General features: G+C 41.3%; 111 protein-coding genes, 1 pseudogene, 2 riboswitches and 1 other annotated feature (2 of these 115 running past the window's edge). Of the genes and pseudogenes, 34 read left to right on the top strand and 78 right to left on the bottom strand.

All coding sequences use genetic code 11. The annotated features are described in order from the left end of the window. From thiO to NST01_RS05805, 4 genes are all read right to left on the bottom strand, one after another. Positions 1-966, bottom strand: partial view of a glycine oxidase ThiO gene (gene thiO / locus NST01_RS05820; protein ID WP_046527494.1) — the 5' portion only. It extends 147 nt beyond the left edge of the window; the window shows 966 of its 1113 coding nt (coding positions 1-966); the start codon lies at positions 964-966; the stop codon falls past the left edge of the window. Further along, positions 950-1567, bottom strand: a complete 618-nt coding sequence (gene tenI, locus NST01_RS05815) for a thiazole tautomerase TenI (protein ID WP_046527495.1) — start codon at positions 1565-1567, stop codon at positions 950-952. Before tenI ends, thiO begins: the two co-directional genes overlap by 17 nt. Beyond that, a complete protein-coding gene (gene tenA, locus NST01_RS05810) occupies positions 1542-2252 on the bottom strand; it encodes a thiaminase II (protein ID WP_046527496.1) in 711 nt (236 codons plus the stop codon). Before tenA ends, tenI begins: the two co-directional genes overlap by 26 nt. Positions 2253-2330: 78 nt before the next feature. Next, positions 2331-2440: riboswitch (TPP riboswitch) on the bottom strand. 53 nt (positions 2441-2493) lie between these two features. Further along, positions 2494-4341: a monovalent cation:proton antiporter family protein gene (locus tag NST01_RS05805; RefSeq protein ID WP_046527497.1), complete on the bottom strand. Its 1848-nt coding sequence runs from the start codon at positions 4339-4341 to the stop codon at positions 2494-2496. A 160-nt stretch (positions 4342-4501) separates the two neighbouring features. Between NST01_RS05805 and prpE the strand changes: the two genes are divergently transcribed. Further along, positions 4502-5245, top strand: coding sequence for a bis(5'-nucleosyl)-tetraphosphatase PrpE (gene prpE, locus NST01_RS05800; protein WP_138825548.1), 744 nt, complete (start codon positions 4502-4504; stop codon positions 5243-5245). A 40-nt stretch (positions 5246-5285) separates the two neighbouring features. Here the strand turns inward: prpE and NST01_RS05795 are convergent, their stop codons facing one another. The 4 genes from NST01_RS05795 to NST01_RS05780 form a co-directional block, all read right to left on the bottom strand. After that, on the bottom strand, positions 5286-6179 hold the full coding sequence (locus NST01_RS05795) for an RluA family pseudouridine synthase (RefSeq protein WP_175415476.1): 894 nt from the start codon (positions 6177-6179) through the stop codon (positions 5286-5288). Between the two features lie 17 nt (positions 6180-6196). After that, entirely contained in the window at positions 6197-6997 is an 801-nt protein-coding gene (locus NST01_RS05790; RefSeq protein ID WP_008355343.1) for an NAD kinase, read from the bottom strand. Positions 6998-7062: 65 nt separating this feature from the next. Then, positions 7063-7692, bottom strand: coding sequence for a GTP pyrophosphokinase (locus NST01_RS05785; RefSeq protein ID WP_008348457.1), 630 nt, complete (start codon positions 7690-7692; stop codon positions 7063-7065). Positions 7693-7725: 33 nt separating this feature from the next. Then, positions 7726-8091, bottom strand: coding sequence for a UPF0738 family protein (locus NST01_RS05780; protein ID WP_148780234.1), 366 nt, complete (start codon positions 8089-8091; stop codon positions 7726-7728). A 217-nt stretch (positions 8092-8308) separates the two neighbouring features. Here NST01_RS05780 and NST01_RS05775 point away from each other — a divergent pair, with 217 nt between their 5' ends. The 5 genes from NST01_RS05775 (at position 8309) to NST01_RS05755 (ending at position 11728) form a co-directional block, all read left to right on the top strand. Beyond that, positions 8309-8884, top strand: coding sequence for a CYTH domain-containing protein (locus NST01_RS05775; protein ID WP_249476638.1), 576 nt, complete (start codon positions 8309-8311; stop codon positions 8882-8884). Between the two features lie 25 nt (positions 8885-8909). Further along, complete coding sequence (locus tag NST01_RS05770; RefSeq protein WP_008348461.1) at positions 8910-9674, top strand: lytic transglycosylase domain-containing protein; 765 nt, start codon at positions 8910-8912, stop codon at positions 9672-9674. 277 nt (positions 9675-9951) lie between these two features. Beyond that, the gene (locus NST01_RS05765; protein ID WP_007499001.1) at positions 9952-10350 is read left to right on the top strand and encodes a globin domain-containing protein; all 399 of its coding nucleotides are present in this window, start codon (positions 9952-9954) and stop codon (positions 10348-10350) included. Then, positions 10347-11258, top strand: a complete 912-nt coding sequence (locus NST01_RS05760) for a ClpXP adapter SpxH family protein (RefSeq protein ID WP_007499002.1) — start codon at positions 10347-10349, stop codon at positions 11256-11258. Before NST01_RS05765 ends, NST01_RS05760 begins: the two co-directional genes overlap by 4 nt. A 296-nt stretch (positions 11259-11554) precedes the next feature. Then, complete coding sequence (locus tag NST01_RS05755; protein WP_008348466.1) at positions 11555-11728, top strand: hypothetical protein; 174 nt, start codon at positions 11555-11557, stop codon at positions 11726-11728. Between the two features lie 234 nt (positions 11729-11962). On the opposite strand, the gene pepF is transcribed toward NST01_RS05755, so the two are convergent. The 4 genes from pepF to mecA all read right to left on the bottom strand — a co-directional run bounded on the left by pepF (position 11963) and on the right by mecA (position 17598). Continuing rightward, positions 11963-13789, bottom strand: a complete 1827-nt coding sequence (gene pepF / locus NST01_RS05750) for an oligoendopeptidase F (RefSeq protein WP_283255578.1) — start codon at positions 13787-13789, stop codon at positions 11963-11965. Between the two features lie 214 nt (positions 13790-14003). Further along, a complete protein-coding gene (locus NST01_RS05745) occupies positions 14004-15164 on the bottom strand; it encodes a competence protein CoiA (RefSeq protein ID WP_048003234.1) in 1161 nt (386 codons plus the stop codon). 162 nt (positions 15165-15326) lie between these two features. Further along, positions 15327-16847 (bottom strand): cardiolipin synthase, encoded by a 1521-nt coding sequence (gene cls, locus NST01_RS05740; protein WP_008348473.1) that lies wholly within the window; start codon positions 16845-16847, stop codon positions 15327-15329. An 85-nt stretch (positions 16848-16932) separates the two neighbouring features. Further along, the gene (gene mecA / locus NST01_RS05735; RefSeq protein WP_008348474.1) at positions 16933-17598 is read right to left on the bottom strand and encodes an adaptor protein MecA; all 666 of its coding nucleotides are present in this window, start codon (positions 17596-17598) and stop codon (positions 16933-16935) included. Positions 17599-17862: 264 nt separating this feature from the next. Here mecA and NST01_RS05730 point away from each other — a divergent pair, with 264 nt between their 5' ends. Then, a complete protein-coding gene (locus NST01_RS05730) occupies positions 17863-18528 on the top strand; it encodes a TerC family protein (RefSeq protein WP_048003215.1) in 666 nt (221 codons plus the stop codon). 40 nt (positions 18529-18568) lie between these two features. Here the strand turns inward: NST01_RS05730 and spxA are convergent, their stop codons facing one another. The 8 genes from spxA to NST01_RS05690 form a co-directional block, all read right to left on the bottom strand. Continuing rightward, positions 18569-18964 (bottom strand): transcriptional regulator SpxA, encoded by a 396-nt coding sequence (gene spxA / locus NST01_RS05725; RefSeq protein ID WP_003211421.1) that lies wholly within the window; start codon positions 18962-18964, stop codon positions 18569-18571. 193 nt (positions 18965-19157) lie between these two features. Next, positions 19158-19736 carry a GNAT family N-acetyltransferase gene (locus NST01_RS05720; protein WP_007499012.1) on the bottom strand — a complete coding sequence of 193 codons (579 nt, stop codon included), beginning with the start codon at positions 19734-19736 and terminating at the stop codon, positions 19158-19160. Between the two features lie 137 nt (positions 19737-19873). Beyond that, positions 19874-20161: a hypothetical protein gene (locus NST01_RS05715; RefSeq protein WP_025207152.1), complete on the bottom strand. Its 288-nt coding sequence runs from the start codon at positions 20159-20161 to the stop codon at positions 19874-19876. 105 nt (positions 20162-20266) lie between these two features. Next, positions 20267-21184 carry an ABC transporter ATP-binding protein gene (locus tag NST01_RS05710; protein ID WP_007499016.1) on the bottom strand — a complete coding sequence of 306 codons (918 nt, stop codon included), beginning with the start codon at positions 21182-21184 and terminating at the stop codon, positions 20267-20269. A gap of 1 nt (position 21185) precedes the next feature. After that, positions 21186-22265, bottom strand: coding sequence for an ABC transporter ATP-binding protein (locus tag NST01_RS05705; RefSeq protein WP_007499018.1), 1080 nt, complete (start codon positions 22263-22265; stop codon positions 21186-21188). A 12-nt stretch (positions 22266-22277) separates the two neighbouring features. Beyond that, positions 22278-23195 carry an ABC transporter permease gene (locus NST01_RS05700; protein WP_017360167.1) on the bottom strand — a complete coding sequence of 306 codons (918 nt, stop codon included), beginning with the start codon at positions 23193-23195 and terminating at the stop codon, positions 22278-22280. A gap of 3 nt (positions 23196-23198) precedes the next feature. After that, positions 23199-24143, bottom strand: a complete 945-nt coding sequence (locus NST01_RS05695) for an ABC transporter permease (protein WP_007499022.1) — start codon at positions 24141-24143, stop codon at positions 23199-23201. A 116-nt stretch (positions 24144-24259) separates the two neighbouring features. Then, the gene (locus tag NST01_RS05690) at positions 24260-25897 is read right to left on the bottom strand and encodes a peptide ABC transporter substrate-binding protein (protein ID WP_007499024.1); all 1638 of its coding nucleotides are present in this window, start codon (positions 25895-25897) and stop codon (positions 24260-24262) included. Positions 25898-26379: 482 nt separating this feature from the next. Then, positions 26380-26598, top strand: a binding site (T-box leader). Positions 26599-26651: 53 nt separating this feature from the next. Here NST01_RS05690 and trpS point away from each other — a divergent pair. Continuing rightward, complete coding sequence (gene trpS / locus NST01_RS05685; RefSeq protein WP_017367013.1) at positions 26652-27647, top strand: tryptophan--tRNA ligase; 996 nt, start codon at positions 26652-26654, stop codon at positions 27645-27647. Between the two features lie 35 nt (positions 27648-27682). Here the strand turns inward: trpS and NST01_RS05680 are convergent, their stop codons facing one another. The 9 genes from NST01_RS05680 to NST01_RS05640 form a co-directional block, all read right to left on the bottom strand. After that, the gene (locus NST01_RS05680; RefSeq protein ID WP_025207150.1) at positions 27683-28435 is read right to left on the bottom strand and encodes a YjbA family protein; all 753 of its coding nucleotides are present in this window, start codon (positions 28433-28435) and stop codon (positions 27683-27685) included. A gap of 165 nt (positions 28436-28600) precedes the next feature. After that, positions 28601-29500 carry an oligopeptide ABC transporter permease gene (gene opp4C, locus NST01_RS05675; RefSeq protein WP_017360169.1) on the bottom strand — a complete coding sequence of 300 codons (900 nt, stop codon included), beginning with the start codon at positions 29498-29500 and terminating at the stop codon, positions 28601-28603. A 33-nt stretch (positions 29501-29533) separates the two neighbouring features. Further along, the gene (locus NST01_RS05670; protein ID WP_008348492.1) at positions 29534-30484 is read right to left on the bottom strand and encodes an ABC transporter permease; all 951 of its coding nucleotides are present in this window, start codon (positions 30482-30484) and stop codon (positions 29534-29536) included. A gap of 77 nt (positions 30485-30561) precedes the next feature. Beyond that, positions 30562-32196: a peptide-binding protein gene (locus NST01_RS05665; RefSeq protein WP_025207149.1), complete on the bottom strand. Its 1635-nt coding sequence runs from the start codon at positions 32194-32196 to the stop codon at positions 30562-30564. A gap of 85 nt (positions 32197-32281) precedes the next feature. Next, positions 32282-33277, bottom strand: coding sequence for an ABC transporter ATP-binding protein (locus NST01_RS05660; RefSeq protein ID WP_025207148.1), 996 nt, complete (start codon positions 33275-33277; stop codon positions 32282-32284). Positions 33278-33300: 23 nt separating this feature from the next. Next, on the bottom strand, positions 33301-34281 hold the full coding sequence (locus NST01_RS05655) for an ABC transporter ATP-binding protein (protein WP_046527013.1): 981 nt from the start codon (positions 34279-34281) through the stop codon (positions 33301-33303). A 170-nt stretch (positions 34282-34451) separates the two neighbouring features. Then, positions 34452-35246: a DUF2268 domain-containing protein gene (locus NST01_RS05650; RefSeq protein WP_046527014.1), complete on the bottom strand. Its 795-nt coding sequence runs from the start codon at positions 35244-35246 to the stop codon at positions 34452-34454. A gap of 77 nt (positions 35247-35323) precedes the next feature. Beyond that, positions 35324-36565 (bottom strand): beta-ketoacyl-ACP synthase II, encoded by a 1242-nt coding sequence (fabF, locus tag NST01_RS05645; protein ID WP_007499040.1) that lies wholly within the window; start codon positions 36563-36565, stop codon positions 35324-35326. A 21-nt stretch (positions 36566-36586) separates the two neighbouring features. Then, positions 36587-37525: a beta-ketoacyl-ACP synthase III gene (locus NST01_RS05640; RefSeq protein ID WP_024720058.1), complete on the bottom strand. Its 939-nt coding sequence runs from the start codon at positions 37523-37525 to the stop codon at positions 36587-36589. A 169-nt stretch (positions 37526-37694) separates the two neighbouring features. Here NST01_RS05640 and NST01_RS05635 point away from each other — a divergent pair, with 169 nt between their 5' ends. Beyond that, positions 37695-37928: a hypothetical protein gene (locus tag NST01_RS05635; RefSeq protein ID WP_008348506.1), complete on the top strand. Its 234-nt coding sequence runs from the start codon at positions 37695-37697 to the stop codon at positions 37926-37928. A 202-nt stretch (positions 37929-38130) separates the two neighbouring features. Here the strand turns inward: NST01_RS05635 and NST01_RS05630 are convergent, their stop codons facing one another. The 4 genes from NST01_RS05630 to NST01_RS05615 all read right to left on the bottom strand — a co-directional run bounded on the left by NST01_RS05630 (position 38131) and on the right by NST01_RS05615 (position 40787). Further along, positions 38131-38328 (bottom strand): ComZ family protein, encoded by a 198-nt coding sequence (locus NST01_RS05630; RefSeq protein WP_024720057.1) that lies wholly within the window; start codon positions 38326-38328, stop codon positions 38131-38133. An 11-nt stretch (positions 38329-38339) separates the two neighbouring features. Continuing rightward, positions 38340-39305, bottom strand: a complete 966-nt coding sequence (locus NST01_RS05625) for a BMP family ABC transporter substrate-binding protein (RefSeq protein ID WP_017360174.1) — start codon at positions 39303-39305, stop codon at positions 38340-38342. A gap of 90 nt (positions 39306-39395) precedes the next feature. Beyond that, entirely contained in the window at positions 39396-39971 is a 576-nt protein-coding gene (locus NST01_RS05620; protein WP_039167361.1) for a hypothetical protein, read from the bottom strand. Positions 39972-40046: 75 nt separating this feature from the next. Further along, positions 40047-40787 (bottom strand): hypothetical protein, encoded by a 741-nt coding sequence (locus tag NST01_RS05615; protein ID WP_007499048.1) that lies wholly within the window; start codon positions 40785-40787, stop codon positions 40047-40049. Between the two features lie 212 nt (positions 40788-40999). Here NST01_RS05615 and NST01_RS05610 point away from each other — a divergent pair, with 212 nt between their 5' ends. Next, positions 41000-41194, top strand: coding sequence for a YjzD family protein (locus tag NST01_RS05610; RefSeq protein WP_008348514.1), 195 nt, complete (start codon positions 41000-41002; stop codon positions 41192-41194). Between the two features lie 119 nt (positions 41195-41313). Here NST01_RS05610 and NST01_RS05605 read toward each other — a convergent pair whose 3' ends face one another. From NST01_RS05605 to NST01_RS05545, 13 genes are all read right to left on the bottom strand, one after another. Continuing rightward, positions 41314-42579 (bottom strand): MFS transporter, encoded by a 1266-nt coding sequence (locus tag NST01_RS05605; protein ID WP_007499050.1) that lies wholly within the window; start codon positions 42577-42579, stop codon positions 41314-41316. A 169-nt stretch (positions 42580-42748) separates the two neighbouring features. Beyond that, positions 42749-42928: a YjzC family protein gene (locus NST01_RS05600; protein WP_008348517.1), complete on the bottom strand. Its 180-nt coding sequence runs from the start codon at positions 42926-42928 to the stop codon at positions 42749-42751. A 103-nt stretch (positions 42929-43031) separates the two neighbouring features. Then, positions 43032-43982 (bottom strand): ornithine carbamoyltransferase, encoded by a 951-nt coding sequence (gene argF / locus NST01_RS05595; protein WP_017360177.1) that lies wholly within the window; start codon positions 43980-43982, stop codon positions 43032-43034. Further along, the gene (locus NST01_RS05590) at positions 43979-47059 is read right to left on the bottom strand and encodes a carbamoyl phosphate synthase large subunit (RefSeq protein ID WP_046527345.1); all 3081 of its coding nucleotides are present in this window, start codon (positions 47057-47059) and stop codon (positions 43979-43981) included. Before NST01_RS05590 ends, argF begins: the two co-directional genes overlap by 4 nt. Further along, positions 47052-48113: a carbamoyl phosphate synthase small subunit gene (locus NST01_RS05585; protein WP_046527344.1), complete on the bottom strand. Its 1062-nt coding sequence runs from the start codon at positions 48111-48113 to the stop codon at positions 47052-47054. The genes NST01_RS05590 and NST01_RS05585 overlap by 8 nt, the downstream gene beginning before the upstream one ends. A gap of 69 nt (positions 48114-48182) precedes the next feature. Next, a complete protein-coding gene (locus tag NST01_RS05580) occupies positions 48183-49334 on the bottom strand; it encodes an acetylornithine transaminase (protein ID WP_046527343.1) in 1152 nt (383 codons plus the stop codon). Then, positions 49331-50107 (bottom strand): acetylglutamate kinase, encoded by a 777-nt coding sequence (gene argB, locus NST01_RS05575; protein ID WP_017360181.1) that lies wholly within the window; start codon positions 50105-50107, stop codon positions 49331-49333. The genes NST01_RS05580 and argB overlap by 4 nt, the downstream gene beginning before the upstream one ends. Before the next feature lie 14 nt (positions 50108-50121). Beyond that, positions 50122-51342, bottom strand: a complete 1221-nt coding sequence (gene argJ, locus NST01_RS05570) for a bifunctional ornithine acetyltransferase/N-acetylglutamate synthase (RefSeq protein ID WP_039167371.1) — start codon at positions 51340-51342, stop codon at positions 50122-50124. Between the two features lie 20 nt (positions 51343-51362). Then, complete coding sequence (gene argC / locus NST01_RS05565) at positions 51363-52400, bottom strand: N-acetyl-gamma-glutamyl-phosphate reductase (protein WP_046527342.1); 1038 nt, start codon at positions 52398-52400, stop codon at positions 51363-51365. A 138-nt stretch (positions 52401-52538) separates the two neighbouring features. Next, positions 52539-53087, bottom strand: a complete 549-nt coding sequence (locus NST01_RS05560; protein ID WP_048001695.1) for an MFS transporter — start codon at positions 53085-53087, stop codon at positions 52539-52541. Then, the gene (locus NST01_RS05555) at positions 53084-54529 is read right to left on the bottom strand and encodes an FAD-binding oxidoreductase (RefSeq protein ID WP_108611362.1); all 1446 of its coding nucleotides are present in this window, start codon (positions 54527-54529) and stop codon (positions 53084-53086) included. The genes NST01_RS05560 and NST01_RS05555 overlap by 4 nt, the downstream gene beginning before the upstream one ends. A 116-nt stretch (positions 54530-54645) precedes the next feature. Further along, positions 54646-54954 carry a metal-sulfur cluster assembly factor gene (locus NST01_RS05550; RefSeq protein ID WP_003211530.1) on the bottom strand — a complete coding sequence of 103 codons (309 nt, stop codon included), beginning with the start codon at positions 54952-54954 and terminating at the stop codon, positions 54646-54648. Between the two features lie 46 nt (positions 54955-55000). Then, positions 55001-55786, bottom strand: a complete 786-nt coding sequence (locus tag NST01_RS05545) for an alpha/beta fold hydrolase (protein WP_048002552.1) — start codon at positions 55784-55786, stop codon at positions 55001-55003. Between the two features lie 137 nt (positions 55787-55923). Between NST01_RS05545 and NST01_RS05540 the strand changes: the two genes are divergently transcribed. From NST01_RS05540 to NST01_RS05530, 3 genes are all read left to right on the top strand, one after another. Beyond that, positions 55924-56736, top strand: a complete 813-nt coding sequence (locus NST01_RS05540) for a Cof-type HAD-IIB family hydrolase (protein ID WP_008348537.1) — start codon at positions 55924-55926, stop codon at positions 56734-56736. Between the two features lie 88 nt (positions 56737-56824). Beyond that, a complete protein-coding gene (locus tag NST01_RS05535) occupies positions 56825-56977 on the top strand; it encodes a hypothetical protein (protein ID WP_008348539.1) in 153 nt (50 codons plus the stop codon). Further along, positions 56974-57165: a DUF3813 domain-containing protein gene (locus tag NST01_RS05530; RefSeq protein ID WP_008348541.1), complete on the top strand. Its 192-nt coding sequence runs from the start codon at positions 56974-56976 to the stop codon at positions 57163-57165. Before NST01_RS05535 ends, NST01_RS05530 begins: the two co-directional genes overlap by 4 nt. A gap of 40 nt (positions 57166-57205) precedes the next feature. On the opposite strand, the gene NST01_RS05525 is transcribed toward NST01_RS05530, so the two are convergent. Together NST01_RS05525 and NST01_RS05520 are read right to left on the bottom strand one after the other, a co-directional pair. Continuing rightward, positions 57206-57661, bottom strand: a complete 456-nt coding sequence (locus NST01_RS05525) for a BsuPI-related putative proteinase inhibitor (RefSeq protein ID WP_076821895.1) — start codon at positions 57659-57661, stop codon at positions 57206-57208. Positions 57662-57675: 14 nt separating this feature from the next. Beyond that, the gene (locus tag NST01_RS05520) at positions 57676-58518 is read right to left on the bottom strand and encodes a YitT family protein (RefSeq protein ID WP_007499067.1); all 843 of its coding nucleotides are present in this window, start codon (positions 58516-58518) and stop codon (positions 57676-57678) included. 141 nt (positions 58519-58659) lie between these two features. Here NST01_RS05520 and NST01_RS05515 point away from each other — a divergent pair, with 141 nt between their 5' ends. Next, positions 58660-59517 (top strand): DegV family protein, encoded by an 858-nt coding sequence (locus tag NST01_RS05515; protein WP_008348544.1) that lies wholly within the window; start codon positions 58660-58662, stop codon positions 59515-59517. A gap of 41 nt (positions 59518-59558) precedes the next feature. On the opposite strand, the gene NST01_RS05510 is transcribed toward NST01_RS05515, so the two are convergent. The 3 genes from NST01_RS05510 to NST01_RS05500 form a co-directional block, all read right to left on the bottom strand. Then, positions 59559-61208 (bottom strand): methyl-accepting chemotaxis protein, encoded by a 1650-nt coding sequence (locus NST01_RS05510; RefSeq protein WP_249476639.1) that lies wholly within the window; start codon positions 61206-61208, stop codon positions 59559-59561. After that, on the bottom strand, positions 61205-62182 hold the full coding sequence (locus NST01_RS05505; protein ID WP_341041633.1) for a BMP family lipoprotein: 978 nt from the start codon (positions 62180-62182) through the stop codon (positions 61205-61207). The genes NST01_RS05510 and NST01_RS05505 overlap by 4 nt, the downstream gene beginning before the upstream one ends. Before the next feature lie 353 nt (positions 62183-62535). Beyond that, positions 62536-63384: a CvfB family protein gene (locus tag NST01_RS05500; RefSeq protein WP_017366998.1), complete on the bottom strand. Its 849-nt coding sequence runs from the start codon at positions 63382-63384 to the stop codon at positions 62536-62538. Between the two features lie 226 nt (positions 63385-63610). Between NST01_RS05500 and NST01_RS05495 the strand changes: the two genes are divergently transcribed. From NST01_RS05495 to NST01_RS05475, 5 genes are all read left to right on the top strand, one after another. Beyond that, positions 63611-64102, top strand: coding sequence for a YajQ family cyclic di-GMP-binding protein (locus tag NST01_RS05495; protein WP_341041632.1), 492 nt, complete (start codon positions 63611-63613; stop codon positions 64100-64102). A gap of 81 nt (positions 64103-64183) precedes the next feature. Continuing rightward, positions 64184-64302: riboswitch (SAM riboswitch) on the top strand. 78 nt (positions 64303-64380) lie between these two features. Further along, positions 64381-66222 (top strand): bifunctional homocysteine S-methyltransferase/methylenetetrahydrofolate reductase, encoded by a 1842-nt coding sequence (locus NST01_RS05490; protein WP_144610193.1) that lies wholly within the window; start codon positions 64381-64383, stop codon positions 66220-66222. Continuing rightward, positions 66206-69634 (top strand): methionine synthase, encoded by a 3429-nt coding sequence (metH, locus tag NST01_RS05485; RefSeq protein ID WP_255233738.1) that lies wholly within the window; start codon positions 66206-66208, stop codon positions 69632-69634. The genes NST01_RS05490 and metH overlap by 17 nt, the downstream gene beginning before the upstream one ends. 117 nt (positions 69635-69751) lie before the next feature. Next, positions 69752-70687 (top strand): hypothetical protein, encoded by a 936-nt coding sequence (locus NST01_RS05480; protein WP_008348558.1) that lies wholly within the window; start codon positions 69752-69754, stop codon positions 70685-70687. A gap of 97 nt (positions 70688-70784) precedes the next feature. Then, positions 70785-71642, top strand: coding sequence for a GNAT family N-acetyltransferase (locus NST01_RS05475; protein ID WP_046343157.1), 858 nt, complete (start codon positions 70785-70787; stop codon positions 71640-71642). 45 nt (positions 71643-71687) lie between these two features. Here the strand turns inward: NST01_RS05475 and NST01_RS05470 are convergent, their stop codons facing one another. From NST01_RS05470 to NST01_RS05445, 6 genes are read right to left on the bottom strand one after another with little or no spacing between them, the layout of a single operon-like run. Next, a complete protein-coding gene (locus NST01_RS05470) occupies positions 71688-73502 on the bottom strand; it encodes an IucA/IucC family protein (RefSeq protein WP_008348563.1) in 1815 nt (604 codons plus the stop codon). Positions 73503-73515: 13 nt separating this feature from the next. Next, the gene (locus tag NST01_RS05465; protein ID WP_019743127.1) at positions 73516-74865 is read right to left on the bottom strand and encodes a lysine N(6)-hydroxylase/L-ornithine N(5)-oxygenase family protein; all 1350 of its coding nucleotides are present in this window, start codon (positions 74863-74865) and stop codon (positions 73516-73518) included. Then, complete coding sequence (locus NST01_RS05460; RefSeq protein ID WP_008348567.1) at positions 74840-75394, bottom strand: GNAT family N-acetyltransferase; 555 nt, start codon at positions 75392-75394, stop codon at positions 74840-74842. Before NST01_RS05460 ends, NST01_RS05465 begins: the two co-directional genes overlap by 26 nt. Continuing rightward, positions 75391-77172 (bottom strand): IucA/IucC family protein, encoded by a 1782-nt coding sequence (locus NST01_RS05455; protein ID WP_326114245.1) that lies wholly within the window; start codon positions 77170-77172, stop codon positions 75391-75393. The genes NST01_RS05460 and NST01_RS05455 overlap by 4 nt, the downstream gene beginning before the upstream one ends. Further along, positions 77169-78665 carry a pyridoxal phosphate-dependent decarboxylase family protein gene (locus NST01_RS05450; protein ID WP_326114243.1) on the bottom strand — a complete coding sequence of 499 codons (1497 nt, stop codon included), beginning with the start codon at positions 78663-78665 and terminating at the stop codon, positions 77169-77171. Before NST01_RS05450 ends, NST01_RS05455 begins: the two co-directional genes overlap by 4 nt. Further along, on the bottom strand, positions 78652-79998 hold the full coding sequence (locus NST01_RS05445; protein WP_017360200.1) for an aspartate aminotransferase family protein: 1347 nt from the start codon (positions 79996-79998) through the stop codon (positions 78652-78654). The genes NST01_RS05450 and NST01_RS05445 overlap by 14 nt, the downstream gene beginning before the upstream one ends. A gap of 387 nt (positions 79999-80385) precedes the next feature. Between NST01_RS05445 and NST01_RS05440 the strand changes: the two genes are divergently transcribed. Next, entirely contained in the window at positions 80386-80922 is a 537-nt protein-coding gene (locus tag NST01_RS05440) for a serine O-acetyltransferase (RefSeq protein ID WP_008348575.1), read from the top strand. Between the two features lie 168 nt (positions 80923-81090). On the opposite strand, the gene NST01_RS05435 is transcribed toward NST01_RS05440, so the two are convergent. The 3 genes from NST01_RS05435 to NST01_RS05425 form a co-directional block, all read right to left on the bottom strand. Further along, complete coding sequence (locus tag NST01_RS05435) at positions 81091-81366, bottom strand: hypothetical protein (RefSeq protein ID WP_056705153.1); 276 nt, start codon at positions 81364-81366, stop codon at positions 81091-81093. Positions 81367-81429: 63 nt separating this feature from the next. Beyond that, positions 81430-81990 (bottom strand): GNAT family N-acetyltransferase, encoded by a 561-nt coding sequence (locus NST01_RS05430; protein WP_056705151.1) that lies wholly within the window; start codon positions 81988-81990, stop codon positions 81430-81432. A 14-nt stretch (positions 81991-82004) separates the two neighbouring features. Then, on the bottom strand, positions 82005-82871 hold the full coding sequence (locus tag NST01_RS05425) for an AraC family transcriptional regulator (protein ID WP_056705149.1): 867 nt from the start codon (positions 82869-82871) through the stop codon (positions 82005-82007). Between the two features lie 113 nt (positions 82872-82984). Here NST01_RS05425 and NST01_RS05420 point away from each other — a divergent pair, with 113 nt between their 5' ends. Further along, positions 82985-84361 (top strand): MATE family efflux transporter, encoded by a 1377-nt coding sequence (locus NST01_RS05420; RefSeq protein ID WP_144610196.1) that lies wholly within the window; start codon positions 82985-82987, stop codon positions 84359-84361. Positions 84362-84606: 245 nt separating this feature from the next. On the opposite strand, the gene NST01_RS05415 is transcribed toward NST01_RS05420, so the two are convergent. The 4 genes from NST01_RS05415 to asnB all read right to left on the bottom strand — a co-directional run bounded on the left by NST01_RS05415 (position 84607) and on the right by asnB (position 90417). Continuing rightward, positions 84607-85446: a phytoene/squalene synthase family protein gene (locus NST01_RS05415; protein ID WP_065460110.1), complete on the bottom strand. Its 840-nt coding sequence runs from the start codon at positions 85444-85446 to the stop codon at positions 84607-84609. Then, the gene (locus NST01_RS05410) at positions 85439-86914 is read right to left on the bottom strand and encodes a phytoene desaturase family protein (protein ID WP_250026587.1); all 1476 of its coding nucleotides are present in this window, start codon (positions 86912-86914) and stop codon (positions 85439-85441) included. Before NST01_RS05410 ends, NST01_RS05415 begins: the two co-directional genes overlap by 8 nt. Next, entirely contained in the window at positions 86911-88428 is a 1518-nt protein-coding gene (locus NST01_RS05405; RefSeq protein WP_008348593.1) for a phytoene desaturase family protein, read from the bottom strand. The genes NST01_RS05410 and NST01_RS05405 overlap by 4 nt, the downstream gene beginning before the upstream one ends. 147 nt (positions 88429-88575) lie before the next feature. After that, positions 88576-90417 (bottom strand): asparagine synthase (glutamine-hydrolyzing), encoded by a 1842-nt coding sequence (gene asnB / locus NST01_RS05400; RefSeq protein WP_148944644.1) that lies wholly within the window; start codon positions 90415-90417, stop codon positions 88576-88578. Positions 90418-90572: 155 nt separating this feature from the next. On the opposite strand from asnB, the gene NST01_RS05395 reads away from it, so the two are divergent. Beyond that, positions 90573-91100, top strand: a complete 528-nt coding sequence (locus NST01_RS05395; protein ID WP_282833506.1) for a DUF2777 family protein — start codon at positions 90573-90575, stop codon at positions 91098-91100. A 38-nt stretch (positions 91101-91138) separates the two neighbouring features. On the opposite strand, the gene NST01_RS05390 is transcribed toward NST01_RS05395, so the two are convergent. The 4 genes and pseudogenes from NST01_RS05390 to NST01_RS19355 form a co-directional block, all read right to left on the bottom strand. Then, positions 91139-91507 (bottom strand): YisL family protein, encoded by a 369-nt coding sequence (locus tag NST01_RS05390; protein ID WP_099496426.1) that lies wholly within the window; start codon positions 91505-91507, stop codon positions 91139-91141. Between the two features lie 91 nt (positions 91508-91598). Continuing rightward, positions 91599-92504: a fumarylacetoacetate hydrolase family protein gene (locus NST01_RS05385; RefSeq protein WP_099496425.1), complete on the bottom strand. Its 906-nt coding sequence runs from the start codon at positions 92502-92504 to the stop codon at positions 91599-91601. Positions 92505-92522: 18 nt separating this feature from the next. Further along, on the bottom strand, positions 92523-92807 hold the full coding sequence (locus NST01_RS05380; protein ID WP_411229932.1) for a hypothetical protein: 285 nt from the start codon (positions 92805-92807) through the stop codon (positions 92523-92525). After that, positions 92695-93174, bottom strand: a pseudogene (locus NST01_RS19355) (CotG/ExsB N-terminal domain-containing protein); the annotation flags it as partial. The pseudogene NST01_RS19355 and the gene NST01_RS05380, both read right to left, overlap by 113 nt. Before the next feature lie 203 nt (positions 93175-93377). On the opposite strand from NST01_RS19355, the gene NST01_RS05375 reads away from it, so the two are divergent. The 8 genes from NST01_RS05375 (at position 93378) to NST01_RS05340 (ending at position 96847) form a co-directional block, all read left to right on the top strand. After that, a complete protein-coding gene (locus tag NST01_RS05375; RefSeq protein ID WP_025207113.1) occupies positions 93378-94472 on the top strand; it encodes a CotH kinase family protein in 1095 nt (364 codons plus the stop codon). A 122-nt stretch (positions 94473-94594) separates the two neighbouring features. Next, a complete protein-coding gene (locus tag NST01_RS05370; RefSeq protein WP_008348605.1) occupies positions 94595-94756 on the top strand; it encodes an aspartyl-phosphate phosphatase Spo0E family protein in 162 nt (53 codons plus the stop codon). Between the two features lie 127 nt (positions 94757-94883). Further along, complete coding sequence (locus NST01_RS05365) at positions 94884-95105, top strand: spore germination protein (protein ID WP_003211745.1); 222 nt, start codon at positions 94884-94886, stop codon at positions 95103-95105. A gap of 14 nt (positions 95106-95119) precedes the next feature. Next, positions 95120-95353 (top strand): spore germination protein GerPB, encoded by a 234-nt coding sequence (locus tag NST01_RS05360; protein ID WP_017366980.1) that lies wholly within the window; start codon positions 95120-95122, stop codon positions 95351-95353. Between the two features lie 31 nt (positions 95354-95384). Beyond that, positions 95385-95999: a spore germination protein GerPC gene (locus NST01_RS05355; RefSeq protein WP_046343131.1), complete on the top strand. Its 615-nt coding sequence runs from the start codon at positions 95385-95387 to the stop codon at positions 95997-95999. Continuing rightward, entirely contained in the window at positions 95996-96172 is a 177-nt protein-coding gene (locus NST01_RS05350) for a germination protein GerPD (RefSeq protein ID WP_003210893.1), read from the top strand. The genes NST01_RS05355 and NST01_RS05350 overlap by 4 nt, the downstream gene beginning before the upstream one ends. Beyond that, complete coding sequence (locus tag NST01_RS05345; RefSeq protein ID WP_008348609.1) at positions 96172-96606, top strand: spore germination protein GerPE; 435 nt, start codon at positions 96172-96174, stop codon at positions 96604-96606. The genes NST01_RS05350 and NST01_RS05345 overlap by 1 nt, the downstream gene beginning before the upstream one ends. Before the next feature lie 22 nt (positions 96607-96628). Then, positions 96629-96847 carry a spore germination protein gene (locus NST01_RS05340; protein ID WP_003211468.1) on the top strand — a complete coding sequence of 73 codons (219 nt, stop codon included), beginning with the start codon at positions 96629-96631 and terminating at the stop codon, positions 96845-96847. A gap of 47 nt (positions 96848-96894) precedes the next feature. Here the strand turns inward: NST01_RS05340 and NST01_RS05335 are convergent, their stop codons facing one another. The 5 genes from NST01_RS05335 to addB are packed head-to-tail and all read right to left on the bottom strand — an operon-like array spanning position 96895 to position 108996. Beyond that, positions 96895-97194 (bottom strand): hypothetical protein, encoded by a 300-nt coding sequence (locus NST01_RS05335; protein ID WP_017360217.1) that lies wholly within the window; start codon positions 97192-97194, stop codon positions 96895-96897. Positions 97195-97211: 17 nt separating this feature from the next. Continuing rightward, complete coding sequence (gene sbcC / locus NST01_RS05330; protein WP_099496424.1) at positions 97212-100607, bottom strand: exonuclease subunit SbcC; 3396 nt, start codon at positions 100605-100607, stop codon at positions 97212-97214. Further along, on the bottom strand, positions 100604-101779 hold the full coding sequence (sbcD, locus tag NST01_RS05325; protein WP_007499123.1) for an exonuclease subunit SbcD: 1176 nt from the start codon (positions 101777-101779) through the stop codon (positions 100604-100606). Before sbcD ends, sbcC begins: the two co-directional genes overlap by 4 nt. Before the next feature lie 25 nt (positions 101780-101804). Next, complete coding sequence (addA, locus tag NST01_RS05320) at positions 101805-105509, bottom strand: helicase-exonuclease AddAB subunit AddA (protein WP_341041620.1); 3705 nt, start codon at positions 105507-105509, stop codon at positions 101805-101807. Continuing rightward, positions 105487-108996 (bottom strand): helicase-exonuclease AddAB subunit AddB, encoded by a 3510-nt coding sequence (gene addB, locus NST01_RS05315; RefSeq protein ID WP_341041619.1) that lies wholly within the window; start codon positions 108994-108996, stop codon positions 105487-105489. Before addB ends, addA begins: the two co-directional genes overlap by 23 nt. A gap of 166 nt (positions 108997-109162) precedes the next feature. Here addB and NST01_RS05310 point away from each other — a divergent pair, with 166 nt between their 5' ends. Further along, on the top strand, positions 109163-109609 hold the full coding sequence (locus tag NST01_RS05310; protein ID WP_007499129.1) for a ferritin-like domain-containing protein: 447 nt from the start codon (positions 109163-109165) through the stop codon (positions 109607-109609). Between the two features lie 189 nt (positions 109610-109798). Here the strand turns inward: NST01_RS05310 and NST01_RS05305 are convergent, their stop codons facing one another. The 3 genes from NST01_RS05305 to NST01_RS05295 are packed head-to-tail and all read right to left on the bottom strand — an operon-like array spanning position 109799 to position 111521. Next, positions 109799-110209 carry a DoxX family protein gene (locus NST01_RS05305; RefSeq protein ID WP_008348626.1) on the bottom strand — a complete coding sequence of 137 codons (411 nt, stop codon included), beginning with the start codon at positions 110207-110209 and terminating at the stop codon, positions 109799-109801. A gap of 57 nt (positions 110210-110266) precedes the next feature. Next, positions 110267-111106 carry a M56 family metallopeptidase gene (locus NST01_RS05300; protein WP_035700187.1) on the bottom strand — a complete coding sequence of 280 codons (840 nt, stop codon included), beginning with the start codon at positions 111104-111106 and terminating at the stop codon, positions 110267-110269. After that, positions 111099-111521: a BlaI/MecI/CopY family transcriptional regulator gene (locus tag NST01_RS05295; protein ID WP_136944466.1), complete on the bottom strand. Its 423-nt coding sequence runs from the start codon at positions 111519-111521 to the stop codon at positions 111099-111101. The genes NST01_RS05300 and NST01_RS05295 overlap by 8 nt, the downstream gene beginning before the upstream one ends. Before the next feature lie 274 nt (positions 111522-111795). Here NST01_RS05295 and NST01_RS05290 point away from each other — a divergent pair, with 274 nt between their 5' ends. After that, positions 111796-112938: an AbrB family transcriptional regulator gene (locus NST01_RS05290; protein ID WP_341041617.1), complete on the top strand. Its 1143-nt coding sequence runs from the start codon at positions 111796-111798 to the stop codon at positions 112936-112938. Between the two features lie 239 nt (positions 112939-113177). Here NST01_RS05290 and lepB read toward each other — a convergent pair whose 3' ends face one another. Both lepB and NST01_RS05280 read right to left on the bottom strand, forming a co-directional pair. Then, positions 113178-113690 (bottom strand): signal peptidase I, encoded by a 513-nt coding sequence (gene lepB, locus NST01_RS05285; RefSeq protein WP_007499139.1) that lies wholly within the window; start codon positions 113688-113690, stop codon positions 113178-113180. Further along, the gene (locus tag NST01_RS05280) at positions 113690-114307 is read right to left on the bottom strand and encodes a TVP38/TMEM64 family protein (protein ID WP_017366969.1); all 618 of its coding nucleotides are present in this window, start codon (positions 114305-114307) and stop codon (positions 113690-113692) included. The genes lepB and NST01_RS05280 overlap by 1 nt, the downstream gene beginning before the upstream one ends. Before the next feature lie 157 nt (positions 114308-114464). On the opposite strand from NST01_RS05280, the gene NST01_RS05275 reads away from it, so the two are divergent. Both NST01_RS05275 and NST01_RS05270 read left to right on the top strand, forming a co-directional pair. Beyond that, on the top strand, positions 114465-114827 hold the full coding sequence (locus NST01_RS05275; RefSeq protein WP_008348633.1) for a hypothetical protein: 363 nt from the start codon (positions 114465-114467) through the stop codon (positions 114825-114827). 85 nt (positions 114828-114912) lie between these two features. Beyond that, positions 114913-115343: the 5' portion of an enoyl-CoA hydratase gene (locus tag NST01_RS05270; RefSeq protein ID WP_159145573.1), read on the top strand. 4 nt of this gene lie beyond the right edge of the window; 431 of the gene's 435 nt are visible here — the first part of the coding sequence; its start codon is at positions 114913-114915; the stop codon falls past the right edge of the window.

Below are 115343 nucleotides of genomic sequence, written 5' to 3'. Positions count from 1 at the left end.
AATACGCTCGTCTTCTGGATGTTTTCCGATATAGGGGTGCCGGTCGCTTGTCGCTGGCCGAAGACCTGCCCAGCATTGATCAATCGGCATCTCTCGAATAGATGGCATGAGCTGAGATGCTTTGTGAATAACTGCTTCAATACCGCCAAGTGTCGGAACGGCCTGCCAGTCATTCGGTTTCATCGTTGCACCAATCACTAGCTTACCGCTATCCCTTTGAACGATATAACAATGATCATGATAGATGGTGTGTGCAAGCGCTGGACCGTTATTCCAAACAGACACGCATTCTCCTTTTACTGGATAGAGAGAATGTGATAACCCCAGTTCTTCTAAAAAACGGCCCGACCATACACCACTTGCTACAGTCAGATGATCACATGTGAAGATGCCTTTAGCTGTACTGACTGTCAATGTTTCTTTTCCCCTCTTCACATCGATAACAGGGGTAAACTCCTTCACATCCGCTCCGTGCCGAACAGCCGCCTGCCAAAAAGCCCTGCATACCGCATATGGCTCGACATGTACATCATCTTCTATCAATCCTGCTCCTAAGATGTCATCTGCAATTTGAGGCATACGTTCTTTTACGCTGCTTGCTTCAAGCCATTCAAATGTGGGCAAATGCTGCATCCGGCAAAGCGCACGCTTTTCTTGTTCTGTAAAAGCCACCTTCATAATCCCGCCCACTGATATCCGAATATCAATGCCCGATTCATGCTGAAGGTCGACTGTTAATTTTTCATATAAAGCCTGACTTTGTCTGCCTACTTGAAAGAAAATATCCTCATCACCTTCTCCTTCAGCATGTGCACCCAGCATGCCAGCAGCCGCACTTGTCGTTTGCTTCCCGATCTCATTTGCCTCAAATAAGACAATCTGCTTTCCTGCTTTTGCAAGGTGATAAGCGATCGACATCCCTATGATTCCACCACCAATGATTGCAACATCATAATGCTTGTTCATAAGGATTCTCCTTTCGCTTTTTAGAAAATGTTTGCGCCATTTTGCGCGGCTGAGGATGAGCAAAAATCCCCGACATGACGGCTATTCCTTTTAACTCAACATGCATCAATTCTGGCAATCGTTCTGGTGTGATTCCACCAATGACAACGACTGGAATGGACAGCTCAGAAGTCATTTCCTCCACAACCTTTATGCCTCTCGCCTGAAGTCCGGGTTTGCATGCGGTATCATACACGTGCCCAAACATGACATACTCTGCCCCGTTCTTCTCTGCTGCTTTGGCTTCTTCTATCGAATGAACCGATACCCCCGCATGGAGGTGAGGAAATTTTTGTCTTAATTCCTTTGGCGAAAAGCTGTGTCCTGGAAGATGAACCCGGTGAATATTGGTCAGCAGCGCAACGTCAACTCGGTCATTGATAATCAGCTTTTCTTTCGGAACACCTTCTGCTAGAAGTTGTTTCACGAGGTGAACCAGCTCACCTGCTGCCTTCGATCGTTCACGAATATGAATAAAGTCTACTTCAGACGCAATGTCTTTTATTTGCTTGATGAGCTCCCTGACAGGAAGCGTATCATTTGTCACTGCATGGAGTTCCATTTGCACCAACCCCATCTAAGCATGCTGTCTGCCACATTTCTTTTTCATACGCCATCTCCCAGAAATGGTATTCGTAATAGCTCGAAATCACGAAATTTTCTTTCATATTAGCCCGCACATGTTCTGGCGCTTTTTCTGCAAGTTCATTAAAACGGTTCACCTGTTCAAAAACAAGCTCTTTAAACCAATCCCCGCCATATGTCAAAATCCATTCTTGATAAATCGGATGGTCAGGAGTTGTTTGTTTCAGTTTTTCTCCTACCTCATAATAAAGCCAGTAGCACGGCAATAATGCGGCTAAAATTTCTTCAAAACGACCGCTTTTCACAGATCGGTACATATGCGAGGTATATGCATAAGCAGTTGGAGAAGGTTTAAAGTTTGCCAGCGCTTCATCAGAGATCTGGAGCAGTTCTGTGAACTTTCTATGCAGTGATAGCTCTGCTTCATACGTACCCTGCGCATGATATGCCATTCTGCCTGTCGTATGTAAGTCCTCACTAATGGCGGCTCCATACGACTGTACTTTTGCAAAATGAGTTAAATAGTACGAATCCTGCATCACATAATAAGTGAAACGATCGAGTGAAAGTGTGCCATCACCAATCCCTTTCACAAAAGGGTGTGTAAAGCTCCCATTCCACCATCTAGCTGCTGCTTCTTTACATTCGTTCGAAAATGTCATGTTCCTCTCCTCCTGTTTTTCCATATAAAAAAACCACTTTCCGCGTGGAAAGTGGTTTGGAATTTGTAAAAAGCATAGTCAAACACCGCACCACTTCCCTACGCAGGTATGAACCTGTTCAGGTAATGAGGGTCTAAAAGTCTACACTTTTATCTCAGCCCTTTTAAAGGACTCCCCTAGTGGATCAAACATATATTGTTGTACCTCTATCTTAATCAGGATTTGTTCATCGGTCAAGGGTTCATTGCAACTCTAATTGGGCTCTAAGTCCTGCCACATACTCCCGGGAGCCAGACACAAGCACGCGGTCACCGCTTCTAAGCGTCGTATCCCCATGCGGTACTAAGCTGTCAATTCCTCTAAAAATACGGACAAACACCAAATCGCCGGTAAAAGGAAATTCCCTCAGCATGACATTATGATACCGATGATTGTTCATTTGAATTTGATACAAAGAAGAATCCTCATTTGTTAACAAGCGAATCGCATCAGGTGCTTCAATCAATGCCCTCAGCACCGTTTTAGATGATAAGAAGTTAGAAAAGGTATCGATCCCTGCTTCCTTTAATGTCAGCTCGGCTTCCGCTTTGTTAACACTTGCAATGACTTGTTTAGACCCTTCTTCTTTTGCAAATAAAGCAATTTCCTTATTTTTCGTTTCACTGCCTGTAGCCACAACGAGCACATCCTCTTGCCCAATGCCAGCCTGCCTGAGCGTATCATCGTCATATTGTTCAATCGCTTCAACTTCAAAGATGGAGTCAGCAAGCAAGGCTTCTTTATTTTCCTGAAAGACGTGTAAAATACGGATGTCATATTCATCCTGATGCAAATCAAGCGTCACAGGTAACGTCAGCTGATTCGCTCCAATAAACGTCACACGCTTTTTATGATTGGTTTCACGTTCTTGTTTAAATAACGCCTTAAACCAAACAGGCGTTAAAATACTCGTGAGCACAGCGACTAGAATGAGGGCTCCTGACATTTTATGATCAATGACACCAAGCCGCTCACCAATCGTTGCAGCCGCAATAACTAGGGATAACGTCGAGGTTAATAAAAAACCAGAACCAATGACCTTTTTCATGTCATACCATTTTTTTAAATAAAGAATCGGAACGAGTTTACTAAGCAATAATGCAATAAACAGTAGCGGAATCATGATCATGATGGTTGGATCTTTAAAGAGTGACCATATATTCAGGTCCACACCGACCATCACAAAAAAGATCGGAATTAAAAATCCATAGCCAAATGAGTCCAGCTGCTGTACGAGTTCTTTATTAGGCGAAAGAAGAGACACAAGCACACCTGCTAAAAAAGCCCCCAGAATATTTTCAGCACCGAGTGATTCAGATAAGGCAACTAAGACTATAATGAGAGTAAAGATGGCTCTTGTCCCAATTTGCACCGTTCCTTTTGACATGGACTGAAAAATGGACTTTGTCTTAAATACCCGGCCAAATAAATAAAGAAGAATACCTGCCGCAAATAATAATAAGAGCAACCACATGTTCCCTGTTCCATCGCCATAAATGGAGGAAAACACAGCAAGTAAAATCATTGTCACCAAATCAGCAATGACGGCTACAAGCAAAATGATTTGACCAATATTCGTTTGCATCAACTTTTCCTCTTTTAAGGTAGGAACTACCACACCCAATGAGATGGTGGAAATAATAAGCGTCATTAAAAAGGCATTTTGAATAAATCCTGCAAGGACAAACGCATAAGACAGGATAAAGGACATACAAAATACGCCAACAAAAATAATGGTTGCTGTTTTAAATGTATTCGGTTCTTTTAATCCATTTGGTAGTTCTCGCGCTTTCTTCTTTGATTCAAAAGAAGAAAAATCTATTTCAAGTCCACTTAAAAACATAAGAAAAATAAAACCTAGCATGGATAACGTATCTAGCCATGCGTCGTGTTCAACAACTAGTTGAAGACCGCTTTTTCCAATGATGAGCCCCATGATGATTTCAGCGACAACGACCGGGATGGTCAGCTTAAATCGGTGCAATAAAATGGGGGTGAAAAAGGCTACAATAATAACGACAACGAGTGATGAAACAGATGTATGCTCCATTGGCTAAAGCCTCCTAACATTCATGTTTAATTTTTAAGTTTTACGTTAAAGCATTGATTCTAACAATTGCCCAAATGAAATGAAAGCCATTCGTTATATTTTCTAAAATTCAAACTTCTTTATATCCGATAAATGGATGAAAAAATCAGGAGGAACCTTTATGAAATTCGATATCATCGGCGATATCCACGGCTGCTACGAAGAGCTGCTTACCCTCATACACAAACTAGGATACGAACTCAAACACGGACTACCTGTCCACCCTGATAAGAGAACACTGGCCCTTGTTGGTGATTTAACAGACCGCGGCCCTCGATCAGTTGCCGTGATGCAATTTGTCATACACGCCTATTCTAAGGGTGCCATCCGCTATGTGCCTGGCAACCACTGTTTTAAGCTGTATCGCTATTTGAAAGGAAATCCCGTAAAATTACTGCACGGCATTGAAACAACGGTGAACGAAATCAAAAACCTGCCGCATGATGAACAAACCATTTTATCACGTGAATTTAAACATTTATTTGAAAAGGCACCGCTTTATGATGTACTGATTCCGAATGAACTGATCATTGCACACGCAGCAATGAAGGAAAAGGATATTGGCAAAAAACCGAACAAACAGATGAGGTCTTATCTATTATTTGGAGCAGTCACCGGAGAAACATGGCCAGACGGTCGACCTGTCAGGAAGGACTGGGCAAAGGAATATCACGGAAAACCATGGATTGTGTACGGGCATACACCCGTAAAAGCACCAAGATTTATCGGTAGAACGGTTAACATTGATACAGGCTGCGTCTTTGGCCACAAGCTCTCTGCCCTTAGATATCCAGAGCTTGAGACAGTATCTGTTCCTTCATCTATGCCATTTGATGATTCAAGATTTCAGCATTTCACGCAATAAAAAACCCGGTCCACCATGACAGGTGACCGGGTTTACTTGTTTACTGAAGCAATAATGTCATATCATCCGGCAAAGGAGCCGAAAAGGTCATGGACTCCCCTGTTATCGGATGCGGAAAAACAAGGGTTTCACTATGAAGTGCCTGCCTGCCTATTCTCTCGCTTGTTCCACCATATAGCGTATCTCCAACAAGCGGATGACCTAGGAATTGCATGTGAACACGAATTTGATGAGTTCTTCCCGTTTCAAGGGTAAGGGACACATCAGACATATCTAAATGAGTATGTACCGCCCGCACCGTATAATGTGTTACGGCTTCCTGACCAGATTCATCCACCATTCGTTCAATAATGCTGTCCCCTTTTCGAGCAATTTTTGCTCTAATTGTTCCTTCCTTTTGCGTGATCATGCCATGTGTCATGGCTCTATATGTTCGCTTGACTTCCCCTTTTTTCTGCGCCTTTGATAAAAGGCTGTGTGCAAAGCGATGTTTAGCGACTAACATGACACCAGAAGTATCACGATCAAGACGGTTCACCAAGTGGACAGTCAGTCGAACGGACTGCTTAGCATAATGGTGAAGCAACCCATTTGCAATACTATGCTCAGGGTGCTCTCGAGAAGGAATCGATGGGATATATGGCTTTTTATTCAGCACAAGCACGTGCTCGTCCTCAAATAAAATATCAAGCGGAATGGCCGCAGGTTTTAGCCCTTCACTCACTTTTTCCTCGGGAAATAAAATGGTGAGCCTGTCTCCCTCGCGCAGCTCATATCTCACGGTCACATGCTCTCCATTAATCAGAAGGTCACCGCCATCAAATTTAATATCTGTCAGCATTCGTTTTGAAATGCCAAGATCGATTAAGTAGTCCTTCAGCAGCCTGCCTTCTTCTTTGGCTGATATGGTTTTGTTTATCTTAAAGTATTCCAGCGAGAACAACCTCTTTCTTATTCTCCTTTGCCGATAAAGGAATCTTGCACCCTTTTCCAAAACGGAAATGGTCTAAATCGGGCAAACCGGACATTCTCGTCTGCCACTCGGCATTGAATGGATTTCACATCTTTATGCAGCAGCGACAAATGATCTATCGTCACCTGAAAATCCACATCATTAATCGGTTTGATCACACACGTATGGTGGTCCGGCAAAATGAGCGGCGAACCGACCGTTCTAAACACTCTGTTGTTGATTGAAGCCATTTCTGCCAGCTGGATCGCCCTAATGGATGGGTGAATAATAGCCCCGCCAAGTGCCTTATTATAGGCTGTACTGCCAGATGGTGTAGACAAACAAAGACCATCTCCTCTGAATGTTTCAAAAAGCTGACCCCTAATCTCAACATCTGCCACAAGTGTACCTTCCATACTTTTAATCGTACATTCATTCATTGCTAAATATTTTTCTTCCCGGCCCCCATCGTTGTACCTGACGATGACTTCAAGAATCGGATATTCCACAATATGATAAGGCGTTTTGGCAATGGCTAACACAAGCTTTTCAATTTCACTCGGGACCCAGTCCGCATAAAAACCAAGATGGCCTGTATGTACGCCGACAAAAGCGGTTTCGTTTAGACGGTTACTATACCGGTGAAAAGCGTATAAAAGGGTTCCGTCTCCGCCAACTGTAATGACGAGATCGGGTTCCTCTTCATTTAATTCCATTCCAAAATCCAATAAGTAGGTCTGTATTTTATTTTTAAGTGTGTCAGATACAGAATTCCCTTTCGAAGAAACTGCAAATTTCATGAATTCTTCTCCTTTTCCACCTTGCTGCTATGAGAGGGCAGCATCATATTTGATCAAGCTTAGGCTCAGCTATCGTTTTTCTTTTTCCGGGAAAATGCCACTTGCGCTTCTTGAATTTCCCCTCTGATTTCAGACATCTCATCATCAAGAAGAGATGCTGCCTCAGAAGCTCTTTGAAGGCGCTGCTTGACCTTCTCCGGGATATTCCCGCTATATTTATAATTCAGAGAATGCTCGATGGTCGCCCAAAAATTCATGGCTAATGTACGGATTTGGATTTCGACGAGGAGCTGCTTCTCTCCATTGATCGTTTGCAGCGGATATAACACAACAAGGTGGTACGAGCGGTATCCGCTTTCTTTATGTTCTGCAATATAGTCGCGTTTATCTACTACCACGAAATCTTTTCGTGACTGAAGCATTTTCTTGACGACTTGTATATCTTCTACAAATTGGCACATAATGCGAAGCCCTGCAATATCCTGCATCGTTTCAATCTCATGCATCGGGATGTTTTTACGCTTTGCCTTTTCCAATATGCTGGCAACGGGTTTCACTCGGCCAGTGACAAATTCGACTGGTGAATGGTCATCCTCAAATTCATACAGTTTTCGAATGCCTTTTAGTTTCACTTTTAATTCTTCGACTGCTTGCTTATATGGTGCGAGGAATTGATCCCATTGTTTTTTGTCCATGAAACTTCCCCCAATTCCAAATACCTAATTATTTCAGAGGAATGTGCTCTTCACTTTCTCTTCCATATCTCCGTAATTGGCATTGTCTTTAATATTGTCGATTAAATAGTTTAATTCCTGATGAAGTTGAATGAGTTCTAGTGTTTGCTCTTCCGCCGCCAAATAGACAGGGATTTCAAGATTCATTGCTTCTTTTAATGGAGCCCATGTATGTTCTCCTAAAATAAGATACGTAAAAGACTCCTCAGTCTCAAGTATGTAAACGAACGCAAAGTGATCAGAATCAACAAGCATTTGTCCTGATGCTTTTGCTTTTTGAATTTGCTCATCTGACTGGACCGTCAAGATCAGCCTGTCTTCTTTTAAAGTTGCTTCTGTGATTTCAATTCTGTTTTGCATCATGATCTCCTTTACAACAAAGTACAGCTTTATTTTATCATATCAAGTTCAATATTGATAAACCGAACTTTTTGAGAAAATTTGATTTCTCCATTTCGTTGTTCATTTTGCCTCATTTAGCATCTATATACGTCTCTTTTTAAGGAATAAATAAGAAAAAAAGAAGCTTTTCATGTACAATAATCATATTTCCTCTAAATGAAAGGTTGATGTCAAAATGGCACAGGAAATTGAGATAGAACTAAAACAATTATTAATGAAAGAAGAATTTGAACAGTTAAAAGAATATTTTCAATTAAAGGACGAGGACTTCCACACTCAAACCAACTATTATTTTGATACACCTCAATTTGATATAAAATCCAAATTCGCTGCATTACGAATGAGAGAAAAAGGCGGGCAGTGGGTTCTCACATTAAAGGAACCGCATAAGATCGGCCTTTTGGAAACTCACCAAACGATCGATCCTCCCGCAAGTCTTGAACATTTCCATCTGCCAGAAGGTGAAGTGGCAGACAGATTAGTAAACCTTCACATCCAAAAGGATCAAATCGTGTATTTTGGTTCACTGGAAACGTCAAGAGCAGAAAAAATGACCAAAGAAGGCTTAATTGTTTTGGATCACAGCCGATATTTAACAGTAGAGGACTATGAACTTGAATTTGAAGTGAGCGATTTAGACATTGGACAAGCCGCTTTCACAGCATTGCTTCAGCAATTTCAGATCCCACCAAGACACACGAAAAACAAAGTCGTACGTTTTTATGAAGAAAAAATGAAAACAAAAGAATAGATGAATTCCTTGAAGGAGGAACATGATGAACGTCAATCAACTTCAATCCTTTATGCAGCTTCAAGCACTCAAAACGTTACAATCTGATAATGGACAAACACAACTCACAGCTGGACAAGAATCAAGCGCTGAGACTTCATTCCAGTCGCTGTTGCAAGATTTTTTAGGCGGTTCAGAATTATCTCGTCTCCCGCTTTCCATTTCTGCTTTTATGGGGTCGGACCCATCAACGTCTCCGAACACGCAATATGCACGAATGAACCCATATTTATCTGCGATAGCAGGCAGTGAACAGCTTCAATCTCAGTCTCTTTATGCAAATGACAGCCAATTGAATACCGCAAATGGTATTGGAAACGTCTTAAACAATAGCTACACACCGCCGCTTCAAAAAGCTGTTTCAGGCTCTTCATCAAAAGAGATTAATCAGATCGTCTCACAAATGGCTCAAAAGCACGGAGTTCCAGAAAAGCTGATCCACGCAGTGATCAAGCAAGAATCCGGTTATCGCACGAATGCTGTCAGCCATGCAGGTGCACTTGGACTGATGCAGCTTATGCCGTCTACGGCTAAATCACTTGGCGTGAACAATGCCTTTGATGCAGCCCAAAACATTGAAGGCGGAACGAAGTATTTAAAACAAATGCTGCAAAAATATAATGGAAATGTCTCACTCGCCTTAGCCGCTTATAACGCAGGCTCAGGGAATGTAGATAAGTACGGAGGCATTCCTCCATTTAAAGAAACACAAAATTATGTAAAGAAAATCACAGCTCAATATTTCGCCTAAACCGAAGAGAATAACCTCTTCGGTTTTTTGTATGTCGCTTTTCACCCTTTTTTGACTGAATGTGTTATGATATGGTCAATCGAACACGGAACCTGTCTCCCTCACTTTTCCCAAAGGACCAAAGCGGTTTGTTTGTGGAATTGAGTAGAGGTTGTTAAAATAAGTATACAAGAATAGAAACAACAAAATAGAACAAACTGAATATCACTTTTGAAATACATGAAATTCGCAATAGGGTGAGCCATCCTATTAGCTACGAGTTAAAGGAGTAGTCAACATGGTACAATCGTTTAACGCACCTTACGAAGCGGTTGGAGAGGAACTTCTATCGCAACTTGTTGATACTTTTTATGAAAATGTAAAGTGTCATCCTTTGCTTCATCCTATTTTCCCGGATGACTTAAAAGAAACAGCAAGAAAACAAAAACAGTTCTTAACTCAATATTTAGGCGGACCGCCGCTTTATACTGAGGAGCATGGTCACCCAATGCTACGGGCGAGACATCTCCCTTTTCCGATTACTGAGGAGCGGGCGGACGCATGGCTTGAATGCATGGAGGATGCAATGGATCAAGTAGGACTAACCGGCGATATTCGTGACTTTTTATTTGAGCGACTGTCTTTGACGGCTCGTCACATGGTCAACCAAATACCTGAAAAGGACGGACGATCTTGAGCTGCAATCCGCATGAGCAATATTTCTCACATTGTCACGGACATCCTCAAAAGCCGATTGAAATCTATGTATTCATTGATCCTCTCAGCCCGGACTGCTGGTTATTAGAGCCATCAATTAAAAAGTTGAAAATGAAATATGGCCGTTTCTTCACTTTACGAACGGTTACAAGTTCTAGTATTAATGCTTTGAACCGGAAACGAAAAAAACATTTGCTAACCGAAGCGTGGGGGAAATTTGCCACGAAAACTCAGACCAAAAAAGAACAAATGCTGTCTGAACAAATTGTGACATCACCTTATCTCGCCTCTCTTGCATTAAAAGCAGCTGAACTTCAAGGCAGAAAATGCGGAATGAAATTTTTACGACTCATTCAAGAATCGCTTTTTTGCCATCAGCAGGACGTCACCAGTGAACAAGTCTTGCTAGAAAATGCAAAAACGGCTGGACTGGACATTGAAGAGTTCCAGCGAGATATCCATTCTCAAAGTGCTGTCAAAGCGCTCCAATGTGATATGAAAATCGCAGCTGAAATGGATGTGTCTGAGCTTCCCACTTTCGCCTTTTTTAATACGATCAATGGTGAAGAAGGATTAAAGATTTCAGGTGCATATTCTTACGATATTTACGAGGAAATTCTCTTTGAAATGATTGGCGAAAAACCAACACCTTCAGAACGACCGCCAATTGAATGGTTTATCGCTTACTTTCAATTTGCATCAGCAAAAGAAATTGCCGTTGTATATGACCTGACCCTTGAAGAAGTTGAACGCGAGATGAAAAAGCTCGCATTTGCTAAAAAGGTAGAACGTGTACAAGTACATCAAGAAATGTTTTGGCGTTATACAGAAGGAGACAATCATTCAGATCTTGATGTCTACCGCTGTGAGAATGAACATGGGTGCTGACCCATGTTTTTTCTTTATCCCTAAAAAGAACACTTGTTCTATTTATAAGTACGAAGAAACCGCGCCGGGATAAGCGCGGTTTCACTATGTCTTAACGACAACAAAGGGGATGGGAGAAATTTTTCACGGTCAAACAAAGGGGTAATGTTTGTATGTGATTAATTTCACATCTGTAGTATATCAAATTTTGTCGACTTATGACAACCGATATACTATATGTTCATATTTTTGTCACAAAACATAAGAGGACTGTCACTTTCATATAGTGAAAGTAACAAAAAAATGGGGGGATCTGCATGCGCAGCACAACCATTGGACTTGTTGCCATTGGCTTATGTTTCTGTTTAAATATATTAGGCTTAATGAAGATGCTGCCTCTATACCTGACATCTCCACTCCTATTCGCTTCCATTCTCTTTACACTCTATCGAATGAATCACCGAAAAACCTTCAAAGGATTTAAAGCGTAACAATTGAATGTACAAACCTCGTTCATATAGACGAGGTCTATCGTGTAGGCAAACCCTCGCATTCGGTGTCAGTCGTCCTGCGTGCAAAGGTTTTCTATCACGCTAAAAAGAAGTCAAAGGGCTAAAATCAAGTTCATCTTAGCCCTTTGTCAACAATCTGGTCTTTTTTATTTCAAGAAAAAACTCCTGCCAAAAGGTGAGTTTGCACTCACACACCTGACAGAAGTCTTCTCGTTACTCACCAGTCTTTGAGATGAGCTCTTCCATTTCCTTTAATTTTTCTTCAAACAATTGACATGCTGCCTCAATTGGTTCTTTTGATGCCATATCTACACCAGCTTTTTTCAGCACGTTAATTGGATAGTCAGAGCTTCCTGCTTTAAGGAAGTCTGTATAGCGCTCCACTGCAGGTTTCCCTTCTTCTAAAATTTGTTTACTTAATGCCTGAGCCGCACTATAGCCTGTCGCATATTGATACACATAATAGTTGTAATAGAAATGCGGAATTCGGGTCCATTCTAATCCGATTTCCTTATCCACAACCATACCGTCGCCAAAATACTTCTTATTCAGGTCGTAATACAGGTTCGTCATAAACTCTGGCGTTAATGCCTCCCCTTCTTGCGCTTTCACATGAATCAGGTGCTCGAACTCTGCAAACATCGTTTGTCTGAATACCGTCCCTCTAAATCCTTCTAACAAGTGATTGAGCACATACAAGCGCTGCTTTTTGTCCTCTAAATGATTGAGTAAGTATTCACCTAGTAATGCTTCGTTTGTTGTAGAAGCTACTTCCGCTACAAAAATGCTGTAGTTTCCGTACGGATATGGCTGATGCTTTCTTGTATAGTAGCTATGAACAGAGTGACCAAATTCATGAGCCAGCGTAAATAAATTATCAATATTATTTTGCCAGTTCATTAAGATATAAGGATTCGTACCATAGCTTCCAGAAGAATACGCGCCGCTTCGTTTCCCTTTATTCTCATAAACGTCTACCCAGCGATTTTCGAGTCCCTCTTTTAATACCGAAACATATTCTTCTCCTAATGGCGCTAACCCTTTCAGCATATAATCCTTTGCTTGGTCATAGGTCAGCTTCATGCCAGCATCTTTTACTAATGGTGTATACAAGTCATAATTGTGCACTTCATCAAGCTTTAATACCTTTTTACGCAATTCAATGTAGCGGTGTAATAAGGGTAAATATTGATGAACTGTATCAATTAGATTGTCATACACTTCTTCAGGAATACTGTTGCGTGATAGCGCTGCTTCTCTTGCAGATTTGTAATGACGTACTTTCGCATAAAAATTATCCTTTTTAATCGAGCCGCTGAGTGTAGACGCCAAAGTATTCTTATATTGATCATACGTTTTATAAACGGCTTTAAAAGCATTCTTTCTCACTTCACGATCATCACTGTTTAAAAAAGTAATGAAGTTGCCATGAGTAATTTTCTTTTCTTCTCCATTTTCATCCTTAACAGAAGGGAACGAAATATCTGCATTATTAAACATACTAAACGTAGTGGATGATGTTGATAAAGGTTCAGAGGCTTCAGCTAATAAAGCTTCTTGCTCCTCACTTAAAATATGCGGACGCTCTTTGTTAATTTCTTCGAGAGCGTGAGAATAAAGTTTTAATTCTTCTTTTTCCAAAATAAATTGCTGCAGCTTATCTTCTTGAATAGATAAAATCTCCGGAACAATATAGGCAGATGTACTAGACAGCTGTGTAAATAAATTGGATGCTTTATCATTTAAAGCCTGAAATGATGAATTTGTTGTATCTTCATCATATTTCATATGCGCATATGTATAAAGCTTGCCAAGCTTTTCAGAAAGTTGATCCTGAAATGTTAGGGCTTCATACAAGACATCAGCAGAATGGGCCAGCTTGCCTTTAAATTGGGCGAGCTTCGGAATTTCTTTTTTTACAGCTTCGAATTCCTTATTCCAAGAATCGACACTTTCAAAAATATCTTCAAGGCGCCATTTGTTTTCTTCTTTTACTTCGCTTCTGTCTGGTAAATGATTGTTGTTATTTTGTGAAGTCATATGAATCCCCCTTGCATGAGTTGTGTTGAACCAACCTTTCGGAAAGTGAAAGAAATTGGTGTTGTATTTATCTTCTTTGTTTTGAACTATGTTTGTCAAATCATATGCAGAAATAAATACCAAACAAACTAAAAAAATGAGAAAAAAGCGTTTCTTTCTATTCAATAGCAGCACCACCTTTTTCTTATCATGATCAAAGTGGGCATGAAACATGCTAATGAAATAAGAAAGCATCTCGTTTTATCGCTTCATCTGCTGTTCGTATAGGCTTTTGATTCGACGTTACTTGATAATTACCCTCTTTCGTCATGTATAAAAACCCTAGTTTCACAAGCGCCCGTACATATGAAATGATCACCTCTTTGATTTCTTCTATTGTGACATTGGTATATCGGAGCTTCACTTCTTTATTCTGGACACATCGCTCAATTTCTTTTAAAAGAAGATGAATGGTCACTTGTTCTTTTCCCGTTCGAACCATCCAATCATAAAGACATCCTTGCCACACATAAACAGGGCTTGAAAAGATATATGCTTCTGTCAGGGGGATAAATAGTTCTGTCGGTAGAAATGGCCATGCTGTTTGATGATGCTCATAAAATATGGTTCTTAAACGCTTGCTTTCATTTGCTAAAATTTGGGGTGGCCGCTCCCTAAATTGCCGAATACACTTGAGCCACTCTTTATACAATTGATGATTGCTCGAGGAAACAGATAAGAGTGCTGGTAGTTGGCGATAAGCTGAAGGCGGTCTAACGGTCATTGAGGCACATATTTTCGTTGGCTGAAACACGAGAAGTTGATCCAGGTGGATGAATCTATTTTGGATCGGACAATAAAAAATGAGTCTCCTATTCTTTGACTGCCTTAAAATTCCCCAATGAATGGAGGAGAATGAAAAGAGCTGGCCAGCCATTCGTTTTAAACGATTCGCCCCTATGATCCATATAGGATAGAGCCCCGCAGCACGGAGACCTTCCGTTCGTTTATGTAGCTCTTTCCACGAAATATTTGCACATTGAAATTCGATGGCATAGCTTTTATTTTCTATAGCAACGGTCACATCAGGGCGCTGCTGAATGTTTGAAACATACTTCTCTAGTAACGGCTCATATCCAAGCTGTGTGAGCCAATCCTTAAGAGCAATCTTCCCTGCCTGATGATAAGCTGTTTCACCGGTGGACGCTAATGGACATGCCGAGAGCTGTTTATGTGCAAAATGATGGACACGATGCTCACCTAGCTTTAATAGAACCTCCTGCCTACATTCAGGACAGTAAAATTTGCACGTAGCTCTTACATGCTCTAGCCGCCTTTTAGTCAGATGTTGTGTGATGCGAATCAGCTTGCCATTCTCCATGATTGCTGCATTCATATATTTCGCCCCTTGCTCTTTGATGACCGTATTATAGCTTTTTCTCTCATCAGGAAGCGAATATCGAAAATGAATTTTTATCGTATCAAAACACGATTTCAACCTACTTTCCCTTAGTAAAATAAAAAATCCCCCTTTTAGAAAAGGGGGAAAATACAATTTTTATAAAAGAGGTGATAATAATCTTGCTGTTGATTCAAACAGCCTCACCCTTAAAGGCCTCTTCGCAAATTCTTCTGGAACAATTTCATGTGACTGCTCTAAGTCACCTAAGAAGTCGTTGACCAGCTTCTCTGTGCTTTTTGTTTTGTAGAGGAAAGCATTCACTTCAAAGTTCAGATGAAAACTTCTCATATCCATATTTGCTGTACCAATTGATGCTAGCTCACTATCCACAATGATAAACTTACTATGCATAAAGCCTTGATCATATTCATATACCTTCGCACCTGCTTCTAAAAGTTCGGGGAAGTATGAACGGGACGCATGAAATACGATGCGTTTATCTGGATTTTTCGGTGCAATGATTCGTACATCGACTCCGCTCAAAGCAGCAATTTTCAGTGCGGACAAAATATCATCATCAGGTACAAAATAAGGTGAAGCAATCCAAATTGATTTTTTGGCGGAGATAATCATGGAGAAAAAGAGATTTTTAATGACTTCCCACTGTTTATCAGGACCACCAGCAATCATTTGTACGCCTTCTGCTCGACTCTCCATATGGCTGAAATCTTTAAAATAATCCACACCCGAGCACCTTTCGTTGGTCATGTAATACCAATCCTGCATAAAAATCTGCTGCAAATCACGAACGGCCTCACCTTTAATCATCAGGTGCGTATCACGCCAAAATCCATATTGTCTGCTTCTCCCCATATATTCGTCCCCAATGTTTAGCCCGCCGACAAATCCTACTTCTCCATCAATCACCACGATTTTTCGGTGATTTCGGAAGTTGATTTTATTATTTAATAAGGGCAGTCTCACTGGTAAAAACGGAACGATCTGCACGCCAGCCTTTTCTAAGTCAGCAATATATTGACGGGAGAGTTTTAGGCTGCCTACATCATCATATAAAAAGCGGACAATCACACCACTTTTTGCTTTCTCGATTAAAATGTCCTTTAATTCTTGTCCCAGATCATCATGACGGAGAATATAATATTCTAGGTGAATGTGATGTGTTGCTTTTTTGATTTCTTCAAAAATATGAGAGAACGTTTCTTCTCCATTGGTCAGAACTTTAGAGGATGTGCGATACGTAATAGGGGTATGTCCAAGTCTGTGGGCCAGTTTAAATAAGAGCTGCTGATGGTCACCCATATGAGTCATTTTTTCAATCGCTTCTCTGTGGATACGTTCATCTTCCTGGACAAGCTGTTCGTCTAGTACCGCTTTCTTTTCAAAAAGTCTGCGCTTTTTAATATTGCGTCCAAAGAAAATATAAAACAAAAACCCGAAAAGCGGAAAGCTCCCAAGCAGCACAAGCCACGTAATCGTTTGAGAGGGGTTTCTGTTTTCTAAGAAAATGACAAACCCGATGAAAATAATCGATAAAGTGAATAGAACACTGACGGAACTTAATACACTTACCGCTAGATCACCGGCAAAAATTTGGATAATCAAATAAGCACCTATCGTAATGATAAGAAAAAATAGAACTTTGACTACATTTCTCATTTCATTTTCTCCTTGCCGATCACTTTGTTTACTTTTTCATTCAGATAAAAAAGTCGATTCCTCTATAGAAATCGACTTTTGGTTGTTACGAGAAGTGCTGTTGAATCGTTTCAAGCGCATTCTCTTTGACAATCAGCTGACCGTATTCTTGCAGTCTGTAGATGCTGACCACTGATTCATGAGCATATTCAAGCAGAATACTAAGCTTATTCTCCACCTGCTCATCTGACAAATCCTCGTGGAAGTCAACATATAGATAATAACGGTTTTCAAACGAATATAAACTTGTCGTAAAATCCTGCATATTTAATTGAGAAAGTGCAATCAAATCTTCAAAGTCATCCATTTTCAATACGAACTGAAGTTGAAGTTTTTTGTCCTTCTCATTATGATCTTCTTGATCTTGCTCTTCTTTATGAAAATCATCAAGCAGAGCATCTAAACTTTCTTCATCTGTTTGATCTTTTTTATCTTCTGGAATCGGCAATTCGAGCTTTTGTCCATCTTTAGAAAGTTGGGCTTTTGTCACGACAATTTCAAGACCTTTATCAAGTGCCTGTACTTGAATCCAAAGTGGTCCCTCTACTGCAAATTCTTCTTCTTCGTGCACTTCGTCCATCACTTCCCAGAACAGCTCTTCACTGCGCTCACGATTATACCAAATCTCTTCACGGTCAAAACCGCGATCTTCAATATCACCGTAGGAAATATAAAATTTGACTGTATGTTCATTTATTCTTTCGATTTCCATTTTGCCAACCTTCCCTTCTATATAAGATGTTGAAGGGACATACAAGCTCCCAATTAATAGTACTTTACTACACTTTACCCGTTCCGTCTACATGTTAACCATTTAAAGAAATGAGGTATTGCTGTGTACTGTCTATTTTATGATAAAACATGAATAAAAGAAATAAAAACGCATTTTTTGCAGAGAAAACTTGCAGAAACATATATTTGAATTGTCTTCATATATTGGTTGTACGAGCTATTTTAGTGAAATGAGGTGAACTGGATGGAAACAGAGTGGATCGTATCCTTACTGATGATTATTGGCATAGACCTCATATTAGGCGGAGATAATGCATTAATCATTGCGATGGCCAGTCGAAGCTTATCAAATGAAAAACGAAACAAAGCCATATGGATCGGCACACTTTTGGCAGTGCTGATGAGAATTACCATGACTGGTGCTGCCGTTTATTTATTGACCATCCCCTATTTGCAATTTATCGGCGGTCTCTTTCTCCTTTATATAGGATACAATTTGTTAATTGAACAAAAGAAAGAATCCATTCGGATTAAAAGCAGCGGCTCCCTTTGGCGTGCTGTTCAGACCATCGTGATTGCAGATCTTTTTATGTCACTTGATAATGTGATCGCTGTTGCAGGGGCAGCTAAGGGGAACATGGTGCTCACTGCCTTTGGCTTAATGATTTCAGTCCCGATTATTATTTGGGGGAGTAAGCTGATTCATGTAGCACTAACCAAGTTTCCGATTCTTTTATACGGAGGGAGTGCCCTTTTAGCTTTTACTGGCGGAGAAATGATTGTCCGTGATGTAAAACTGAATGAATTTATGGCGCAGCATACTACACTTGAATTGTTGCTTCCTTTTTTAACCGTCGCAACCGTTATTTTAGCCAGTCTCTTTTACGAACAAACGGCTGAAAATAAATAAAAAAAGCTGCCAAATGATCGGCAGCTTTTCGTGTTGTCTATTAGTTAGCAAGTCGCTGAGCTTCTCGAAGTTGGAATGTACGAACCGTTCTAGGAAGGAAACGTCTAATTTCATCTTCGTTGTACCCAACTTGCAGTCTTTTTTCATCCAAAATAATTGGACGTCTTAGAAGACCAGGGTGCTCATTGATTAGTTTATACAATTGTTGAAGTGGCATTGTCTCAACATTTACATTTAGTTTTTGGAATACTTTAGAACGTGTTGAGATAATTTCATCTGTACCATCTTCCGTCATACGAAGAATCTCTTTGATTTCATCGATTGAAAGAGGCTCAGAAAAGATATTTCTCTCTTGGTATGGAATATTGTGCTCTTCTAACCACGCTCTTGCTTTTCTACATGATGTACAGCTTGGTGATGTGTATAATGTTACCATAAATCTTCACTCCTCAATTTGTAGAATGAATATTGATCTGTATTCTTAAATTAAAATTGTTCTAAATAAGTAATCTTTATAGTGATTATACTATAAAAAAGTAAGTGTGAACAGATTTTCTTGCAATTTTTGTGACAAAAACTAGACAATTTCATTCTTTTTGTGCAGATGTTTGAAGTCTGAACATTCTCATTTAGTCGAGATGATCGAAAATATTTTTTTGTTTTCTATTTTCAACGAGCTTCAGCACATCATCAACATCCTCATACGATTGTCCATACCATTCTTCGTCTTTATACGTATGGATTCCTTCGTACGTCTTTCTCATGGCCTCCATCATTTCTTCCTCATTATCTGTACGAGGCGACCAATAAAGAATTTCCATGCGGTTCACTTCATTTGTTGCAAGTGACCTGCGTTTATAACCAATTGATTCAGCATGCTTGAAGTGCTCTCTCTGATAAAACTTTAGGCGTTTTGCAGTATCTGCATCATCTTCATCTACAGGCTCGACCTCAAGCAAGATCGGTTTTCTTTTTTCCTTCAGCTTATGAATGAGCTTTGAGCCGAGGCCTTCACCTCTTGCATCCTTGGAAACAAATAAATAATCAATAAAGATGAAAGAATCAAATTCAGCGTACATCATTACATGATGAGGCCCTTCTTCTTTATGATAAATATCACTTCTTTCCTTTAATAAAGCTTCCATATGCTCTTTTGACTTCATTTCTTCTATCGGGAAGTATTCACTGAGCTTTTCATACCAATTCATGGATCCGCTCCTTATGATGTAGTTAAGAACCACTTCCTTATCTATTCCCGATTTCCTGCTATTTAAACGCCTGTACTAGTAAGACGCAACAATGCCTTTGGTGGTTTCACTTTTTTTCAAGAGAAAACAAAAAAGTTTTATATCGAACGATTCATGAGCATTTGAAAGCAAGCAAACAAAAGAAGTGTCATGGCGATCTGAAACATGATGAAATAAAGGTACTTCATACGCCGGACTTCTTCCTTCTGTTTATTCGTGCGCCGATACACAGCAAATTCAACCGAAAACGAAATGATGCAAATGAGCACTAAAAATGCGATCATCCACTTTCCTCCATTTGGTTCCGTTAAAAAAGATATTGAAAAAAGCATCGTGACGATAAAAAAGTGAAGACATGAATAGCGAAACGTCTTCCATAACAACATTTGATTTCCTCCTGGTTTACTCATTTTACATAAAAATTACCATCAACTTGTTTTTTTGTAAAATAAAAAAAGAAGCACTGATATCGCAGTGCTTCTTCTCTGTTCTTATTGTTTTGCTTTGATCTCTTTGAATTCTTCCTCAGTACAGCTGACAAAGTGACCTGGCTTCACTTCACGAAATTCCGTATTTGTTCCTTTATGAACAGATGGATCGTATTTAATCCGTTTGCGGTTACGTTCATAATCAGGATCTGGAAGCGGAATCGCAGATAGTAATGATTTTGTATATGGATGAAGCGGGTTTTCATATAATTCATTCGCTGGTGCCAGCTCAACCAATTTCCCAAAATACATCACACCGATACGATCGCTGATATATTTCACCATGGAAAGGTCATGGGCAATGAATAAATACGTTAAGCCCTTTTCTTCTTGCAGTTCTTTCATTAAGTTGACGACCTGCGCTTGGATCGACACATCTAGTGCAGAGATTGGCTCATCGGCAATGATGAAATCAGGCTCAACAGCTAACGCACGAGCAATTCCAATACGTTGCCTTTGACCGCCTGAAAATTCATGTGGGTATCTATTCGCGTGCTCTTTATTCAAACCAACCGTTTCAAGCAATTGATATACACGCTCTTTACGTGCTTGTTTTGTTTTCGCAAGACCATGAATGTCAATGCCTTCTGCAATGATATCAAGCACTGTCATTCTAGGGTTAAGTGAAGCATATGGGTCTTGGAAAATCATCTGCATTTGGCGGTTAAATTCAAGCATTTTTTGTCTTGATTTCTTTCCGTGTACGCTTTCTCCTTTATAGAGAACTTCGCCATCTGTCGCATCATAAAGTCTTATGATCGAACGGCCAGTTGTCGACTTTCCACATCCAGATTCACCTACAAGTCCAAGTGTTTCACCTTTATAAATATCAAATGAGACACCATCAACTGCTTTTACAGTCCCTCTTGCTGTATGGAAATGCTGTTTTAAATTTTTAATTTCTAACAGTTTTTCTGCCATGCTATTCACCCTCTTTTACTAATACAGGTTTTTCGTAGCTACCTTCTAGTTCACGCATTCTCGCCTTTACGGAAGCAGGCGGTTCAACTTTAGGGGCATTCGGATGAAGTAGCCATGATTTCACATAATGCGTATCTGATACTTTGAACATTGGCGGTTCTTGTTCAAAGTCAATTTTCATTGCATAATCGCTCCGGAGTGCAAATGCATCTCCTTTCGGCGGGTTTGTTAAATCTGGTGGTGTTCCTGGAATCGCCGTTAGTTTCCCTTCAGCTCCTCCATCTGTGTCTAGGCTTGGCATAGATGCTAAAAGTCCCCATGTATATGGATGTTTCGGATTGTAGAAAATTTCATCAACAGTCCCTGTCTCCACAATCTGTCCAGCATACATAACGGCTACACGATCAGCAACATTGGCTACAACACCTAGATCATGGGTAATAAAGATAATAGATGTTTCGACTTTTTGCTGAATTTCTTTCATTAATTCTAAAATTTGCGCCTGAATGGTTACATCAAGTGCAGTCGTTGGCTCATCAGCAATCAATAGCTTTGGATCAGCTGCAAGTGCCATCGCGATGACAACCCTTTGTCTCATCCCGCCACTAAATTCATGCGGATATTGTTTGATTCTTTTTTCAGGCATTGGAATCCCAACAAGCTCTAAAAGTTCAATGGCTCTTTTTTCAGCCGCTTCTTTTGAGATTTGTTCGTGCTTGAAAAGTACTTCTGTAATTTGTTTCCCGACCTTCATGGTTGGGTTCAAAGAAGTCATCGGATCTTGGAAGATCATCGAAATGTCTTTTCCTCGAATGGTTTGCATTTGCTTTTCCGTTTTCTTGACAATATCTTGCCCATCAAATAAAATCTCTCCGCGCTTGAAATAACCTGGCGGCATCGGGATTAATCGCATGATGGCCTGTGATGTTACACTTTTACCAGAACCAGATTCACCTACAATAGCAAGTGTCTCGCCTTTATTTAAGTGGAAGTTCACACCACGAATGGCTTGAACCTCTCCACCATATGTTTTAAATGAGATTGCAAGGTCCTTCACCTCTAGAATACGTTCACGTTCCATCCTAATCACTCCTTATTTACGCAACTTCGGATCTAAAGCGTCTCTTAGTCCGTCTCCAACCACGTTAAAACCAAACATTGTAATACAGATAAATGCGGCTGGGAACCATAATCTCCATGGATAATACGTCATGGCCGGAATTCCGTCAGAAGCCATTGTTCCCCAGCTAGCTAATGGAGCCGGTACACCAAGCCCTAGATAGCTTAAGAATGCTTCTGTGAAAATAGCAGAAGGAATCGTTAATGTCATTGTGACAAGAATCGGTCCCATTGAGTTTGGAATCAAGTGTTTAAATAAAAGTCTAGATGTTTTTGCACCTAATGTTTGTGCTGCAAGAACGTATTCTTGGCTCTTCAATTGTAAAACTTGCCCTCGAACGATACGTGCCATGTTAATCCAGCCTACGACTGTCATAGCAAGGATAATCGTTAATAATCCTTTTGGCAGAACAACCATCATTAAAATAACCATTAATAGTGTTGGAATTGCCCATAAAACGTCTGCGATACGCATCATGACTTCATCTGTACGGCCGCCTTTGAACGCAGCAATACTTCCCCAGATGATCCCAATGATCACGTCAAGAACTGCTGCAGCAAGACCGATGAAGATCGAAATTCTTGCCCCTACCCATGTACGAACAAACATGTCTCGGCCTAAATCATCTGTACCAAACCAATGCTCTTTTGATGGCGGCTGATCTGCATTAAGCAAATCTGTCGTTGAATAATCATATTTCGAGAACACTGGAACGAAAATGGCCAGAATCACAATAATGAAAATGATTGCAAGTCCAACCATTGCAAGTTTATTTGCACGGAAGCGAAGCATGGCATCCTTCCATAAAGATAGACTAGGTTTAGAAATTTTTTCAGATTCTGCTGCGTCAGCTGTCGCAGGCACAAATAAATCTTTTCTCATCTCTTCCATGTGTTAGACCCCTTTCTTCGCCTTCGTCAGTTTAATTCTAGGATCAATAATACCGTAGAGGACGTCAACAACTAGAATACTGACTAATAGAATAATACTGTAGAAGACTGTGACACCCATGATGACGGTGTAGTCACGGTTTGTAATGCTTGTAACAAAGTGAGAGCCAAGACCAGGAATACCAAAAATCTTCTCCACGACAAAACTACCTGTTAACACTGAAGCAGCCATTGGTCCCATGTATGTGATAACAGGTAACAATGCGTTTCGAATGGCGTGTTTGATCGTCACAGCTGATTTTGTTAATCCTTTTGCTCTAGCCGTTCTAATGTAGTCACTATTTAATACTTCAAGCATACTTGACCGTGCAAGTCTAGCGATAAATGCCATTGGCATGAAGGAAAGTGCAATAGAAGGTAGTACGGTGCTTGCCCAAGACTCCCATCCTGCAACTGGGAAGATCGCTAAAAAGCTTGCCTCAGATGCAAATACATATTGTAATAGCGCCGCTAAGATGAAACTTGGAACTGAGATTCCAAAGATCGTTAAAATGGCAATCGTATAGTCTTGCCACTTGTTATGATAGAGCGCTGCAAGGACCCCAAACAATACACCAAATGCTAATGCGAGGAGAATTGCCTCAATTCCGAGGGTAAAGGAAACGGGGAATCCAGAACTGATTAAATCATTAACAGTTTGTCCTTTATATTTAAATGAGGGACCAAAATCTAATTTTGCAACTGAACCTAGGTAGCTCACGTATTGAACAAATAAGGGTTTGTCCAACCCGTAGTGCTCGTTTAGGTTTGCCTCAATTTCAGCAGGAAGTTTCTTCTCTCCAGAGAATGGACCACCAGGTGCTGCCTGCATGAGAAAGAAAGTTGCAGTTACAATAACAAACAGTGTGATTAAAATATATATTAATCGCTTACCGATATATTTAAGCAACGGAATTGCACCTCCATGATTTTACAACAATTTCTCTAATCAGCAAGAAAGGTATATGGAGAGACATCCTCCATATACCTTAAGATCCTTGCCGTAGATCTCTTACACTATAACTCTTACTTTTCGAAATGTGCCCATTTGTATTGAACATCACCAAGTCCAGATACAACCACACCTTTAAGTTTTGGATCTTGTACCCAAAGTTGAGTGTAGAAGTAAATAGGCGCTACAGGCATATCGTCGATGATGATTTTTTCTGCTTTTTTCAGCATTTCTTCACGCTTTGTTTTGTCTGTTTCTTTTGCAGAATCATTCAATAATTGTTTGTACTCTTTGCTTTCCCATCCAGTGTCATTGTTTCCACCGTCTTTATCTTTGTAAAGCTCAAGGAAGTTCACTGGATCGTTGAAGTCACCTAACCAGCCCATACGTCCGATTTGGTAGTCTCCACTGTGGATTTTATCGATGTATACGTTCCACTCAGAGTTATCAAGTTCAACGTTAACACCTAAATCTTTTTTCCACATTTCTTGAATTGCTTGTGCAATCTTTTGGTGGCCTTCATCTGTGTTGTAAGACAATTTCAATGTTGGAAGATCAGAAACTGACTTATAACCTAATTCTTTCGCACCTTTTTCAAGAAGTTCTTTAGCAGTCGCTACATCATGATCTTTGAAGTAACCAGTTTTGTTATCCGTGAATCCTTCCATTGTTGGAGGAACGATTGCCATCGCTGGAACTTGTTCACCTTGCGTAATTTTGTCAACGATCGCTTGACGGTTGATTGAGTATGCAAGGGCTTTACGGATGTTCGCATTGTTTAAAGGTTTTACTTTTGTATTGAATTTGTAGTTATAGATACCAGCGATCGTTTGAATTTCAAGACCGCCTTCTTTTTTCAACGTTTTTAAAGACTCAGTTGGAAGGCTTCCAGTTGGAGAACCAGCCCAGTCAAGTTCGCCTTTTTTGAACATGCTAAGTTCAGTGTTTGTATCTTTGATCATAGACATGTTAATCTTTTTCAATTTCACAGTGTCTTTATCCCAGTATTCATTGTTCTTTTCAAGTGTGATAGAACCGCCGTGTTTCCATTTAGAAAGAACGAATGGTCCATTAGATACGTAGTTTTCACCAGCATTTGTGTACCAGTTTTTATTCTTTTCAGCCACTTTTTTGTTGACTGGCATATACGTATAGAATGCAGTTAGTTCAGTAAAGAACGGTGTTGGGTTCTCTAGCTCAACTACAAGCGTTTTGTCGTCTTTTGCTTTAATGCCAACATCAGAAACTTTTGCTTCCCCTTTGTTAGCAGCTTCAGCACCTTTAATATAATAAAGCTGGTAAGCATATTGAGATTCATTTTTAGGATCTAATGCCCATTTCCAAGCATATTCGAAGTCTTGTGCTGTGACAGGGTCACCATTAGACCATTTTGCATCACGAAGTGTGAATGTGTAAGTTTTACCATCATCACTTGTTTTGATATCAGAAGCCATTGCGTTTTCTGGCTTACCTTCAGCGTTAATTCTTGTTAATCCCTCAAAAGTCTGACGGATGACACTTCCTGAAGTTGAATCATTTGCCAATCCCGGATGTAGAGAAAAAGGCTCAGTGGAGATATTCACATTTAATGTTGTTTTAGCCTCTCCAGAACTGCTCGTGCTGTCGCCTGATTTGTTTCCGCTGAAACCACAAGCGCTTAATACAAGTGTGAAAATAAGCATTAAAGTAACAACAGACCAACGCTTTTTCAACTGTATTCCCCCTTATAATATGTTTTTAGTTCAAAGGTCTCGATAGAAGATGAGATTCAGATTTAAGAAATAGCGTAAAAAAGTCCCTGAATAGCTTACTTTCTATTTCTTTTGTTTTTTCTGAATTTTCACTATGTAAAGAGCCTAGCACAAACGTGTGAACAAATTCATTATAATGAATAGAATAATTTATTGCAATATCAATTTCACATATTTTTAAAAAACGTAAATGGGGATAAAGATTGATTTTTATAAACTAAAGTCTCAATCACTTCAACAAATTAAAGCGTAAATTGATTAAAATAATTTAACAAATTCAGCAGGAATAATGTTTTATACATATAATTAATCATCCTTTTTTAAAAAATTCTGACAGATAGTTACTATTTTATCTAAAATTTTAAGTGTCAAACGACATGATGAGAAGGTCACAAATAGGCTTCGTGACTTTTTCATGGTCATCCTTTATAATAGATAGACATACTGTTGCGATGAAAAAGAAGAGTACATATATTCACCATTTACAGAGAGTCTGCGGTTGGTGCAAGCAGATAATGGCATGTATGGAATGGGCTTTGGAGCAGCTAACCGAACACTTGACAGAGTCAGTAGGCTTAGACGGAGCAGTCTCCGATATCAACGTCTTGAGTGATTTCGTATTGAAATAACAAGGGTGGTACCACGGTTCATTCGTCCCTTTTCTGTTGAAAAGTGATGGGTGGGCCTTTTTATATTGAAGAAAAGAGGTTTTAGTATGACAAAAAAGACGATTTTCTCAGGCATTCAGCCTAGTGGTTCTGTGACATTGGGGAACTACATTGGAGCGATGAAGCAATTTGTCGATCTTCAGCATGATTACAACGGCTACTTTTGTGTGGTCGATCAGCATGCCATTACGGTGAGTCAGGATCGTTTAGCCCTTCGACAAAATATTAGAAGTTTAGCCGCTCTTTATTTGGCAGTGGGGCTTGATCCTGAGAAGGCAACATTGTTTATCCAATCAGAGGTACCTGCCCACGCCCAGGCAGGATGGATGCTGCAATGTGTCGCTTATATTGGAGAATTAGAAAGAATGACTCAATTTAAGGACAAATCTGCTGGTAAGGAAGCAGTCGTTTCAGGACTATTAACGTATCCGCCATTAATGGCTGGCGATATTTTGTTATACGGTACGGACTTAGTTCCTGTAGGAGAAGATCAAAAGCAGCATCTTGAATTAACGAGAACGCTTGCTGAACGCTTTAACCGAAAGTATAACGACATCTTTACTGTACCTGAAGTCAAAATTCCAAAAGAAGGCGCTCGGATTATGTCTTTAGCAGATCCAACGAAAAAGATGAGCAAATCTGATCCGAACCAAAAATCTTTCATTACCTTATTAGATGAGCCAAAACAGCTTGAAAAGAAAATCAAAAGTGCTGTGACTGATTCAGAAGGCATCGTCAAATATGACAAAGAAAACAAACCTGGAATTGCCAACTTACTGACGATTTATTCTGTATTAGGGAACGTATCGATTGCAGAGCTTGAACAAAAATACGAAGGCAAAGGTTATGGTGAATTTAAGGGAGATCTTGCGAACGTTGTTGTGGATGCATTAAAACCGATTCAAGATCGCTATTATGAACTCATTGAATCAGAAGAGCTTGACCGCATTTTAGATGAAGGTGCTGAAAAAGCGAACCGTACGGCAAACAAAATGCTGAAAAAAATGGAGAATGCGATGGGTCTTGGCCGGAAACGCAAATAAAACAAGCTTGCAGCATATTCAGCTGCAAGCTTTTTCTAATTCACTTTTGATTCATTTTCCATTTCCCAAAGTTTTTCAAAAAATGGCTGTCCTTTAATCATTTTTTCACAAAAGGCTAAATGGTTTTCTGACCATCCATCAATGGTTTCGTTATAAAGCATGTTCCAAATTTCCTCGAAAGACATTCGTTTGATCTGGTTGTACATGCGCGGATTCCATTCTGTATACCAATAGGCAATTTCTGCTCGGTTTTGAAGCCCCTTTAGTTGATCTAGCGCCATAAACATCAGCTGCTTCAGCTGTCTTTCTTTTCTCGTTAATCCGCTGATATGCTGCGGTGGTAATGATAGGATGTGATATTCTTTCGTCGATTCAAGGCTGTCCGGCGTGAATTCATACTCCTCTGCCTTCACATCTTTCACCATTTCATATACCAATTGCTCCTGTCTTGGAATCAATCGGCTCTTTCTCACAGGGATGGAATAACCAATCGTATCCACAGCGATGATTCTAATCCCGTCCGTGACCACAAAGCAATACTCTAATTTACGGCGTTCATGATTTTTTCGAATATATGATTTCTCAAATACAGTCTCTAGCAGCGTCTTTGGCAGCTCTGATAGATCATTCTCTATGTAATCAAACAAAGGACTCTGCACCTTGAGTAAAGGTACTTGATCTAACAGCTCCACGCTGTCCTCCTTGCGCCACTCATGAAAATGGCACACATTATAGCCATTCTCTTCCCCTTCAAACCAATTCACCCATACGTCATGAAGAAATAACATAACCAATCCCTCACTTTTTAAAAACTGTTGTCCACAGTATGGGCAAGGGATAGAGAAATTATTCCAACTTTATTAAAACTTCGCCCTGACGGAAGGACGGCTTTATTTCCTGGGAAAAGGAGAACGTCTCGCAGAGTCCTTTCACGATCTTATATAAGCAGAACCTTATTTTAGCTTTTTAGGATCAAGGGCATCTCTCAGTCCATCACCTAAGAAGTTAAAGCATAAAACGGTAAGTAGAATCAGTAAACCTGGGAACAGTGGATACCACCATGCTTGCACCATGATGGAGAAATTTTGTGCATCTTGAAGCATGTTTCCCCAGCTCGCCGTTGGAGGCTGGATGCCAAACCCTAGATAGCTAAGTGTCGACTCAGCTAAAATAACAGAACCGACTTTCAATGTAGCAGACACAATGATAGGGCCGATACAGTTCGGTAAAATATGCGAAAAGATGATGACATGGTTTTTCGTTCCGATCGTTCTTGCTGCGAGTACGAATTCTCTTGTGCGAAGTGACAAGAATTCACTGCGGATCAGCCTGGCGGTTGTTGTCCAGCCAGTCAGCGCAAAGATTAAAATCAATTTATCAATACCCGGTTTAAAAATTGTCACTAGCGTGATCAAGAGAAAAATATCTGGAATAGACAATACCACATCCACCATTCTCATGAGCACAGAATCGACAAAACCTTTAAAGTATCCCGCTACCGCCCCAATGACGGTACCAATGGTGATGGCTCCGACTACTGAGACAAAGCCAACTAATAGAGACACCCTCGCTCCGTATAGCACTCTTGAAAAAATATCTCGACCAAACTTGTCGGTTCCCATAAAATGCTCTGCACTTGGAGGCTGTAGCCGTTTCAACAAGTCTTGCTGTTCCGGTGCGTAAGGTGCGATCACCGGGGCAAAAATAGCTGAAAAGATAATGATCAATAAAATAGCGGAGCCGGCAACCGCCAATTTATTTTTGAAAAATTTCTCGCAAAATAAACGAAGCATCGTCTCTGGTTTTGGCGGAAGGCCTTCTTTTAATTTGAGATCAACTGGAGGTGTTCCCATATTAGGTTGTGCCAATTGTGCTTCAGCTCCCTTCTAATATTCAATACGCGGATCAACGATCGCATAAAGAATATCCGCTATTAAGTTTCCAACGACCACGAGCACAGCAGAGATAACAGTCATCGCCATAATGACGGGATAATCTCTTGAAAAAGCAGAATCGATAAACAGTTTCCCAAGCCCTGGCCATGTGAAGATTTGTTCCACCACGACTGCGCCGCCAATAAAGGATGGAATCATGAGTCCAAAGATCGTAATAACAGGCATCAGACCGTTTCTCAATCCATGTTTGAAGATGACTTTGTTCTCTCTAAAACCTTTCGCTCGCGCCGTGCGAATGTAATCCTGCCGCATCACATCGAGCATACTTGACCTTGTATAACGTGTAAGGCCGGCCATATCAGCCGTTGCTAAAACAAAGGCCGGTAAAATAATATGATGAAGCCGGTCAAATAGATTAAAATCTGCATTTAAGGTAGAGACACCCCCGGTCGGAAACCATCCTAAATTCACTGATAACACCATAATAAGGATCAAACCAAACCAAAAATTCGGAATAGCCAGTCCGATAAATGATGTAACCGTAATACCATAGTCAAGTTTTGTATACGGACGTTTTGCTGAAAGAACACCAAATGGGATGGCAATGATCAGGGCAACTAATGTAGAAAAGATCATGAGGATGAGGGTATTTGGCAGCCGGGCAAAAATCAAATCCGACACGGGCGTTCCTTTTTTTACAATGGATGTGCCAAAGTCACCTTGAAGCATATTACCGAGCCATTTCATATATTGCACATATTCAGGATCGTTCAAGCCGTACTTATCAATAAAGGCTTCCCGGTCTGCGGCACTAATGGTCGGGTCCATCATGAGTGACATCGGATCGCCTGGTGCTGCTTTCATAATCGCAAAGGACAAAATCGTAATACCAAACAAAATCGGGATAGAAAGAAGTGTCCTTCTAATGATATATGTAACCATGTGCACAACTCCTTTTTCATCGGATGGCCATACTATGATGAAAAAAGGGGAGACCCCTCCCCTTCTTCACTAGCAGACTACTGTTCAATCCACCATTTTTCGATTTTGTAATATTCATCTTTCGGGTGGTAAGAGTAGCCTTGTAGATTAGATGGCATCGCACGATGTGAGTTGGCATAATAAAGGAACGTATACGGCTGGTCTTCTGCAATCAGCTCATAAATTTTTTCATACGCCTTTGAATACTCTTTACGATCACTCAAGTTTTTGGCATCAACTAGCAGTTTATCGACTTCTTCATTTTTATACCAAATGTTATTTAAACCTTTTTCAGACTGACTTGAATGGAAAATGCTGTATTGGTCAGGGAATGTCGCTAAGCTCCAGCCGAGTAATAACGCATCATAATCCCATTTTGGCGGGGTTGTTTGCTCGATTAATGCACTAAATTCTACAATTTGCGGTTTTGCTTCAATGCCAATTTCTTTGAGCTGCTGCTGGACAACGACAGCAATATCTTCACGGACTTTGTTTCCTTGGTTCGTCTTCAAGACGAAGGAGAACTTCTTACCGTCCTTATCCAGATAACCATCTCCATCTGTATCCTCCCAGCCTTCTTCTTTCAGCATCTTTTTCGCTTTTTCTTGATCAAATTCAAATACTGGGACATTTTCATTTTTAGGGTAGTTCCATGACAGCGGGCTTTCTGGGATGTTGGCTACTTTCCCGTCTCCATTTAACACTTGATCGACAATCGTTTGACGATCAATGGCATGGGTAAGAGCTTGACGGACTTTTTTACTTTTGAACAGTTCGTTTTTCTGATTCCAGCCAATATATGAATAATTTAGCCCTAGATCAGATTCGATTTTGATGTTACTAACTTTTTCAGCTGTTTGCAGTTCTGCTCCAGGCACTGCAAAGAAATCAATATCACCTGCGGATAGCTGAGCCATGGCTGCATTTTGATCAGGAATCGTTTTAATGGTGACTGTATCAAGGTATGGCCGTCCATCCCAATAGTCATCAAATGCTTCGAGTTTGACATAGTCTCCTTCTTTCCACTCGGCAAATTTAAATGGACCGGAGCCGATTGGATTTTTTCGGTTAAATTCATTTTCGCCAAGATCCTTTATAGGGACATCACCTAAAATATGCTTTGGTAAAATGCCATAGCTTCCTAGCGTGACATTATAAAAATATGGATCTTTTTTATTCAGCTTAAATTCGACCGAATAGTCCCCTGTTTTTTTGACAGACTCTAATACTTCAAAGCCTGATCCACGCTCACCATTGTAATCTTTATTGATCGGAATGCTGTATGTAAACACAACATCATCAGCAGTCAGTTCTTCTCCATCATGAAACTTCACGCCTTTTCTAATGGTCACATCAAACTGTTTGCCGTCATCGGATTCTTTAATATCTTCTGCCAACGCCAGCTGTGGGTTAAGCTTTCCATCTGTTTGCAGTAAAAAGCTATAGATTCTCTCTTCAATATCAGAACTTGCCACGTCTGTTGAGTAAAGTGAGTTAAATAATGTAGGCTCTGCAATCGAACCAATGACAAGATCTCCACCTTGTACAGGTTTACCTGTGGATTTCTTTTCACTGTCTCCAGACGTTTTATTTCCACCAGAACAAGCAGCAAGGATCAATGTAAAGATCAGCAGTAAACTGACCAAAATGGACTTTCTCTTTCTATCTTTCATAGACAATTCCCCCTATCTTTTTTAAAAAATGATGACAGAAGCCCGTTTCATCCCCCCTCTCAAAGATGAGATCATACAAGCGTGATCAAGCGTCGTAGAGGTGGCAGGCCACAAAGTGGTTCGTTTTTAATTCTTGAAATTCTGGTACTTTTTCTTTACAGACTTCTTTCGCGTGTGGGCATCTTGTATGAAACACACAACCTTTTGGCGGATTTGCAGGGCTTGGTAAATCCCCTTGCAGCATAATCCGTTCCCTTTTCACCTGACCTTTTTTACGGGTGACTGGAACGGAAGATAAAAGCGCCTGTGTATACGGATGAAGCGGATCATCGTACAGGCTGTGCTTATCCGCAAGTTCCATCATTTTGCCAAGATACATGACGCCCACTCGATCACTAATGTGGCGGACCACACTGAGATCGTGAGAGATAAATAGATAGGTGAGGTCAAACTCTTCTTGAAGCTCTTCCATCAAATTGATGACCTGCGCCTGAATGGAGACGTCAAGCGCTGAAACAGGCTCATCTGCTATGATCATTTCAGGATTCATGGCAAGTGCACGAGCGATACCGATCCGCTGCCTTTGTCCGCCGGAGAATTCGTGCGGGTATCGATTCGCAAAACTTGGGTGAAGGCCGACTTTGGATAAAAGCTGTTCTACTTTTTCATTTCTTTCTTTTAAGGAATATAAGTGATGTGTTTTGTAGGGTTCTTTGATGATACTTCGAAGTGTTTTTCTAGGGTTGAGTGATGCAAAGGGATCTTGAAAAACCATTTGGATGTTTTTCCTTGTTGATTGTCTTAGTTTTGATTCAGATACATGAGAAATATCTTGCCCTTTAAATAGAATTTGTCCTTCTGTTGGTTCATATAAACGAATCATCGTCCGTCCTAATGTGGATTTACCGCATCCAGACTCTCCAACGATGCCTAACGTTTCACCTTTATAAATGTTTAAGTCGATGCCGTCAACCGCTTTGACTGCTCCTACTTTCTTTTGCAGCACGCCAGCTTTAATCGGAAAGTGTTTTCGTATATTTTTTAATTCCAGGATGGTTTCTTTCTCAGATCGATCTGTCATGTATGGTTGATTTTCAGCAAGTGTCATGTTTGGCTTGCCTCCTCATATAAGAAACACCTGACGCTTCTACCATTTTCAAAGGTTGTCAGTTTGGGCAATTCACCTATGCAGTGTTCCATTACTTTCGGGCATCTTGGCGCAAAACGGCATCCTGCGGGAAGCTGATCTGGCGCAGGGACATTTCCTTTTATCGCCGTTAATGGCTGAATGTCTCCGTCAATGACTGGAATGGATTCAAGCAGTCCTTCTGTGTATGGGTGAAGCGGCTGATCAAACAACTCTTCAACGGTTCCATTTTCAACAACCTGTCCGCAGTACATGACAATGACGCGGTCTGCTACTTCCGACACAACACCTAAATCGTGCGTAATGAGAAGTATAGATGTACCAAAGGTCGAACATAAATCTTTCATTAAGGTCAGCACCTGGGCTTGTATGGTCACATCGAGCGCAGTAGTCGGCTCATCCGCAATGAGGAGCTTCGGATCACAGCTTAGCGCAATGGCGATCATGACTCGTTGACGCATACCGCCGGATAAACGGTGCGGGTAATCTTTGATGATTTGTTCTGGCCTGGAAAAGCCTACAAGCTTTAGCAAGTCAATCGCTTTTTTGGTCGCTTCTTTTTTTGAAAGTTTTTTGTGGTAAATGAGGATTTCTGTTATTTGTTCCCCGATGGTTAAGACGGGATTAAGTGAGGTCATGGGTTCCTGAAAGATCATGGATACATCATTACCACGAATATTGCACAATTCCTTTTCACTATATGTAACAAGGTCTTTTCCATCAAGCTTAATGGAACCATCCATAATCTTCCCACCAGTCCCATTAATCAGACCCATGATGGATAAAGACGTAATACTTTTACCAGACCCAGACTCACCGACTAATGCGACTGTTTCCCCTTTTTTGATACTAAAATCAACGCCATCAACAGCAGGTATTGGTTCCTTTTTTCGAAAAAAATAGGTTTTTAAGTTTTGCACTTCAAGCAGTGTGCTCATGCATTCGCCCCTTTCTCCATAGATCAAATGAACCGAATCGAAAAATTCCGTCTTTTTAGAATAAAAAGAATTATCAAAATTTATATTTGTATATTATTACATCAGCATGACGAAATCAAGAAGTATTTAGTAAAATTGTAATATGACACTTTTTTTGTGAATGATTGTCTTTATGATTCTATCGCCTTTAAAAACGTTTCCGCTGGCTCCGCAATCATAGACTCCTCGCTGATTCGGTGCTCATCGAAATACTTTTTCACGATATAAAATCCAGTGGCATAGCCAAGCATTTTGGGGTAGTTCCCTTTTCCATAAAGGAGATTCTGTATCAGCCTTTCGTCGTCCTGCACTTTCTGATAAAGGTGACTGGATACCCATTTCTTGTACATGCGTTGCAGCTGCGATTCATCATATAAAGTCGTCCACTTTGCTGTATAGCTTTCTCCATATCTATGATACACAGCATATTCAGCGAGCCCCTCCATCATGATTGTATCAAGGAATGTAAAATCTTTTTCTTCTTTCGTGAGAAAATGCAACCTGCATACATGGTGATATTCATGCGTCAGCAACGTACCGATTCGCTCCTTCGGTGTATGCGGGGATAAAAAAAGAAAGATTTTGTCATCAAATGCCATGCCGGATTGAAAGTAAAATTGTTCTCTGATCTCTTTGCTGCTCTCATTAACAGGCAAAATAAAGACAGGGACATCAGGACCTCCCCACTTTTTTTGCAGCGCTTTGTATTCTTTCATCACAAGCTGGAAATACCCTTTTTCTTTGAGCTTGTCGATCATTTCCTGGCAGGCGTTCCATGATCGAACCATTCCGTGATGTTGTAAATGGGCGAGAATAGATGATCCTTCTTTTTTCTCCGCTCCTTTAAAATAAGGGACAAAACGTGCCGCCAGCTCCTGAAATGATGATGATTGCTCAATGAGATATTGTGTATTGATCAGACCCATACCGCTGAACACCTCCATTTTCATCATATGCAAAAAGGCGGCGATCTGTTTATAGATCGCCGCCTTCTTAAGACATATTACGCTTCGTATTTTTTGAAGATAATTGTCGCATTGTGCCCGCCAAAACCAAGTGAGTTGCTCAACGCAACTTGTACTTCTTTTGAACGTGCTTCATTTGCTACATAATCAAGATCACATTCTTCATCTGGTGTTTCAAGGTTAATCGTTGGCGGAATGACACTGTCTTTAATCGCCAGAACAGAGAAAATCGCTTCTACTCCGCCTGCTGCGCCAAGTAAATGACCTGTCATTGATTTTGTCGAGCTGATCGCAAGCTGATTCGCATGCTCTCCAAACACTTCTTTAATCGCCATTGTTTCAAACTTATCATTATACGGTGTGCTTGTTCCGTGGGCATTGATATAATCAATTTCTTCCACTGTTAAACCTGCATCACGAATGGCTTCTTTCATTGCACGTACGCCGCCTTCTCCGTTTGGAGCAGGTGCTGTGATATGGTATGCATCTCCAGTTGAGCCGTAGCCAACGATTTCTGCATAAATGGTCGCACCACGTTTTAACGCATGCTCTAATTCTTCAAGAACAACAATTCCCGCTCCCTCACCCATGACAAATCCGTCACGGTTTTTATCAAATGGACGACTTGCTGTATCTGGATCAGGATTTGTCGAAAGGGCTTTGTTTGCACAGAAGCCAGCAAACGACATTTTCGTTAACGGTGCTTCTGTTCCACCTGTAATCATCGCATCTGCATCTCCGCGCTGAATGACTTTAAAGGCATCACCAATGGAGTTTGTTCCTGTTGCACATGCTGTTACTGTACAAGAGTTAACCCCTTTTGCGCCAAGAGCAATTGAAATTTGGCCTGTTGCCATATCTGGAATCATCATTGGAACGAAGAACGGGCTTACGCGTCTTGCTCCTTTATTCGAATACACTTCGAATTGCTCTTCGAATGTTTCAAGTCCGCCAATACCAGATCCAACCCATACCCCAACACGAGGTGCGTTTTCATCTGTAATTTCAAGGCGTGAATCATCTAAAGCCTTTTGAGCAGCAACGACTGCATATTGTGTGAAGCGTGCCATCTTTCTCGCTTCTTTTTTCTCCATGTAATCTTCGATGTTAAAATCTTTTAGTTCTGCAGCTACTTTTGCTGTATATTCACTTGAATCAACACGTGTGATCGGGCCAACACCTGATACACCTGCTACAGCATTTTTCCATGTTGTCTCTACATCGTTGCCAAGAGGTGTCAAAGCACCTAATCCTGTAACAACTACTCGTTTCTTATCCATTAATTTGTGCACCCCACTCTTTTATCGGCCCCATCGCATAGCGATTGCGCCCCACGTTAATCCTCCACCAAAACCAACCATTACAATCACATCGCCGTCATGAATTTTTCCGGCTTCGATTTCTTCACATAGTGAAATTGGAATGGATGCTGCTGATGTGTTTCCATATTTATGGACTGTTTTCGACATTTTTTCAACTGGCAGCTCTAAGCGTTCGCGTGCTGCTTCCATAATGCGAATGTTTGCTTGATGCGGAATCAAGAAGTCTACGTCTTCTTTTGATAGTCCAGCTTTTTCAATCACGTTTACGCTTGACTCGCCCATTTGTCTCACAGCAAATTTAAATACTTCTCTTCCATTCATGATTGTATGATCTTTTTCATCTAAGTACAAGTGCTTCCCGCCTCTTCCATCGGCTCCAAGCTCAAATGATAGAATTCCCTTGCCTTCGCTGACTGTTCCTAGTACAGCAGCACCTGCTCCATCTCCAAACAAAACAGCTGTGTTGCGGTCATCCCAGTCGGTAATGCGAGAAAGCTTTTCTACACCAACGACAAGCACATGTTTGTAAGTGCCAGATTCGATAAATTGTTTTCCAGTAACAAGCCCATACATAAAGCCAGCGCATGCAGCGCTAATATCCATTGCACATGCTTTATGTGCACCGAGCTGCTCTTGAATCATACAAGCGACTGTCGGAAATGCTTGATCTGGCGTAACTGTCGCTACAAGAATCATATCAATATCTTCTGCAGCCACATCTGCGTCAGCTAATGCTTTTTTTGCAGCAGCAAGCGCCATATGAGATGTATTGACATCATCAGATGCAATTCTTCTTTCTTCTATACCTGTTCTAGTACGAATCCACTCGTCAGAAGTTTCAACCATTTTTTCTAAATCACGATTTGTTAATACTTTTTCAGGTATATAGCGGCCAAGGCCAATAATTCCAGCATTCATTGAATAAGACTCCTTTTACTCATACGAGCATGTGATATTGTGATCTTATATTAGTATCTGGTACTAATTTTACCTTATTTTTTTCTCCTTGGCAATACAAACGTCTAACCTTTCCTCTCACTTTTTTCATAGATTAATGATATACCAATAGTAGAAAGGAACATGTGATATGGCGCAAAAGGATATTTTCTCAGCAATGATGTTTGGTCAGCCGCTTGAAAAGGAGAAAAGCAAGACAGAAAAAAAGGAGGAGCGTGCAGAGACTTCTTCAAGTGATGACTCCATTGACTACATGCATGTCATGAATCAAATTGGAAACATTATGAACTCCATCGATGAGCTGAAGCCTGTGTTTAAAGATGTCGGCCCTATGATCAGTGCCTTTAAGAAAAAATTATCATAAAAAAAAGCCACTATTCTGTGGCTTTTTTTGATTGTTGACAAAGGGCTAAAATATTTTAGCCCTTTGTCTTCTTCTCAGCGTGATAGAAAACCTTTGCAGTCTAGGAAGGACGAGCACTGGAGCGGAGCGAATTTGTCATTCGTGAGCACCAGCGCGCAGGACTGACAAAGAATGCGAGGGTTTGTCTACACGCTGAAAGCCACTATTCTGTGGCTTTTTCTGATGCTGCATCTGCTTTTCCAAGCTCATATGCCTCTTGCATGACAGATGTAAACAAAGAGAGAAGCGGCTGAAGTGCTTCTGGATCAAGCTGAATCCCTGCTTTATCTAATTCTTCTTTTGCTTGTGGAAAATACTTCATCGCAATTTGTAAAAACTCCATCGATTTTTCGTGTTGCATGTTCAACGTCCTCACTTTTCATTTGGCAATTTGCCTGTTTTTTTGTAATTCGCAATATCCTTCTCAATGTCTTTCACAAAAGCGCGGTCTATGGTTGAGCTAAATTTCCCCATTTCGATCACTCCTTCTTTAAAGTCAAAGGAGTACTCACCTTGTTCGTTTAGCTTGCCTTCATTAAACTTCTTCGCAATGATACTGTACGCTTTATCGACATGCTGTACAGTGCTAGTTAACACCGTATGGCTTCCAAGGTTGGATTGATCAGTGACATATCCGATCGCAGATAGATTGTCGGTTTTGATTTGTTCAATGACAGGGATATTATAACCATCACCTGCTGGATACACAACATCTACACCTTGTTTTTTCAATTTTTGATAGAGGTTCACCGCTTTGTCAGCATCATCCCAGTTTTCGACAAATTCCGCTAGGACTTGCACATGTTCATCCTGATATTTTGCACCTTTGATAAAACCGTCTACTTCACTTTGCCAATCATATGTAGCCAGAATACCAATCTTTTTTGTTTTGGACATATGTGCTGCTGTCATGCCTCCGAAAAAGCCCATTGCTTCTCCTTTAAACGTGACGTTTGTGACATTATCAGCTTGAGGCTTGCCTCCATTGACCGTGATAAATTGTGTTTTCGGATAATCTTCACTGATCAAGTTGAAAATTTCGCTGTATTCATTGCCATGGCCAATAATCAAATTGACTCCTTTTTTATGAAATTCTTCAATGGCATCAACGATTTTCTCCTTGTCGACCATCCCTTCCTTATAATAAACATCTACACCAAATGTTGATTGGATATTTAATAAGCCTTTATAACCTTTCGTTCCCCAAACTTGATCATTAATCGTATCGGGGACGAGTAAACCCACCTTCTCAATATGTCCTTTTAACGGCGCCTGCGAGCAGGCAGATAGCATAAGAAGAAGGAACGAAAAGATCATGACAAGCCGCTGGTACTTCATGCCATGTTCAACTCCCTTTGCAACACGCAGGCATGAACCTGTATGTTAAATATAGGTTTATTTTATACTGAAAAAAGATAAGATGGAAGATCATTCTTGCTTTTTGTCGAAAAATGTTGAGTTTTGTCTTTTCCATTCTGCTATGATTTCTTCTGCTTGTTTGTCACCTGTTTGTCTTTCTACCTTTAATTGATGGATCATTTCCTGCCTTTGATCAGTGCGTGCCCACTTTAAAAGCTCCTTTGCGACATCTTCTACAAAAAATGCGTGATCATCCTTTATTCGTCTCTCTTCATGGAGTGTCCACGGACCAAACATGCGTGGAAGGATAACAGCCGAAACGCTTTGTTCATGCGAATGGCTTTCGGGTTCTTCGTAAAACAAGCGGTATATGCCATGCTTCGCTTCGAGGTCTGTCTCTCTGTTCATTGAATCATCTGATTGAAAAAAGATCAGGTCATATGCCTCTTTCCTATCTTGACCATCAATAACGCGGACAAGATCATTGCGGCCAAGCCACATCATCCGCTCTTCTAATAACATTTTTTGCTCCTCTGACTGCTCCTTAGGATATGTGATATCCACTTGTATGCCCTCTTTCATCATATATTCACAAAGTGTCAGGCCAAAAAATTCATCTGCACCTATGATCAGTCCTGTTTCCATGTTCATGTCCCCTTTTTTAGCATATCGAATAAAAAGAAGAGCCCTTTCCATGAAGGGCTGTTATCATCCTATTCATTACAATTCTCTTTCATGCGATTTATAAAACTTGTGAATGGACTGAAAGATTCTTCTTGGATGATCAAACATATGCAAGGTAAGGTCCATCTGACAATGGTCTGGATTCATCATATGTTGATCAATAAAAGGCTTTGCATGTAGTTCATAGGCATACGGTGCGCCGTTTAGTCTCTGCCATATATGAATCGGTACATGAGCTGAATGAACGGGGCAAGAAGGAAGTGGATACGTTTCTGCTTCCTTTGCAGAGCACCCATAGCTCTGTGCGAGTTCTTTCATGAACTGTTTGTAGAAGAATTTGTGTTCCTTTTCTCTTTCTCTTTGTGCTTGCAGGTGTAAACATGGATTCATCATGGCTATAGACCTTAGCACTTCTGGCATTTCTTCGGCAAGACTCATGGCGACAAGTGCACCCATTCCCTCTGCCAGCACATGAATTTCCCGGTTTAATATTTCTTGTTTTAATGTGTGATGAACAAGCTGTTTCGCACTAAAAACAGCATCTTCACATCCCCAGTGATTCCCATGAAGATGACTATTAAACAATGTATATCCTTCATCCTTTAAAGCAGTTAAAAGCTGGTTTCTTCCGTAATGCTGAAGCCAGAATGATGTATTTTCCTGCACAAAGTGATTTCGGTCACCGAGGATTAGAATGCCAAAGCCATTTGGTTTTTGAGGAAGGTGAATGACGTTCCACTGGGAACCAAGCTGGAAAAAACGTTCGCTTACACCCATATGGCCAGCCTCCTTTCAGTGATTCTGCTTTCTATGATATGAACAACAACTCTTGTAGGAATAAGGAAATCCCCTAAAGACAGAAGAATTCTTTTTATTTTTATAGTAGAAGGTCTCAAAATGGTCACATAAAGGCGGAAAACAGTCTTTTCTCTGAACTCGTATCTATGGTATGATAGTCAATAGATTGTTACATAAAGGACGGTGGAATAATGCATTACATTATCACCCTCATTTGGACTTTTCTGCTGACACATATGGCTGGTTACATCGTTGCATCTATGAATGGAGCTGCTTATGATTTTACGTTAACTTCCATTCTTGCCATAGTGTTTACGGTTATTTTATTCATCTTTGCTGAAGTAAGTCCAATGAAAGAAACAGAAAGTTCAACAGAACATTCTTAATATTGCTGGAAAAGAGCTAATGATTTGAGATTAGCTCTTTTTCTTTTTTTCAGAATGATGACCAGAAGTTGAGAGCGCACGCTAAAACCCCCTGCCGTTAATTACAGGGGGTTTTTGAGTTACACCTCAACCGTTTCGGACTTCTGTTTGTCTGCTGACAAATGGCTTTTCGCAAGCCCTGTGAACAGGAAGATCGCGATGCCCGATAAAATTTCAAGCACACCGCCCCCCGCAATGACAGGTCCTGCTCCAAAGCGTTCTGCCAGGACGCCCGATATGACGGCTGCAAGCGGGAGAAAGACATTTGATGACGCATTGATCACGGCATATACTTGCGGCTGATCTTCTTGGTCAACAGACGTTTGAATAATGACCATCTCTGGAACATTGATCGCACTGACGGCTGCACCAAAAATAAAGGAAGCTAGAAGAACGACTGGAAGCCATGTACTCATTCCAGTGATAAAGAATGCAGCTCCTTCAATCATGCCTGCGACAATAAAGAACAAGCCAAACCTTTTGATTTTCACCTTCGCCAGTGCAAAGCCCATCATAAACGCACCGACTGCGGCGACACCTCTTAAAATGGAATACACCATTGAATCACTTTGCAGCGCTTCTGCTACATATACAGCGGATAATGCCTGCCACGGAGCTGCAGCGACATTCATTAAAATACAATAAAGGGTCAGTGCAAATAAAATATGATGATTTTTAACGACTAGAAAGCCTCTTTTTAAGTTATACAGATATGTATTCTTTGCTTGTTTAATGTCTGCTGCTTTTTCTGCATCTGACTTTTGGAGTTTAACGCCAATAATGAACAAGCCCGATATGATAAATAAAGCAGTGGTGATCAGGAGCGTATCTGCAGGTCCAATTAATTTGACCAAAAGACCAGCGACCATCACCGCAGCAAGTGCGACAATTTCAAAAGATGATTGCAGGATCGCATTTGCTTTTTGAATGAGATGCTTTGGAACAATCTGCGGAAGGATAGCCACAGAAGCCGGGTTATAGGCTGCACCTGTTGCCGATTGAATAACCATTAATGAGATCAATAACCATAGAGGCAATATGTGCGAAAAATGCAGTAGTGGAATAATGAGTACAATGGTTGCTCGAATGACATCTGAAGCAAACATCCATTTAGATAAATGATGTCTTTTCATAAGAGGTCCTAGTATTGGGGCCAACAATGATGAAGGAAGAACTGTCACTGCTAGAAGAAGTCCGGTACCGAGCGCTCCATCCCCTCTTAAAATCAATAACCAAAGAACGGATGTAAAAGCAAAACTTTCTCCTGTATTTTTTATGAGTCTTGATATGAACAATGAGGTGAAGCGTTTATTCCAAACACTTTCACTGAGATTCATCTTTTCCATCACACAAATCCTTTCAACCTTATACTATCCTTACATATTTTACCTTAATCTTTCTTTTTTTCATACTATTTATTTGAAAATTGGAACTTAATTGTTTTTTATTATAAAGAAAAAAGAGGCATGACACATGCCTCTAAAGACTTATTCATATGGACTCTTAGTCAATTGCTTACGGCTTTCTTTGGTAAGTCCAAACACGGTTATGGTTCGAGTTATCCGGAAAGACGTCTCCTGCTTTAAGCTTTATCTTTAAAGGATCTTTCACCATACTACCGGTCTCACCGATTTCGATATAAACACCATTATTAGGTGCCTTATTACCAGATTTAAACTGATGCTGTTGACCCATTTCCATCCTCCTTTCTCGATTGATGTTATTATGTCCCGTCCATTGTCTCTCCAATCCAACATGTAAAAAGTCCCTGCTCAGTCGAGACAGGGACACTTGTGATTTATTTAGGTTGTTGATACATGAGCTCTTTGATTAACGCTTTTTGCACATGCAAGCGATTTTCTGCTTGCTGGAATACTTTAGAGTGTGGTCCATCAATGATATCAGCCGTCACTTCTTCTCCTCGGTGTGCCGGCAGACAATGAAGGAAGATATAATCTGCTGCTGCATGTTGCATGAGTTCCTCATTGACTTGATATTCTTTAAATTCAGCTAGACGTTTCTCTGTTTCAGCTTCCTGTCCCATGCTTGTAAATACGTCTGAATAAATGACATCTGCATCCTGAACAGCAGCTACTGGATCTGTTGTGACGATGACTTCTGCGCCTGATTGTTTTGCAAACGCCTGGGCAGTCTCTGTCACTTCTTGAAGAGGTTCATAGCCTTTTGGTGATGCAACGGCAATGTCACAGCCTAACTGCGCGCAACCAACCATTAAGGAATGAGCCACATTATTCCCATCACCGATGTACGCCACTTTCACACCTTTTAGTGTGCCTTTTGCTTCTTTAATCGTCAGTAAATCAGCCAGTGCCTGACATGGATGAGAGTAGTCCGTTAGTCCGTTGATCACTGGAATAGAGGCGTATTTTGCAAGTTCTTCTACCTTCTCATGTTCAAAGGTTCGAATCATAATGCCATCTACATACCCAGACAGCACCTGCGCTGTATCACCAATCGTTTCTCCTCTGCCAATTTGCAGATCATTTGAGCTGAGGAAGAGCGCATGTCCGCCTAGCTGCGTCATGCCCGCTTCAAACGAGACACGGGTTCTAGTTGAAGATTTTTCAAAGATCATCGCTAATGTTTTTCCTTTGAATAAATCTTGATATGGATGTTGTTTCATTTCTTCTGCTTTTTCAATTAAGTACGCAATGTCATTGATCGAAAAGTCTTTTAACGATAAAAAGTCTTTTCCGTATAATGCCGGTTGCACGTCGACTTGGCTCATGCCGTCACTTCCTTTTTATATAATTCGTGGAGAGATACTGGTGATACATCTCCATCTTTTCCTTGCAGGAACGCTTGCGCTGTTTCATATTCGGTTAGAACTTGAACACCATGTGTGAGTGCTTTTACACGCTGTTCTTTTGCCTCTTCATCATCACCTAAATGAATGTGAAGCGATTTATCGTCTTGTTTCAGCCACGATTCAAAGCTGCCAGTCCAGACGTCAAAGCCTGCTCGTTTTGCTTCATCTACGAATAATTCACTGCCTTGTATAAAGAGGCTTCCTTTCTGTTTCCAGATCGGTGCAAACACTTTTTTCAAGGCGCTTTCGACGTTCTTTCCTACACACATTCCTTCACCCGTCGCTTTCATTTCAGGTGTGAGCTTTAAATCAATATCTTGAATGGCATGTGAGGAGAAGACTGGGAATTTAACAGCTGTGCCCCCCTTATTCTTCGTTGCCGGTTTCAATTCTTCAAGCGTTGCACCAGCTAACAGCTGAGTCGCCATTGGGATCATGTCAACACCCATGACTTTACTTACAACTGGAACAGTCCGGCTTGCCCGAGGATTCACCTCTAATACGAGCGCCTGGTTCCCTTTTATCACAAATTGAATATTCATAATGCCTTTAAAAGCTAATTTCTTTGCGATTTGTTCAGAAGCGTTATACACCTGCTCTTTGATGTCTTCACTAATAGAGACACTTGGCAAGATGGCAAAGCTGTCACCTGAGTGTACGCCCGCTTTTTCAATATGCTCAACGATTGTTGGAATGAATGTCGTCTTTCCGTCTGAAATGAGATCCACTTCCACTTCTTTTCCAGCGACGTACTCATCAATTAAGATCGGATAAGGTAAATGATCTGGCTGATCAAGTATTGCTACCAATTGAGCTTCTGTATGGACAACGATCATGCCCATTCCCCCAATGACATATGATGGACGAATAAGAACAGGGTACCCGATGCTTGCAGCATGCTCCAGTGCTTCTTCTTTTGAATGTGCTGTATCTCCTTTTGCATGAGGAAGATTCAGTTCATCAAGAAGCTGATAGAATAAATCGCGATCTTCTAATGCATCTAGTGTGTCAAAGGACGTGCCTAACAAGGTAACGCCGGCTTTTTCTAAACCTTCCGCCACATTGATTGCTGTCTGCCCGCCAAATTGAACGATGACAAAATCAATTTGCTCCGCTTCAACTACGTTTAAAATATGTTCTAACGTGATCGGCTCAAAGTATAAACGATCTGCAATCTCATAATCGGTACTAACCGTTTCTGGATTATTGTTCATCATGATGGTTTCAAATCCAAGCTTTTGTAAAGTAAGAACGCCATGAACGGCACTATAATCAAACTCGACCCCTTGCCCAATTCGAATCGGACCAGAGCCAATGATGAGTGCACGCTCCTTTGTTTTCTCTTGATGCTCTCCATCACTTTTGCCAAAGTACGTAGAATAGAAGTAATTCGTTTTTGCATCGAATTCAGCCGCACATGTATCGACAATTTTAAATGAAGCGGCAATGCCATACTCTTGGCGAAGCTGTCTGATATCTTGTTCACTGCGATCCGTCAGAGAAGCGATTGTTTCATCAAGGAAGCCTTTTTCTTTCACCTTTCTTAAGGTGTCTTTGGATAGCGTCCCCTGATGGTTCTTCAATTCTTGTTCGAGTGTGATCATATTCTTGAAAACATGTAAGAAAAACAGATCAATCTTCGTCGTTTCATGAATCGTTTCAACGGTTTCTTGTCTGGAAAGCAGCTCCATGACAGCGAAGAAACGGCGATCGTCCGGTGTTTTGATTAATTCAAATAACTGTTCAGTCGAATGTTCTTTCAGTTCAGGCAAGTGGAAGCCCTTTGTTTTGATTTCAAGTGATGCGACGGCTTTTTGAATGGCAGATTCTAAATTACGGTCAATCGCCATGACTTCACCAGTCGCCTTCATTTTTGTGCCTAATTTCCGGTCTGCTTGTTTAAATTTATCGAACGGCCAGCGCGGAAATTTCACCACGACATAATCGAGTGCCGGCTCAAAGCTAGCATACGTTGTTCCTGTAAGCGGATTTTTCAATTCATCTAGTGTATAACCGACCGCAAGTTTTGCCGCCATTTTGGCAATCGGATAGCCTGTTGCTTTCGATGCAAGAGCAGAAGACCGGCTGACCCGAGGGTTGACCTCAATGACAAAATATTCTTTGCTGAGTGGATCGAGAGCGAATTGGATATTACAGCCGCCAACGACATCAAGCGCTGAAATGATTTTTAAGCTTGCTGAGCGGAGCATTTGATAATCCTGATCCGTTAATGTCTGTGACGGTGCAACGACAATCGAGTCACCTGTATGCACACCAACTGGATCGATATTTTCCATGTTACATACAGTGATACACGTATTTTGACGATCTCTCATGACCTCATACTCGACTTCTTTAAAGCCAGCAATGCTTTTTTCAACTAAGCACTGATGAATCGGACTCGCTAGAAGAGCACCTTCAATCAGCGGTTTAAAAGCCTCTTCAGTTAAAGCGATGCCTCCCCCTTTACCACCAAGTGTGTAGGCTGGTCGAAGAATGACGGGAAAGCCCACTTCTTTTGCAAATTGAAGGGCGTCTTTCGCATTATCTACAATTTCACTTTCTGGTACAGGTTCATTCAAATGCTTCATGAGAGCACGGAATTTCTCACGATCTTCACCGTTTTCAATTGTTTCAACTGACGTTCCGAGCAGTTTTACCCCATGCTTTTTCAGCACACCGGCTTTTTCCAGCTCGACAGCAAGGTTTAAAGCCGTCTGTCCGCCAAGATTGGCTAAAAGACCATCTGGTTTCTCTTTTTCAATGATTCTTGTCACTGAATCAACTGAAAGCGGTTCAAAATAAATTTCATCAGCAAATGACTCGTCTGTCATAATAGTTGCTGGGTTGTTATTCACTAAGATGACGTTGTAGCCTTCTTCTTTTAAGGCCATACAACCTTGTGTTCCTGAGTAATCAAATTCTGCTGCCTGACCAATGATGATTGGACCAGACCCGATGACTAGAATGGTTTGTATGCTTTGATCTTTAGGCATGTGCGACTTCTCTCCTTGCTTGTTTCACTTTCTCAATAAAATCATCGAATACCCATTCACTTTCTGCAGGGCCTGGGTGTGCTTCTGGATGAAATTGAACGGACATAATCAGCTTCTCTTTATGAATGAATCCTTCAACAGATCCGTCATTCACGTGGAGGAATTTGACGTCCACTTCTTTGTCATTCATGCTTTTTTCATTGACCACATAGCTATGATTTTGGCTTGTCATAAAGACACGTTTTGATTCTGTATCTTGTACAGGATGATTCGCCCCGCGGTGGCCAAAAGGAAGCTTATACGTATCCCCGCCAAGCGCAAGAGCAATTAATTGATGACCTAAGCAAATGCCTAGTGTCGGGAAGGTCATCATGATGTCATGAATGGTTTTTAAATATGGCTTCATTGTTTTTGGATCTCCAGGTCCATTTGACAAAAGGATCGCATCTGGCTTGATATCAAATACCTTTTCCATTTGTTTGTACGGAATCACTGTGACTTTACAGCCGCGCGCTTCGAGTGAGTCCGCAATTGATTTTTTAAAGCCAAAATCAATGAGCGCTACATGATCCTCGCCGCTGCCTTGTGTGTATACTTCATCCTCTGTGACCTGCTCAACCACATTGTCTTGCTTCATTGCAGGTGGCGTTTCATTTTCGTCTAAACTAAGCACTGCATTCATCGTTCCATTTGCTCGAATGTTCTGCACGACTGCACGAGTATCTATATGTGTAAGAAGCGGAATGTTCCACTTCTGTAAATAATCTTTTAAGCTTACGGCTGCAAGGTGATGAGAAAAATGCTCAGCTGCCTCATAGACAACGACCGCTTTTACTTGTGGTTTTTTGCTCTCAAAGTCTTCATGATTGATGCCGTAATTTCCGATGAGCGGATATGTGAAGACAATGATTTGTCCTTTATAAGAAGGATCTGTGAGTACCTCTTGATAACCTGTCATCCCTGTAAAAAAGACCACTTCACCCGTCATGCCAGCTTCTCCTGTCAGATCTCCTTCAAAAGAGGCTCCATCTTCTAAATTTAAATAACCTTTCATGCTTGTGTCACCCCATATTGAATAATTAATAATATAAATGCATGTTTATGCGTTCTGGTGTAAAAAAATTTAGACCGTTACTGCTTCATTTGCTAACACTTGAATGACCGCTTCTATTGCTTGATCCAATTCAACTTTTTTGACATTCAGCGGAGGTAATAAACGAATGACATTCGGACCAGCTGGAAGCACCAGCAAACCTTGCGCTCGAAGGGCTGTGATGTAATCACCTACTGGCTGATAACACTCAATTCCCGCCATTAATCCTTTGCCCCGTACTTCTTTCACGATGTTCAGCTGTTTGACTTCTTGCAGTCTCTTTAAGAGGTACGCACCCTTTTCTTTCACTTCTGAAAGAAAGTCTTCTTTGAATATTACATCAAGGGTTGCGTTCACAGCTGACATAGCGAGCATGTTGCCACCAAATGTTGTGCCATGAGAGCCTGGAGAAAAGGCATCCCCTAAAGCTTTTTTCCCTATCACTGCACCGACTGGAAATCCATTTCCTAAACCTTTTGCGGCTGAAATAATATCAGGATCAAGTCCCGATTGCTCATAGGCAAATGCTGTCCCTGTTCGCCCAATACCCGTTTGGATTTCATCTACAATCAGCAGTGCTTGATGTTTTTTGCAAAACGCTTGAACGGCTTCAAGAAATTCAGCTGTAGCTGGATTCACTCCACCTTCACCTTGCACCACTTCCAGCATGACGGCTGCGACATCATCGATTTCACACGCTGTGATCGCTTCAGGGTCATTAAACGGTACATAATGAAAGCCTTCCAGCATCGGTCCAAAACCAGTTTTGATTTTATCTTGACCTGTGGCAGCCATACCAGCATACGTGCGCCCATGGAAAGAGTGCAAAAACGTCACAATATTTGTTTTCCCTGTTGCTTTTCGGGCCAATTTGATAGCCCCTTCATTCGCTTCAGCCCCGCTGTTGCAGAAAAATACGAGATCTCCTGAACTGTTTGCTGCCAGCTTTTCCGCTGCTTTTTCTTGCAGTCCATTTTCAAATAGATTTGATACGTGCCAGACCTCGTCAAGCTGCTTCTTGATGGCTTGATTGACCTTTGGATGATTGTGACCTAAATTCGTGACCGCAATGCCTTGTATAAAGTCTAAATATTTTTTCCCAGTTGTATCAACTGCCCAAGAACCTTCTGCCTCTTTAATTTCAACATTCCACCGTCCGTACGTTTGAAAGAGATGACTCACAGGACCGCCTCCTTTTGTTTTACAATTCGAGTTCCTTTAAAGGTATCTCCTGTAAAAATACTGCCTTTTCCATTCACAATCATGACTTCATCCACATCTCCTGATAAAGCACTGAGCGCAGATTGCACTTTTGGAATCATTCCCCCGGAAATAATGCCTTCATCGATGAGCTTGAGAGCTTCTTGTTCGGTGACAACGTCTAACAGCTCACCATTTTTTAAAATTCCTTCCACATCTGTGACAAACATGAGCTTATCAGCTTTCATAGCTCCTGCGACTGCTGATGCTGCAAGATCAGCATTTACATTTAACGTTTGGCATTCTTCGGTCATAGATAGCGGCGCAATGACGGGAATGAATTGTTTCTCCATTAGTGCTTCTGCCATCTCTGGATTGACTTCTTTGATTTCGCCAACGTACCCATATACATCTTGATCGAGAAAATCGGCGACAAGCATCTGTCCATCTTTACCAGATACACCGACAGATGATATATCATGCTTTGCCAGTTCTGAAACAAAGTATTTATTCACCGTTCCTGAAAGGACCATTTCGGCTACCTCTAACACCGGCTTTGTTGTTTTGCGCTGTCCATCTACAAATTCCGTTTTCACTTCTAATTTTTGCAGCATGCTCGTGATTTCAGGACCTCCGCCATGTACGATAGCCAGTTTAAATCCAGCAGCTTGAAGTGAGCGGACATTTTCATAAAAGGTATCGGAAAGTTCTCGAATGACACTGCCTCCACACTTGAACACGATCGTTTTATCCATGTCTATCTCCTTCATTATGTGCGATAGCTCGCGTTAATTTTCACATAATCATAGGTAAGGTCACAGCCCCATGCTGCCGCTTCACCATTTCCTTCATTCATTTGAATGAAAATCGTAATCTCATCCTGCTCTAGATACGCTTTTGCTTCCTCTTCTGAGAAAGACTGAGGTTCGTTATGTTTAAACAGACACTGCCCGCCTAAGTAAACTTCCACCTCTTCTGGCGTGACAGAAGCTGCGCTATGACCGATTGCTCCGATAATCCGTCCCCAGTTGGCGTCCGTACCGTATACGGCTGTTTTCACAAGACTTGAACCTACGATTTTTTTTGCAATAATTCCCGCTTCTAAGTTGTTTTTAGCACCAACAACTTTCGCTTCGATTAATTTAGTTGCGCCTTCTCCGTCTCTTGCAATCTCTTTTGCTAGATCTTCGCAGGCTAGTTTTAATCCTTCTTTAAACAATGGCCATTCTGGATGTTCTTCATTCAGTGCCTGGTTTTCTGCCATTCCATTTGCCATCACAAGCACCATATCGTTAGTTGATGTTTCTCCATCGACGGTAATTTGATTAAACGTCACATCTGTGATGTCACGAAGAGCATTTTGCAAAGCTTCTTGTTCGACATTTGCATCGGTTGTGACAAACCCGAGCATTGTGGCCATGTTCGGATGAATCATACCAGAGCCCTTTGCTGCACCAGAAATGAGAATCTCTTTCCCGTCTATCGTCAAGGAGTATGTCGTATTTTTAATGACTGTATCTGTTGTTAAAATCGCTTCTTCAAAGTGGCCATTTCCTGCTTTTGCTTCTTTTAGCTGAGCGATGCCTGTTTTGATTTTATCCATATCCAGACACTCTCCAATGACACCAGTAGAAGAAACGGCAATGTAATCAGGCTCTGTGCCTAACATGTCTGCACAGGCTGCCTGCATGTCGTATGCATCTTTTAATCCCTGCTCACCTGTGCATGCGTTGGCGATCGCACTATTGACAATGACACCTTTTAGTTTGCCCGTCTTTTTTAAGCTTTTTTGTGTCACTTGTAAAGGAGCAGCTTGAAAGTGACTTTGAGTGTATACCGCTGCACTCGCTGCTGGTACTTCACTGATGATCAAGCCAAGGTCTTTTTTTGAATAGCGTAATCCTATATGAATCCCCTTTGCTTCAAAACCTTTTGGTGATGATACGTCCCCGTCAATTTTGACAATACTTTTTTCATTCAATTCGATCATGTTTGTTGTCTCCCCTGTTCTTATGGATAGAGAGGTGTCATTGTGAGGCCCGCCTCTTCATGTAAGCCTTTGATGATGTTGAAGTTTTGAACCGCTTGGCCGGCTGCACCTTTCATGAGATTATCTATGACAGATACAATCGTCAGTCTCCCTGTTCGCTCATCTAAATGAAAGCCAATATCACAGAAGTTACTGCCGTATACTTCTTTTGTTTGCGGATATATCCCGTGATCTCTCACTCTTACAAAATAGGAATCTTCATAAAAGTCCTTCATCCGTTTCATTAATTCTTCTTTTGTGACATCTGCTTTCAATTGTGTATACATCGTCGCCATAATCCCTCTTGTCATCGGGACAAGGTGTGTTGAAAATGTGATGTTCGCCGTTTGCGGGTTCCATTCTCTAAGTACTTGTTCTATTTCAGGTGTGTGCTGATGTTCATTCACCTTATAAATTTTAAAGTTATCGTTCAGCTCTGAAAAATGTGTGCCAAGTGAGGCTGATCGTCCTGCACCGGACACCCCGGTTTTTGCATCTATTATGATCATAGATTCATCGATTAAATTCTGTTTCATCAGCGGTGCTAATCCTAGAAGAACTGCAGTAGGAAAGCAGCCTGGGTTTGCAATGACTTCCGCTTGCTTAATGGTTTCACGATTCAATTCAGATAATCCGTATACAGCTTGTTGAACCGATGCTTCATCCGCTGCCCTTCGTTTATACCACGCTTCATAAACGGTCCCATCTTGAATGCGCAAGTCACCTGATAAATCAATAATTGGCACCCCTTGATTCATGAGCTTCGGTGTGAGTTCACTTGATACGCCTGCTGGTGTCGCTAAAAACACAGCATCTGTTTCTTGCACAATGGCAGCCGGATCAATGGCTTTTAATGTTTGGTCAGTAATCGTTGTCAGATGCGGATAAGATTGACTGTATAATTGCCCATCACCACTTGATGAATACAATATACATTCCTCCACATGTGGATGCTGCTTAAAGATACGAACTAATTCCGCACCACCGTACCCTGTAGCACCTATAATACCTATTTTCAACGTCAATACACCCTCTTGATCTTTGTGAAATTATTTAACATTATAACATGTATAAAAATTAATTCAATTGTATATTTAATATTTGTTTTCATTTTTTTTCATAAAAAAATCCACATATCTTCGTGAGACATGCGGATTTTATCTATTGTTCTTCATATTGAGGACCAGAAGCGCACTGCATAAATATAATAGGGAACTTGCATAAAAAATCAAATGAATGGTGAAGAAATCAGCAAACAGGCCGCCAAGCATAATGGCGATAGATGAAAAAAGCGCTGTCCAAAAATGATAGTGCCCAACTTCTTTCATTCGCTTCTTCTCATTTGTGAGTTCGGTGACGAGCAGTTTCTCTCCGTGCTTCTGAACACCACCTAGCACACCTAAGGCAATCTGAATCATATAAACTTGCTCTACTTCTGTGATATGTGGAAAAAGGAGAAGAAGAAACGCCATACCAAACGAATGAATGATTAAAAAGAGACGCCTGTCGGTCGTTTCAGGAAGTTTTCCTAATAATAAATGAATGAACGCACCGCTCAAACCAAACAGACCATAAGCAAGACCAAATTGAGAATAGCTCGACCCAACATTTTTAATAAAAAGAATATAAAAAGGGAAAATGAGACTACTGGCGAAAAACAGTAGACTTTGTGAATAGACAAACCATTTCATTGCTTTAGCATTCATTGTGTATTGTACCTTTCATAAAAGTAGTTGATAAATCTGCCATCTGGATCTGCTTGCTTTTTCTTTTGAAAGAATAGATCGGTTTTTGGATACGCTTGTTTCATTTGTGCTTTCGTTTGATAAGGCATGTATGGTAAGTAATAGCTTCCATGGTGCCGTAAGGTGATATCTGTCATTTGCCGGATGACCCGCTCTGCTTCTGCCTTCTCTTCTTTCTCAAAACCATAATTCACTAACAAAACAAGTGCAAACATATCTTCTTTCGCATATGAGAGATCCGCTTTTTCATTTTTTTGTACGTAACGGATCGTGATGTTCATTAAATTCAATTCTTCCTGTTGTAAAAAGCTTCTCATGTCATCGATATACGCACGAAAACGATCAACTGGAACAAAGTATTCTTGAAGCACATCGGTATCTGACTCATTTTCATATTCTAAAAAAGCAGAATCAGACCGCATCACGTTATTTCTTGTGATCAGCTGGTCATTTTGACTTTGAAAATACTTCTTTTGCAAGTTCCATAGCAAATCTTTCCCCATATCAAATCTTCTCGAAAGGCCGAGCATAAATTTTAAAGGGATGACGAGCTGATCTTCTTTGAGCTCGCGGTATGGATCGATCTGTTGATCAGAAGTAAGTGAATAATTCGTCACATACATCTCTTTCAAAAAATTTGTTTTCGCTGTAGAGATTCTTGCGAGATGCATGCGCACTTCTTTATTGTTCTTTACATGCTTTTGAAAATAATCAGTGTATTCATCGTAGTGTAGAGAGGTTGTCTCCGTTTTATATAATTCATCCTTTGTTAAGGAAAGCTCAACATCTAAAATGACACCGAATAAGCCGTATCCTCCAATCACGGCAGTAAATAAATCATCGCTAGGCTTTACTGTGATGATCTCTCCATCTGCTTTTAACAGTGTGAAAGAGCGCACAGTGTCAATAAGTGAGCCGTAGCGAATGTCACGTCCATGCGCATTTGCACTTAACGAGCCACCAATCGTAAAGATGTTTTGAGATTGCATCACCTTTACTGCAAGACCATATGGGTTCACATATGTTTGAATATCATCCCATGTGGCGCCGCTCTGGACCCGAATGGTCTTCTTTTTTTCATTAAATGATACGATTCGGCGAAATTTCGTCATGTCTAGTACAATGCCATTTTCATAATACGTGTGGCCGCCCATACTATGCTGCTTTCCGGCGATTGAAATGGGCAGATTCTTCTCTTTTGCTTCTTCTAATACTTCTTTTAAAGATTCTATTTCTTTTCCTTGCACGACTTTTTTTATTTTGACCGGCATAAGGTGACTCACATCTGTAAACGCCTCAAGTCCTTGTCTTTTGTGTGCTTGACCTTCACGTATAGAGACTGATGCAAAAAAGGCAGCACCATATCCCATCAAAAGAACGATCCATATCCACTTTCGTTTCATTATAGGTACTCCGTTCTATAAAATTACATCCATTATATCAAGCCATACTCCTCCTCTACCTTAATTTTTCATAAAAAAACCTGGCATGAGTTCAACTCATACCAGGTCGTATTTACTTATTGAATACCAAGCGCAATTTTTGCGTACCTTGACATTTTGTCACGTGTCCAAGGTGGATTCCATACGATGTGAACTTCTGTTTCTTTCACTTCAGGCAAGTCGCTCAATGCTTTTTTGACTTCATCGACGATAACTGGTGCAAGAGGACAGCCCATTGATGTTAAAGTCATTGTGATATCCGCTTTTCCATTCTCATCAAGATCGACATCATAGACAAGTCCAAGGTTGACGATGTCTACGTTTAACTCAGGGTCAATCACCTGTTCTAGGGCGCCTAAAATATTTTCTTTCAATGCTTCATCCATGATATCCACTCCTTTTTCAACTAGTATAACGTACTTTTCCTTTTGGCTAAACGTTTGTGCTTTTCAGGTGTGTCACAAACCAATCAATCGTTTCAAACATCGCTTGTCTTGAGACCTTATGGCCAGCCTGTCCATCTGTAATAAAACGAATCAGGTGCGGATCTTCTTTATATTGGGTTTCTGCTAACTCGTCATAAAGAGCTTTTGCATGTCTGTAAGGGACAACTGGATCGTTTTCTGCATGCCAGAATAACAGCGGTCTTTTGTTTAATCGATCTGTTTGCAGCGTTAAATCATAAGGACGCAGAGCGTCTAATTGCTGATTGACTTCTTCGTCCGTGATATCTTTCATCAACCCTTTGTGACGCATGTCCATGATTTGTGCTTGTAGGAATGTCGTATATTTCGGACTGCCCATCAAGCTGACTGCCGCTTTAATCCAATCATGTTTTGCGAGTGCACCAAAGGTCGTGATGCCTCCCATGGAAGTACCTGCAACGCCTATTAGGTCGGAATCAATCAATTGTTTTTCTTGAAAATGTGTCTTAAGTATATCGATTTCACGGATTTCGTTCAGGACGATTTCCCAAAACTTTGATGCCAGTTCCTCTAAGCTGAGGTTTTCTGATCTTACACCATGATAAGCACAGTCAGGCAAAATGACTCTCATGCCTTTTTCTGCCAAATGAAAGGCGAAGTGTAAGTTGTGCTCGCGTGCACTCGTAAATCCATGTATAAAAAATACAAGTGGCAGTGGTTTGTCTTTATTTTCAGCTTTTACGATATGTAAAAATGGAATATCGTGCGTCATTTGCTCATCAATGGTGATCACAGCCTATGAATCCTCCTTTATCATTCCCGTCTTTGTTTATTTTAACATGTAGACAACGAAGATGTGATAAAGATACACTATAGATGGAGGCACCCGCACCAGCTGCCTCCTATTACTTACAGATCAAAGGAGATTTTATGGAGACTAAACCTTATCTAATCGCACTTGACCTGGATGGCACGTTATTAAAAGACGATAAAACGATTTCAGCACACACACTTGATGTCATTCAAAAAGTGAAAGACAGCGGGCATCATGTCTGTATTTCAACTGGCCGGCCATTTCGTTCCAGCTCTCCTTATTATCAGCAATTGCAGCTCGATTCACCGATTGTGAACTTTAATGGAGCGTTTGTCCATCATCCTCTTGATGAAAAATGGGGCAGATTTCACACATCACTTGATCTTCAAGTCGTGAAACAGCTTGTGGATATTAGTGAGGAATATAAAGTACACAATGTGTTAGCTGAAGTGCTAGACGATTTGTATTTCCATTATCATGATGAAAAGCTTATTGATATTTTTAATATGAATGCAAACAAAGTGACCGTTGGAGACCTTCGGAACAATCTTGGAGAGAATGTCACAAGCGTCTTAATTCACGCAAAAGAAGAAGACGTCGGAGCGATTCGGAGCTATTTGACAGATGTTCATGCAGAAGTGATTGACCACAGACGCTGGGCTGCTCCGTGGCACGTCATTGAAATTATTAAAACAGGTATGAACAAAGCCGTTGGACTGCAAAAGATCAGTGATTATTACGGTGTGCCTCAGGAGCGGATTGTGGCATTCGGAGATGAAGACAATGATTTAGAGATGCTTGAATTTGCTGGATGCGGGGTTGCCATGGGCAACGGAATTGATGCAGTGAAACGCGTCTCTAATGAAGTGACAGATACGAACGAACAAGATGGGATTGCAAAATTCCTAACGAATTACTTCTCGCTTTAATTTTTCCATTCATACATAGCAGGTCGAAGCGGGCATACTACCGTTAGACAGGTTGTCCTGTCAGCTTGTGTAAAGGGGCGGATTCCGAATGGGTAAAAGAAGCAAATCGAAACGCTTTATACAACAAGGTAAAGATTCAGTCAGTCTGCATGACGCACGTTTTCCGTATCGTTCCACACTTGAAGAAGCTGCGGAGGACAGGGGAAATATGAAGACTGATGCTTCTGGAGGTTCATTGTGAGAAACGAACTTTTTGATCAAGCCAAATCATTTACTGAAGAAGCCCTTACTTCTTCATTTCCATCTGGTTTAGAGCGTCAACAAGCAGTTCAGCGAGCTAAAAACGCCGTATCGTCTGCATTTGCTAATTCGACAGATGCAGAAAGAAACCAGCTGCATACGTTCCAAGACCTGCTTGATGATCTTTAACGAAAAAAGCTGTCCGCTTTGTGGACAGCTTTTCTTATGCTTATTTCACTTGGAACGTTTTCTTCTCAGTGATTTGCTTTAGCCCTTCTGCTTTTCCTTTAAATGTGACGACCGCTTCATACGTTCCCGGCTCCACACCGTTTGACCACGTATCTTGGAAGTCATATGTTTCATCTGCTTTCAGCACAAAGGATTGGATGGCTTGTGTGAACATACGGTCTTTCGAGTAACGGTATTTTTCATTTCCGTCTTCATCGTACACACTCAATTCGAATTTTTGGCTTGTGTTAAACGTGAATTCAATATCTCGATCTGATTCATTTTTGAGTGACATATTAAATTGAACCGAAGAACCTTTTTGGACGGGGTCTACTGTGAGTACAACGGTTTTTTCTCCCATTTGACCGGATACCTCCTTGTCTGGTTCATCCTTTTTTTGTTGTCCACAAGCTGTTAAAACCAATAGAACGAGAAAAAGCACTAACCCTTTTTTCATCTTCTACCCACCTTTTAATCTCGTCTGAAAAATCCAAGAATATTGGTTGTTTGAACAATATTTGTAAAGGCTTTTGGATCGACTTCCTTTATAATTTGTTCAAGTTCATACAGCTCATACCTTGTAATGACAATGACCATCATTTCTTTTTGTTCATTGGTAAATGCCCCTTTGGCCGGAACAGTCGTAATCCCTCTGACCATTTTTCCATAAATGGCTTCTTTGATTTCATCTGCTTTCTTTGTCACAATCATGGCGGTCAGCTTTTCATGTCTCGTATGGATGGCATCAATTACCCTAGTCGTCACATATAATGTGACAAGGGTATATAAAGCTTTCTCCCAACCTTGTAACAATCCTGCTGTAAAAATGATAATTCCGTTTAAAATGAAGAAATACGTGCCAACTGGTTTGTCTTTCCATTTCGCTAAAATCATCGCAATAATGTCAAGGCCGCCTGTAGATGCCCCATATTTCAGTGTAATCCCAATGCCAAGTGCAGAAATGACTCCGCCAAATACAGCATTTAATAAAATATCTTCAGAAACACTTGTCTCTGGTAAAATGCCGAGGAAAATCGTTGTCAGTGCCACACTAATAATGCTATACAAAGTAAAGGAACGACCAACCTTCATCCAGCCTAAAATGCCGACCGGAATGTTTAAAATAAATAATAGGATCCCTGTTGATAAATAAAACGGTGCATATTGATCGATTAAACTAGATAACAGCTGGGCAACCCCTGTAAAACCACTTGCATATACGTCAGCAGGGATTAAAAATAAATTCAGTCCAATCGCATTGAGTAAGGCACCAATGACGACGACGATGAATTTTTTTGCTTCTCCAATGAACATGTTGTCATTCCTCCACTTACCATTCTCTCTATGGTTTTCCCTAAAATTTAGAATTTGAACACGAAAAAATGATTTTCTATGATATAGTTAGGCTAAAAAGATGTAAAATATGGTTGATTTTTTTAGAAAGAAGGGATTTTGATGACTGTTCATATCATAGCAGACAGTGCTGCTGATCTGCCTCTTTCTTATTATGATGAACAAAACATGACACTCATTCCGCTGCGTGTATTACTCGGCGAGCAGGAATTTGAGGATTTGATCACCATTGAACCAAAACAAGTATTTGATGCGATGAGACAAGGTGCAAGTCCAAAAACATCACAAGCTTCACCGAACCGGATCAAAGAAGCCTTTGTTTCTGCAGCACAAACCCATACATCCGCTATCTATGTTGCCTTTTCATCAGAGCTTTCAGGTACATACCAAACCGCTGTGATGATGGCAAACGAAGTGAAGGAAGAATACCCTGATTTCGATTTACGAATCATTGATTCTAAATGTGCTTCACTTGGTTATGGACTAGCTGTCAAACACGCTCAATCACTTGCCATTGACGGAAATACAATACAAGAAATTGAAACGTCTGTAAAGCATTTTTGTGAATCTTTACAACATATTTTTACTGTAGACGATTTATCGTATTTAGCAAGAGGCGGAAGAATCAGTAAAGCGTCCGCATTTGTTGGCGGATTGTTAAGTATTAAACCCATTTTACACGTTGAGGATGGAAAACTGATACCCCTTGAAAAAATTCGTGGCCGGAAAAAATTATTGAAACGCATAATCGAGCTGATGAAAGAACGCGGATCTGACTGGTCTAGTCAAACTGTTGGCATTAGTCATGGAGATGACCCTGCACTTGCAGAAGAAATGAGACAATTAATCGAAGCCGAATTTCATCCAAAAGAAATCGACATCCAGGTCATCGGCGCAGCTGTTGGGTCCCACTCAGGCCCTAGCACACTTGCCATCTTCTTTACAGGCAGCCCATCATAAAAAGCACCCTTCCCTGAAACATCACGGGAAGGGTGCTTTTCTTATGATAGCTTAAATCGGTGAACGGTTTCGTTTAACCTTGCCGTCATACTCATCAATTCTTCTACTTGTTTGTTCATTTGATGGAAAGATTGCAGTTGTTCGTTTGCCGAGGCAGAAATTTCTTCGCTGCCCGCTGCCGTTTCTTCTACAACGGCACTAATATTTTCAATCGAGTGCAGCACTTGTCCGCCAAGCTCTGTTGATTGAATAATTTGGTCATTTAAGACCGCCATTTCTTGCTTAATATGTTGTGCTTTTGTTTCTATATCTTCAAAGGAGTGTGAGGTTTTGTCCATTGCATCTTGCTGCTGAAGTGATAGCTTGACCCCTTCTTGTACAGTTTGGCTAATGGATTGAATGCCTTTTTCTATATGACTTACCATGTCAAAAATTTGTCTTGTTGCACGAGACGATTCATCTGCGAGCTTACGAATTTCGTCCGCTACGACGGCGAACCCTTTGCCAGCTTCTCCTGCCCTTGCCGCTTCAATCGCCGCATTGAGCGAGAGGAGGTTTGTCTGGTCCGCAATATCAGAAACCGTTTTGGCCATTGCGGAGATTCCGCTTGCGTACTGAGTGAATTCTCCTGCAGACTCTTCAATTTGTCTCGTCGCACGTGTATTTTTTTCAATGGCTGCTTTTGTTTCTGTTAACGTGTGCTTTCCGCTTTCCACCGCTTCAATGGCATCCTCTGTACTACGGATGACTGTATGTGATCTTTCGGAATTCTTACGGCCATGTGAATCCATTTTTTCAATCAAACTAACGCCATGCTGAAGGTCTTCTGAAATCGCTTGTGAACCATTCGCCATTTCGTCTGTCGATACAGACACTTGATTGGCCGATTCGATAAGCTTTTTGTTTTCATCATCTAGCTGAATCGAGAACGATTCCACTTGACTTGAGACATGACTGATTTCTTGAATCAAGCTAATCAGCTGATCCGTCATTTGATTGAACGACTCATTTAATCCGCCGATTTCATCTTTACGCTTGATGTTCATCCGCTCCACAGCGAGGTTTCCTTCGGCAATCTGTTTTGCCCGGTAAGAAAGGGATTTGATTGGTGTCACAATGGATCTCGTTAACCCAATATTTAAAAAGACGGCGATGACAATCAGCGTGAGGGCTGCGACAGATGCGCTGGTAATGATCCTTTGCACATTGTCTGCCGCCTCCTCTAAATGGTATTCATACGCTTCTTGTGCTCTTTTATTCATCGTATGCACGTCGTTTAAAACACCGTCAATTCTGGCAGCCACTCGTCTGGCATCAGAGGCATTTTTTTCACCAATGGCATTGTTTGCTTCTTGCGTCCATGTGTCAAACTTTGAATTTAACCGTGTTAGGGCTTCTTTGTTCATATTTCCTGCGTTTTTGTTTAACGTTTGCAGCTGTTTTTTCGCTGTCGATATATCGTTTTGAACGACCTCTAGCTGTTCATCTGAAAGGGTCATGGAATAATTGGTCATGGCTTGTTCGACACTTTCAAAGCTGGCCTTCGTTTTTTGTACATTCAGTAAGGTTTGAACTTCTGTTTCGCTTGATGACTGAATCTTTGTCATGCTCACAATAATAAAGGCAATTACGCCAACCGCTAAAAGAAGTGAAATGAGTGAGTTGAGCAAAATTTTGATGCGTAAGCTCATGATGCTGCCCCCTCTTCTTTCAGAAGTGTTTGCTTCAGTCCATTTAATTTTTTGGTCAATTTCTCAGCATCTTTGAGCACCCGGATTCTTGCCATATCGATTCCGTCATTACTTAAGTCATAAACGATATGTCCACTTTTGATTTTGCTGCTTTTGACGAGCTGTTCGCTGAATTGATAAACGACTTCATCTACGTTTTTGACCATAGACGAAATAACGGCTTTTTCAGCTGTATAATACTGATCGCTGTCCACGCCGATTGCATATTTGCCTTGCGTTTGCGCTTCTTTTAATACACCAACACCCGTATAACCGGCTGCAGCATATAAAACATCTGCTTTCTTTTTGATCATGTCTTTCGCTATTTTACTGCCTTTACCTGCATCACTAAATGTGCCAGCATACGTGGATACGACCTTGATTTTCGGATTCACTGATTTTGCGCCTTTTTGATAGCCTTGTTCAAATCGATGGATCACCTCTGCATCGACTCCGCCAACAAAACCAATGACATCACTTTTTGTTGTCATGGCAGCAAGAGCTCCCGCTAAATAGCTGCCCTGCTCTTCTTTAAAAGTCACTGATGTGACATTTTTCAGTTCAGACACAGCATCAATGAGTAAAAATTGCTTTTTCGGATATTTTTTCGCTACCTTTTCTAAGTCTTCTTGCATACTGAAACCTACACCGATGATCAGGTCATTTCCATCTTTCACAAGCTCGGTCAGCCCTTTTTCATATGTATCGGTTTCTGCAATTTCTCTATAATCGAATTCAATGCCAAGCTCATCACGTGCTTTTTCTAATCCTTTAAATGATGAATCGTTAAATGATTGATCACCAAGACCATCATCCGTCAGCATGACACCAATATGCTTCGTATTTGATACCGGTGGTCCTCCCTGCTGATTGCTGCATGAGGCGAGTACCATAATCATAGCTGCCATCAGAAGTAATGAAATCTTCACTTTCATCCAAAAACACACTCCTTTTATCATCCTTACCCCTTATTTATCGGATTTGAGAGTCATTGTTTCAATGATAAAGTGAAGGATTTTCAGCTTTTTTCATGACTTTTTTCACTGAAAAAAACCATTATTTATGACAAAAATAAAAAAAGTGAGCAAATGCTCACTTCAGATTGTTGACAAAGGGCTAAAATGAACTTGATTTTAGCCCTTTGTCTTCTTTTCAGCGTGATAGAAAACCTTTGCAGTCTAGGAAGTACGAGCACTGGCACGGAGCGAATTTGACATTCGTGAGTACCAGCGCGCAGGACTGACAAAGAATGCGAGGGTTTGTCTACACGCTGAAAGTGAGCAAATGCTCACTTTTTCTCGTATGTCCACCCTTCTTTTTGGTAAACAAGATCATTTTTCATCAGATGACCTAATGCTCGTTTGAAGGCTGCTTTACTCATTTGAAATCTTTCCCGGATATCTTCTGGATCACTTTTATCCCCGTAAGGCATTGCACCGTTTCTCGTTCTCATATAAGTTAAGATTTCTTCTGCATCGACTGATAACGCATCCTGCTTTCTCGGAAGCAGTGACACATTGACAGTTCCATCCTCTTTCACTGCAATCACGCGTCCAGTCACGGTCGATCCGAGTCTTGGTTCTTCTTTCCGCTCAGTACGATGGATAAATCCTCTAATCCCTGTATCAGTCAGCATAAAGGAACCTGTCGCAATTAAGCGATAAATTGTCCCCGTGATTTCTTTGTTCATTAACGTTTCTGGCGCTTCAGTAAATAATTCACTGATCACATCTTCAGTGGCTGGTTTTGCGAACATTCTCCCGTAACTTGTCACTTTGAGCATACAGTATAGTTTGTCGCCTTTTTTCGGCCACGCTTCCTCAAAAGGCGGGAGGTGTTCAGTTGCAACAAGTGCATCCTTTGACAAACCTATATCGACAAAAGCACCCATATCTTCTACAACGTCTACAACTTCTACCCAGTCGTATGTATGTGCATTGATTTTAGGAATTTTCATCGTCGCTGCCAGTCTTTCCTCATGATCTACATATAAGTAGACCTCTACTTCATCACGATCTCCAATATCCTCTGTCATCTCACTGCGATGTAGGAGGACAGAATCTTCGCCATCTGTTAAAAAGTAGCCGTATTCCATCTCGTTATCTATTTGCAAGGTCAGTTGCTCACCTGGTCTCATGTTCTCTTCCTTCCTATCTGCCCTTAAAAGAGCGTTCGTTCATCTTTTGATTCACTTTATTCTACTATACTTCTGTCATCATGAACATCTCTAGTTCTGTTAGCTAAAGTGGACAAACTGTACTTGAATTATACCGCATACATCTGAACTCTCTTCGATAAAGTTTCTTCTTCCCCTATGGGCATGATAAAATAGACGCAATATCTATAGTTGGAGGTCATATGTGATGGCAAAAGAAAGTTCATTTGATATTGTATCGAAGGTGGAGCTGCCAGAGGTGCAAAACGCCATTCAAGCAGCACTGAAAGAAATTAAAAACCGTTATGATTTTAAAGGAAGTAAAAGTGATATTTCACTAGAAAAAGAAGAACTCGTTCTCATTTCTGATGATGACTTCAAGCTGGAGCAGCTAAAGGATGTCCTTGTGACAAAACTGATTAAACGAAACGTACCGACTAAAAACATTGACTACGGAAAAACAGAACATGCCCTAGGTGGAACCGTTCGCCAGCGTGCAAAGCTGATTAGCGGGATTGATAAGGACAATGCCAAAAAGATCAATGCCTTGATCAAACAATCTGGTATAAAAGTAAAGTCGCAATTTCAAGATGACCAAGTGCGTGTGACAGGAAAAAATAAAGATGATTTACAAGAAGTGATGGCGCTTATGCGCAAGGCAGATTTACCGATTGCCGTCCAATTTATAAATTTTCGATAAATTTCAAATTTTCCATTGATTATTTCCGATTTTTTCGATACAGTTGATGGAAGTTCAATTCATTGACATGTTCATATCGCTTTCTTATCAAGAGAGGCAGAGGGACTGGCCCTGTGAAGCCTCAGCAACCGGTGTAGTAGAAATCTATTTTCTATGACCAAGGTGCTAAATCCAGCAAGCAACTGCTTGGAAGATAAGAAGAAGAATTTCCATACAGCCAAAAAGTCTTCTTCTTATCAGAAGGCTTTTTTTGTTACATAGAAATAAGGAGGAAACCAATGGGCCTATTACAAGACTTACAAAATCGCGTACTGATTGCTGATGGAGCAATGGGAACACTTTTATACTCTTATGGCATTGACCGTTGCTTTGAAGAATTAAATTTATCAAAAGAAGATGAAGTCAAAAGAGTGCACGAGGCATATGTGCAAGCTGGAGCGGACATTATTCAAACGAACACATACGGTGCGAATTATATTAAACTATCCCGCTACGGTTTAGAAGAAGAAACAAAACGCATTAACACAAAAGCTGTACAAATTGCCAAAGCAGCCGCTGGCTCAGCTTATGTCCTTGGAACGATCGGTGGCATTCGAACATTTAACAAAAATGCCTACTCTTTAGACGAGATTAAACGGAGCTTTAGAGAACAGCTCTATATCCTTTTAAATGAAGAGCCTGATGGATTACTGCTTGAAACATATTACGATATTGAAGAAGCAAAAGCCGTTCTTGAGATTGCTCGCAAAGAAACAGCGCTTCCGATTGTCATGAACGTCTCCATGCATGAGCAAGGTGTATTGCAGGACGGGACACCGCTAAAAGACGGTTTATCTGAATTATCCTCACTTGGCGCTGATGTCGTCGGCATTAACTGCCGGCTGGGCCCTTATCATATGATTCAGGCACTTGAAGGTGTTCCACTTTTGGAAAATTCTCATTTATCTGTCTATCCAAACAGCAGTCTCCCCTCCCTTGAAGAAGGCAGACTCGTCTATGATACAGATAATGATTATTTCCGAAAAAGTGCACTTGAGTTTAGAAATCAGGGCGCACGAATCATTGGAGGCTGCTGCGGAACAACCCCTCAGCATATTAGCGCCATGGCTGAGGCGGTCAAAGATTTAGCACCTATCACCGAAAAAGAAGTGAAAATATTAAAAGAAGAAATCATTTCCATCCAAGATCAACGGACAGAACCAGGTCTTGACGAGCTGGCTGTGAAAAAACGTTCGATTATCGTCGAGCTAGACCCGCCGAAGAAGCTGAACTTTGAAAAATTCCTCGTCGCAGCGAACGAATTAAAAAGTGCAGGCATTGATGCCCTCACACTGGCCGATAACTCTCTAGCTACCCCGCGTATTAGCAATGTGGCATGCGGCGCTTTATTAAAACAGCAGCTTAATATGCGTTCACTTGTCCATATCACATGTCGTGATCGCAATTTGATTGGACTCCAATCCCACTTAATGGGGCTGGACACACTTGGACTAACCGATATTTTAGCCATCACAGGCGATCCGTCTAAAATTGGAGACTTCCCAGGTGCGACATCTGTGTATGATTTAACCTCCTTTGATTTGATCCGTCTGATCAAACAATTTAACGAGGGACTATCTTTCTCCGGGAAGCCGCTCGGGAAAAAGACTAATTTTTCAGTGGCTGGCGCGTTTAATCCAAATGTCCGTCATATTGATAAAGCAGTCAAACGCCTCGAGAAGAAAATCGAATACGGTGCCGATTATTTTATTTCACAACCTGTATACTCTGAGGAACAGCTTGTGAAGATTCATGAAGAAAGCCGACATTTAGATAAACCGATTTACATCGGTATTATGCCGCTAACAAGCAGCCGAAACGCAGAGTTTATTCATCATGAAATTCCCGGCATTAAATTGTCTGACTCGATTCGTGAGATTATGGCCAAGGCAGGCGAAAATAAAGAAAAGCAGCGGACAGAAGGGTTAGCGATTGCCCGCTCTTTATTAGATACAGCTTGCGAATTGTTTAATGGTATCTATTTAATTACCCCTTTCCTTCGATCAGATTTAACAGCAGAACTGACAACTTACATCCATCAGAAAGAAAAGGAGCCAAACATCCATGCCAACTATCACTGAACAGCTCAAAAAACGCATCCTCGTCCTTGACGGTGCAATGGGCACAATGATTCAAAACGCCGATCTCACAGCAGAGGATTTCGGCGGAGAAGAGTATGAGGGCTGTAACGAATATTTAAACGTCACAGCCCCTCACATTATCTCCACGATTCACCGGCAATACCTAGAGGCAAGTGCTGACCTCATTGAAACAAATACATTCGGTGCGACGAAGCTCGTTCTCGATGAATATGGACTTGGCCATCTCGCCTATGAATTGAACGTAAAAGCAGCTCAGCTGGCAAAGCGTGAAGCAGACCGTTTGTCGACGCCAGACTGGCCCCGCTTTGTAGTAGGCGCAATGGGGCCCACTACAAAAACATTATCCGTGACAGGCGGCACAACGTTTGAAGAGCTCGTTGCAAATTATGAAGAACAAGCCCGCGCCCTGATTGATGGGAAATGTGATGCTCTTCTTTTAGAAACGAGTCAAGACATGCTGAATGTCAAAGCTGGATTTAAAGGCATTCAAGAAGCCTTTCACGCAACCGGTATTGAGCTACCACTGATGGTGTCAGGGACGATTGAGCCGATGGGCACTACCCTTGCCGGTCAAGATATTGAAGCCTTTTATATCTCACTTGAGCATATGAAACCAATCAGCGTCGGCTTAAACTGTGCAACTGGTCCAGAATTTATGACAGACCATATCCGTACACTCTCCTCCATCTCAAAGTCGGCTGTCAGCTGCTATCCAAACGCTGGTCTCCCAGATGAAGAGGGGCAATATCACGAATCCCCTGCTTCGCTTGCTAAAAAAATCGCCGCTTTTGCAAAAGAAGGCTGGTTAAATATCGTCGGCGGCTGCTGCGGTACAACGCCTGCACATATTCAGGCATTGTCAGATGAAGTACGTTCGCTTCAGCCCCGCAGCATGTCGCATGAGTCATCACCGCATACCGTATCAGGAATCGAGCCCCTCATTTATGAAGAAGCGATGCGCCCCCTCTTTGTTGGTGAGCGCACAAATGTCATTGGTTCACGCAAATTCAAACGGCTCATCGCAGAACAAAAGTTTGAAGAGGCAGCAGAAATTGCTCGTGCTCAAGTGAAAAATGGCGCTCACGTCATTGATGTGTGTCTAGCAGACCCTGATCGTGATGAGATAGCAGACATGGAAGGCTTTTTAAAAGAAGCCATGAAAAAAGTGAAAGCTCCTTTTGTCATTGATTCAACCGATAAACATGTCATCGAAAAAGCACTCATGTATTCTCAAGGAAAAGCCATTATTAATTCTATTAATTTAGAGGATGGAGAAGAGCGCTTTGAAGAGATTCTTCCGCTTGTCAAGCTATATGGCGGCGCACTTGTTGTTGGAACAATCGATGAAACAGGGATGGCCGTCACAGCAGATCGAAAACTTGAAATTGCCGTAAGATCCCATGACCTGCTCACGAAAAAATATGGAATCCCTGCGAGTGATATCATTTTTGACCCGCTTGTCTTTCCAGTAGGTACTGGAGACGAACAGTATATTGGTGCTGCTGAAGAGACGATTAAAGGCATTGAGCGAATCAAAGCAGCACTGCCTGAATGTCTCACCATTTTAGGCATTAGTAACGTGTCTTTCGGACTCCCGCCAGTTGGCAGAGAAATATTGAATGCCGTTTATTTGTATCACTGCGTCAAAGCAGGACTTGATTATGCGATCGTGAATACTGAAAAGCTTGAACGCTTTGCTTCAATTCCAAAGGAAGAAATCAAGCTGGCTGAAACTTTACTTTATGAAACAAATGATCAAACCCTTGCTGAGTTCACCCAATTTTATCGCGGGAAAAAGAAAACAGAGAAAAAACCAAAGATCTCCTTATCGCTTGATGAAAGACTGGCACTCTATGTCGTCGAAGGGACGAAAGAAGGCCTGATTGATGACCTTGCCCTTGCTTTGGAGAAATTTGAATCACCTCTTCATATCATCAATGGACCATTAATGCAGGGAATGTCAGAGGTTGGGCGCCTTTTTAATCAAAACGAATTGATTGTAGCTGAAGTGCTTCAATCCGCTGAGGTCATGAAAGCATCTGTTTCATACCTTGAGCAATTTATGGAGAAAAAGGACGCAAGCGGCAAAGGGAAGATTCTCCTCGCCACCGTCAAAGGCGATGTCCATGATATAGGGAAAAACCTGGTCGACATCATTTTGAGCAATAATGGCTTTCACGTCGTCGATCTCGGAATCAAAGTAACCCCACAAACATTGATTGAAGCGGTGCAAAAAGAAAAGCCAGATATGATTGGATTATCAGGTTTACTTGTCAAATCAGCACAGCAAATGGTCTTGACCGCTCAAGATTTACAAAAAGCAAACATCTCTGTTCCCATTTTGGTGGGCGGCGCGGCGCTTTCACGGAAGTTTACGAAGATGAAAATTTCGCCTCAATATGATGGCCCCGTCCTTTACGCCAAAGATGCAATGGACGGCCTGTCTTTAGCGAATGAATTAAGAACGAACCCTCTTCAATTTCAAACAAAACCCTTAGAGGATCAAGAAACACTCCATAAGGAAAAAGAAACAAAGCAGCCAAAAGCCGTGATTGAATTACTAGAAAAACGCGCGACACTTCCGGAGGCAGCGATATTCACGCCAGAAAATACGAAACGCCATTATGTACGGGATATTGATTTGCACCACATTATGCCCTATGTCAATGAGCAAATGCTGATCGGCCATCATCTCGGTTTAAAAGGAAAGGTCAAAAAGCTCTTGGCTGAACAGCATCCAAAAGCATTGGAGTTAAAACAACTGATCACAGATCTTCTTCAAGAAGGCAGAGAGAAAAACTGGTTTGCACCTGCATTCGTCTATCAATTCTTCCCTGCCAATTCAAATCGGAATGACCTGCATATCTATGATCCAGAAGCGCCTGACCGCGTCATTGAGACATTCCAATTTCCAAGACAGGAAAAACTTCCGTACCGGTCTATTTCTGATTATGTGCGGAAAAGCGGAGAGAACGAGAAAGATTATATCGCCTTATTTGCAGTGACGGCTGGTGCCCGCATACGAGAAGTTGCGCAGCAATTTAAACAAGAGGGTGACTATTTAAAAATGCATGCGGTCCAAGCTTTAGCACTTGAGCTTGCAGAAGGCTTGGCTGAACGAACGCATCAAGTAATTCGTGATAAATGGGGATTCCCAGACCCAGTCGATTTCACGATGGAGAAACGGTTCCAAGCCAAATATCAAGGTCAGCGCTATTCCTTTGGCTATCCAGCGTGCCCTAATCTAGAAGACCAAGAAAAACTATTCCATCTGCTGCAGCCAGAAAAAATCGGGATTCATCTCACAGAAGGATTTATGATGGAGCCTGAAGCATCCGTTTCAGCCATTGTCGTTTCTCATCCTGAAGCTCGATATTTTAACGTTCACTAAAAAAACCTCCTGAATTGGAGGTTCTTTTTATAATTAAAAATGGAATAAATATGAAAAATTACGTTTATTTACCGATATTATAAATGAAAGTCATTTACTTAAAAGGAGATGTTTGTCATGTTCAAAAAGAAGATCGGGGTTTTATTGCTCACAGGCCTCTTTATCGCTAGCCCTCTTTTCCAATCACCTGCTCAAGCAAGTGAAACGTCTACGAAACAAACAAAATATTATACAGAAGAATTGGAGCATCTGTATCCAGACAGTGATTATGCAAACAATGATACGATGGACAAAGCTCAATTCTTACAGCACTCTCTTCATCTAAACAAGACCTATTTATATCACGAAGGCAGTATCTCTTCTATGAATGACATTGATTTTTACCGGTTCACCAGCTCTAAATTTGATGGAGCAGATGGCCGCTTTTCTATCAAACTCGTCAATGTGAAAGCTGGAAATGATTTCGATCTTTATCTTTACAATCAGAGCGGGTCACTCGTGTCTTCCTCTGTGCGAACAAACAACCAAAATGAAATCATCCATATGCCGAAAATTGCCGCCAGTACTGACTACTATTTAGCCGTCAAACCAAAGCAATTATTAAATGAAGAGGACAACATGTATCGTATTGTCTTTGATAAAAGTATTGAAAAAGGCACAACGAAACGATATGGATCACCTGCCACATTGAATAGTTTCAATGAAGCCGGATCTCCCAATTCTTCTTTTGATTTAAGCAGCTTGCCGCAGGATGCCGTTGTCACTGGCCTGTCATTAGAAGCTGAAAAAGGTAGTACAAATGCATATAATTATGTATTCACCGTCTCTTCCTTAAAAGGCGGAACAGTGAACGTACCTTGGAACGGTCAAAAAGTTGACATCTCTTCTTATAAAACAAGTCAAGTGCCGGCAAAAGACCGCTTTTTTGTTTCTTTTAATGCAACCGAGGTTCCTCAATTGATCGGTGGACGGTTAATCAAAGTAGGCGTTGTCTCAATTAAGAACTTACAGCTCACCTTTGAATATGAATACAACCGTGACCTCAATTATTAAACTAGACAAAAGGAAAAGGTATCCCCTTTTCCTTTTTCTTATGCGTTCTTATGGTACGATACATAGAGAGAAATCAGCTAAGAAGGAGTTGCGTGTATTGCCAAACGTTATTCAACGATCTTTAACCCTTGATGACATACCAGACCTTGTCGCATTGTCAAAAGAGGTCGATTGGCCTGATTACAATGCGGAAGAGCTCACATCTCTTTTAACAAATGGACACTTTACCGGTTTTACAACAACTGACGGACAAGTCATTTCATGCGCTGGACTTTTTCAGTATGACAGTGTGGCATCAATTGGAGCGGTCATTGTATCTGAGACACATCGAGGCCTCGGTCTTGCCCGTCAAATGATTGACACACTGCTTCGTCATAGTGATCCAAGTGTCCCTGTCGTTTTAACGGCTACTGTACAAGGACAGCCAGTTTATGAAAAAATCGGCTTTCAGACAGCCGGTTATATTCATACATACAAAGCACAAAAAACAAATCCTAGTGCGCTTCACCCGTCACATCAGATTCACCTTTTTCCCGCTGATGAAACGCACCTCCCGTCTATTGAAAGGCTGGATGAAAAAGGCGCAGGGACCAATCGATCAAACTTCTTAATAAAGCGAATGGAGCGAGCAGCATTTAAACTGATCGCAAAGGATGAACACCACGAAATCACCGGCTTCGCGTTTGGTGTGGAAACACCAGCTAATCTGATGATTGGCCCGCTTGCAGCAAACGATGAACAAACGGCGCTATCACTCATTCAATCACTTCTCACGTCTTATTCTGGCGCCTTTCGTTTAGATATGCAGGAAGAAACAGCTGAACGCCTGCATACATCACTTGTAGAAGCAGGATTTACGAAAACAAACGTCGCACATTTTATGATGATTCGCGGGAACGAAAAGCAGAACGATCCGGCGCTTCTCTATTTCCTGGCCTCACAAGCATTTTCATAAAAAATCAAAAAGCTGTAGACAGATGTTGTCTACAGCTTTTTGATTTTATTTTTCGCCTACGGATGAGAGAACTTGAGCGAGTGCATTTGTGACCTTGCCATGCTCTGATGCATGCGGCCGGTCATCTCCGTCTCCATAGCCGTAATCAATCATGCGATTACGGTTTAAGCAAAGCTTTGTCAGCTGAGGCTGGAATAGATCAAATAAAGCAAAACGATCTTTTAGCTGTGGAAATTGCTTTTGATACTGCTGAATTTCTTCTGCAAGCAAGCGCCAAAGCGTCGTTTCATCTAACAGATTGTGATTGTCTAACACATTTGACACGTAACGAAGATTGCAAATAAACAGACCCGTAAAAATAAATTGTACAAGACCCTCAGGCGGCTCACTACGCAGCACTTCCTTTAGATCTTCTTCTAATGAAGCCAATTCAGGCAGCGGTTGATCACTAATGTTCACGTCATCCACAAAATCTTTGATCGCCAAACGATGCGGCTTGTGATCTTTTAATACAAGAATTGTATTTTGTCCGTGCGGCGAAAACACCGTGCCGTATTGATACATAAAGTGCAGAAGCGGCGGCATGACAACATGGAAGAATGACGCCATCCATTCTTTTGCTGACAGACCCGATTTTTCAATGAGCTGCTTTAGATAAGGCTCGCCTTCATGATCCTCATACGTCAGTGCCGCCAGCGTAACAGGGCTCTCCCCTTCATCTAAATACGTATAAATGCTTTCTCTAAAAATGACCCCAAGCATTTCAAGGTATTGATATGGCGCACCAGGTAGCTTGCTGTAATAAGGATGATCAACATTGATACTCGCATTCTCACCTGGTAAAATCACGCGGCATACATCGGATAAAAAGGCGTCTTGATCGGCAATTCCTTTAATATGCGCTGTAATACGAGGTGCAATCACCGTACGTTCTGATGGGAGCCCCCGGTACACTAGCGTATTTAAAATACTCATTGGCAGTTTAATATGATGCTTGCCTTTATTTGAGATGTTTGTAAAGGTTCTGATCGATTGCTGTGGAATATATTGATCCAGCCCTTCTCCTAAATACACGATACGGCGCATGGCCAAATCTTCGGGGAAATGCTGGATGATCATATGCGTCCACTGCCATTTATGAACAGGCATCATATAATAATCAGCCGCATTCAGCCCTTCATCCTTTAACACACGTTGGAATTGACGAATCGTGACTTCGTCTAATTCTTTGGCAATGATGTGCTCATAGTTCTCATGATCGACCGCATGGAAAGTCGCAAGTTCTCGGTGAACAGCAATCCAAGACAGCTGCACACATTCCTGCCTTTCAGGTGCATAGGCTAAGTAATCTTCGTAGCTGAACCCAATACGCCCTTTGTTATAGACGATCCACGGATGACCAGTCATCTCGCCTTCAATCCATGCATAATCTGTATCTGTTAGCTCATCTGCACGAAGTGCTTTTTTCGACAGCAAATGAACATCCGCTAACAAGGTATGGTGAAGCTCTTTGATCAGATGTCCAGTTGTTTCAGAAGACATTGGGATGATCGGCTGAATGTCTAGTAAAAACACAATGGCACTAACATCCTTTGTCCATATTCCGTCTTGACAGCACTCGATCGATTCAGCAATCGTATCAAAACTATCAAACAAACGAGGTTTTGCGAGATAACGATATTTCTTCTGTTCGTGAATGATTAATTCATATTGGGCGATGCCATCCTGATGATCTAGCTGAACGGGATGAAGCATATCCTCATACATATATTCGGACAGCATTTTTGCCACCATTCGCTGGTTTGCTTTTTTCCAAGCAGCAGGATTGACCGCTTTTTTCAATTCATCTTGTACACTCATCGGTTCATCCTCCTTACCCTTTGATTTCTTCAAATGTATTTGCGTGTTTATGTGTACCGAATGTCTGGAAAACATGCTTTTGATAAAGTGGATACACAGGTCGACGAGCCAGTTCATTGATAATGACACTGTTTCGGTACGCCCCTAGCCCTAAATCTGGTGCGCCTACTCCATGTGTATGAAGCTCTGCATTTTGTACAAAAATATCATTTTCACCTAATGAGTTTGTTTTCAATCGATATTCACGTTCAACCTGGAAGCGTCCTTGATGATCCCACTGAATATGATGGGAAATCGGATCAATAAATGGCGGTAATACAGATTGATAGCCCGTTGCCAAGACGACAATGTCTGTCTCATGCGTAAAGGATTCCTCTTTGACCCATTGATTGCATGAAAGCGATAAGCCGTCCCTCGTTTCCTCAATCAAATTGACCTCCGTCATCGCCTGCAGCACGGTGTTCAGCTGCTCTCCGCAAGCAGAACGTTCATAAAGCAAGTGATAAATATCTCGGATCATCGCTGAGCTGATGCCTTTATACAGCAAATCTTGCTGCTTTAATAGCGCATCTTTTTTAGGTTGCGGAAGCTCATAAAAGAAATCAATATAGTCTGGAGAGAAATACTCAAGACCCAAATTTGAATATTCCATTGGGAAAAACCCTTTAGAGCGTGTAAACCAATGAATATCCTTCGCCTCATCGTCTGATAAAATGTCATAGAATACTTCTGCCGCACTTTGACCAGAACCGATGACCGTCACGGATTTTCCTTTAAAACAGCCTTCTTTCTTTCGTTTCAAGTAATCAGCAGAATGAAACACCCGATCCCCTAAAGCTGGCTGAAGAGGTGCTGGTACCGCAGGCTGTGTGCCGATACCTAAAACAAGATGCTTACTTTCAAACACCTCTACCGTTTGATCTTTCACATGACGGACATGCACTTCATATCGTTTTTCTCCAGCTTTTTCAACGATGGAGACAGATTCGACATTCATGCCAAATCGGCAAGAATCTAATTGATCCGCGACCCAGCGGCAATAATGGCTATATTCCTTGCGCGGGATATGGAAGTCTTCTAGAAAGTAAAATGAATACAAACGGTTTTGTTCCTGCAAATAGTTGAGAAAGCTATATTTGCTTTTCACATCCGCCATACTGACAAGATCCGCTAAAAAGGGGACTTGAAGTGTTGTCCCTTCAATGAGCATACCTGGATGCCAGTGGAACGCTTCACTTCTTTCAAAAAACAAAGCGTCAATTTCGTTTACTTCTTCAGATAATGCAGCAAGCCCTAGGTTAAATGGTCCAATGCCAATCCCAATGACATCCACTACATTATTTTGCTTGTTGAACCGCGTCATGGTTATACTTCCTTTCAAATCGATCTCGATGACAAAACATTAAAAGACCTGTTTTATCTGGTAAAGTGACTGGTTTCACACGTTCGAATCCACACTTTTCAAAGACATGAATCATTTTTTCGTTCCGAATATCTGGCTCAGCCACGATTTTTTCTGTTCGTTTGTTCTGCTCAAACTGAAATGCTGTCATGGCTTGAAGCAGCGGAGCCGCAAATCCTTTCCCTACATAATCTGGCTCTCCAATTAACAGGTGAATGCCTTGATCATGCGGAGAAGGCTGATAGTACGATTCAATGATATCCCCTTTCACATTGTATGCTTCAAAATAGCTCATCGGCGTGCCATCAATGGTTCCTAAATAAAGGGTTTGATGCGGATCATGAATGGCCTGATAAAAGTGCTTTTCAAAAGCAGGAAATGGAATATTCAAATGCCAAAATGGGTGGACATACTCTTCTTGCATCCACTTGTGGACAAGCTGGACGTCCCGTTCATATTCAGCGCGAATGAACCCAATTCGATGCCTCATCCAATCAGCGCCTCCTCATGTAAAAAGAGCGGATTCAACACAGACGTGTACCTGGATTGCGTTTCTAAAGAACCCGTCAGCTCATCCATATCTTCAAACCTCGTGAGTAAGTTCGCTTTTGAAGGCAGCTCCTGTGACCGAAGAAGACTGTTCGTCAGCTCAGATGCACCATATGTCTCTTCATGCGCAAGCAGTGTGTCTCTAATCAGGGCTAATAAATCTTCTTCTTTTGCAAGCCCCTCTGTACCAAAACCATTCACAAGACCAAACAAATGATTAAAGAAGAAATAGTAACGCAGTCTCTCAACCGCTACATCGTCTGCACAAATGGTCTCACTTCTGACGCTTAAGTTTTGAACAAGCTTCGCAAGCTGATCCTTTTTCGATTCGCTATAATAGTAGCCTTGATTGTCACGATAATAGAATGTGTGCGGATATCCATTCTTTAGCTGTACGACAGCATTTTGCTGATGGGCTTCAAGGGCAAGACCATACGTTTCAAACAGCCAAAGCATCGGCTCTAACGAAATCGATAAATATTGTGTGAACCAATCACGGCTGACATCTTCTGTTGATCTGCCTTCAGCGTCTGCTAATTCATGAATAATGCCTGAAAGGCGTGATTTTTCTCCGTATGCATGATCCTGACATAGCCCTGCAATTAAGCTTGCCCCTTTTTCATGATGCAAAAATGGATTTTGACGAATGACGACTTCAAAGCCAGATTCCGCCTCATCCCCTTGAATAGATAGATACGCAGGATCTTCAATCACACGGAATCCAGAAAATTTGTCATATAAAGAAACGCCTAATTCTGTTTTTAAGATACGAGACATCTCAACTCCACGATCAAGTTCCTTTTGTTTGTTAACGCGTAAAGAGTTTGTGATCTTTACAGGGACAGAGAATTTGAGCATGTACGCAGAGTCTTTTTGATAAACCGTTCTAAAGGAAGATGTCGCTGTGTATTCAGACCCTAGTGGCCCTAAATACGCCAGCTTTCCGTCCTCTATATAACGCTTGACGAACGCTTTCTCCATCACCACTTGGACTTGCAGCGGATGAATCGGAATCAGGACATATTGACCGCCTTCTGTTAACGTCGTCAGTCTCTCTTTTTCTTCTGGCATCTGGCGCATGAGCTCCTCAAACATGAGGCTTGCCGCAGACTGTGAAATTGAAGAATCCTGAAGTACAATTGACGGATGTGCTTTAAAGTAATGAAGCTGGAAAGAGCCTTTCAGCTCTGGAGAATAAATAGCTTCCTCCTCTTCTGTCATTCCTTGTCTGCTTTTTGGTGTAGGATGCGTTAAATGTCCAAGAAGAAGTGACTGCTCCGCTTCAATATATTCAAAATCAGCTGAAGAAAGAGCCGCTCGATCACTTTCCCTCTCTCTAATGAATCGTTCAATATTCCGGCAGCTTAAAATGATGCGAAGCATGAACTCATCCTCTGCATCTGTGCGGCCGTATTCAATGAGAAGTTCCTTTGAACATAAAGCAACAAGTGTGGTGTAATCGATAATCGTTCCCTGTTGCTCACTGCCTTGCGGGCGAAAGCGAACGGGAAAATCAAAGAGATGACGGCCTACAGGCGAAAAATATCGAATCGGAATGACAAGCTCAAGATCTTGTTTTGCTAATGCTGCTACAAATACAAGTGATCCGTCTGCTTTTGTCTCTTTCTTTGCAGATCGATCAATTCCTGTTTCACGTAAAAAACAATTTAAAAAACTTTGCATCGTTGCATTTTCAGCCATTTGTTTATATTGACTCAACGTAGTACCCTCCCGGATTGAATATGAGCGATCCCGATATCAACAATGTCAGAAAGGATTTCCTCAATATGTGTAATAGTCGTTCTCGGATTTAACAAAGTAAATTTTAAGCAAGTTTGACCATCGGCTACTGTTTTTGCTATGACAGCCGTTCCTGTTTGGAAAAGTGTGCGATGAATGATTTTATTGATGTCCTCTGCTTGTTGATCATCTATAAAACGAAACACGACTGCATTGATTTCTGGATCAGGATTGATCACCTCAAGATGCTCATTTTTCTCAATCAACGTAGCCACATCTTTCGCAAAATGGATGGTATGGTCAATGATACTTGCAAATCCTTCTTCTCCAATCATACGCAGAGAGAGAAGGAGTTTTAGCGCATCAAACCGGCGCGTCGTCTGAACAGATTTATTCACGAGATGCAGAATGCCTTCCAGTTCATCTTCCTTTGGATTGAGATAATCTGCGTGGTAATCAATCAAACCAAAATGTCTCTTATCCTTTAGTAAAAATGCCCCGCAGGAGATCGGCTGATAAAATTGCTTATGAAAGTCAATCGTGATCGAATCAGCCAGCTCGATGCCATCTAATTTTCCTTGGAAGGTTTTGCTTAATACAAGCGCTCCTCCATAGGCAGCATCTGCATGAATCCACAAACCGAAAGGCTTCACCATGTCATATATGTCACGTACAGGATCAATACTGCCAAAATCAGTTGTCCCGCAAGTCGCCACGACTGCAAATGGAAGCAAATCCTGCTCTTTAAGCTCCATAAGCTTCTTCTGCAAATCATGCAGGTCCATTCGGTGATGTTCGTCCGTCTCAACTAACACAACAGCCTGTTCACCTAAACCTAGCTGAGATGCTGATTTTTTCACAGTGAAGTGGGCATTCTTGGAGCAAAGAATCCGCATACGGTTTGCCTCGCTCGGCAACCCTTTCTGCTGTACATTCCATTGCCAAATGTTTTCGCAAAATGCATCTCTTGCTAAAAGCAGTCCCATGTAGTTAGATTGGGTTCCACCGCTCGTAAAGGTCCCATCTGCTCGTTCTCCATAAGAAAACTTTTCACATAACCACTTGAGGATTTCCTCCTCAACCAAAGATGCAATGCCGCTTTGATCAAAGGAATCCATTGATTGGTTAAAGGAGCTTACGATCACCTCTGCTGCCAGAGCAGGAATAAGAGGTGGGCAATGCAAATGTGCCAGGCATTTAGGATGTGACACATCAACTAAATGCGGTAAAAGGTGATTTTTTATATCTTGAAAAACAGACTCAATGGATTCACCAGCCGGTTGAATCTGGAATAACGATTCGACATGAGCCGCTAATTTCCCAGGCAATATTCCGCTATATGGTCCTCTGCTTGTTTGCCACTCTGCCAGTAAGCTGTCGATGGATGTGTAGAGAGCCGCTTGGAAGGACTCCCTCCCAAGCTGGCTTTGTTGAATAAATAATGAATCGACGGATGGTTTAGTTGACTGCATCGTAAACTGCCTCTTTAAAAATCGTGATGACTTTTTCAAGCTGTTCTTCTGTCATGATCAAAGGTGGTAAGAATCGAATCACACTTCCAAAACGGCCTCCTGTCTCCACAATTAAGCCTTTATCAAAACAATTCTTTTGAATGAGACTGGCTAGCTCTGGATTTGCTGGATAACTGCCGTCCACATCCTGTTTCTCATCTGGATTCACAACTTCAACACCAATCATTAATCCTCTTCCTCGCACATCACCGAGAGCAGGCACTTGTTTTTGAATGTCTTTTAGATTCGCCTGCATACGCTGACCAAGCGCTTCTACATGATCAAGCAGATTGGTTTCTTTTATATATTTAAGCGTAGCAGTTCCAGCTGCCATCGCCATTTGATTTCCTCTAAACGTGCCAATGTGTGCACCTGGATTCCATTGATCTAAGTCTTTGTCATAAATCACAACGGATAGCGGAAGGCTTCCCCCAATTGCTTTTGATAACACAATGACATCTGGCACAATACCAGCATGTTCAAAGGCAAACATCTTACCCGTTCGGCCGATGCCTGATTGAACCTCATCAATAATAAGTGGAATTCCTTTTTCTTTTGTGATTCGTCTCATTTCTTGTATCCATTCAATTGATGCCGGGATGGAGCCGCCCTCCCCTTGGACCGCTTCAAAGATCATGCCTGCTGGCGGAAGAATTCCACTCTCAGGGTCATTTAATACACGCTCAATATAAGAGCTGGAAATGCGATGTGAATCTTTACCGCCAATTCCAAATGGGCAGCGGTATTCATATGGATAAGGCAGGAAGTGAACATCTGGCATTAATCCTTGTACTTTTTCCTTTGGCGATAAGTTGCCGCTTAATGACATCGTGCCATGCGTAGCACCATGATATGCTCCGTGGAATGATAGAATGGAACGATTTCCCGTCGCTGTCTTGACTAATTTAATTGCTGCTTCTATAGCATCACCACCAGTTGGTCCACAAAATTGAATTTTTGCTCTTTTTGCAAACTCTTCTGGCAAGTGAGAAAAAATCTCATTCACAAATTCTTCTTTAATCTCTGAAGTGATGTCCAGCGTATGCAACGGTCTTTTTTCATGAAGCATACGTTCAATAGCATCTATAACAACCGGGTGATTGTGACCAAGGGCAAGTGTTCCTGCACCTGCTAGGCAGTCATAAAATTCTCTACCATCTGCATCTGTCACGATCATACCTTCGGCTTTTTGCATGGCTAATGGGAACCGTCTCGGGTAAGACCTTGCATTAGATTCTCTTTGACTTTGTTGCTCTAAAAATTGCTGATTTTTAGAAACGGTTTTGATGGACATAATAAAACACTCCTCCAATTGATAAAGATTATCATTTTCATTTACTAGCCTAGAGGATGTAAGATACGAAAGTCAATTGTATTCAAAAAGATGATTCTAAAAGCATATGAATGCTATATTCTCTTTTTAACGAGTAATTTCGTGTATTTTTTACAAACATCTACAGCCATAAGGGCGATGTAACGTTTGAGTATGAAAAATATTGAAAAAAATTACAAAACAATTCTCCTGGTTCTTTTGCTCTATGCGTTGTAGCTCCCTTGCTTGATACGCGACGGCCGAATGAAATGAATGCAGTAAAACAAAAAATGAACGTTATTTTATCTTGATATAAATGGGTATGATGGTATAATTTCTCTGAAACGAAAGGGAATCGAGGGAGATCTGATGATTTTAACGAAGCATGACCTTCACCACTACTTGGCACAAGATCAGAAAGCACTTGCCATCAATCGAAAAAGACCAAAGTGGCTTGGGGATGATATTTGGAAATATCAAAGATATTTACGAAAATATGAGTACTATACGAATAGCGGTGCTACGTTACGCAAATGGTTTTATCGTTACTTACATAAAAAGAAAGGCATGCAGCTTGGCTTTGATATCCCAATTGGTGTATTTGGACCTGGGCTCAGAATCAACCATACTGGGCTGTTGATTGTGAACAAGCACGCCAAAATCGGATCGTTTTGTGATATTCATCAAGGCGTGAATATCGGTCAAAACCATCATGAAAAAGATGTGCCCGTCATTGGAGATCATGTATGGATCGGCCCTGGCGCTAAACTGTTTGGAAATATTTATATTGCGAATCATATTTCCATCGGAGCAAATGCAGTAGTGAATCGCTCCTTTCATGAAGAGCGGATTGTCATTGCAGGTGTCCCTGCTCAAAAAATAAAAGAAAAAAGCCCTTCTTTATGAAGGACTTACTTGACCAAAGCAGTGAGCCACATGAGATAAAATAAGATGGTTAAACATGAGGATCATCTTGACCGCGCCCCATCACCATTGATCCTAAGATGCTTTGGCGCAATCAAACCATCAATCGGTAGCAACTTGAAGTGAAACAAATCGCCACAGCCGTACTCTCTAATTTGCGTTGGAGTACCCGAAGATCAGCATGAGAAAGTACAAGACAAAGACGAGGATGGCAATCGCATAGATGAGAATGGACACAATCAGTACTGTCCAGCCCAACCCTTTTCTTCCTGTTTGAATGAGATATATTCCAAGTGTGAAGAGCCCGAGTAAAAGGCCTAAGATGGCCCATAACCATTTATTTTTCCCGTGTTTTGGTGCATCAACGAATAGGTAGATTGCGACTAATATGGATACAAACCAACCTGTAATCCATTTCACATTCATCCGCCACCCTTCTTTTTCAATTTATTGAATCTTACTATACTTTTTTCCTAATCTTAAAAACAACTATTCAAATGAATGGTGCGGAAGGCTTTGCCATTCTTCTCTTAGCATCCCATACCGCATCGAATCATAATAATCCCCTTGATAGTAACGAACCTTACGCAGTCTTCCCTCAAGGATAAACCCGCATTTCTCTGCGCAACGCATCATGCGTTCATTTCCAGACCAGGTGGTCAGACCGATGCGTGGGATATCGATGTGTGAAAAGAGTTCATCGATCCATAGACGCAATGCCTTTGTTCCAACGCCCCCATTCCAAAAACGTGAGTCATAAATAAGAATCCCGCACTCCAGCCAGCGTGTGCGTTCATTCTCCCAATAATAAGAAACTGTGCCCTTTAATTCACCTCCTACATCAATGCCAAATAGTTTTGGCAGGACAGATTCATCCTGTAAATAGCGTTTTTTAAATGCAGCAAGCGATATGTCATGTTCAATAAAATACGGTGCATTCCACTTTCGATAGGCCTGGTCTGGTGCTTTAAACCTTAAATGCCATACCACTTCTAAATCGGTTTCGTCTAATGGACGTATGCTCACAATCTCTTCTTTTTTTCCTTTCATCTGTTCACGTTCCTTTACTTTGTCGTTCTTTTAGCAAGATGACGATACTCGATAGGCGTCATGCCTTCATTTTGCCGAAACAGCTTTGAAAAATAAGTAGGGTCATCAATGCCTACATGTTCTGCAATGAGAGCTATTTTTTCATTCGTTGAAGCAAGTAGGCTTTTGGCTTTTTCAATTTTGAGTCGATTGATGTACTGGCTCGGCGTCAGTCCGTACACGGTCTGCATGCACCTTGTCATGTAATCAGGATGATAATGAAGAATCTCTGCCAGCTTCTCCATCTTTAATTTTTGCGTAAAATGACGTTCAAGATAGTAAACCACTTCTGAAGCGACAGTCTCCTTTGCACTTGGAATATGAAATGCTTCTTTTTGTAAATGGATGAGCATTTCCTCAAATTGAAGCTGCTTTTTGAGCTGAAGTTCAGACGCATCATCATTTAAAGCGCGCATCGCTAAAAGATGCTTCTGTAGCACGCTTCCCCCTTTCACTTTTCCTTTTCGGGGCAGACGAAATTCATAGCTTGCTGCTTTTTCAAAAGTGGCTTGATTTTGCTTCATGTCAAACCAGTGTTCTCTCGGCCGATCTGTAAACTCAAATGGATCAATTGAGAAATGCAGCCACTCATAAAGTGTTTCTTCTTTGCATGGCAGATGTCCACCATGGGCAAGTCCCGGTGATAAGATGATATATTCTCCCTCTTTTACGTGATGAGGCACCTCGTCTTCTGTGATCCATAGTTCCCCTTTCGTGACATAAAGAAGATCAAATACGGTGAAAATTCTGGAGATATGTCGTTCTCCTGGATGGAATACACCTTTGCCTGAAGCAATATAGACTGGAAATGGCGGTACAGTAAATGTAATAAACGGACCCATATTCATCCCCTTATGAAGTCGGATTTCTCCAATAAGTTTCGGTTTCATCTCTTCTTATTATAGTCGATGCAAGGTACACTATAAATCGGATTTATACGAAAGAAGGCGATGTGATGAAACCACAAGCACTGACAATACAAAAGGTTCAAGCCAAAAGTGAAAAATCCCACCCTTCATTATTTGCATTAACTTGGCCTATTTTTATCGAAATCTCTTTATATATGCTGATGGGCAGCGCAGATACACTGATGCTCAGCCAGTATTCTGACAATAGTGTTGCCGCAGTAGGGGTAAGCAATCAGCTACTAAATCTATTGATTGTGATGTTCAGCTTCATTACGACTGGGACGACGATTGTCATTGCGCAGCTTTTAGGAGCGGGCCGCAATCAGGAAGCGACCCTAGTTGCCTATGTATCACTAGGCACCAACTTCCTCATTAGCTTTGTGATCAGTCTTCTTATGTTTGTGTTAGCTGTGCCCATCCTGCATATCATGGGATTATCAAGCGAGCTCATGCCAGATGCAACCGTCTTTTTACAGATTGTCGGCCTGCTGTCTTTTATACAGGCGCTCATTATGACCTATAGTGCTATTTTAAAAAGCTATGGATTCACGAGAGATACGATGTATGTCACCATCGGTATGAATCTGTTAAACGTTGCTGGTAATTATTTGGTCATCTTTGGACCATTTGGCTTCCCTGTATTAGGTGTCATGGGTGTTGCTCTTTCCACATCATTTGCACGGTTGATCGGTCTAACAGCCATGATCCTCATTGTTCGACACCGCATTGGATTGCGGTTTTCATTCAAGCGAATGTTTTACATCCAGCGAACGCATTTAAAAAAACTGCTAAAAATCGGCATTCCTTCTGCTGGAGAACAGCTTTCTTATAATGGCTCTCAAATGATTATTACGCTGTTTATCACATTTATGGGCACGCAAGCACTGGCAGCAAAAGTCTATACCCAGAATTTGATGATGTTCATTATGTTATTTGGTGCCGCCATTAGCCAAGGAACACAAATCTTAATCGGGCGCCTGATCGGGGCGAAAGAGTTTGATGCGGCCTATCGAAGATGCATGAAAAGCTTATACTGGGCCATTGCCATCTCACTTCTTTCTTCGACTGCTTTATCTTTATCATCGACGCATTTACTTACTTTTTTCACTAGCAACAGTGAGATCATTCAAATCGCGAGCCTCCTCCTCATATTGACGATTGTTTTAGAGCCTGGACGTTCTTTTAATATGGTCATCATCAACTCCTTGCGGGCAGCTGGTGACGCGAAGTTTCCTGTCTATATGGCGATGATTTCAATGTGGGGCATCGGCCTTCCGATCGCTTATTTATTAGGCATTCAACTTGAGATGGGCCTGATCGGGGTTTGGATTTCTTTTATCGTGGATGAATGGGTAAGAGGTATCTTCATGTATAGGCGGTGGCGTTCAAGGGTGTGGACGGATTATCGATTTACTTCCACATAAAAAGGACTGCGGGTGCAGTCCTTTCAGATTGTTGTCAAAGGGCTAAAATGAACTTTATTTTAGCCCTTTGTCTTCTTTTCAGCGTGATAGAAAACCTTTGCAGCCCTAGGAAGGACGAGCATCGGCGCGGAGCGAATTTGACATTCGTGAGCACCGAAGCGCAGGACTGACACCGAATGCGAGGGTTTGTCTACACGCTGAAAGGGCTAAAACGAACTTTATTTTACCCCTTTGTCTTCTTTTCATTACGTAATATCTTCTAAAATAAGTGCTTTTTCTTGTGTTGAAATATATGACCGCTTCGTAAAGACGCGGTATTCGTTTTCTCTAGTTTTATCTAGAATAGCCTTATAAAAGTGAGCAGCTGCTTTCACTGGTATCCTTGAATAAAGTGGGAATTCATGGAGATGGTCAAAAAATTCCTCATAGTATGCCTCTGCCTCAAACGCAATATATTCCCATACGTGCTGGAAGGCTTGATTGACGATCCCTTCTTGTAATTCTTGCTCTGTATACCCAAATTGATCCATGACTTGTTTTGGCAAATAAATGCGGTTCCTTTCCGCCTTATCCTCACCAATGTCTCGAAGAATATTGGTCAACTGCATGCCAATCCCAAGGGAAATCGCTGCTTCTTTTAGCTGTTCTTTTTTACGCGGTGCAATGATCGGAAGCAACATTAATCCAACTGTACTTGCGACATGATAGGAATAGATGAGCAGTTCATCTAACGTTTCATACCGGTGCTGCTCTAAATCCATCTCCTGCCCTCGCAGCAGGTCACGGAATGGGGATTCATCCATACGAAACTGTTGAAATGTATACTCCAGCGCCACCCACATTGGATCATCACGATCTACTTCTCCTTGCAAGAAACGTTCAAATGCCTCCTGAAAAAACGCCAGTTCTTCCTTTGGTGAAGGAGACTCATCTACAATGTCATCCGCTCTCCTACAAAAGGAATAAACAGCCCAAACAGCCTGTCTTTTCTTTTTAGGCAGCATGGAAAAGGCACGATAAAACGTTTTTGAATGGGTTTGAATGGTCTCTTCACATATTTTCAATGCTGTTTGTACATCAACCACTTAGCTTCACTTCCTTTCTGTTGTTCAGATCTTTAAGCAGTACAGAAGCCATGAGCTTTGCACTTTGCATCACGATCGGTACCCCGCCGCCGGGATGGATGGATGCACCTACCGCATATAGATTGTCTACCTCTGCAACCTTTACCTGCGGGCGAAACACACCTGATTGAAACAAATTAGGAGCGAGGCCAAAGCTGCCGCCTTCAAACAATCCTTCTCGCATTGAATCATTCGGTGTTCTCACCTTTTTCCAGACAACCGCCTCTCGCAGCTGTGGAAAGCCTCTTTTCTCAAGACGCTCCACCATTTTATCCACAAAGTCTGTCTCTTGTTCCCAGTTGATGTGATCTCCTGATGGAACAGGAATGAGCATATATAGGACACTGCTGCCTTCTGGGGCAAGGGATGGATCGATGGTCGATGGATTAAAAGTATAAAATGATGGATCTTGAGGTATCGTTTTCGTTTGGAACACCTCTCTCATATGCTGATCAAAGTGTTCTCCCATGAAAAATTGATGAACAGGTGCTTCATCGTATACTTTGTTTAACCCTAGATACACCATCACGCAGCCGGAGGATGGAACGTATTTACGCCGGTCTTGTTCACCTAAACCAAGTTGTTTTAACGCCGCTGGATAATCTCCGTTCATCACAAATGCATCAGCTGCTATGTGTTCATCATTTATTTTTGCCTTGACCACACGTTTCCCCTCAAACTCAAGTTGTGCGACTTCTTCACTTTTTCTTATGTGTACACCCGTCTTTAAGAGCTGTCTCTCCAATATATCTACTAAACTCGCATATCCGCCTTTTAAATAGTAAATTCCGTGTGCGTGCTCACTATATGAAACAAGCGAATAAATGGCAGATGCTTCATACGGATTTCCTCCGACATAGAGGGTTTGAAGTGCATATGCATCTCGGAGGCGCTCATCCGAAAAATATTTTTTGAGAGAACTTTGAACGGTTCGATATGCTTTTAATTTCATTAAAATCTTCATGTTCGCTTTTGTAAAAAAGGTTCGTTTTTCATGAAATGATTTTTCTAGAAAAGCTTGCTGCCCTTCTTGAAACCGATCCGTCATTTCTTGCATAAATTTTAAATATCCCTGTTCTTCCTTTGGAAATACACGTTTGATTTCTTCTAGTTGTCGCCGTGTATCAGAGTATTTCGTGTAGGAGGTTCCATCTTGATAGTGGATCGTATACAGCGGATCGAGCTGCAAGAGATCAAGAGATGTTTCATCAATGCCTACGTCATGTAAAATGCCTCTTAACATATCAGGAAGTAGGACAATGGTCGGACCTTCATCTACTTTATATCCTTTCTCACGTACAAAAGCAAGTCTCCCGCCGAGCCGTTCATTTTTTTCAACAAGGGTGACATCATGTCCAGCTTTTTTTAAATAGAGGGCTGAGATCATTCCGCCAATACCGCCGCCAGCAATCAATATATGTTTTTTCATGAGGCGCTCCCCTTTTCTTCATGTGGCACTCTTTTGTGCGTATGTTTCTCTTTTGACAGAATCGCATTTGTCGTGATACGCGCTGATTCTAAAATGGTTGGCAATCCGCTCCCTGGGTGGGTTCCTCCACCAACGAGCCAGCAATGTTTCAACTCATCAAATTCATTATGCGGCCTGAGTACCATCATCTGCGTCAACTGGTGACCAAGATTAAATGTAGCTCCTTCATACACGTACAGCTCTTCTTCCCAATGCTTCGGCGTGATCATCCGCTCGACTTCAATATGCTGCCTGATATTCTTAAAGCCCGTTTTCCGCTCCAGTGTATCCAGCACAAGCTCTCTAAATTCTTCTTGATGCGCTTCCCAGTCAATACCGCTTTGATTATTGGCAACGGGTGCTAACACATAAAGAGCGGACTTGCCTTTTGGCGCAAGCGAATCATCTGTCACACTTGCATTTTGAATATAAATGGACGGATCATCCGGTAGCTCAAAGGTTTTCGTAATTTCTTTGACGAACTTCGCATAGTCATCGGAAAAAACGATGGTATGATGCGGCTCATCATATATCGTATCTAAACCTAGGTACAGCATAAAGGTGGAGCATGAGAATTTTTTCTTTTTCAGTTTCTTCTCGCTATATTTCTTTAAAAGACCTGGCTCTACAAGCTTTGTCATCACGTGTGCAAAATCACCATTTACGACCACCTCATCTGCCTGTATTTCTTCACCAGTTTCTAAGCGAATGCCCTTCACTTTCCTGCCTTCCGTCAGCAACTTTTCAACTCCAGTTGATAGATGAAGGGTAGCCCCAGATTCAACAGCTGCCTTTGCCATCGCTTCTGACAGCTGATTCACTCCGCCTTTCGGATGATAAACGCCTGTGTCATGCTCCATAAAGGAAAGAATTGAGAACGCTCCTGGGCATTCCCAAGGTGACATCCCTAAATATTTTGATTGGAATGTAAAGGCATATTTCACTGATTCATTTGAGAAATAATCCGACAGCACATCATATAAGCTTTTATTTAATGAGAGCTGAGGAAGTGCTTTTATGACTTTTGGACGCAAATAATGATGGAAACGATCCATTTTACTTTGTAGAATCGGCGTTAGGCGGTCCATTTTTCGTTTTGTGTCATTCATAAAACGTACATACCCTTCGCCCTCACCAGGTGCAAAGGCTTCTAGTCGTTTGTACATTTCGTCTCGATCTCGAATCATATCAAGCTTCTCATCTTGAAAGATTAATCTATACATTTCTTTTAATTCAATCACATCTATATAATCATAGAGATTTTTACCGGCAAAGGTGAATAGTTCCTCTGCAATATGAATCATACTGAGAAAAGTAGGACCTGTATCAAACGTGAAATCACCAAGTTGAAACTTAGAGTTACGTCCGCCAACAAAGGACTGTTTTTCATATATATGAACATCATGTCCTTTGCTTTGCAACATCATAGCTGCTGCAAGTCCCCCTGGTCCTGCTCCGATCACAATGATTTTCATTATCCTTTTTCCTCCAAATTAATTCACTTTAAGTTAATTATACAAATTGAAACGGTTAGTTCAACTTTTGATGTGCTCTAAAAGTCTCATGTTATGTATCAAAAAAGCCGACTTCCTTTCAACAAGTGCAAGAAAGCCGACCCTTTGTTATGCTTCTATATCAATTCGATATGTTTCAAACCAATGATGAATCTGTGCCAAATGGGCAATGAGCTGTGGGCCTTTCATTAACTGACCATACCAAGGGACCTGGAAAGAAGCCCCTTCCGTTTCAATCAGCTGTTTTAATTGATGTGGATCTAAAAATTCATGAAGCACAGAATCCTTTTGCGCGAGACAATCTGTTAACATCTCTTTTACCGCTTGAGTATAAGCAGGATGATGTGTTTTCGGATAAGGGCTCTTCTTGCGATAAAGCACTTCATTCGGTAAAATTCCCTCTAATGCTTTCCTCAAAACCCCTTTTTCCCGATTTCCATACATTTTCATTTCCCAAGGAATATTCCATACATACTCAACAAGACGATGATCTGCGAATGGTACACGTACCTCAAGGCTCGCCCCCATGCTCATACGATCTTTTCGATCCAGTAGCGTGGTCATAAACCAAATCATATTTAAGTAAAAAAGTTCTCTTCGGGCTTTATCTACTCCGGTTTCTCCATCTAAAAGAGGGGTTTCTGCCACGGTTTCTTCATATTTGCTTTGCGCATATTCCTTCAGTGATAATTTCTTTTGCCATGAGTCTTGAAGAAGCTGAATGCGTGCTTCCGTTGATCTCATCCAAGGGAACCCATTGGTTTCGCTTGCCATATGAAACCATGGGTAACCTCCAAAAATTTCATCTGCACATTCACCTGATAAACCAACAACAAAATCCTTTTTAATTTCTCGGCAGAACCATAGTAAGGAAGAATCAATATCTGCCATCCCCGGCAAATCTCGCACTTCAACCGCTTCTTTCAAATAAGAAGCCAGCTCTTTTTGCCCGATGATACAGCTGTGATGATTCGTTTGAAACGCTTTGGTCATTCGATCAATCCACGGCCCGTCAGCATTGGGCTGAAATTGACTTGCTTCAAAGAATTGATCATTTCCGTCGTAATCAACGGAATACGTATGCAGCGGGGCTTTCCCTATTTTCTCAAAGTGCTTGGCGGCAATGGCTGTAATGGCACTAGAATCCACTCCACCCGATAAAAACGTACATACAGGCACATCAGAGACGAGCTGTCTTGTAACGGCATCCGTAAAGAGTTCCTTCACGTGCTGAGCGGTGTCATCAAGCGAGTCTGTATGCTGCTTGCTTTTGACATTCCAGTACCTCCACACACGCAAACCATCTTTTGAAAAGGTTAGGGCATGTGCCGGCCTCAGCTCTTTCACCCCTTTAAATACGCCTTGCCCTGGTGTTCTAGACGGCCCTAGGCCAAAAATTTCTGATAAGCCTTCATGATCGACTTTGGCTTTCATCTCAGGATGAGCCAGAATTGCTTTGATTTCTGAACCAAACAAAAAGGAATGATGACGTTCTGTATAGAAAAATGGCTTGACACCGAGCCGGTCTCTCGCTGCAAATAATAATTCACGCTCACTATCCCAAATGACAAATGCAAAAATTCCATTAAAATGGGTCACACACTCTTCCTTCCATTCTGTATAGGCGTGAAGAAGAACCTCTGTATCAGAATGCCCAAGAAAGCGGTGCCCCCTTTTGAATAATTCTTTTCGTATATCCTCCGTGTTATAGAGTTCTCCATTGTATACCACCGTATAATCATGGTGTTGATGGGTATATGTCATCGGCTGCTTTCCGCCTTCAACATCGACAACGGCTAACCGTTTATGGCCGAAAAGAACGTGCTCACTTTTCCACGTATTTGTATCATCCGGCCCTCGTTTAGATAATGTATCTGTCATTTGATTGATTACATGATCCTGTTGGATGAGCTGCTTTTTAAAGTCTGCCCAGCCTGTTATTCCACACATCATCATCAGCTCCCATCCGTTTTTCATCAAGTGTTCTCATTTAGCCTTTCTTAGTTTATGCATCGTCTCCTTGATAGTTGATTTGTCCTTTTTCCCCCTGTGTATAGGACAAGCTTCATTTGGTAAGAAAAGAAAGAGGAAAGGAGGTTTTGCGAATGGAGAACCGCATGACATATCTTCAGCAAAACCACCCAAAATGGTGTAACGGGTACTTACTGATAGAAAACGGTCATTGTCTGATTGAAGACGAAGAAGGAGACATCATGCTGCCTGAAAGCCTTCAAAGTTCTATGATCTGTTTGAAAAAAAAGGATCGATGGACAAAAGGAGAATTGCTCGGGTCTGTCGTTCTTTGTGAGAATGGGAAGTTGATGGAGGTAAAAGGCGGTGAACGCATTCAATATACAGCGTCTCTTTCTAAAGGGTGGCTTGATTTGCTTATGTTCGTACCAGAAAGCGTCTTTTATCAGATCATTGACCATGTAGAACAGCTTGGCTTTTCCGTCTATGATTGTGTCTTCTCTTCCTTCCATCCTTCTCATCGCGTGTCTTTTTTTCAGTTTTCAGGAGACATGCAATCACTTGCCCTTCAATGCCACCATCATTCGGGTACAAATCAAGTTCAATTGGAATGGACGACATCTGACGGTCACCGGCTGATGTCTCAGTTTGATCTCACATAAAAAGGGCACTGCTTTTAATAAGCAATGCCCTTTTTATCTTAAAAGATATGGAAACCGATCGGCAGACGTAAGCCTAGAAGAATGGTCACAATGGCAACCACGATAAAACCAATGAATACACCCGTCACCGATTTTCCTTTTTTCTTGCGTACAAGGACCATTTCCATGAAACCAATCACAAGAATACCAAGTATCATTTTTCCAACATACTCGCCCCCGTAACCCGGGATTTTCATTCCTGTGCGAACATACAGCTCTACGCCTGTTGCAATAATAATCAAGTAAAATAGGCGTACGATCATATGCACAATTTTAGCGCCTTTATCGTTTTTACCTGTTAATGCAAAGGCAACGAAAAATAGAATAATACCTAGCACCCACGCTGTAATATGTAAATGTGTTCCCATTTGTGATTTCCCCCTTTATCAGAACAATTACCTTCTCATCGTACCACGAAATAAGTCGAACACAAAGCGACAATCCTGTGTCAACACGCCTTTATTTGACACGATTTGATAACGTCCCAATTGGTTCAATTGTTACTTCAATCTGATCGCCTGAGGCTAAAAATTTTGGCGGTTCAAAACCTTTGCCGACTCCAGAAGGTGTACCTGTTGCAATGATGTCTCCCGCTTCCAGCGTCATCCCTTTTGAAAGAGTTGACACAATGTCTTCAATTGGGAAGATCATTAATTCCGTACTCGCAGACTGACGAACCTCTCCGTTTACCTTTGTTTCCACATGGAGTGCTCCATGATCCTCGATCACTGACTTGTGAACGATATAAGGTCCCATTGGACAAGTTGTATCTAAGCTTTTTCCGATGAAAAATTGTTTGTGTTTTTTCTGCAAATCTCTTGCGGTTATATCATTTAAAATGGTGTAACCGAAAATGTAATCTTGGACCTCTTCAGGAGCAATATTCTTTCCTGTTTTGCCAATGACAATGGCAAGCTCCCCTTCGTAATCCAATTCACTTGTCACATCTTCATGGAGAAGAATGTCCGCTTCATGCCCTACAACAGAGGTAGGCGCCTTTGTAAAGATCATCACGTCTTTAGGAATATCTGCCGCACTTCCCATTTCCATGACGTGATCTTGATAGTTTTTCCCAACACACATGATGTTTTTCGTTGGTTTTGGAATCGGTGCATGGAGTGTCACGTCCGAAAGCGGATAGACATAAGAGCCGCGGTCTTCTTCTTTTTTCTCCGCCCAATCAAGAAGCTGTTTGACGTGTTCGACAAACTTGTCCCCCATGTTGATGCATTCAGATAAAGAGTTTGGCAATGTTTCTAGCTCAAATAGTTTTGCTTCTGCCTTTTTGACGTCCATCACCCATTCATCATCAATGACGACCCCGATAAACAATCTGTTATGTATCTCACCTGTAAAAAACTTCATGTCTTCCCCTCACAATCTTCATTTCAATACATTATGATGTCTCATTTTTATTTCTCTACGAAATAAAAAAAACCCTTTTTTATCATACTCTCTTTTAAAAAGGGTTTCAAAAATGAAGACCTGACATTTAGCGGTAGCGTCGATACTCCCACATATTCCCTTGATCCCATTTACGATCAACATTTCCTTGATGGCGGGAATGATGTTTTTTCTTCCCGCATCTTCGGCAAGAGTGACTCCGTTTATGGTGATGAGAACGTTTAGATCGATGGCTGCGGTGTGATTTGCGGCAGCTTTTCTTATGATGTGATCTGTGTTTGCTGCGGCATGATTTTTTTGGTTCACTCTTTTTGCTGCGGCAAGACTTTTTGCTTTTATACGACTTTTTACTTTTGCATGGTTTCTCGCTCTTTACACTTTTTTTTGAGCAGCGACTTTTTTTAGAGCGATAGCTTTTTTTAGAACGATAGCTTTTATGGCTTTTTTTGCTGCGATGTGACTTACGGCAGCCTCCTCCACCAAAGAACCAGTGACGGCGATTTGAATGACGAGAACGAGATGATTTGTGCGAATGTCCCGATTCTGGTTCACGATCTAAGTGATGATCACGCCCCTCACTTCGAAGTGAATCAACTGCATGTTCAATATGCGAATGATCAAATGTGCTCACGAACAATTCCCCTCCCAATCTGTGCTCTGACAAAACAAACAGACAAAGCTGTTTATCTTCTCTGCTTTATGTTACGAGACTCGATAGACAAGTGTTCTTGGCGAATGCCTCTTTCTTAGAAAACTCCATGAATACCTACCAGCAGGTACAGGACATTCCTTCATTTTCATATAGTGGAGGAGATATAGGAGGGTGATGAACGCATGGACACAGAACCTTTAAAACAACTGGATATCTGGATTCATCCAAAAGATCTCATGGAATTAAAAAAGGACGTATGGAACGATGAACCCGTCGAGGCCATTCTGAAAACCGGCCAAACGAAGTCACATATTTATGCCTCATACCGAGGATCACACATCCGAAAGCTCAAGAAAAAATCCTATCAAATTGAATATCGAAAACCAAAGCAAAGACAGGGCGAATCCCTTTTTCACTTAAATGCAGAGTACAATGATCCTTCTTTCATTCGCAACAGGCTGTCTTTTTATTTCTTTGAACAAATGGGTGTCTTCAGCCCGTCCGCTTCTCATGTGTTTCTGACCATTAATGGAAGAAAAGAAGGCATTTATTTAAAAATAGAATCTGTAGATGAGCTGTTCCTCCAAAAACGACAGCTGCATGGAGGCGGCATTTATTATGCTGTAGATGATGACGCCAATTTCTCTCTTTTAAGTTCATTTGATAAAAAGCCAAAAAAACATCTTCTTCTCGGTTATGAGAAAAAAACGGGAACTCCTGAACACGACAAGCAGCTGAGTGAATTTATTTACTTTTTGAACACCGCAAGGGACGACACGTTTGCAAGTAAGATTGAGCAGTACCTTGATGTAACACAATATTTCCGCTGGCTCATTGGTGTCGTGTGTACCCAAAATTTTGATGGCTTTGTTCATAACTATGCGCTTTATGTGAATGATCAAGGAAGGTTTCAAGTAATGCCTTGGGATTATGATGCGACTTGGGGTCGTGATATTCACGGAGAAGAAATGGCGTTTGATTATATTCCAGTCAGCGGTTTCAATACATTAACCGCTAGATTGCTAGACATCCCTGCATTTAAAAGAGACTATTATGCCCTTTTCCAGCACGTACTAGATACACATTTTTTAGAAAAACGGCTTCTCCCTATCATTGAGACATGGCATGCTTCGATTGAGCAGCGAATTGGAGATGATCCATATACGAAAAACCGACAAGACATGCTGCGTTCAGAGCGAGAATTAATCCGACAGTATATCAACAAAAGACGACGTTATTTACAAACTGAGATTAAAAAAGAGACATCGCGCCTGTAAAGACACTTTCGAATTTTGTCACTTTAGTTCTCATATTGACGAAAGAGCTTTTTTTATAGAAAAATAGGGTATACTAACCATATCCTTCTATTTGATAAAAAATGTGAGAGTTGGCGTCCGTTATGATCAATTATGAAATTGAACAAAAAAGATTACATTTAATTGAGACCGCAAAAAAATTCGGAATGAATGCCGAAGAAACCATCAGGTGCAGTCAAGAGCTTGACACACTCTTAAATAAAGGCATCAAAACCACCTCTAAAGAATGCTCGAATAAAGGGTAAACCATACACTTCATTCCTCTCATCAAAGTTCTTCAAAAAGACAATCACATATTAAAAGACCCATCATAAGCTATGGTGAAACGCCCAAAAACGAAGTGCCCTATTTTTCTAAAGGATGTGCACCGCTATGCCGGCTATTGTTGGAGCCTTTAAAGTAAATGCCGTCGGAACGAGCGGAGTCGTTCATGTTGGAGACTGCATCACCATTTCTCCAAATAGTCAGGTTAAAACGTTTGCCGGCGCAGGCAGTTTTAACACTGGTGATCAATTACGCATTAGCAACTATAAAAGTGTGACAAATACGTATGATAGTGATGTCATTGATCAACCGCTTGTTGGTAACTTGTAAGGAGTGAGAATCCGTTGAACTTCTATATTAATCAAGCGATACAAATTAATTACTTACGTGTGGAGTCTGTGAGTAACTCATCCGTTCTGCAAATCGGAAGTGCTGGATCAATCAAGGCACTCTCCAATCTGTATAACACTGGAAGCTACGTAGAGTCAGCACCTGCCGCAGCAGGCACACAAGGAATTCAAGAATCTCAAGGCGCAAGCACAGCACCTTTTGTACCGCTTCAGTCACCAACAACATAAGTTCATCTGCAATCCCCGGAGGTGTATGCATATGTATGACTATCAAAACAACGCTTCACAATTGTATGGCATCATTCAAAAGCAAACACAGCAAATCATGATGCTTGAAAAAAGGCTTAACGAGCTTCAGCAGGAAATGCAAATGATCAAAGATAAACCGACAACAACGATTGAACGGATTGATTATCAATTTGATCAACTGAAAATCGAGCGGCTGGAAGGCACATTAAATATCGGCCTCAATCCATCTGATCCAAATAGTGTTCAAAATTTTGAAGTGGGCCAAACAACAACCCCGGGAATTGGAATGATGCAGCAAGAAATGGCTGATCAATTTTTCAATCAAACACGCCAGCTTGTCGATGCATTCTTAAATGAAGAAGCACCGCAGCTTCTTGAAGAACTAGAGCAGCGATACGAAGGCTCGCTTGATGAAAGCAACAAACACCATATCATTGAGGACATTCGAAAACAAATAGACAGCAGAATCAAATATTATGCGGGGCAGCTGCCACAAAGGGAAGATATGACCCCGCTTCAACGTTCCGAGCAAATTGCTGAATACGTGAAACATGATGTCAAACGGGCAATCGAGCACTTTTTAGCCCATATTCCAAATGAAACGAAAGGAGAGGAAAACGGATGAATTTCACAGTCGTCAACCGCAACATCGAAACCGGAAGCATTAAAGTAGTTGGGGTATCGTCCTCTTCCCTATTTATTATCGGGGACACGGATCACGTACAGCTGTCATCGATTTTTGATACACCGCCAGAATCTTTAATTATTGGCCCGTTTGTTCCTCTAGCCCCTCGATAATGATCAAGCGCACATCTCAAGTGAAGTTCTCGAAGGTGAATTCTGTCGGGATTGCAAGTGTTGTTCAAATTGGTGATACACAGGAGCTATGCCCGAACGTGAAGGTGTTAGCTGTTCAGCGAACCATTAGTTTGTTTTATGGAAATGAAGCTGAAAACCTAGATGCAAAAGAATTTGAAGTGTATTATGAGCCGATCCCATTGATGCTGCCAGAACGAGCGGTTAGAACGGCCTTTTATCATGAAAAGCCTCTCATTAAAGTGTCGTCCATTCATGTAGAAGGGGTCTCTTCCTCCTCTATCTATCAAATTGGCTCTACGTGCGGAATAAATGCCGTTGCGCGAGTGAAGCATATTCGAGAGTTATTTAGCAACAATGACGAACATCCGCCAAACTCACAATTGGACCTACCTGCGCATATGATGGTGATATGACTTCGAATAAAGGATGTCGATTATGCCAGCAATTGTCGGACCCATTTACATTAACTCGATTTCTGGAGGCGTCGTAAACGTCGGTGACTCATTTTATCTTTCGCCTAAAAGTTCTTCAAAATCTGCTTTAGGCTCTGGAGCGGGGAATACCGGAGATTTCTTGATTTTAAATAATGGCATTAGCGCCACCAACTATGTGGATCCTGACTTAAATGATCAGAATATGGTAGGCAATGCATAAAGCGGCTCCTCTACACTCATTTCATTTAGAGGAGCGCTTTTTTATGCTTATTTCTTTCTGCGTTGTCTTGATTTCTTTGTTTTGACCAGCTTGCTTGCCGGTTGCTTTCGAATCCATTTGATGTACGGAACAAGCTTTTCATCTTGTCTTAGTGCATCCAGCGTATTCAAACGTGCGGCAAGCTCCTGGTTTGTATAAAGAGCATGTACCTGTTTATGGCAAGGGATACACAGGAAGGCAGTCGGTAGAAAGGCCCCTCCTTCTTCTCTTGGCGTTAAGTGATGTTCTGTAAGGACGACCTCTTGTCTTCCGCACAGCTCACATAATCCAATCGTTTGCTTTGCCATCCTGAGATCACCTCACTTTACATTAATTCCATCGAGACTGTTGTTCCTTTCCCGCTTGGATCTGCTGGGTGGACAATCAGTTTCTTTGGCAGTCTCATCTTTAATTCTTCCACATGGCTGATCACACCAACAGCTAAATTTTGAGACTGTAGTTTCTCTAATGCTGTAATCACCGTATCTAACAAGTCTTGATCGAGTGTACCAAATCCTTCATCTAAGAAGAAGAATTGCAGCGGGAACTCACCTCTCAGCTGAATTTGTGCAGACAGAGCAAGGGCAAGTGCTAAAGACGTCAGGAAAGTTTCTCCCCCAGACAAGCTGGATACCGGACGTCTGACACCTCCATTGGCATCATCCCGCATCACAAAACCGCCCTCTGAATCGACTTCAATGGCATATCTTTGTCTTGTCAAAATCCCAAGACGATGAGAAGCATCACGGCTGACACTTTCTAGCTGTTCTTCTGCTAGGAACTCAACAAACGTATTCCCTTTAAACACAGTTTGAAGCTTATCCAGCCGGTCAATTTCTTGCTGCAGTTCTTCAAGGCGTTCATGAATGCTTGCAAAACGCTGATGGTTTGCTTCAATCACTCGCAGATGCTCCTGTGCAGATCCACTCAGCGCTGTCGCTTCTTCAAGCGCTTTTTCCGCCGCTTCTTTTTTTAGTTGAATGTCTGTCCACTCGTCTTCATCCAGCGACTCACCTTTTAACAGTTCAGAAATTCGCTTTAAGTTTGCTGCACATTGCTTTCTTTTATCCTCAAATTCCTCAATTTCCTGTTTGACTGTAAGACGTACAGATCGATCCATTAAAGCAGGTGCTATCTCCTGAGGATGAGCAAAAGGAGTAGATGCTGTTTCTTTTTGCCACGCTTTCTCAGCTTCTTGTTTTCGCCGCTTAGCCTCTTGGAGCTGACGTTCACTGCTTGAGAAATGGCTTTGCGCCTCACTAAATAATTGCTGTGCATGCTTGAATTGCTCGTACGAATGCTGTTCTTTTTCATTTAGATGAGCAAGAGATTGTTGAACTTCGTCCAGTTCATCAGAAAGAGAAGCGGCTTTTAAAGGATATCGCTGTAAATCTGTTTCATATTGATCGATCAGGTGTTGCTGGCTTCCCAGCTGATGCGCCAACTTATCGAGTTCCTTCTCTAGATCGTATATGGCTGTTTGCAGATGCTCTTTTGCCTGCTGTTTTTCCTCTAGAAAAGAAATACTCTTCTCAATACGCTCTTGATAACCTTCCGCTTGTTGATCCTTTTCGTCAATTTGTTGCTGCATTTCCTGCACTTGGTTGATTGTCAGATGAGGAAAGGTCTGTTCAAATTGCGTCAGTTGTTCGGAAAGCTCAGATCGAAGCTCCTTGATCAGCATGTCTAGTTCTTGTATGCGCTGCTGCTCAAATGTCAGTTGATCTTTGACTTTGCTCATTTCTGCCGCTTGATCATAAGTGACGTCCATTAAACGAGCTCGTTTGCTTTCGATTGCTTGAATATCTTGTTTTACACCTTTCCATTCTTGAATCAGCTGGTGCAAAGACTGCGGATTCTGTACTGCTTCTACTGCTGCAGCTACTTCCGAATCGGGGGCTTTTTGAGATAAAAAGGAGAACTGTTTAACTAATTGATTGGCATGCGTTTCAAGCAGCTGTTTTGCAGCAAACATGTCTCTAGCATATTCCTCTGCCAGCTTGAGCTCTTTATCCATTTTTACAATCCATTCATCAATTTGGGCAACCGTTTCTTCATAGTCATTGTCTATCACAGCCTTTGGATCATGATGAATCGATCCACAAACAGGACATGGTTCACCGTCTACTAGCTCTGCCGCTAATTCTTTTCTTAATTCTGCCGATCTGACAACATCACGCTGTTTTAATTTTTCTTGTTTTTTGTCCTGCTCTTTATGACTCCATTCTGTAAGACCTCGTTCAAATTCACATACATAAAAATACAATTGCTCTATCGCTTGAAACGATTGATTTATTTTTTCATGATGATCTTTTTGCTGTTTTTGAAGCTTTTCATACGATTGTGTCGCCTGTGCTGAACGCTGTCTTAGCTCCTCAATCTTTTGTTCTTCCTTTTGAATGCTCACATTCATTCTTTGAACATTTTCACTGAAACGAAGTGCGTCTTGTACAAGTTTCCGCTCTTTGACAGAGACTTGTAATTGTTCCAGCTCATGCTTCAACTGTGTTTGTTTCGCAAGCGCACGCTCTAATAAAGATTGCACGTTTTCGGCTTCCGCTTTTTTTTGAGTCAATTGCTGCGCTTTTTCATGGTTTTGCTGCTCTAGTACGGTCTTTTCCTGAAGAGCTGTTTCTTTTTTTCGTTCAATTTCTTTTAATTGAATCAGCTGCTCTTTCTTTTGAAGAAGCTCTGGCTCATTTTCCATTTTCTTTTGCCGCGTTTGCTCATACTCCTGCGTCATTTGATCATAGATCGTTCGTTGATGAAGTAAATGTTTTTCTGCTTCCTGCTTCTCTTTTGATGCTTGAGAGAGCTGCTTTTCAGCCTTTGTTAATGCATCCGCATAAGGCTTTAATGTCTCTGCCTGCTCTGCAATGTGAAGTTGATTCTTTTTCTCTTCCATCGTGGATGCCAGCAGATTGAGGTTGTGTTGTTCCTTCTCGTACGCTTCTTGTTCCTTTTGATACTGCCAGATGGCTTGCGCTTTTGTAAAAGCAGTGAACGCTTCGTCCCGCGTTTGTTTTTTCTCATGAAAAATAGCTTGCGCCTGCGCAGCTGCTTCTTTAGCTTTCGCTAATGCCTCTGGACCAGCTTCTCCTAATCCAGTCAGTTCAGCCAGCAGTTCGTTTTTCTGACCATAGTGTTTTTGAGCCTTTGCGCGTAAACGTTTGACGAGCTGATCACCATATTTCTCCAAATTAAACAAACGCTGCAGCATTTGGCGTCTGTCGGCTCCTTTCAATGAAAGGAATTCCGCAAACTTTCCTTGGGGTAAAACAACCGCTCTCGTAAAATCGTCAATGGTTAAACCAAGTAATTCTTCTATTTTACGATTGACCTCACTTGCTTTATCTGCAAGAACTGTCTGCGTATCACCAATTTCAATCAATCGGCATAACGTCGTTCTAACCTTCATTTCATCTGCCCTTTTAAAGGCACGTTCCACTTTATAAGAAATATGGTGTTCCCTTTGCAAAGCGAACGTAAAGGAGACAGACAGCTTTTCTTCAGCTTGGTTCAAAATACCATGCGTATTATTGAGTGCACGTTCGACCTTGCCATAGAGTGCTAGTGTCATGGCATCTAATATGGACGATTTTCCGCTTCCAGTCGGTCCAAAAATACCAAACACACCTGCATCACATAAGGAGCTAAAGTCAATGGTTTGCTCTTCTCTGAAGCTATGAAGTCCTTTAATGGTTAGCGTGATCGGCTTCAATTCGCTTCCTCCTCTTGCATGTCATTGGCAAGCTCTAAAAATAGCTTGACGGTTTTTTCATCAGGTAGACCTCCACCTGTCTGACGCTCATAAAATTTCACGAACCGCTCTTCAATCGAGAGCTTTTCCACTTGTTTTTGTTCTTCTTTTTGCTGTAACTCTTTAAACTTTGGTCTAATATGGACAAATCCACTATGCTGTTTTCTAAGCTGATGAATTTGTTCGATCGACAGCTGATCTGTTAAGTGAATCTCTAAATCAATCCAGGCTTGAAGATCCCGCTTTTCATCCAGCCAACTGTGTACTTGGCTCAGTCCTTCAGTCGCCTTCCACTTCATAAGTGGTTTACCGCTTGATAAAAACACTTCTTTCCAGCTTGCTGTTTCATTCGGTTTTGCATCTACAATGGTGACTGATTTGGCGTAGCCTGCTTCAGAAAAGCTGTATGCAAGTGGAGAGCCAGAATAGCGGGCAATCGTTTTGGCACGTTTAATGGTTTGGGGGCGATGCAAATGCCCCAGTGCGACATAACAAGCCGCCTCAGGCAGACTTTCGGCCGCAACGGTATATGCGCCTCCCACTTCAATCGGCCTTTCCGAATCCGTTTGACTGCCACCTGCCACATAAATATGACTTGTTGCGATATTAACCGTATCCGCCTGAAATTGGTTGCTTAAATGTTGAAACATTTGTTGTATTTTTAAATTGTACTGATCACGGAGCAGTTTCTCTTCAAATGTTTCAGCCAGCACCTCGTTTAGCCTTGCTTCGGATGGGTAAGCGAGTGCGGCAATAGATAGACGTTCACTTGCAGAAGGAACATCGACATGAATTAAATCATTTGTCGGATATCCAATTAAATGAATCCCCTGCTCATTCGTTAAAGGAGATGCGGCTGATAAACGGTCTGGGTTATCATGGTTGCCAGAGATCACAACCACCTGACGCTTTCCTTTATCAGATAATGCAGACAGACTTTCATAAAAAAGCTGTTCTGCGCGAGCAGGAGGGTTCACTGTATCAAAGGCATCGCCTGCCATCACAATGACATCAATGTGTTCATCCTTGACGATTTGATTTAATTCATCTAAAAACTCCGCTTGCTCCTCAAGCCTGCTTCGGCCTTCAAGGGTTTTCCCTAGATGCCAATCCGCTGTATGCAGAATCCTCATGTGATTCACCTCTCATTCATTCCACCTATAAAGAAATTTCTAGATTTCCATCAAAGAAATAAAGGATTTTCTCCTCTAATGTTCTGTTTGTTAAACGCTCTACCGCTGCTGTATACAACGATATTTGCGTTTCATAGCGTTTTTTTAACATCGCTTCAGCTTCCTCTAAGCCACCTGAGAATCTGCCAGTCACTCGATCTGTTTTATAATCAAGTAAATAGAGCTTGCCATCTGCTTCAAATAAACAATCAATCATTCCTTGAATGAGCACAGGTTCACCTTCTGCATCAATATGGCTGTATACCTCTTTAACCGGTAAAACCATACTAAACGATACTTCTCGTTTCACCCAGTCCGCTTTCCGCAGTTTTTGACCAATAGCAGTAGAAAAGAAGGCCACAATTCCTTCTCGATTGATGGACTGGATTTGTTCATCTGTTAGTAAGTCTTTCTCTTTTAAAGAATGGAGCAGCTCTTCTACACGAGATTCATCATATGGTTCATTTGAAGGAAGAGGGATATGCTGCATGACTGTATGCATGGCCGTCCCTTGTTCTGCGGCTGTGAGTGTTTTTTTCTTCATAAAAGCCGGTCGTTCGTACAATGTCGCACGAGCTTTTCGAACGGAAGAAGGCACACTGTATTCATCCTGTATTTCTTTCATTCTTTTGATCTCAGAAACTGACTGCTTTGTCCCTACTTGGGAGGCCGCTAAATATGGATATCGCCATGAAAGCCTTTCTTTTACTTCCTCCTCGTAATCGCCATATCCTTCAACAGGCACCCCTTCCATTAATGCTTGTACCACTTCGTCTTGTTTTTGTTTTTCAAGTAACATGTCTTCTTTTAGAAGATCGGACGCTTGATGAAAGGTGATAGAAAATGATGATGGATGAGAGAGAACGACTTCTCTCGATTCTTCTAAAAGAGATGACATCGCTTGATGACGGATAAGAGCAGGGCCAATAAAATCTAAGTATGTTCTCGCTTGATAACGTTCAAAATCAGGGAGGAGCCAGTCGTCTCCGTTTGCGGCATTTTGCCACTTGCTTAAAGCTTTCACTTGATTTTTGACAGAACCGACTAAAAATAATTTTTCTTTCGCCCTTGTGAGCGCCACATATAGAACCCTCAGTTCTTCAGATAATAGTTCTTTTCTCATCTTTTTTTTCATCGCGATCAGCGGTAATGTTGCATAACTAATTCTCAGCTCAGGATGAATATATTTGCTGCCAAAACCTAGTTCTTTATCGAGCAAGTAGGACTGATTTAGATCCATCATATTAAAGTTCCTGCCAAGTCCTGCAGTAAACACAACAGGGAATTCGAGTCCTTTACTGCTATGAATGGTCATCATGCGGACAACATCCTCTGTTTCACTGAACGTTTTTGCCGCTCCAAGATCATCTCCACGCTCTTGCATTCTTTCAATAAATCGAAGAAATCGAAACAGCCCTCTAAAAGCAGCCTTTTCATACTGTTTTGCTCGATCATATAAAGCCCGAAGGTTTGCCTGTCTTTGCTTACCTCCTGGCATCCCGCCGACATAATCTAGATATTGTGTATCTCGGTACACTTCCCAAATCAGTTCTGCTACCGAATGCTGAATCGAAAAATCACGCCATTTGCGTAATTGAAGGAAGAAACGCTCCAGCTTTCTGCATGTCGGATGATCAGAGTGTGTCACACTCATAAATGCCTTCACAGCGTCATAATAAGTGCCTTTTTTATCACTTGTTCTAATCAGTGCCATCTCATTTTCGTCTAAATGAACAAGAGGTGACCTTAAAACAGCAGCGAGCGGAATATCTTGATATGGATTATCAATCACTTTTAACAAAGAAAGAATGACAGATACTTCTGTAGCTTCAAAATAACCTGAGGAAAGATTCGCATAAACAGGGATTCCCTGCTTCTTCAACTTTTCCATCATTTGCGGAGCCCACGGCATTGAGCGAAGCAAGATCACAATGTCTCGATACTGCAAGTTGCGGGTCAGCTGCTGTTTTGCATCGTACACTTGAAAAGGCTGTTCTACCAGTTCTTTTATTTTCTTCGCAATCACTCTCGCCTCAAATTGTACCGTCTCTAACTCTTCTCGTTCTTCATCGTTTTCTGTGTCGTGCTGATCTAAATGAACAAGAAGCATTTCTGACGTCGTGTCTTCGCTTTGCGGATAACTCGCTCCAAGCTTTAATTCAGCTTGTTCATCATATTCAATTTCTCCAACTGTTTCTCCCATCAGCTGTTTGAACAGAAAGTTGGTACTGTCTAAAACATCAGCCCGGCTGCGGAAGTTTTTATTTAGATCAATTCTTTTACCTGTTTCTTTGCTATCTGCTTTGAATTGTTTATATTTATTTAAAAAGAGCATCGGCTCTGCAAGTCTAAAGCGATAAATGGACTGCTTCACATCACCAACCATAAAGCGGTTGCCTTCGGCAGGATGTTTTCCTTTAGACACGAGCTTTAAAATCGTTTCTTGGACAAGGTTTGTATCCTGGTATTCATCCACGAGTACTTCTTCAAATTGCTGTTGATAGTATTTAGCCGCTTCTGTTTCAATGAGATTTCCTTCTGCGTCCTGCTTCGCTAAAATGCGCAAACAATAATGTTCTAGATCCGAAAAGTCTACGATTGATTTTTCTTGTTTTGCTCTTTCGAAACGCTCGCCATATTGAATCACAAGCTCTACAAGTGTTTCTACAACTGGCTTCATTTCAGCCAAGCTTTTTAAATGCTGATCGGGACTGCGCATAAAGTATTCATCTTTTAGCTTTTCTAATTGTTTTTTGGCTTGATTGCGTGCATCTGTTGCTTTTTCTAACAGAGCTGGGTCATAGTCATCCCCTTTGCAAGTCTTTAACCTTTTAAAATTGATGTTTGGCAAAAGCTCATAAAGTGTTCCAAAATCATCTTGATGCCTTATTAATTCATTTACTTGCTCTAAATCATCTATAAAATTCTCTGCTCTCGGTGCTGGACCGCCCGGCTCTTTTGATAAAGTGAGCGCTTGTTCCAGCAGTTCCTGACAGCTTCTTAAAACGAGAGAAAGGTCCTCTTTGATATATGGATAAAAGGGTAACTCTTCTACCTTTGTCTGTGTATCCACATCATAAAGAGAAAGGAATGCCCGCATCCATTGTTCGGGCGCTGGATGTGACCTAGAAAACTCATAAATTCTTTTGACAAGCCATTGAAGATCTAAATCATGCCGATCAGATGTGTAACGATCAACGAGTTCAAAGAATGACGGCTTTCCAGCCTTATACTCATCCTCAAACAGTTCATCTAACACTTCATCTCCTAATAATTCTCCTTCTGTTTGATCAGCCAAACGAAAACCTGGATCAAGGTCAATCTCATAATAAAAGGTACGGAGAACTTGCAAACAAAAAGAGTGCAAGGTAGAAATATTGGCACGATTCATAAGTGACAGCTGTCTCCGCATATGAAGGGAACCAGGGTTTTTAGATAGTTCTTTTTCAAGTGCTTCAGTGATCCGGTGCTTCATTTCTGCTGCTGAAGCATTGGTAAAAGTCACTACGAGCAGCCTGTCCACATCAACTGGCTGCTCCGGCCGAGTCATTTTTCGAATGAGCCGTTCAACCAAGACCGCTGTTTTCCCTGACCCTGCCGCCGCAGCAACAAGAATATCTTGTCCTTCTGAAACGATGGCGTTCCATTGGTCATCTGTCCAAGTACTGTTATTCGGTTTTGGTATTTGCATACTGATCCCCTTCTTTTTTGATCCGGTCTAACATGACATCATCCTTCTCAGAGGTGAGCACCCTAAATTCATTATCTTCTATTGATTCATCAAATTGGCAAATAGACTTAAAGGAGCAAAAGCGGCAAGGGGTTTGATCCTTTAATTTATATGGGTTTATTTCTACCTCACCGCTTGTAATTCTTTCTCCTGCCTCTTCAAAGGTTCGCCGAACGTGTTTTGTGAGAATGTGAAAATGATCTTCACTTAATACCGCAGAGTCAGATCGGAAAGAACCATCCTTTTTCAAACCAGCTTGGATGACTTGTGATCTTCCTGATTCGAGTGTTTGATCCATCAACTTCACTGCTTCCACATCTTCGAGCAATAGACCCTTCATTTTAAATTTCTTCAATATTTCCTGCTCAATTGCATCTTCTCCAAGCGGAATAGGCGCTTGAATCAGCGGGTCATGAATATGGAAGTATAAAATTCCTGCCGGTGTCGCTTCCATGCCAAGCCATTCTTTAGAATACGTAATGGTCAGGTCTAAATAAGTGAGCATTTGCAAGGCTAAACCGTAGTAAACTTCTGCTAGATCAAGCCCCTTCTCACTGGACTTATAGTCGACAATTCTTAATAGAAGTCCTTTTGATCCTTCTGCTTTATCCACTCGGTCAATCCTTCCAACAAGCTCCATCGTGCAGCCGTTTTTTAATTGAAAAGTAAACGGCGGCAGAGGTCCTTGACCTCCAAAACCTAACTCAAGTCCAACCGGAGAGAATCCGCTCACTTTTGCATGTTCGCTTAATATAGAAGACACCCTGATGAGGATTTTTTGAAGCTTTTCTTTTATATAAGCATGCCGATTAGAGCTTAATAAAATTTCTTTTTGCAGACGTGGAGCCAACTGTTCAATTGCATGCCTTGAGTAGGTCACACAATCTTCCTTCGTTAAGTTTTTCCAATCCTTTTTTTGTTCAACAAGCGTATCTGAAATCAGTTTTAAAGCTGAGTGAAAGAGCTGGCCGATATCAGGTGCTTCTAATTTGTAAAATTGTCGATCTTTTAGTTTTAGCCCGTGGGAAGCAAAATGAGAAAATGCACATGCATTGAATTTCTCCATTCTTGAAACACTGCCCTGAATATGGTCACCGTAAAGTTCTTTTGTGACATTCGGCTTTAAACGTGTCGCTCTATTTGTAAAGAACAAGCTGGACATGATTTTTTTTGATACGTCGCGGTTGGAAGAGGTCATCAAATGATTATATACACTCCACCATACGCCGCTGATCGGATATTGGTTGAGCCATTGTTGCAGCTGCGAAACGGTATAGGATAACGAGACATGCTCGTTTGTTACAAATTTTAATTGCTCCTGATCATCCAACTGCTCTGGATCTAACACATAGAGGGCTTGCTGATGGTTTGGCATCAGTTCCTCACAATACTTGATGAGGGTCGAAGGCAAAAGAGACCGCCCTTCCGTATCTGAAGCTGAATAGGATACATACAGGTAGTGCGATGGACTGGACAGCGCTTGATATATCAAAAATTGTTCATCCAGCAGCCGTTCCTTCCCTGTCTCTGCCAGCTCTGCTCCTGCCCGTTTTAACCATTCCCGGTCGTCTTCAGACAATACACTTTCATCAGAGGGCCGTGCAGGTATAACTCCATCATTTACTCCAATGACAAACGTACACTTTACTTGATACATTCTGGATAAATCCATACTTCCGATAAACACTTGATCAAGTGAAGGGGGAATCAAAGCGAACTTGAGAGAGGACAGTCCTGTATCCATCATCTGTTGAAATAATGGAAATGAGAGCTCCTCCTCGCCCAGCATTTCAACAAATTCATCCATTAATTGAATGACAGCATCCCATACTTGCCCATGCTGCATCGCTTCAGCTAACCTGCCTGCTTCTTCTGCCTCAAGCCTTGCCTTTTCAAGCTTTTCTGGCACTTGGGCTTCCTCTAGAAAGACATACACTGCCTCCACCATGTCTCTTAGCTTTTGCGCTTTTTTCAACCTTTTTTGCAATTGAAAGAGAGGCGGAACAATCCATTCTTTTACATCATTCAGCATTTGCTCCATTTCTATTTCTTGATCGGTTTGTCCAAAATCTTCATCTAGTGATTGGAAGCGGCTATAATGAAAGCGTGAACCATTCGTCCAGCGTTCACCTTTTACACCGTAAGCAATACAATAGTTTTCAAGCTGATCCGCCTGTTCTCTCGCTTTGTTTTTGGCGAGTTCAAGCGGAAATAAGAACTCCGTTTTCACACAGCGAAACACCGCCTCATACCGCCAGTTCCCTTTTATGACATCGAGGCTCGAACGAATGAACTCAATGAGCGGATGATACTGCATCGATTCATTTCCATCAATAAAGAAAGGAATATCGTAATCTCGAAACACCTCTTTTAACGTATCTTTATAGTCGTCTACATGTCTTGCAACAATTGAGATGTCTCGTAACCTAAGACCTTCCCCTCTTACTAAATCAAGAATATCTCTCGCTACTCCCTCAATTTCAGCTCGTTTATTTGCACTTTTCGATACGGTAAGGTGAGGCGTTTCTTCTTGATATGGCTGCAAAGGTCTCTGTTCATATTGATTTTCTAAATAAGCTAGATCTGGGGTATGAAGATGCCGCTTATTTCTCTCCAAAATGTTCTCAGAAATAGCCGCTCCGCACTCTTTGGCCAACTGATAAAGCTGGGAATATGTCTTACCTGTCATGCGAAATAAATCAAGTTCATTAGGCTGCGTGTCATGATAGGAACGATCCACTGTGAATGCAGCTGTTATTTTTTCTGCATGTAGCAAAAGCTGTTCAATGACAAGAAGCTGCTGGGGGGTAAACTGATAAAAACCATCTATATAAATGTGTGCCCCTCTCAATTCTTCTGATAAAGGAATTTGCTGAGCCAGAAGTGTCAAGTAATCCTCTGAGTGCACATACTCATCTTGCAGATGCTGCTCCATCTGCTGATAAAGAACATGAAGATCATGCAATTTTTCCGCCGCACGTCTTTCTTCTGTATACTCTGAATGCATGCTGGATGCCGAGATTTTTTCAATATCCTCCGGCATCATACAGTACCTTTTGAATTCAGCCATCGTCTTTTCTATTTGCTCAACAAATCCCGGTTTATCACTCGCCTTTTTGAATACCTTAAACTTGTCTTTCTGTTCTTCTATTACTTTTCTTAAGAGCATTTGAATTCCTGTGCTTGTGACAAATTGACGGTTCGCACCGCCAGTCTGCTGTAATATAGACCAGGCAAGCCGAGTAAAACTAAAGACTTTGGCCCTGATCATTCCACCAGCTTCAGACGTTTTTGCAAGCTCATATTCCATTAAAAATGTCATTTGATCCGGGACTAAAAAAATGATTGGCGGACCCAGCGGATCAAGCCGCAGTTGTTCTTTGATTTCTTCTAGAATTGCAGTCGTTTTTCCACTCCCCGATCTGCCTGCTAAAAACTGAATCTCCACGTTCCACAACACCTTTCTTATGTACTCATATTCTAGCGAAAATAAAGGTAAATAGCTATTTTCCTATCACCTTCCCTTTCTCCTCCAATTGAAAAGAAAATAGGCACCTTTCCCGACTCTTTTCATATCATAAACCATTATGATCTAAAAGGAGGCTGGCAATATCATGTATTACGGTTATTATGACTACTCGCCATATGACATGCGCCAAAACACAAGGATCATTGCAGACCTTGAAAAGGCCATCAATGGAGAATATTCTGCGATCCAATGCTATGAAAAACTTGCACAAAAAGCAAAAAATCCTGAAGCGAAAAAAATCATTCAAGAAATACGTCAGGATGAAGTCAGACATTATCAGCTATTTACAAAGCTATACTATTCTTTGACTGGTAAAAACCACAAACCAAGCATAACAGAGCCTTGTCCAGACCAATTTAGGGAAGGTCTCTTATTTGCCTTTAAAGACGAACAAAAAACAGTCGATTTTTACTTAACGGTATCAGACTATGTCCGTGATCAAGGAACAAAGGAATTAATGAAGCGTATTGCTCAAGATGAACAGCAGCATGCTGTCTGGTTTCTATATCTTTTAACGCACCATGTTTCTTAGTTACTCCTATTTTAATAGGAGATCGTATGTTCCGTCAAAAAATGAAATTGCTTTTTTGCTCATTCAATATGTGAAATAAAGGGCTGTCATCATCAAAACGACTCTTCGCTTTTCCTTTTTTAATGATAAAACGACCTTTTGACCATAAAAAAACTCCTCTGCTACAACGCAGAAGGAGTTTTTTGTTATTTAATGAAATTTTGCTTCATTGCTTTGTTGCTGTTGTTTTAACAATCCATCAATCGAAAGCATCTTGCTGCCACTAAGTGTCAAGTAAAGCGCCATGACCATTAAAGAAAGTTCAAATTCATAACCGCCCACAAATCCTCTTGCAAAACCAACTGTGATAATGGCTACAGCCATAATTGGTACAAATAAAGCTGCGAAAAGACGTGTGCCTAAACCTAGAATCAGGGCAATTCCACCAACCAGTTCAATTGTTTTGACAATATAGGCCATAAATTCAGGGACACCAATTTGACCAAAAAATGCCGCAGTACCTCCTAGTCCACCTTGATATGCTTGAAGCCCATGTAAAAAGAAAATAATGCCTAAGATGACGCGAACAAAAAGTGTTCCTATTTCTTGATTTGTTTTCATATAGTGATTTCCTCCCATTTTTACACTACATCATGTAATGTTCATTCGTAAAAAAAATTAGTAATTTAAGTTGAGCATAATCATTAAGACCAACATGAGGATGGTTGATGTCACAATTGGGATAAGTGGTACATTGAACGGTATGTTGTATGTTGGGTTTAAGATTTTTTGGATTCTTAAATTTAATGCTCGGTCTCCAAAGGACACGGCAAATTTCGTTTGTTTTTGAAACTGGGTTCTATTTTTAATGAGTTTCAAAAGGGCTTGCCCTACTCCAAGCTCAGTCCCTGTCTGCTGAATGGCATAGTCATCTGCAATGACTTCACGAAAAACGGAGTAACTTTGTCTCATATGCTTTAACACAGGAATGTACCAAATCACTTTTGTGAGCATAGAGAAAGCGAAAGTCTTTAAAGGATCGTAGCTGTATTTGTGATGTAATTCGTGATAGACAACCGCATCGATTTCCCCTTCATCCAGCATGTCTATAAGCGCTGTTGAGAGATACACTTTTGGCCGAAGCATCCCCATTGCGAAAGCAAGCGGTTCATGGCAATGAAACACAATGATCTCATTTCTATACTTGTCTGATAGAGTTTGCGTTGAATGTTGATCGACTGCCATCAGCATATTTCTTTTGAAATGAAGATACTTTCTGACCTGCTTTGTCATATAGAAAACGGCAAAACCAAGCGTATACAAGACGAACGCATCCAGAAAATACTTTAAAGGAGTGAATCCATAAAATTCGAGAACAGATTGACATACGTGGATCAGGTTATATGCTTGATTCCAGCCAAAAAAGCTTGAGAGTACATAATAGCCCATCTGGTAAAAGATCACTAAGCCAATCAATATACCGCCTAAAAACAGCAGACTCGACTTCATTTTAATCATGTCGTTTCTCCTCTTTTTTGGATGCAAGCCTTGCTTCAAGTACCTTCAGTAATTCAGGATCAGCACTTTCAATTGCGTCCACCATATGATTGACTGCAAGGGGGCCGAAATCATCCATCAGTCCTTGAGTAATCCATTTCGTTTGCTCATTTAGAAATTCTTCTTTTGTTAAAACAGGGTTATAGATAGATGAACGCCCTTTTGTTTTCTTTTCCACAATTCCTTTTTCGGTTAATCGATTGAGTACCGTCATGACCGTGTTGAAATTAATTGGCTTCTCATCTGACAGCTTCTGCTGTACCTCTTTAATCGGCAGATCCTCACCTTGATAAAGGATCTCCATGATCCTTCCTTCTAAAGGACCGAAAAAGCGGTTCAATCCCTTTTCATTATATTTAAAAGAAGGAATTTTCATGTCATCACCTCACACTAAGCATTGTAGTGTAATTGAAAATGATAGTCAACCGATAACAAAAATAGGGGAAAATCGTTGTATATTGTATTTGTTTTTGACAAAAATTATATGTCATTTATATCAAAAACAATTTTTTCTAACAGAGTTATCCATAAGATAATCTTATGAAAATACTAAAAAAATTCGTATTTTATTTATAGAGACTTTTGTATTATAGTGAAGATAACAACATTTCACTTACTGAACAAATATACAGGAAGAAGGTTTATATGTGATGAAGCAAGGAAACAGCCTTCGAACCGATCTCATTTTGATTGCGGTAAGCGGTTTAGGTGGATTCCTTTTGTCTCTAACAGGGATGTCTATCGGCTGGATGATTGGCACATTAATGACAGCTGCATTTATTGCCCTGCGCCGTCCCGCCCTGTTTCAGCGTAAAGGAAAGAATACCTTACGTATTCACAGTAGATGGCTACTCCTTGGTCAATTCATTCTCGGAATCGAACTAGGACAAAAAATGAACATGAAAGTCCTTCACATTTTCGCTGAAAATTGGCTTCCCGTGAGTTTCATGCTCGTCTTTTCTATTTTATTAGCCATGCTCTCCGGGTTTATCTTATGGAAGCTGAGTAAAACAGATATGCTGACCAGCTTTGTCGGCACTGCCCCCGGCGGTCTTTCCGCTATGCCGGGCATCGCCCAAGAGGTTGGAGCAAATACAGCTGTAGTTAGTCTCGTACAAACGATACGTGTGTTAATGGTCGTACTGACCATTCCATTTACGGTATTTTATTTAAATACAAAAAGCCAATCAGATGCGGTAGTCGCCCAAGGCAGCGCCTTCTCATCAGGCGTTTTCACAATATCAAACATTTCTTGGACTGCTGCACTCATTTTAGGGGCATGGCTGATGTCACGCCTAGCTGTGCGTCTTCACTTTCCTGCCCCTTGGCTCATCGGCAGTATGTTAGGTGTGGCAGCTCTCCAAGTAGGGGCAGGCGCCTTGACAGGTCATGATTTGATTCCTTACTGGCCAGCCCAAGCGAACATTGCGTCACAGGTATTTCTAGGGGCAACCATCGGGTCAAAAATGAATAAACAAATGTTTGTCGGGCTAAAAAATACCTTGATTGTGGCCGTCGTCAGCTCAGCCGGATTGATTGCCGCGACCGTTCTCAGTTCAATTGCCATTGCAGAAATAACAGGTATTTCTGTCATTACGGCCATTCTTGCTTTTTCGCCTGGCGGTATTGCAGAAATGGCAACAACAGCTGTTACACTTCATGAGGATTCCACCTTTGTTGTGGCTGTACAAGTCGTTAGAATTATTTTGGTCATCGCCATGCTACCACCGTTTTTTCGTTTCTTACATCATGTCTGGGCAAAAAGACAGACTGATTATAAAACCGCTAAATAAAAAGAGCCGCTTTGCATAAGCAGAGCGGCTGTCAGATTGTCTGACAACGGGCTAAAATGATGTTGATTTTAGCCCGTTGTCTTCTTTTCAGCGTGATAGAAAACCTTTGAAGTCTAGGAAGGTCGAGCACCAGAGCGGAGCGAATTTGACATTCGTGAGCACTGGAGAGCAGACATGACAACGAATGCGAGGGTTTGTCTACACGCTGAGCCGCTTTGCATAAGCAGAGCGGCTCTTTTTTATTCATCATGATTCCTTTTTACACCGACTACTTGATCCTTTGAGATCGTTCCAAAATGCCGGCTGTCAAAGCTATGTATTCGATTATCTCCGATCACGAAGTAATGATTGTTTTGTATGTTCTGACGACCGGTGATGGCTTTCAGCTGAAAATCACCTGTTAGGACGTTGCCCATTTTATGTTTTTTCTGCTCTTTTAAATACGGCTCTTTCCACTTTACACCATCAACAAACAGTTGATCATCTTCATATTTGATTGTTTCTCCTGGAAGTCCAATGACCCGTTTGATCAAGATTTGATTTTTAGGGCCATGAAATAATACATAGTCAAACCGGCTAATTTTCGTGAGTTTTGGCGAGAACTTGTTAATTAATAATTCTGTTCCATCTGTAAATGTAGGGTCCATACTAACCCCTTCTACTTTGTACGTGACAAACATGAAATTCTTTACTTGGAACAACAAGACGATGCATGTAATAATCATGAACCATAGCAATGGCTTCTTTTTCATTAAGAGCCTCCTTTGTCCTCACGCTGACTCATCCGAATATTCAACCTATTTTCTACTCTCTTTCCAACATACCATAATAAAGCAATGACTAGAACCGCAAAAACACTTCTTAACGGATTCTTTACTAAAGCTGAAATGTCATAGCCGATAAAACTAATAATAAAGAGCATGACACACTTCCCTGATAAAGCGGCTAATGAGAACTGCCAGACGCTGATTCTTGATAGACCTGCTACGACATTAACGGCAGCAGAAGGTGTAAAAGGAAAGCAGAGTAAAATAAACAACGGACCAAATCCCCGCTTTTCAACCCAAAGCATTAGCTTTTGAATAGAAGGGTGTCTGCTAATAAAGTTCAACATCCTCATCTGTCCAAATTTTCTGATCAGTAAAAAGACAAGGATAGACCCTGCACTTGCACCAATCCAGGTCAATAAAAAGCCTTCCCATAGCCCAAAAGCATTTGCATTGGCCACCGCAAATGCCACGAGAGGTAAAAACGGTAGAAATGCTTCTATTAAAGGGAGTAATATAGCCACAATGGGTCCAAAAGCCTTGTAGCTTTCAAAAAATGATGTGATATTTTCATGAGTAAATATAGAAAGAAATAATGGCAACTTGTTTGACTCCTTCAAGGTTTGTCTATCTTTCATTTTACATGGAAAACATAAAAATATACAAATGAATCCCTCTCAGCCCCCCCTTGAGATTTTTTAACTCATCCGATATAATAAATAAGAACAAATGTTCTATACAAAGAAAGCAGGCATGGACATGACGAGATTATCAAGCGTACAACTTCAGATGATGGAACAAGCCATCTTTCTTCCAATGGTCATCTCCATCCTCAATCGTGATTTGACGCACCTTAAAAAACATCAAACATTCAAACTAAATGAACCATATATTCAGCTAGTCACCTCTTCATTAAAAGAAGCACAAAAAGCCCTTTATCAACTGAAACAACAGTTACGTAAAGAAAAAATGAACGTACAGCAAATTGAACACGATGAAGGATTTACGACATATTTATTTCTGATCAATGGCTATGAAGAAAAGCATAAATATTTTAATCCCCGTATACGTCATCGTGTAGAGGAAATGCTCACCCATTATTTTCTCCATTCAGGAAAATAATATGGTTATATTTTACATTTAAAGAAGGAACTCTTTAGTTTTTGGCGAATTGATTGTTATACCAAAAATTAGGAGGTTCCAACTCATGTTCAAAAAAATAACAGCACTTACCTTAGCAGCAGGATTACTTGTGCCAAGTACCGTTTCGGCATTAGAACCACTGCAAACAGGAAAACAAGCCCCAGCAGCATCTGCACAAATAACAAGTGTAGCCTATACAACGGTTTCTATCGTTGGAAAACGAGTGAAGTTTGAAGTGAAAGCACTCGAAAATCCTTTTAACATGAATTACTATAATCGAATTGCTTGGACGAGTACGGACGAAGAGCCAAGTGTATTCAATGACAATATTCTATCGGTCATTATCGCTAAAAAAACCGGACAGGCTTATCAAGTCTTTTCATACGAAGCGCTCACTTCGGTAAAGGACAAGATTGAATCAGGTCAAAAGGTGTATGGCTGGGCGCTTGCTTTAAATGGTGTGTGGTACCCAACGATGCCTGCAACCCTCTACTA

The sequence above is a fragment of the Bacillus sp. FSL R7-0166 genome, from assembly GCF_038008935.1.
Lineage (GTDB): Bacteria > Bacillota > Bacilli > Bacillales > Bacillaceae > Bacillus > Bacillus altitudinis.
Note: the sequence above shows the minus strand (reverse complement) of the source record. Positions and strands in the feature narration are given on the sequence as shown.

Excerpts from the sequence above, each read along its gene's own strand:
- tenI (WP_046527495.1), bottom strand. The coding sequence starts at position 1,567 with ATGGAACTCCATGCAGTGACAAATGATACGCTTCCTGTCAGGGAGCTC.
- tenA (WP_046527496.1), bottom strand. The coding sequence starts at position 2,252 with ATGACATTTTCGAACGAATGTAAAGAAGCAGCAGCTAGATGGTGGAAT.
- NST01_RS05805 (WP_046527497.1), bottom strand. The coding sequence starts at position 4,341 with ATGGAGCATACATCTGTTTCATCACTCGTTGTCGTTATTATTGTAGCC.
- prpE (WP_138825548.1), top strand. The coding sequence starts at position 4,502 with ATGAAATTCGATATCATCGGCGATATCCACGGCTGCTACGAAGAGCTG.
- NST01_RS05790 (WP_008355343.1), bottom strand. The coding sequence starts at position 6,997 with ATGAAATTTGCAGTTTCTTCGAAAGGGAATTCTGTATCTGACACACTT.
- NST01_RS05785 (WP_008348457.1), bottom strand. The coding sequence starts at position 7,692 with ATGGACAAAAAACAATGGGATCAATTCCTCGCACCATATAAGCAAGCA.
- NST01_RS05780 (WP_148780234.1), bottom strand. The coding sequence starts at position 8,091 with ATGCAAAACAGAATTGAAATCACAGAAGCAACTTTAAAAGAAGACAGG.
- NST01_RS05775 (WP_249476638.1), top strand. The coding sequence starts at position 8,309 with ATGGCACAGGAAATTGAGATAGAACTAAAACAATTATTAATGAAAGAA.
- NST01_RS05770 (WP_008348461.1), top strand. The coding sequence starts at position 8,910 with ATGAACGTCAATCAACTTCAATCCTTTATGCAGCTTCAAGCACTCAAA.
- NST01_RS05765 (WP_007499001.1), top strand. The coding sequence starts at position 9,952 with ATGGTACAATCGTTTAACGCACCTTACGAAGCGGTTGGAGAGGAACTT.
- NST01_RS05755 (WP_008348466.1), top strand. The coding sequence starts at position 11,555 with ATGCGCAGCACAACCATTGGACTTGTTGCCATTGGCTTATGTTTCTGT.
- pepF (WP_283255578.1), bottom strand. The coding sequence starts at position 13,789 with ATGACTTCACAAAATAACAACAATCATTTACCAGACAGAAGCGAAGTA.
- NST01_RS05745 (WP_048003234.1), bottom strand. The coding sequence starts at position 15,164 with ATGAATGCAGCAATCATGGAGAATGGCAAGCTGATTCGCATCACACAA.
- cls (WP_008348473.1), bottom strand. The coding sequence starts at position 16,847 with ATGAGAAATGTAGTCAAAGTTCTATTTTTTCTTATCATTACGATAGGT.
- mecA (WP_008348474.1), bottom strand. The coding sequence starts at position 17,598 with ATGGAAATCGAAAGAATAAATGAACATACAGTCAAATTTTATATTTCC.
- NST01_RS05730 (WP_048003215.1), top strand. The coding sequence starts at position 17,863 with ATGGAAACAGAGTGGATCGTATCCTTACTGATGATTATTGGCATAGAC.
- spxA (WP_003211421.1), bottom strand. The coding sequence starts at position 18,964 with ATGGTAACATTATACACATCACCAAGCTGTACATCATGTAGAAAAGCA.
- NST01_RS05720 (WP_007499012.1), bottom strand. The coding sequence starts at position 19,736 with ATGAATTGGTATGAAAAGCTCAGTGAATACTTCCCGATAGAAGAAATG.
- NST01_RS05715 (WP_025207152.1), bottom strand. The coding sequence starts at position 20,161 with ATGTTGTTATGGAAGACGTTTCGCTATTCATGTCTTCACTTTTTTATC.
- NST01_RS05710 (WP_007499016.1), bottom strand. The coding sequence starts at position 21,184 with ATGGCAGAAAAACTGTTAGAAATTAAAAATTTAAAACAGCATTTCCAT.
- NST01_RS05705 (WP_007499018.1), bottom strand. The coding sequence starts at position 22,265 with ATGGAACGTGAACGTATTCTAGAGGTGAAGGACCTTGCAATCTCATTT.
- NST01_RS05700 (WP_017360167.1), bottom strand. The coding sequence starts at position 23,195 with ATGGAAGAGATGAGAAAAGATTTATTTGTGCCTGCGACAGCTGACGCA.
- trpS (WP_017367013.1), top strand. The coding sequence starts at position 26,652 with ATGACAAAAAAGACGATTTTCTCAGGCATTCAGCCTAGTGGTTCTGTG.
- NST01_RS05680 (WP_025207150.1), bottom strand. The coding sequence starts at position 28,435 with ATGTTATTTCTTCATGACGTATGGGTGAATTGGTTTGAAGGGGAAGAG.
- opp4C (WP_017360169.1), bottom strand. The coding sequence starts at position 29,500 with ATGGGAACACCTCCAGTTGATCTCAAATTAAAAGAAGGCCTTCCGCCA.
- NST01_RS05670 (WP_008348492.1), bottom strand. The coding sequence starts at position 30,484 with ATGGTTACATATATCATTAGAAGGACACTTCTTTCTATCCCGATTTTG.
- NST01_RS05665 (WP_025207149.1), bottom strand. The coding sequence starts at position 32,196 with ATGAAAGATAGAAAGAGAAAGTCCATTTTGGTCAGTTTACTGCTGATC.
- NST01_RS05660 (WP_025207148.1), bottom strand. The coding sequence starts at position 33,277 with ATGACAGATCGATCTGAGAAAGAAACCATCCTGGAATTAAAAAATATA.
- NST01_RS05655 (WP_046527013.1), bottom strand. The coding sequence starts at position 34,281 with ATGAGCACACTGCTTGAAGTGCAAAACTTAAAAACCTATTTTTTTCGA.
- NST01_RS05650 (WP_046527014.1), bottom strand. The coding sequence starts at position 35,246 with ATGGGTCTGATCAATACACAATATCTCATTGAGCAATCATCATCATTT.
- fabF (WP_007499040.1), bottom strand. The coding sequence starts at position 36,565 with ATGGATAAGAAACGAGTAGTTGTTACAGGATTAGGTGCTTTGACACCT.
- NST01_RS05640 (WP_024720058.1), bottom strand. The coding sequence starts at position 37,525 with ATGAATGCTGGAATTATTGGCCTTGGCCGCTATATACCTGAAAAAGTA.
- NST01_RS05635 (WP_008348506.1), top strand. The coding sequence starts at position 37,695 with ATGGCGCAAAAGGATATTTTCTCAGCAATGATGTTTGGTCAGCCGCTT.
- NST01_RS05630 (WP_024720057.1), bottom strand. The coding sequence starts at position 38,328 with ATGCAACACGAAAAATCGATGGAGTTTTTACAAATTGCGATGAAGTAT.
- NST01_RS05625 (WP_017360174.1), bottom strand. The coding sequence starts at position 39,305 with ATGAAGTACCAGCGGCTTGTCATGATCTTTTCGTTCCTTCTTCTTATG.
- NST01_RS05620 (WP_039167361.1), bottom strand. The coding sequence starts at position 39,971 with ATGGAAACAGGACTGATCATAGGTGCAGATGAATTTTTTGGCCTGACA.
- NST01_RS05615 (WP_007499048.1), bottom strand. The coding sequence starts at position 40,787 with ATGGGTGTAAGCGAACGTTTTTTCCAGCTTGGTTCCCAGTGGAACGTC.
- NST01_RS05610 (WP_008348514.1), top strand. The coding sequence starts at position 41,000 with ATGCATTACATTATCACCCTCATTTGGACTTTTCTGCTGACACATATG.
- NST01_RS05605 (WP_007499050.1), bottom strand. The coding sequence starts at position 42,579 with ATGGAAAAGATGAATCTCAGTGAAAGTGTTTGGAATAAACGCTTCACC.
- NST01_RS05600 (WP_008348517.1), bottom strand. The coding sequence starts at position 42,928 with ATGGGTCAACAGCATCAGTTTAAATCTGGTAATAAGGCACCTAATAAT.
- argF (WP_017360177.1), bottom strand. The coding sequence starts at position 43,982 with ATGAGCCAAGTCGACGTGCAACCGGCATTATACGGAAAAGACTTTTTA.
- NST01_RS05590 (WP_046527345.1), bottom strand. The coding sequence starts at position 47,059 with ATGCCTAAAGATCAAAGCATACAAACCATTCTAGTCATCGGGTCTGGT.
- NST01_RS05585 (WP_046527344.1), bottom strand. The coding sequence starts at position 48,113 with ATGAAAGGTTATTTAAATTTAGAAGATGGAGCCTCTTTTGAAGGAGAT.
- argB (WP_017360181.1), bottom strand. The coding sequence starts at position 50,107 with ATGGATAAAACGATCGTGTTCAAGTGTGGAGGCAGTGTCATTCGAGAA.
- argJ (WP_039167371.1), bottom strand. The coding sequence starts at position 51,342 with ATGATCGAATTGAATGAAAAAAGTATTGTCAAAATTGACGGGGACGTA.
- NST01_RS05560 (WP_048001695.1), bottom strand. The coding sequence starts at position 53,087 with ATGAATGCTAAAGCAATGAAATGGTTTGTCTATTCACAAAGTCTACTG.
- NST01_RS05555 (WP_108611362.1), bottom strand. The coding sequence starts at position 54,529 with ATGAAACGAAAGTGGATATGGATCGTTCTTTTGATGGGATATGGTGCT.
- NST01_RS05550 (WP_003211530.1), bottom strand. The coding sequence starts at position 54,954 with ATGGATGAAGCATTGAAAGAAAATATTTTAGGCGCCCTAGAACAGGTG.
- NST01_RS05540 (WP_008348537.1), top strand. The coding sequence starts at position 55,924 with ATGGAGACTAAACCTTATCTAATCGCACTTGACCTGGATGGCACGTTA.
- NST01_RS05535 (WP_008348539.1), top strand. The coding sequence starts at position 56,825 with ATGGGTAAAAGAAGCAAATCGAAACGCTTTATACAACAAGGTAAAGAT.
- NST01_RS05525 (WP_076821895.1), bottom strand. The coding sequence starts at position 57,661 with ATGAAAAAAGGGTTAGTGCTTTTTCTCGTTCTATTGGTTTTAACAGCT.
- NST01_RS05520 (WP_007499067.1), bottom strand. The coding sequence starts at position 58,518 with ATGTTCATTGGAGAAGCAAAAAAATTCATCGTCGTCGTCATTGGTGCC.
- NST01_RS05515 (WP_008348544.1), top strand. The coding sequence starts at position 58,660 with ATGACTGTTCATATCATAGCAGACAGTGCTGCTGATCTGCCTCTTTCT.
- NST01_RS05510 (WP_249476639.1), bottom strand. The coding sequence starts at position 61,208 with ATGAGCTTACGCATCAAAATTTTGCTCAACTCACTCATTTCACTTCTT.
- NST01_RS05505 (WP_341041633.1), bottom strand. The coding sequence starts at position 62,182 with ATGAAAGTGAAGATTTCATTACTTCTGATGGCAGCTATGATTATGGTA.
- NST01_RS05500 (WP_017366998.1), bottom strand. The coding sequence starts at position 63,384 with ATGAGACCAGGTGAGCAACTGACCTTGCAAATAGATAACGAGATGGAA.
- NST01_RS05495 (WP_341041632.1), top strand. The coding sequence starts at position 63,611 with ATGGCAAAAGAAAGTTCATTTGATATTGTATCGAAGGTGGAGCTGCCA.
- NST01_RS05490 (WP_144610193.1), top strand. The coding sequence starts at position 64,381 with ATGGGCCTATTACAAGACTTACAAAATCGCGTACTGATTGCTGATGGA.
- metH (WP_255233738.1), top strand. The coding sequence starts at position 66,206 with ATGCCAACTATCACTGAACAGCTCAAAAAACGCATCCTCGTCCTTGAC.
- NST01_RS05480 (WP_008348558.1), top strand. The coding sequence starts at position 69,752 with ATGTTCAAAAAGAAGATCGGGGTTTTATTGCTCACAGGCCTCTTTATC.
- NST01_RS05470 (WP_008348563.1), bottom strand. The coding sequence starts at position 73,502 with ATGAGTGTACAAGATGAATTGAAAAAAGCGGTCAATCCTGCTGCTTGG.
- NST01_RS05465 (WP_019743127.1), bottom strand. The coding sequence starts at position 74,865 with ATGACGCGGTTCAACAAGCAAAATAATGTAGTGGATGTCATTGGGATT.
- NST01_RS05460 (WP_008348567.1), bottom strand. The coding sequence starts at position 75,394 with ATGAGGCATCGAATTGGGTTCATTCGCGCTGAATATGAACGGGACGTC.
- NST01_RS05450 (WP_326114243.1), bottom strand. The coding sequence starts at position 78,665 with ATGCAGTCAACTAAACCATCCGTCGATTCATTATTTATTCAACAAAGC.
- NST01_RS05445 (WP_017360200.1), bottom strand. The coding sequence starts at position 79,998 with ATGTCCATCAAAACCGTTTCTAAAAATCAGCAATTTTTAGAGCAACAA.
- NST01_RS05440 (WP_008348575.1), top strand. The coding sequence starts at position 80,386 with ATGATTTTAACGAAGCATGACCTTCACCACTACTTGGCACAAGATCAG.
- NST01_RS05435 (WP_056705153.1), bottom strand. The coding sequence starts at position 81,366 with ATGAATGTGAAATGGATTACAGGTTGGTTTGTATCCATATTAGTCGCA.
- NST01_RS05430 (WP_056705151.1), bottom strand. The coding sequence starts at position 81,990 with ATGAAAGGAAAAAAAGAAGAGATTGTGAGCATACGTCCATTAGACGAA.
- NST01_RS05425 (WP_056705149.1), bottom strand. The coding sequence starts at position 82,871 with ATGGGTCCGTTTATTACATTTACTGTACCGCCATTTCCAGTCTATATT.
- NST01_RS05420 (WP_144610196.1), top strand. The coding sequence starts at position 82,985 with ATGAAACCACAAGCACTGACAATACAAAAGGTTCAAGCCAAAAGTGAA.
- NST01_RS05410 (WP_250026587.1), bottom strand. The coding sequence starts at position 86,914 with ATGAAAAAACATATATTGATTGCTGGCGGCGGTATTGGCGGAATGATC.
- NST01_RS05405 (WP_008348593.1), bottom strand. The coding sequence starts at position 88,428 with ATGAAAATCATTGTGATCGGAGCAGGACCAGGGGGACTTGCAGCAGCT.
- asnB (WP_148944644.1), bottom strand. The coding sequence starts at position 90,417 with ATGTGTGGAATAACAGGCTGGGCAGACTTTAAAAAGCAGCTCATCCAA.
- NST01_RS05395 (WP_282833506.1), top strand. The coding sequence starts at position 90,573 with ATGGAGAACCGCATGACATATCTTCAGCAAAACCACCCAAAATGGTGT.
- NST01_RS05390 (WP_099496426.1), bottom strand. The coding sequence starts at position 91,507 with ATGGGAACACATTTACATATTACAGCGTGGGTGCTAGGTATTATTCTA.
- NST01_RS05385 (WP_099496425.1), bottom strand. The coding sequence starts at position 92,504 with ATGAAGTTTTTTACAGGTGAGATACATAACAGATTGTTTATCGGGGTC.
- NST01_RS05375 (WP_025207113.1), top strand. The coding sequence starts at position 93,378 with ATGGACACAGAACCTTTAAAACAACTGGATATCTGGATTCATCCAAAA.
- NST01_RS05370 (WP_008348605.1), top strand. The coding sequence starts at position 94,595 with ATGATCAATTATGAAATTGAACAAAAAAGATTACATTTAATTGAGACC.
- NST01_RS05365 (WP_003211745.1), top strand. The coding sequence starts at position 94,884 with ATGCCGGCTATTGTTGGAGCCTTTAAAGTAAATGCCGTCGGAACGAGC.
- NST01_RS05355 (WP_046343131.1), top strand. The coding sequence starts at position 95,385 with ATGTATGACTATCAAAACAACGCTTCACAATTGTATGGCATCATTCAA.
- NST01_RS05350 (WP_003210893.1), top strand. The coding sequence starts at position 95,996 with ATGAATTTCACAGTCGTCAACCGCAACATCGAAACCGGAAGCATTAAA.
- NST01_RS05345 (WP_008348609.1), top strand. The coding sequence starts at position 96,172 with ATGATCAAGCGCACATCTCAAGTGAAGTTCTCGAAGGTGAATTCTGTC.
- NST01_RS05340 (WP_003211468.1), top strand. The coding sequence starts at position 96,629 with ATGCCAGCAATTGTCGGACCCATTTACATTAACTCGATTTCTGGAGGC.
- NST01_RS05335 (WP_017360217.1), bottom strand. The coding sequence starts at position 97,194 with ATGGCAAAGCAAACGATTGGATTATGTGAGCTGTGCGGAAGACAAGAG.
- sbcD (WP_007499123.1), bottom strand. The coding sequence starts at position 101,779 with ATGAGGATTCTGCATACAGCGGATTGGCATCTAGGGAAAACCCTTGAA.
- addA (WP_341041620.1), bottom strand. The coding sequence starts at position 105,509 with ATGCAAATACCAAAACCGAATAACAGTACTTGGACAGATGACCAATGG.
- NST01_RS05310 (WP_007499129.1), top strand. The coding sequence starts at position 109,163 with ATGTATTACGGTTATTATGACTACTCGCCATATGACATGCGCCAAAAC.
- NST01_RS05305 (WP_008348626.1), bottom strand. The coding sequence starts at position 110,209 with ATGAAAACAAATCAAGAAATAGGAACACTTTTTGTTCGCGTCATCTTA.
- NST01_RS05300 (WP_035700187.1), bottom strand. The coding sequence starts at position 111,106 with ATGATTAAAATGAAGTCGAGTCTGCTGTTTTTAGGCGGTATATTGATT.
- NST01_RS05295 (WP_136944466.1), bottom strand. The coding sequence starts at position 111,521 with ATGAAAATTCCTTCTTTTAAATATAATGAAAAGGGATTGAACCGCTTT.
- NST01_RS05290 (WP_341041617.1), top strand. The coding sequence starts at position 111,796 with ATGAAGCAAGGAAACAGCCTTCGAACCGATCTCATTTTGATTGCGGTA.
- lepB (WP_007499139.1), bottom strand. The coding sequence starts at position 113,690 with ATGAAAAAGAAGCCATTGCTATGGTTCATGATTATTACATGCATCGTC.
- NST01_RS05275 (WP_008348633.1), top strand. The coding sequence starts at position 114,465 with ATGACGAGATTATCAAGCGTACAACTTCAGATGATGGAACAAGCCATC.